Here is a 113,625-nt window from a genome sequence, read left to right as displayed (position 1 = left end):
AGCGCGACGTGAACAGCCGCTTCAAGCTCCGGCGCATGCGCAGTCTCGGCCTCGGCGCCATTGCGCAGCGGACCGGGCGCGCAGATGAACTCGACGCGAGCGCCGACGCGGGCGACATGCCAGCGCAGGTTGTAGCGGTCAATGACCCCGGTAAGCCCGGCGTCGAGGCGGAGCGCCAGGCGGTCCATCCGGTCATAATTTTCCTGCGTCATCACTTCTTCCAGCGTCGCGCGCATGGCCGCGAACTGCAAAGGATTGGCCGACAGCGTCGTGCCCATACCGGAATAGCCGGGTTGCTTGGTTCTGTTGTAGTCGGCGTAGCGGTTGGCGACCTCGTCGCTCATCCCCCACACGCTCGCCGGCACGCCACCGGCGATCGGCTTGCCCAGCACGAACAGGTCGGGTTGCAGTCCGAATTTCCTGGTGTAGCCGCCGGGGCCGGTGGAGATTGTGTGGGTCTCGTCGATCAGAAGCAGCGTGCCGGCCGCGCGCGTCAGTTTGCGCAGCGCGTCATGAAAACCGCGATCGGGCAGCACCATGCAGGAATTGGTCAACACCGGCTCGGCGATGACGCAAGCGACATCTTTGTCTTTCAGCGCTGCTTCAAGCGCGGCGACATCGTTGAATTCGACGACCTTCGCCGTCTTGGTCAGGTCGCGGAATTCGCCCGCCAGCCCGGGCCGATTGATGGGCTTGCCGTCGACCAGCCGCACCATCGTCTCGTCGACCGAGCCGTGATAGCAGCCGTTGAAAACCAGGATCTTTTCGCGACCGGTGATTGCGCGGGCAACCCGCAGCGCGAAGCGGTTGGCGTCGGTTGCCGTCGTCGCGATTTGCCAGAACGGCAGGCCGAAGCGCTGCGCAAGCAGCGGCCCGATCGCCAGCGCATCTTCCGAAGGCAGCATATAGGTCAGGCCTCGCCCGGCCTGGCGGCGAATGGCGCGCGCCACCGGCGGCGGCGAGTGGCCGAACATCGACCCGGTGTCGCCCAGGCAGAAATCGTCGAGCCTGTTGCCGTCAATGTCGGTGATGGTGGCGCCTTTGGCGCTGTCGACCAGGATCGGGAACGGCGTCGGCCAGTCGTTCATCCAGTGCATCGGCACGCCGCCGAAGAAGCCAGGCAGGCCGTTGCCCACCTTGGCTGCCGATTTCGGCCGCGCCTTGCGGAAGGCTTCTGCCTCACTCTCGCGCAGCCTGGCGATGCGGTCACGGCTGATACCGCCGATCGATAGGCCTGAATGGTCGGTTGAATGCATGAAAATCCCCTCTCGGCCACCACTCTAGCCAATCGCCATCTCAAACCGCAATTGGCCGCCGGACTGCACTGCATTGGTTCAGCAGCACTCGGCTGGCGCTTGACCTTGAGGCCAAGCCCGGTGCCAATACGCTTAGGCATTTGGTTCTGGGGGAGAAAATGCGGACGATCATCTGTTCGGCGATGTTGCTTTTGTCGGCTGGCGCGGCCTTCGCGTCGGGTGGCATCTGGTGTTCCGCCGATGACAAGGCGGCAAAATTCGAGGTCGAAGCCGGAGTCACCCGAGGCATGGGCGGGCCTACCTTCAACTTTCGTGGCGATCTCGAAATTCTCGGCCGCCCCGACGGTGAAAGCCTGCGCAAGACCGTGTTGGAGGATTCCAACCTGACGCAGTACTGGCTGGACGACAAGGAATTGCGGCTGAACATTTACCACGAGCATGAGGTCGCGCAGCACATCAACTCGGTCGAACTGACGATCCTGACCAAGACCACTGACGAAGGCGTCTATGACGGGGGCTATACGCTCGCCATCTATGATGCCGCGGCGGATACGGACCAGGATGGCAAGCCGGTTGAAGTCACCGGCAAGGTCTCGTGCGGGGCCGAATAGCTCTTCTTGATCTGCGGTCAATCCGACTGCATCGACGCGATGGCGCGCCGCATCAGGTCGAGAAACACCAGCCGCTCATCTTCGCTTAGATCGACCAAAGCTGCTTCGTTCTGTGAACGCGCCGCCTGTGTCGCTGGTTCGCGCAGAGCAATGGCCTTAGCGGTGAGATGGATCGATTGCGAGCGCCCGTCCTCGGGGTGAGACCTTCGCTCGATCAACCCGTCACGTTCCATGCGGATCAGCGTGTTGGCCATCGTCGCCTGCTCGACGCTGAGCCGCTGCACGAGTTCGCGTTGCGTCAGGCCATCTTCATCCCACAGAGCCAGCAGCGCCATGAACTGAGCCGGCGCCAGACCGAGCGGCCGGATGCGCTGCTGCAGCCCGTTGGCGAACAGCCGTGCCATGTGGTTGGCCAGGAATCCGGCGGATCGTTCTTTCAGAAAGGCCATGGGACTGGATAGCAGTTGAATAGCATGCTATGCAATGATATATAGCTTGCTATGGAGATGACGATGAAAACCTGGATTCACGCAGCGGCGGGCGCCATCGCGCTCATCACAGTTTCGGTCTTCTGGCTGTCGACGGCCACAGTTGAGCTGTTCGGCGACTCGGCCGCGATCACAACCGTCAAAAGCTGTGTGCTGGCCGGCATGGCCGTGCTCATCCCGGCGATGATCGTCGCCGGCGCGTCCGGCTTCTCGCTCGGCAAGGGGTGGATGAGCCCGGTCGTCGCGCGCAAGAAACGGCGCATGCGCATCATCGCCGCCAACGGGTTGCTGGTGCTGGTGCCCTCAGCTGTCCTGCTCAGCAGCCTTGCCGATGCGGGGCGTTTCGACATCCTGTTCACGATCGTCCAGGCGATCGAACTGACGGCCGGCGCTGTCAACATTGCGCTTTTGTCGCTCAACATGCGCGACGGGCTGTCGCTGCGGCGAAAGCCGCTTCGGCTGGCCGCTCGGGTCCGCTGAGCTCAGGCGGAGATATCGATGACGCCGCAATCGCCGGCAGCGCTGCCGAAGGCGACCCGACGCTCTTCCTTATCCCACATCATGGAGGTGATGGCGCCTTTGCCCGGGCGGCGCAACAGCACCTCCCTGGCGTCGGCAAAGCGCACTGCCATCACCATGCCGTCATCATAGCCGACGGCCACGACATCCTGGCTTGGATGGCAGGCGACCGATGTCACTATGGCGTTGCCGCGGGTGCCGAGCTCCAGCGGCGCCTTGCCCATCGGGCCGTCCTTGCCCGAAAACGGCCAGACGATTGCCGCCGGCGCGCCGGAGCTCGCCAGCCATTTGCCCTTCACGCTCCACGACAGGCTTTTGACCTTGCCGGGGTAACCGGTCATGCGCATGTGCTTGCCGTCGGCAAGCTTCCAGCCATGCAGCGCGTTTTCCTGCATGGTGGTGACCAGGAAGGCACCATCGGGCGAAAAGGTAATGCCGGTGTGGGCGCCGGCCCATTCGAGCTCCACCGGCTTGCCCTCGGCGGCCGGGAAATGCAGCGTCGCGCCATTGTAGCGGGCGACGCCGAAGCGCATGCCCTTGGGCGAGAAGGCCAGTCCCTCCACCGAACGCGGATGGGCAAATTCGCGGGTCTTGCCATCGGCAAAGCGCACGAAGGCGGTCTTGCCCGTGGCATAGGCGATGGCGCCTTGCGGCCCGGCGGCGACGCTGGTGATCCACTTCTTGCAGGCGCTTGCCAGTTCGCTGACATTGCCGCCTGCGGAAACGGCAAAAATCTTGCCGTCCTCGCCGCCGGTGATCAGCCGATCGTTGGCGGCGTCATGGAACGTGGAAAGCAGGCCGTCATTGGCCTGAATTGTCTTGTGGCCATTGTCGAGCCGATGAACGGCGCCATCGGCCAGCGCAAAATGCGGCACGTTGTCAAGGAAGACGGCGGCAAGGCAATGGCCATCGAGATCAAGCGGGGCAACTGTGGGCATGGCTATCTTTATCAATTTAAGTCCAGAGGGCGGCTTACTCGACGTTTGCACGTCCGGCAACCATGAGGTTGCGATGTCGGAACAATTGCCTGTCTCTAGTCGCCAATGATGGCGCTGCCCCTCATTGTCCTGCCGGACATTTCTCCCCGTATAGTGACGGGGAGAAAGACGCTGTGGCGGATGGTTTCGCCTATCGCCAGCGTTGCAAAATAGGCGTCGGCATTGCGGCCAGTCCCCTTCTCCCCGTCACTATACGGGGAGAAGGTGCCGGCAGGCGGATGAGGGGCGGCGCCAACCGTGAGAACTGGAAGCGCCACATTAGAGACGATTGCCTCTGCCAAATAATCAAGCCGCCTGGCAGGCGTCAAAGCTCTTCTTCAGCCGCTCGGCGTCGAGTTCGCGGCCGATGAAGACCAGCCGGCTTTCATGCTTTTCGCCGTCCTTCCAGGCGCGCTGGTGGTCGCCTTCGATGATCATGTGCACGCCCTGGATGACATAGCGCTCGTCGTCGCCCTTGAGCGCGATGATGCCTTTCAGCCGCAGGATGTTGGGGCCTTCCATCTGGGTGACCTTCTCGATCCACGGGAAGAATTTCTTCGGGTCCATCTCGCCGCCGCGCAGCGACACCGACTGTACCGTCACGTCATGGATGTCGGAGGGATGCGCGTGATCGTGGTGATGGTGATGATCGTGGCCGTCATGATCGTGGTGATCATGGTCATGGTCATGGTCATGGTCGTGATCGTGATCGTGCGCTTCGAGGAAATGCGGGTCGTTCTCCAACGCGCGCGACAGGTCGAAGGCGCCGCGGTCAAGCACTTCGGACAGCGCCACGCCGGCCCGCGTGGTGCGATGGATCCTGGCCGCCGGGTTGATGGCGCGGATGGTCGCTTCGACCTTGGCCAGTTCTTCCGGCGTGACGAGATCGGTCTTGTTGAGCACGACGACATCGGCGAAGGCGATCTGGTCCTCGGCCTCCTTGGAATCCTTGAGCCTGAGCGGCAGATGCTTGGCGTCGACCAGCGCCACGACAGCGTCGAGCTTGGTCTTGGAGCGCACGTCGTCGTCCATGAAGAAGGTCTGCGCCACCGGCACCGGGTCGGCGAGACCCGTGGTTTCGACGACGATAGCGTCGAAACGGCCGGGGCGGCGCATCAGGCCTTCGACGACGCGGATCAGGTCGCCGCGCACCGTGCAGCAAACGCAGCCATTGTTCATTTCGTAGATTTCCTCGTCGGATTCCACGATCAACTCGTTGTCGATGCCGATCTCGCCGAATTCATTGACGATGACGGCGTAACGCTTGCCGTGGTTTTCCGACAGGATGCGGTTGAGCAGGGTCGTCTTGCCGGCGCCGAGATAGCCGGTGAGAACGGTCACGGGGATCTGCGTCGTCTGTGCATCGCTCATGTCTTGCCTCGAATGACTGGGCCGCGAAATTCCGGGCCGCAAGAAGGGATTGTTGGCCTGATATAGGATGTGTGCCGGGTTTTTGCACGGGGCAAACCGCCTGGGCGTTTGACCCAGAGAGTGACGGAGCGGGTGGGTGGACCGAAACATCCCCGAACAGGCAGTGTGGTAGGGATGCCGACCATCCAGCGCGTCGCCTGAACGCCTCTTCGTTGACCTGTGCAAAGCCGCGCCGTCTCAAACCATTGCAATCGCCTTGGCGGAAACTCGTTTGTCATCTAACTGAAATAAACATCTGGCATCACCACGGTGGGCACCACAAATGCTTGCCGGCAAAGCTGTTTCGAAAGCCGGAATCTTTTTGATCGTCGATTGCCAACCGGCCGGCTGCGTCTATGCTGCACGCACCGGTACGGCCGAAGAGGGATCACCATGGCCAAGGCGGACAAGACTGCAACGATGAGCCGGCTGCATTCGGCGGCAAGGCTGGCAAGAACCGCGCTGGCGGCAAGGCTTCTGGCGCACGGCTTCTATGCCGGCCAGGACCAGATCATGCTGACGCTCGACCGCGAGGACGGCCAGACGCCGGGCAACCTCGCCGGCCGCCTCGGCGTGCGCCCACCGACCATCACCAAGACTATCAACCGCTTGCAGGCGCAGGGTTTTCTGGAAAAGCGCGCCTCTTCTGCGGATGCCCGCCAGGCGCATATCTTCCTCACCGACACCGGCCGCGAAATCATCCACGCCATCGAGAAATCGGTGAAGAAGACGGAAAAGCAGGCCTTGAAGGGCCTCGACAAGAAAGAACAGAAGACGCTGTTCAAGCTGCTCGCCCGCATCGAAGCCAATCTGTCGAACGAGGAACTGGTGCTCGTCGACGACGAGACCGACATCGACGATTGATCAGCGCGCCGGCAGCACGTCTGCCGGCTTTCGTGATTAGGCCGCCACCGAAGGTCCGCGCACCAGGACCGACCAGCGGCCGGGCGTCAGGCCGAATGCTTTCTTGAAATGTCTGTTGAAATGGCTCTGGTCGCTGAAGCCGGCGCCAACGGCGATTTCGGCCAGCGGCTCGCCCACCTCGATCATCCGCCTTGCCTTTTGCAGCCGGCGCATCAGCAGGAAACGATGCGGGCTGGTGGAATAGGTCGCGCGGAAATGGCGTGAGAGCGCATAGCGGTCGAGCCCGGTGATCGCCTCCAGCTCGTCGGAACGGACGGGCCGCTCGGCATTCTCCTCGAGATAGTCGCGCGCCAGTGCCGCGGCGCGCCAGGCGGTCTTTCCCATCGGCTTTGCCGGCTGGCCGGCATGACGCCCGAGATGCTGCGCCAGCTCCGCAACGAAATCGGCGACGAAAAGCCCGTCCAGTTCTTCGTCGAGCGGCGCCAAGGCCGATAGCAACGTGCTGCGCAAGGCAGCATCGCTCACCACCGCATCCCTGACGAAAGGCAGCGGCGCGCCATCGAGGCAGTCAAGCAGCAGTGACGGCTCCAGATACAGGATCCGGTAGCGCAAGCCATCCTCGGTGCCGGCGCCGCCATCGTGCACTTCGTCTGGATGCAGCACGATCACCTGGCCGGGCAGGCTGTGGTTGACGGCGCCCCGGTAGTGGAAGCGCTGCACGCCGGAAAGCGTCACGCCGACGGCAAGCGTGTCGTGGCGGTGCAAGTCGAAGGCGTTGCCATGGAAATGCGCCTCGATGCGCTCGATGCCGGTGCTGCCCGGCGCTGAAACGATCCGGTCCTCATCCGCGCACGAACGTTCAAGACCTTGTGTCGCCTCACCGTTTAGACCCTGCGCCATCGCCTATCCTGCCCTTTGCGGGCCAACTCCCGGAGTCCTCATTTTGGTGTTCGATACAAAATTTGCAATCGTGCTGAGGGACGATCTCGCGGGCTGGCAGAAGCTCAACGTCACCGCGTTCCTGACCAGCGGCATCGTCGCGCAATTTCCCGACATCATCGGCGAACCCTATCGCGACCGCGCCGGCAATGTCTTTAATCCGCTGTCGATCCAGCCGGTCATCGTGCTGTCGGCGGATGGCCCGACGCTCAATGCGATCCACCGGAGGGCGCTGGAACGCGGCGTGACGACGTCAGCCTATGTCGAAGAGATGTTTGCCACCGGCTTTGATGCGGCCAACCGCGCCGTCTTTGCCGAATTCGCCCCGGAGGACGCAAGGATCGTCGGCATGGCGTTGCGCGCCGACAAGAAACTCGTCGACAAGATCACCAAGGGCGCCCGCATGCATGCCTAATTCGCAGGCAGTTGCGGTGCAATTCGGTGAGCCTGTGCCCTGCGCCTGTTGTGCCAGTCGCTTTTGGCTTGCCGGGCACAGGCGATTGCCGCAAAGGTAGGCTTCTATCCTCCCTGCCGGCCTGACATTGAACGTTCCCGCAAAATCAGACGAAAGCGCAACGCCGCCCGCGGCGATGCTGTTCATGCTTTCGACCTATGTGTTTTTCACCTTTCTCGACACGTCGAGCAAATATCTGGTGCTGGCCGGCGTCTCGGCGCCCGCTTCACCGTCCATGTCCTGCTTGTCGGCGTCTTTCTGCGCGGCTGGCGCGAGCCGTCGCGGTTCCGCGCCAACAACCTACCCGCCCATATCCTGCGCGGCGGGCTGCTGTTCGGCTCGACCATGTGCAACGTCATGGCGCTCAAAACCCTGCAACTGGCCGAAACCACCTCGATCTATTTCTTCGGCCCGATGGTGATCACCGCTCTTGCCGGACCGCTGCTTGGCGAATGGGCGGGGTGGCGGCGCTGGCTGGCGATCCTGTCGGGCTTTGTCGGCGTGCTCGTCATCACAAGGCCGGGCGTCGGCGTGTTCGGCGTCGGACATCTCTTCGCGCTCGGCTCGATGCTGTCGAACTCCTTTTACGTCATCATGACGCGTCGGATGTCGGCCAGCGAAAGCTCGGAGAGCCTGATCCTGTTTTCGGCGCTGGCGCCGGCCGTGCTGCTTTTACCCATGCTGCCGTTCTCACATTCGCTGCCGCAGGATGGCTGGCACTGGTTCATTCTGGTGATGCTGGGCGTGTTCGGCGCCGGCGGCCACTGGATGCTGGTGCAGGCCTACCGCCTGGCGACCACCACGGCGCTGGCGCCGTACCCCTATTCGCAAATGGTCTGGATGATCCTGTCCGGCTGGATCATTTTCCACCAATTTCCCGACCGCTGGACGCTGGTTGGCGCGGCAATCATCGTCGCCAGCGGCCTCTACATCATCCATCGCGAGCACCGTTTGCGGCTGCGCAATCGCACGACTGTCGACGTCGAGGCGGAGGCGCTGGCGAAAAAACTTTGATTTGCTCCGAATCCGATGGCATAACGCCGCATTTAAAAAATTTAAAAAACTCGGGGAGCGAAGGGCTGGCACAGAAGATCAAGCTTTCGACGATCGCGGATGCGCTTGGCGTGTCCACGGCCACGGTCTCCCTCGCATTGCGCGACAGCCCGCTGGTCGCCGGCGCCACGCGCGATCGCATCAAGGAACATGCCCGCGCCATCGGCTATATCTACAACCGCCGCGCTGCCTCGTTGCGCACCTCGCGCTCGGGTATTGTTGGCGTCGTTGTGCACGACATCATGAACCCGTTCTTTGCCGAGATCCTGCGCTCAATCGAGAGCGAGCTCGACCGCAGCCGGCAGACCTTCATCCTGTCCAACCACTACGACCAGCTGGAAAAGCAGCGCACCTTCATCGACACGCTGCTGCAGCTTGGCGCCGATGGCGTTATCATGTCGCCGGCGATCGGCACACCGGCTTCCGACATCGTCATGGCAGAGGAAAACGGCCTGCCGGCGGTGCTGATCGCGCGCACCGTGGAAGGCGCCGACGTGCCGGTGTTTCGCGGCGACGATGCCTACGGCACAGCACTTGCCACCAATCACCTGATCTCGCTCGGCCACAAGCGCATCGCCATGATCGGCGGCACCGACCAGACCTCGACTGGACGCGACCGCTATCAGGGTTACCTCAACGCCATGGAAGCGGCCGGACTGGAAGTCAGGCCGTCCTGGCGCATTCCCGGTCCGCGCACAAAGCAGGGCGGATTCGAGGCGGCTGGACAGTTTTTGGCGCTCAAAGACAAGCCAACCGCCGCCTGCTGCTGGAATGATCTCGTCGCCATCGGCCTGATGAACGGCATTGCCCGCGCAGGCCTGGTGCCGGGCGCCGATATCTCGGTCACCGGCTATGACGATCTCGAGGAGGCGGCAATCGCGACACCGGCACTCACCACCGTCTGGAACGGCCAGCGCGAGGTCGGCCGCCGCGCCGCCAGCGCGCTGCTCGACAAGTTGAACGGACAGGCGGTACGGCCGTCGCAGGAACTGATCAAGCCGGAACTGCATGTGCGCCAGTCGACCGGCAAGCCGGTGGAGCGTGTATGACCGAGGCCGAACAATTGAATTCCGTCGCCGTTCTGGTGCCGGGGCATTTCAACGACCATGCGGTCGAGCGCATCGACCGCACCTTCAGACGGGTCAAGATCGAACGCGCCGATCCCGCACTTGTCACCGACGAAATGCGCCGTGACGTGCGCGCCATTGCCTCCTTCGCCGGCGTCAATGCGGCACTGATGGATGCTTTGCCCAAGCTCGAACTCATCGCCTCCTTTGGTGTCGGCTACGATTCGGTGGATGCCGTTCACGCGGCCAAGAAAAACATCATGGTCACGAACACGCCCGATGTTCTGACCGAAGAGGTCGCCGACACCACGATCGGCCTTCTGCTCAACACCGTGCGTGAATTGTACACGGCCGAGAAATGGCTGCGCGACGGCAGTTGGGTGAAGAAGGGCAACTATCCGCTGAGCCGGCTGACCTTGCGCGGCCGTCATGTCGGCATTTTCGGCATGGGCCGCATCGGCCTGGCCATTGCACGCCGGCTGGAAGCCTTTGGGCTGCCGGTCGCCTATCACAACCGACGCAAGGTTGAAGGCCTCGCCTACCAATACCACCCGACGCTGAAAGGTCTTGCCGAAGCGGTCGACACGCTGATTTCCGTGGTGCCGGGCGGCGCTTCCACCGAAAAGGCGGTCAATGCCGAAATCCTGGCTGCGCTTGGCGCCAATGGCGTGTTCGTCAACATCGGCCGCGGCAGCACGGTCGATGAGCCGGCTCTTGCGGCAGCCCTTGCCAACGGCGCCATCGCCGCCGCCGGACTCGACGTTTTTGCCGACGAACCGAATGTACCCAAGGCCTTGCTCGAAGCGCCCAACACCTCGCTGTTGCCGCATGTCGGTTCGGCCTCGCACCACACGCGCCGCGCCATGGCGGACCTGTGCGTCGATAATCTGGTATCCTGGTTCAGCGAACGCCGGCCGCTGACGCCGGTGTCGGAGACGGTGAATGTGAAGGCATCCGGTTAACGCCGGGGCGCGACGGCCACATTTATTAACGTCAGCTTAACCCTTCGAAATGACTATTCATCCTGGGCGTATGCGTGGATGAGTACCAGAATGAAGACACTTTCCGTATTGACCGCCGCGGCGGCGCTATTCGGCGGCGTTCAGCTGTTTCACGGTGGCGCTGGGCAAAGCGCTGCCGACGAGGTCACGCCGTCCACCAGCTTCAGGCTGGTCGCCAATGGCGATGAAGGCGACTGCGCGGTCACCCGCGGCGCCGCGATTAACGATGGCCTTTTATTGTTGACGGTGGCGCCGAATTGCCGCCGGCTGCTGCCCGGCATTGAGCGAGCGAAATTCTGGCGCGAGGAGCAGGACGGCACGGTGGCTTTCAGCGCCGACGGCGTCGACCCGATCGTCACCTTCTCGGTTGCCGACGGCGATGGCTACGAATCCTACGCGCCGGCCTTGCCGCTGCTGTCGTTGGCGACAACCGACAGCCCAGATCAATCCGGCAACTGATACGATCGATTATTCGGCCGCAGCCCGCGCGCCGGCTTTCGCCGCCGCATGCAGGCGCACCGCATCGCCGAAAGCGCGGAAAATCTTGGCCGAGTTGCTGTCCGACTTGACCCAGTATTCGGGGTGCCACTGCACGCCGACGGCAAAGGCGCGGGCATCCTTCACCGAAACAGCCTCGACCGTGCCGTCGCCGGCCACCGCTTCGACCTGCAACTTGGAGCCAAGCCGGTCGATCCCCTGGCGGTGCAGCGAGTTGACCTTGATGTCGCCGGCGCCGAATACACCGGCCAGGCAGCTGCCGGGCTTGATCGAAATGGTCTGGTGGATGGCGAAGCGTTCGTCCTGGTTGTCGCTCACCGGCGCGCGGTGGTCGAGCGAGCCTTCGCGCTCCTGGATCTCGGTGCCGAGCGTGCCGCCCAGCGCCACGTTCAATTCCTGGATGCCGCGGCAGATGGCAAGCAGCGGCACGCCGCGCTCGATCGCCTTGCGGATCAAGGGCAGCGTGGTGGCATCGCGGGCCGGATCGTAGGGGCCGTTGGCCTCGCTGGCGTCGCCGCCATAGAGCGAGGGATGCACGTTGGATTTCGAGCCGGTGACCATGACGCCGTCGACCGACGACAACAATTCATCGAAATCGAGCCGGTCGCCGAAGGACGGCACCAGAAGCGGGAACACGCCGGCACCGGAAAGTGCCGCCTCGATATATTGCTGTGGGGCGGCATGCCAGGTGTAGTTGTCGAACTGACGGACGTCGGTCGAGATGGCGACGAGCGGCTGGTGCATTTTGGGTCCGGATTCCCTTTGGCGCGAAGCGAATAGCTATTGTGCCTGCAAAATAGGCGATCCGAAGGCGCTTTTCCATGGCAGGTTTTCGTTGTCTCGCATGGGCCACGCCATAAACGTTAGACTATAGTTGCAGACCGGGCGCCAAGCCTGCGGATTTGTCACCAGCGCCGCCGTCAAATCCCGCTGCCATGCTGGACTCGACCCCTTGCCCGTGTATTGTTTCGGCCAAACCGATGCCGGGGCGTGAGGAGATGTCCCTGATGTCGGTTTGTTGGTCCAATAGGGAGGAACTGCATGGATCGTCGTTCATTCATCCGCAAGGCAGGGGTCACCGGCGTGGGCGCCGCGGCGGCTGCCGCCACGCTTGCCGCGCCGGCAATCGCCCAGTCCAATCCGAAAGTGACGTGGCGGTTGGCGTCGTCCTTCCCCAAGTCGCTCGATACGATCTATGGCGGCGCGGAAGTCTTCTCGAAAATGCTGTCGGAGGCGACCGATGGCAATTTCCAGGTCCAGGTATTTGCATCCGGTGAACTGGTGCCCGGCCTGCAGGCTGCCGACGCCACCACTGCCGGGACGGTCGAGGCCTGCCACACGGTGTCATACTATTACTGGGGCAAGGACCCAACATGGGCGCTGGGTGCTGCAGTGCCGTTCTCGCTCAATGCGCGCGGCATAAATGCCTGGCACTATCACGGGGGCGGCATCGACCTGTTCAACGAGTTTCTCGCCACGCAAGGTCTTTTCGGCCTGCCCGGCGGCAACACCGGCGTGCAGATGGGCGGCTGGTTCCGCAAGGAGATCAACACCGTCGCCGATCTTTCCGGCCTCAAGATGCGCATCGGTGGCTTTGCCGGCAAAGTCGTCTCGAAGCTCGGCGTCGTGCCGCAGCAGATCGCCGGCGGCGACATCTATCCGGCTCTAGAAAAAGGCACGATCGACGCCGCCGAATGGGTCGGCCCCTACGACGACGAGAAGCTCGGCTTCTACAAGGTCGCGCCCTACTACTACTACCCCGGCTGGTGGGAAGGTGGCCCGACCGTGCACCTGATGTTCAACAAGGCGAAATACGAAGAGCTTTCGCCTGCTTACAAGTCGCTGGTGCACACAGCCGCGCAAGCGGCCGACGCCAACATGCTGCAGAAATACGACCATCTCAATCCTGCGGCAGTGAAGCGGCTCGTGGCCGGGGGCGCGAAACTGCGCCCGTTCAGCCAGGACATCATGGCTGCCTGTTTCGAGAAGGCCAACGAAGTCTACGCCGAAATGGAAGCCTCGAACGCACCGTTCAAGAAGATCTGGGACTCGATCAAGGGCTTCCGCAAGGAGCACTATCTCTGGGCGCAGGTGGCCGAGTACAATTACGACACCTTCATGATGGTCCAGCAGCGCAACGGCAAGCTGTAGGCTAGTTCCCTTCTCCCCGTCACTATACGGGGAGAAGGTGCCGGCAGGCGGATGAGGGGCGGCGCAGGCTTAGGCGGCTGAATCGCCTGGGCCTGCGTGGAGGTCTGAAGCGCAAACTCGTGCTTTATCCATCCAACATTGGCGCCGCCCCTCACCTGCCTGCCGGCATCCTCTCCCCGTATAGTGACGGGGAGAGGGAAGCTGTCATCGACGGCTTCGCCAATCGCCAAAGTTGCAAGACGGAGGCCTGCACCTCAGCCTATTCCAGGCACCACCAGCACCTTGACCTCGCCGGGCGCGGCCGGATTGGCGATCACCGAGGGGGCTTCCTCCAGGCCGACCTGTCTTGAAACGAGCTTGTCGATCTCAATTGCCCCGGACGCGACAAGGTCCGCCGCCCGCCTGTGGGTGAAGGGGTTGATGAACGAGCCGAGAACCTTCAGTTCGCGAAACAAGAGGTCGAACGGTTCGAAGGGCACCTTCATGCCTTGCGGCATCACACCGACAATCACAACCGTACCGCCCGACTTCGCCAGCCGCATCGATTGTTCGACGGTATCGGGGACACCCGCGCATTCGAGCACCACATCGACCCCACCGGGCACAAGGCCGGCCGGGCCGGCGATGGCCTCGATCGGGTCAACGGTACTTGGGTCGACCGTCGCCGTTGCACCGAGCTCTTCGGCGAGCACCCGGCGGGAGGCCTGCCGCGTCGACAGGATGATTGTCGACGCTCCTGCGAGCCTGACCAATTGCACGGTAAGCAGCCCGATGACGCCGCCGCCGAGCACCACCACGGACGCGCCGGGTCTGATGCCGGCGAGATCGACAGCGTGCAGGCAGCATGCCAGCGGCTCGCAGAAGGCGCCATGCGTTGGCTTGAGGTTCGCAGGCAGAAGGAAAGCCTGGCTCTGCGGCATCACGACATAGTCGGCGAAGCCGCCGTCGCGATGGATGCCGATGGCCCTGAGATTGCTGCACAAATTGACGCGGCCTGCCCGGCAATGACTGCAGCGCCCGCAGGAGATATTGGGATCGCCGGTGACGCGGTCGCCCACGGCGATGCCGGAAACCGCTTCTCCGACAGCCTCGACAATGCCGCAGAATTCGTGACCAAGTGTAACTGGCGGGCTCGAAGGGAATTCGCCGTGGAGGAGATGACGGTCGGTGCCGCAAACGCCGCAGGCTTCGATGCGCACCAGGACATCCTGCGGCCCCGCAACGGGCTTGTCCACTTCCCGCAGCGCAATGCTACCCACGGCTTCCAAGCGCACAGCTCTCATGACGTCCTCACTCAGAGCAATTCCAGGAAAAGTGTAAGCGGTTTTCCGTCCGGAATTGCGTCAAAACAAAGAGATAGAGCGTTTCGCCGTTTCCGCTAAACGGCGAAACGCTCTATCCATCAGTTGAAGTTCGGCGGCTGCGACAGGTCGGTCGCCGGCGCCGCCGGCTTGGCGGGTGGCGTCTCGCCGAAGTTCGGTGGCTGCGACAAATCGTTCGACGATGGCGCCGCGGGTGATGCGCCGCCATCGGCTGGCGGTGGTGTGCCGAGAGGCGCAAGGCCTGGCATGTCCGGCAACTTGATCTCGATCGTACCCGGATCGACGGCCGCACCCTTGTAGCGCATCACCATTTGCGGGAAGGCGATGGTCAGCCCGATCATGATCACCTGGATACAGACGAAGGGCACCGCGCCCCAATAGATCTGGCCGGTGGTCACCGGCGCGATCTGCTTGCCGGTGAGGCGGTCGAGATAGGGCACGCGGGCGGCGACAGACCGCAGGTAGAACAATGCAAAGCCGAAAGGCGGGTGCATGAAGGAGGTCTGCATGTTGACGCCGAGCAGCACGCCGAACCAGATCAGGTCGATGCCGAGCTTGTCGGCAGCCGGCGCCAGCAGCGGCACGATGATGAAGGCGAGCTCGAAGAAATCGAGGAAGAAGGCGAGCACGAAGACCAGGATGTTGACGCCGATCAGGAAGCCGACCTCGCCGCCCGGCAGCGACGTCAACAAATGCTCGACCCAGACGTGGCCGTTGACGCCATAGAAGGTCAGCGAGAACACCCGCGCGCCGATCAGGATGAACAGCACGAAGGACGACAGCCGCGTCGTCGAGGCGAGCGCCTGCTTGATGACATCCAGCGACAGCCGCCCCTTCATCGCGGCCATGGCAAGGGCGCCGACCGCGCCCATGGCACCGCCCTCCGTCGGGGTGGCGATGCCGAGGAAGATGGTGCCCAACACCAGGAAGATCAGCGCCAGAGGCGGGATCAAAACGATGATCACCTGCTGTGCCAGCCTGGACATCATGTTGATGTTCAGGCCCTTGTCGGCGATAGCCACGATGTAGATCAGAGCCACGCCGACGCTGGCGCCAAGGATATCGGCATTGTCGCCATGCGTCGGCGCAAGATAGCGATAGGCCGCATAGGAAGCCGCGACTGCCACCAGCAGTGCCGCCAGGAGCGACACGACACCGTGGCCGAGGGTGCGGGCCGCCAGCGGCAGCGCCGGCATCGAGTTCGGCCGGACGATCGACATGATTAGGATGTAGAGTGTGTAAAGGCCGGTCAGCACCAGGCCCGGGATCAGCGCGCCGGCATACATGTCGCCGACCGAGCGGCCGAGCTGGTCGGCCAGCACGATCAGCACCAGCGACGGCGGGATGATCTGCGCCAGCGTGCCGGATGCCGCAATCACGCCCGATGCCAGCCGTCGGTCATAGCCATAGCGCAGCATGATCGGCAGCGAGATCAGTCCCATGGCGATGACCGACGCCGCCACCACGCCGGTGGTGGCAGCCAGCAGCGCGCCAACGAAGATCACCGCATAGGCAAGGCCGCCACGGATCGGCCCGAACAGCTGGCCGATCGTGTCGAGCAGGTCTTCGGCCATCCCGGATCGTTCGAGAACGATGCCCATGAAGGTGAAGAACGGGATCGCCAGAAGCGTGTCGTTCGACATCACCCTGCTGCCGTAGAAATTGTCCGGCAAGGCGTGCAGCAGCGGCCAGGCGAGGTTGATCGAGCCGCCCGAATAGGGGGACAGCAGGACGCCGATGAAGAAGAACATCAGGCCGTTTGCGGCGAGCGAGAAAGCGACGGGGTAGCCGATCAGCAGGAAGATGATCAGCGAGGCGAACATGATCGGCGCCATGTTCTGGGCGATGAACTCGATCATGGGCGCGCCTCCTGGGCGAGCGCCTTGGCTTCTTCGGCAAGGGCTTTCGCCTCGAGCTCGGCCTGTTCGTGCGCCGATATGAACGGATTGGGATCGTCCATGTCGCCGCGCATGATGGCGATCTTCTTGATGATCTCGGAGATGCCCTGCAGCGCCAGCAGGAAGAAGCCGACGAGCAGGATCGCCTTTGCCGGCCAGATGATCAGGCCGCCGGAATTGTTTGACATCTCGCCGCTGCGAAACGACAGCGACACATAGGGCACGAAATAGATCACCATCAACGTCACGAACGGCATGAGGAAGAACAGATGGCCGAGCAGGTCGATCCAGTGCTGCACGCGGCGGGAAAACATGCCGTAGACGATATCGATGCGGATATGGTCGTTCTGCTTCAGCGTATAGGCGGCGGCCAGCATGAAGGCGGCGCCGAACAGGTACCACTGCAATTCCAGCCAGGCATTGGACGAGATGTCGAAGACCTTGCGGATGATGGCATTGGCGGCGCTGACCAGGATTGCCAGCAGAATCAGCCACGATATCCATCTGCCGATGAACTCATTCATACGGTCAATCGTTCTGGATAGAGCGAGCAGCCCTGCCATGCATTCCTCCCTTGTGTCAAAGGCGCGCCGGCTCCCTTATTTTCCGTCGCGCCGCTGTGGCCCAACGGTATGCCGTGCATGGTCCGGCGGGTCAACATGGCAGGGGCGCGATCAACGCCGTTGTGACTTGAGGCAGGGTTAAAGTGCCGGCCGGCTGCTGCGTCATGCAACCAAAGTCTGATGCCGGATGCGGCGATCAGGCGATCTTCTGCTGGTCGCGGCCGGGACCGATCAGCACGAGTGCTGCGACCAGGAACAGATACATCCAGCCATCGCGCCATTCGATCGGGAAATAGCCGGCCCATAACGACTCCGCCATGCCGAAGGCGGCCGCACCGAGCGCAGCCCGCGGCGGCGAGAGATAGCCGCCCACTGCCGTGACAAACAGGATTTTCAGCCCGTAGACGAGGCCTGAGCCGAAGCTGACATTGCCGTAGTAGAGCCCGGCCATGACGCCAGCCAGCGCGGCGCAGAAGCCGCCGAACAGCACCGCTTGCCGGAACACCCTGCGCACATCGACGCCGCACAAGGCGGCCGCGTGGGGATCGTCGGAGACGGCGCGCCAGCGGCGGCCGAAGCCGGAGCGGGCGAACGCCCATGCGGCGAGCATGATTGCCGCCAGAACTATCGCGCAGTCGATGAGCTGGATGAGAGTCAGCGTCGCCTGGAAGCCCGCGCCTTGCGCGAAAACAACGGGCTGCGCCAGCATCGGCGGCAGCCACCAGTCATGCGTGTCGGCGGCAATGCGGCTGGCTTCCGACAGCACCAGCAGGATGCCGAGCGTCGTCACCACAATCGCATTGGGTGTACGGTCGGCCAGCGGTTCGAAGACGCTGCGCGACAGCACGTGGCTGATCAGTCCGGCGTAGAGGAAAGCCGTGACGACGCCGAGCACCACCGCCGCCAGCAAGGTCAGCCACAATACCTGATAACCGAAGGCCACGGTCAGGATCATCGTCTGGCCGCAAAAGGCGAACAGCGCACCATAGGCGAGATTGGTCCGGTGCAGGATGCCGTTGGTCAGCACGTAGCCAAAGGCGAGCAGCGCATAGAGCGCGCCTGAATGCAGCCCGTTCAGCATCTGCTGGAAGAAATAGAGCATAGACAGACCTCAGAGCATGTCGCCCAAAAGTGCAAAGCGGTTTTGGGGCGACGACATGCTCAAACAAAAAGGCAGCGGAGGCCGCGCCCGGGCCAAGGTTTGCATCGTGGAATCTAACTTGTCAAACGTGATTTATCGGTTAGATTTCTGATATGACGGTATCCTGGACCCCGCATCGCTTCACTGGCGGCATGCTTGCGCTCGACACGGCCAACACCGTGGTGCTGCGCAACGATCCCGAAAAGACCTTCGACCGGTTTGCCGATCCGGCCGAGATCGCGCGCTTTGCCGAGGCCGCCACCGGCTTTCGCGGCGCCGAGCTTGGCGGCAGGCGGCTGGAGGCTGCCTCGCCGGACAGGATCGCGCCCCTGGTTCTGTCGATCCGCGAGACGACCGACCGCCTGTTTCGCGGCGCGGTGTCGAAAGGTGCGCTTGCCGCCGACGATCTGGCTGTCTTTCTCAAGGCTTGCGCCGGCGGTCTTGAGCACAGCCCAGCTGAAATCGGCGCGCCGGGAAGGCCGTTCGGCGATCCGGCGACACCGATCGCCTTTGAGGCGGCGCTGGCGGTTTCAGCCTTGTCGCTGCTGCGCGACGATACGGTTGCCAGGCTCAGGATCTGTCCCAATTGCAGCTGGCTCTTCGTCGACAGAAGCCGCAATTCCAGCCGCCTCTGGTGCGACATGGCGGTGTGCGGCAACCGCCAGAAAGCAAGCCGTCACTATCGCCGCCGCCGCACGGCGCCTCGTGAGGTCAAGAATGCCTAGGGGTTTTTTTCGTTCGATCCTTGTCGGCGCAGCACTCATTGCCGCCGTCGGGCTCGGCGCCTGCCGCGACACCGGCGGCGATGGCAAGCTGTTCGAGGTTTCCGGCAAGGTCGTCGTCTTCAACTACCGTCTCGCCCGGGCGACCTATGTCGTGACGCTGCGGCCCCTGCGGCCGATGGGCGAGGGCCAGGTGGCGGTCGCCAGCTTCCAGAACCCCGCCGGCGGTCCTCCCCTGGTGGTCGAGCAGAAGGTTTGGCCGAAGCTCGACAAGGTCAGCCTGGAGAGCCCGGCGCTGACCTGTATCGTCAAGGACAAGCCTTATGCGATCTCCATCAGCATCAGGGGTCCTGACGGCACATTCCTGCAGAAGATCGACACCACGCTGATCTCGACGGAGGATCAGTCGATCCTGCCCGACCGGCCGCTGGTGGTCGACCAGCTCTATACGGCCAATCCTGACCTTGCCGGCCATCCCGACGGCAAGCTGCCGGGCGAGCCCAAGCTTGATTGCTCGAAAGGCTGACGTGTTTTTGCCCGACGCGACTCAGTAGAAATTTTCGGTCGCCGCACAGCCGCTGGGGATCGGTTTCGTGCGGGAGCAGCGATAACGGGCGACCGTTCATTGCGCTTTGCCTGGCACTTTCGATTTCGTTTGACCTGCCTTGCAAGCGGAGAAAGACTGCGCAATCTCACTCCTACGTTGGCTGCGCCCCCGCTGCCGCCTCCGCAGAGGAAATGCCTGATGACGCTGCACGACGTCGCGCTCGACGACAAGTTCGATCTTGGCAAGGAGCGCATCTTCCTGTCCGGCGCGCAGGCGGTCATCCGCATGCTGTTGATGCAGCGCGAGCGCGACCGCCGCGCCGGCCTCAACACGGCTGGCTTCGTTTCCGGCTATCGCGGCTCGCCGCTCGGCGGCCTCGACATGCAGCTGTGGCGGGCGAAAAAGCAGCTGGCGCAGGCCGATATCGTCTTCCAGCCCGGCCTCAACGAGGAGCTCGCCGCTACCGCCTGCTGGGGCTCGCAACAAACGGAATTGTTGGGCGAAGGCACGCATGACGGTGTGTTTTCGGTCTGGTACGGCAAGGGCCCGGGTGTCGACCGTTCCGGCGATGTGTTCCGCCACGCCAACCTCGCCGGCTCGTCGAAGCATGGCGGCGTGCTCGCTCTGATGGGCGACGACCATATGGCCGAATCCTCGACCAACGCGCATGCTACTGAATTCCTGTTCGTCGACACCATGGTGCCAATCCTCAACCCGGCCGGTGTCCAGGAGATCATCGACTACGGTCTCTACGGCTTCGCCATGTCGCGTTTTGCCGGCACATGGGCGGCGATCAAATGCGTCAAGGACAACATCGAATCGACGGCCTCCGTCGATGCCGCGCTCGAGCGGCTGAACATCGTCGTGCCGGAGTTCGACTTGCCGCCCGGCGGTCTCAACATCCGTCATGAGATCGACATGCTCGGCCAGGAGGAGCGGCTGCATGAGCACAAGCGCGCCGCCGTGTCCGCCTTCATCCACGCCAACGGGCTGAACCGCATCGTCTATTCCGGCGGCCGCAGCCCGAAGCTCGGCATCATCACGCTGGGCAAGAGTTATCTCGATGTCCGACAGGCGCTGGAAGACATCGGCGTCGACGAGGCCGCCGCCAACCGCATCGGCATCCGCCTGTTCAAGGTCGGCTGCCCGTGGCCGCTTGATCTGCAGCACATCTCCGAATTCGCCCGCGGCCTCGACACCATCGTCGTCGTCGAGGAGAAGCGCTCGCTGATCGAGGTGCAGCTGCGCGAAAACCTTTACGGCACCGCCACCCAGCCGGTTATCGTCGGCAAGAAGGACGAGCGCGGCGACTGGCTATTCCCGGCCAAGGGCGCGCTCGACCCAAACGAAATCGCCATTGCGCTGGGCGAGCGGATTCTGCGCACCATCGGTCCCTCGGAAGAGATCGCCGCGAAGGTGGCGAAGCTGCGCCAGTTCCAGGCGATGCTTGCCGATGCCAGCGATATTGGTTCGCGCACGCCGTTCTTCTGCTCCGGCTGCCCGCACAATTCCTCGACCAAGGTGCCCGACGGCTCGATCGCCGCCGCCGGCATCGGCTGCCACTTCATGGCGCTGTGGATGGATCGCAACACGGTCGGCTTCACCGCCATGGGCGGCGAGGGGGCGCAATGGGTCGGCCAGGCGCCGTTCTCCAAGCGCGACCACATTTTCCAGAATCTCGGCGACGGCACCTACAACCACTCCGGCACGCTGGCGATCCGCTTCGCGCTGTCGACCGAGGCCAACATCACCTACAAGATCCTCTACAACGACGCCGTCGCCATGACCGGCGGCCAACCGCATGAGGGCGGCCTGACGGTGGACATGATCGCAAGGCAAGTGCGTGCCGAAGGCGTCGAGCGCATCGCCATCGTCACCGACGAGCCGGACAAATATGCCGGCAAGGCCGAATTCCCGGCCAGTGCCACCATCCATCACCGCGACGACCTCGATCTCGTCCAGCGCGAGCTGCGCAACGTCAAAGGCGTCTCGGTGCTGCTCTACGACCAGACCTGTGCGGCCGAAAAACGCCGCCGCCGCAAGCGTGGCGCCTTCCCTGATCCCGACAAGCGGGTGTTCATCAACGAACTGGTCTGCGAGGGCTGTGGCGATTGCGGCGTGCAGTCGAACTGCGTCTCGATCCAGCCGGTCGAGACCGAGTTCGGCCGCAAGCGCAGAATAGACCAGTCGAGCTGCAACAAGGATTTCTCCTGCGTCAACGGCTTCTGCCCCTCCTTCGTCACCGTGCACGGCGCCAAGATCCGCAAGGCTGAAGGCATTGCCGGGCGGACAGATCCGCTCGATGGCGTGCCGGTCCCGGCTGAATTCCCACTCGGCAGCGAGGGTTGGGCGGCGATCATCGACGGCGTCGGCGGCACCGGTGTTGTCACCATCGGCGCGGTGCTCGGCATGGCTGCCCATCTTGAGGACAAGGGCTGTGGCATGATCGACATGGCCGGCCTCGCCCAGAAGGGCGGTTCGGTGTTCACCCACGTCCGCATCGCCCGCACCCCGGACGATATTCATGCCATCCGCGTTTCGGCAGGTAAGGCCGACCTGGTGCTCGGCTGCGACCTCGTCGTGTCCGGCGCCAAGAAGGTGCTTGGCGCGGTGCGCGAAGGCCATACCATCTTTCTTGCCAACACCGCCGAGATCATGCCCGGCGAATTCGCCCGCTCGGCCGATTTCTCGCTGCCGATCGAGCGGCTGAAGAAGGCGATCCGCGCTGCCGCCGGCGACGACAAGGCGCATTTCTTCGACGCGACGCGCACCGCTACGCAATTGTTCGGCAATTCGCTCGGCGCCAACATGTTCATGCTCGGTTTTGCCTTCCAGCATGGCGGTCTGCCGTTGTCGGCCGAAGCCGTTGAAAAGGCTATCGAATTGAACGGCGAAGCGGTGGCGATGAACATCGCCGCGTTCCGTTGGGGCCGCCGCGCCGCGCATCAGCCGGATTTCGTGCGCGGCCTCATTGCGCAGCCGGGCAAGGCCGCGCCGATCGCCGAGACGCTGGACGATGTGATCGCCCGCCGCGTCGCGTTCCTCACTGCTTACCAGAACGCCGCCTATGGCCGGCGCTATGCCGAAAAGCTGGCGGTTTTGCGCGCCGCCGAGGCAAAGGCCGTGCCCGGCTCGACCGCGGTGACCGAAGCGGCGGCCAAAAACCTGTTCAAGCTGATGGCGATCAAGGACGAATATGAGGTGGCGCGACTCTACACCGACGGCTCCTTCGCCACGGAACTGTCAAAACAGTTCCAGAGCTACGAAAAACTCGAATTTCATCTGGCGCCACCCATCATGGGCAGGCGCGGCAATGACGGCAAGCCGAGGAAATCGAATTTCGGGCCGTGGATGATGAAGGGTTTTCGCCTGCTGGCGGCGCTGAAAGGCCTGCGCGGCACGGCTTTCGATATGTTCGGCTATAGCGCCGAGCGGCGCATGGAGCGGCAGCTTCTGGCCCGCTATGAGGCCGATCTCGAGCTTGTCGCGGCAGCACTTGCACCGGGCAGGACCGAGGCCGCCGTCGCCCTTGCCTCGGTGCCGGCGCTCATTCGCGGCTACGGCCATGTCAGGCAGGCAAGCGCCGAAAAGGCCGATGGCGAGCGCAAAAGGCTTGTCGAGCGCCTGGCCAAAACGCCGGCGCGGCGTGAACTTCAGGCCGCAGAGTGATCGACACGCCTTGTTTACCTGAAGCTTGATTTCCCAATCTGTACTGCATTTGCCCGCCCTCGGCAAACGGGCCAAAGCCGCCGTTCTAAGCCTTTCTTAAGGCGGGTGTGGCATGACAAGGCTTAGCGTTGGGCCAACGGTATGGACAGAGCAAAGACCGAAGACATCCCGGCGGATGTTTATATCCAGTTTGTGCGGGCGTTATCCGACAACGCCTACATGCTGGTGGTCGGCGGCGTATGCTACTGGATCCTCGGATTGATGATCTACCTGCGGACGCACGATCCGCTGTATCTTGGCTTCGCCTTCCTTCTGTTGTCGATCAGCCTTTGGCGTTACTTCAGCATCCGCAGCTTCCATAGGGCAGGCAGCCCTATACCCACTGTCGAAAAGGCAGAGGCGTGGGAACGCGGTTACATTCTCAAAGGCAGTGCGCAGGGCCTCGCGTTGGGGTCGTTGTGTTTCGTGTCGATCTACCTGCGTCCCGATGACTTCGCCGAACTGGCGGCTGTGTCGTTGGCATTGACCACCCTGCTCACGGTTGTCGGCCGAAGCTACGGATCCAGGCGCATGGTGCAGATTTTTTCCGTGACCCTCATTGGGCCAGCAGCACTTGCGCTCTTCCTGCGCATGGACGTCCCCGACTTCGTCCTCGGGCTGATGATCATTCCGACGACAATCGTCACCATCAGCAGCGCCGACCATGTCCGCAACGTTCTGTTCTCGGCGGTCATCGGTCACAGGCAGGCGAAGGAGTTGGCGCAAAGGTTCGATCGGGCGCTAAATACGATGTCGCATGGCCTTGTCATGCTCGACTCGAACGGGAAGGTGGTCGTCGCCAACGCCGAGGCAGCACATTTGATGTCATTGAAATCGCCGGACCAGCTGCTCGGCCGGTCGATTCATTCCCTGCTGCTGCGCGGCGTTGCCGGCGGCATGCTGGCCCCGAAGGACTGCCGCTACATCGAGGCGCAACTGACGCGCGCCCTGCGCGAAGGCCGCGACCGCAAGGTACTGGTCTCGCTCGCCAACGGCCAGCATTACGAATTCTCCGCCCGTGAAGGCAGCCAGGAACTGGGCGTCATCACCTTCGAGGACGTGACGGCCCGCGTCGAGGCGGAGGAAAAGATCCGCTTCATGGCGCGCTATGACAGCCTTACCGGCCTGCCGAACCGCGCCTATTTCCATGAGCTGGTCGGCGAAGCCATGGCGTTGGGCAGCCGCGACCGCCTGTGCGCGCTGGCGGTGATTGATCTCGACGATTTCAAGAGCGTCAACGACACGCTCGGCCATCCGGTTGGCGATGGGCTGATCTACGCCGTTGCCGAACGCCTGGCGGCCGTCGCCGGACAAGGTGTCAATGTCAGCCGCTTCGGTGGTGACGAGTTCATGATCTTCTTCGACCGTGTCGAGGACGAGAGCCATCTCAACACCCTCCTCGACCATATATTCGCGGACCTGCAGGGTGAGGTGGACGTTGCCGGCCACGGCTTGCGCATCCAGGCCAGCGGCGGCGCGGTGCTGTCCAAGGTCAAGGACACCGACGTTGATGCCATGATCGTCAAGGCCGACCTTGCCCTCTACAAGGCCAAGGAGCTCGGCAAGAACAGCTGGAGGCTGTTCGAGGCGGCCATGGACGCCGCCTTCCGCAATCGCCAGCTGATGAAGGCCGATCTGCGCAACGCCGTGCAGGCCAAGGAATTGCGCGTCGTCTATCAGCCGATCGTGGCTGTAAACACCATGCGCATCGCCAGCTGCGAGGCGCTCTGCCGTTGGGACCACCCCGATCTCGGCCCGATCTCACCCAGTGTCTTCATCCCCCTGGCCGAGGAGATGGGTATCGTTTCCGACATAAGCACTTTCGTGCTGGAAGCCGCGTGCGCCGAATGCGCCAAATGGCCGGCCCAGACCGGCGTGTCGGTCAACCTTTCGGCCAAGGATTTCCGCAATCGCGATATCGTCGAGAAGGTCAGGGATGCCTTGGCCAAGTCGGGCCTTGCGGCGCACCGGCTCGAAATCGAGGTCACCGAGACCGCCCTGCTCGACGACAAGTCGCTGACGCGCGAGTCGATCGAGGAATTGAAGGCTCTCGGCGCGCGCATCGCGCTTGACGATTTCGGGACCGGCTACTCCAGTCTGAGCTATCTGCACAAGCTGCCGCTCGACAAGATCAAGATCGACCGCTCTTTCCTGGTCGATGTGAACCAGAACCGGCAGTCGCTCGACCTTCTGAAGGGCATCGTCGGCCTGTCCCGGACATTGGGCCTTTCGGTCACCATCGAAGGGGTCGAGACCTTCGAGCAGCTGAAGACGCTGGTCCATTTGGTCAAGCCGGACTTCTTGCAGGGCTTCCTGTTCGGCGCCGCGCTCAGCGCATCGGGCATCGAGACGATGTCGACCGTCACATGGCCGTTTGCCGCTGACCTGCATATCGCCGGCAAACGGACAGCCAGCTAAAAGCAATTCCAGGAAAAATGTGAAGCGGTTTTCCGTCCGGAATCGCGTCCGAGCGAAGCAATTCCAGGAAAAGTGTGAGCGGTTCTCCACCTGAAATTGCATTTAAAAACACAGAGCAATTGTTCACTTGATGAAATGATGACCGCTCAGGCGTCGTCCAAACCGCTACGTCTTGGCGCTTTCAAGATCTGACTTCAGAATAATTTCGATGACCGCCGCCAGACCGGATCAGGCAACCACCGGCTGCGCCATTTGCTTTTTCGTGTCCAAAATCGGTGAACGACCCCGGTCGTTAAGGTTAACAAGCGGTAAATAAGCAATGTTGAATTTTCAGCTTGTGTCTCATTTCAACTCGAATAGCCTACTTCCAGGCGGAATTTCGAGGACTGGCAATGGATACTGCGAAGAAGAGTGCGTCGGTTGAGGCCAGCGCGAGGATCGACTCGGCGCTCAACCGATCCATGATGCAATTGCTGGATCATGTCGAATATCGTCTCATTACCGGGGGCGAAGATCTGGAGGCGATCTACCGACTCCGCTATAAGTCCTATCTGCGCTCAGGCATGTGCGGCCCGATCGCCAGTGGCATGTTCGAGGATCGATGGGACAATCTGCCCAATTCCTATCGGTTCGGTGTCTACTGCTACGGCGAATTGGTCAGCACAGTGCGCCTCCACTATATTTCCAGTGACCAGCCATACTCGCCTTCGATCGACGCTTATCCCGAAATATTGCTTCCCCGGCTTGCCCGTGGGGAAACCTTCATCGACGGAACCCGCTTCGCGACAGATCCCGACAGCGCGCCGGCGCCCGGTGTGCTGCCTTTCCTGACGCTCAGGATTTGCATGGCGGCCTACTGTTATTTTCGCCAGACCGCGATGTTTATCCCGATTAAGTTGGAGCATTCCGCTTTTTATGCCCGCTTCTTCAGCGCCGCGCAGAGGACTGCGGGCAAGGCGTTTCCGGGCGTTCTCCCTCCGCTCGCATTGTTCGAAATTCCCGGCAATGAAGAGAATGTTCAACGGATACTCGACCGGTTGCCGTTCTTCAGATCGACAGCGACGGAGCAAAGGCTGATGTTTGGCAATCCGGCTATCAACCGGCTGACACCTTTGTCCATTCTGCCAACAGCGAAATATTACCGCGACGCCGCCTGAACGGATGTTCGTTCTCGCGCGATGGACCTTTCCGGTGGCTTCGTCGTTATCGCTTGTGGCGGCGGCGCCGCGTCCCTGGTGCTGCCGTAGCCCTGCCTGAAAGGCGGTTCCTCCGAATTGTTCTCGTGAAAGCATACCGACATGACAATCTCCACGCTTACGCTCACCCCGCTGATCTCGCTGATCGCCGGCGTGCTGATCCTGGTGATGCCGCGGCTCCTCAACTACATCGTCGCCCTTTATCTGATCGTCGTCGGACTGCTCGGCCTGTTCCCGCATCTGGCCGGCTGAAATCCTCAACCTTCGACTGAGGCCGGCCGTCCTTGTTTTGATGCATGTCGTTATCCCAGAACCGCTGCACACTTCTGGGCGACATGCATTAGATCGCCGGCTTTCAACATTCCTTTGAGGCTGTTGTCGCTGGTCGTGCGGCAATAGCGCCATTGCTCTTGGCCCGGCTTTTCGCTATGTGCCTCAAAGATGTCTTCGAAGGGGTATTCCTATGGCTGATCACACGCCGACCGGTCCTGTCGAACTGGGCGCGAAGATGGATTATGCGGAGCACGACCGCACCTATCACGGCTTTCTGGCGCTGGCTAAATACGGTTCGCTATTTTGCGGCGCCCTGCTCCTGGCCATGGCTTTCGGCTTCTTTGCAGGTGGCTTCTTCTCGGCGACCATCCTGTTCGTGCTGATCCTGGCCGTCGGCGCCTTCATTCTCCGATAGACTTTCAGACCCTTGCCGGAAGGCGGCCGGACTCCGGCCGCCATGTTGCGCAAACAGGTTCCAGCCGAAAGGATCATGCGGTGGGGCAGACGGTTTTCATCCCTCGTGAACTCGACGCCAACGAGCCGCGTGTTGCTGCTTCGCCCGATACGGTGAAGCGACTTGCGGCGTTGGGGTTGGACGTGATCGTCGAGACCGGCGCCGGCACCAGGTCGCGCATTCCCGACGAGGAATTTTCCAAGGCAGGTGCCGCGATCGGCAAGGCTGCGGATGCCGGCAAAGCCGATGCGGTGCTGAAGGTGCGCCGGCCGACGGATGCCGAGCTGAAGGGCTACAAATCGGGTGCCGCAGTCATCGCCATCATGGATCCCTATGGCAACGATGCTGCGATCGCGGCGCTGGCCAAGGCCGGCGTCACCGCTTTTTCGATGGAGTTCATGCCACGCATCACCCGTGCCCAGTCGATGGACGTGTTGTCGAGCCAAGCCAACCTTGCCGGCTATCAGGCGGTGATCGACGGCGCATCGGAATATGACCGGGCGCTGCCGATGATGATGACGGCGGCTGGCACGGTGCCGGCGGCTAAGATCTTCATCATGGGCGTCGGCGTTGCCGGCCTGCAGGCGATCGCCACCGCGCGCCGCCTCGGCGCCGTCGTCACCGCCACCGACGTTCGTCCCGCCGCCAAGGAACAGGTCGCCTCACTCGGCGCCAAGTTCCTCGCCGTCGAGGACGAGGAGTTCAAGGCGGCCGAGACCGCCGGCGGCTACGCCAGGGAAATGTCCAAGGAATATCAGGCCAAGCAGGCAGCGCTTACCGCTGAGCACATCGCCAAGCAGGACATCGTCATCACCACGGCGCTGATCCCCGGCCGTCCGGCGCCGAAACTGGTATCGGCAGCGATGGTCGCCTCGATGAAGCCGGGCTCGGTGATCGTCGACCTCGCCGTCGAGCGCGGCGGCAATGTTGAAGGCGCGGTCCCAGGTCAGGTGGTGACCACGGCCAACAATGTGAAGATCGTCGGACACCTCAATGTGCCCGGCCGCGTCGCTGCGTCGGCCTCGCTGCTTTACGCCCGCAACCTGTTCGCTTTCGTGGAAACACTGGTCGACAAGACCACCAAGACGCTCGCCATCAATCGCGACGATGACCTGGTCAAGGCGACGATGCTGACCGATGCTGGCCGCGTCGTGCATCCGGCCTTCGCCAAGGCGACGGAAAAGGATCATGTCGAACCTGCGGCGGTCCCGGCCAAGACTATGGTTGCCGACACCGCGCCAAAGAAGGCCGCGCCGAAAAAAGCCGCCAAGCCGAAGGGGATCGCGTGATGGATCAGACCTTGCAGAAAGCCCTCGACCAGCTTGATCAGGCAAGTGCCGCCGTCCGCCTGGCGGTGCAGAACCTGGCCAACGCGCCTGGCGGCGCTGATGCGGCGGGTGACGCCGCGCACGCCCTGTCGGGTGGCGCCATCGATCCCTTCGTCTTCCGCTTCGCCATCTTCGTGCTGGCGATCTTCGTCGGCTATTACGTTGTCTGGTCGGTGACCCCGGCACTGCACACGCCGCTGATGGCCGTCACCAACGCCATCTCCTCGGTCATCGTCGTCGGCGCGCTGCTGGCCGTCGGCATCTCGGCCTCGGGCATTGCCACCGGCTTCGGCTTCGTCGCGCTGATGCTGGTCTCGGTCAACATCTTCGGCGGCTTCCTGGTCACCCAGCGCATGCTGGCCATGTACAAGAAGAAGGACAAGTAGAGCGCCATGAACGCCAACTTCGCGTCCTTCCTCTATCTGGTCTCCGGCGTCCTGTTCATCATGGCGCTGCGCGGCCTGTCGCATCCGACCACCAGCCGCCAGGGCAATCTGTACGGCATGATCGGCATGGGCATCGCCATTGCCACCACGCTGGCTCTGGCCGTGCCTTCGGCCGGCGGCTTCGGCCTGATCGTGCTTGGTCTGGCCATCGGCGGCGGCGTTGGCGCCGTCACCGCGCGCCGCATCGCCATGACCTCGATGCCGCAGCTGGTCGCCGCTTTCCACTCGCTGGTCGGCCTCGCCGCCGTCATGGTGGCCGCTGCCGCCATCTACGCGCCGGAAAGCTTTGGCATCGGCACCAATGGCGACATCCACGCCCAGGCCCTGATCGAGATGAGCCTTGGCGTCGCCATCGGCGCCATCACCTTCACCGGCTCGGTCATCGCCTTCCTGAAGCTCGATGGCCGCATGTCGGGCAAGCCGATCATGATCGGCGGCCGCCATGTCATCAACGCCGTCCTCGGCATCGCGCTGATCGTGCTGATCGTGCTGCTGGTTACCACCGAGGCGAAGCTGGTGTTCTGGCTGATCGTCGCCGCCTCGCTGCTGCTCGGCGTGCTGCTCATCATCCCGATCGGCGGCGCCGACATGCCGGTCGTCGTCTCGATGCTGAATTCCTATTCCGGCTGGGCAGCCGCCGCGCTTGGTTTCACGCTCGGCAATCTGGCGCTGATCATCACCGGCGCGCTGGTCGGCTCGTCCGGCGCGATTCTGTCCTACATCATGTGCAAAGGCATGAACCGATCGTTCATCTCGGTCATCCTCGGCGGCTTCGGCGGCGAGACCGCGGCAGCGGCCGATGACGGCATCGAGCGCACGGTCAAGCAGGGCTCGGCCGATGACGCCGCCTATTTGATGATGAACGCGCAGAAGGTCATCATCGTGCCGGGCTACGGCATGGCGGTCGCCCAGGCGCAGCATGCGCTGCGCGAAATGGCCGACAAGCTGAAGGCCAATGGCGTCGACGTGAAATACGCCATCCACCCGGTCGCCGGCCGCATGCCCGGCCACATGAACGTGCTGCTTGCCGAAGCCAACGTGCCCTATGACGAGGTGTTCGAGCTGGAAGACATCAATTCCGAGTTCGCGCAGGCCGATGTCGCCTATGTCATCGGCGCCAACGACGTCACCAATCCGTCGGCCCGTGACGACAAGAGCAGCCCTATCTACGGCATGCCGATCCTCGACGTCGACAAGGCGCGAACCTGCCTGTTCGTCAAGCGCTCGCTCGGCTCCGGCTATGCCGGCATCGACAACACGCTGTTCTACAAGGACGGCACCATGATGCTGCTCGGCGACGCCAAGAAGATGACCGAGGAAATCGTCAAGGCGATGGATCACTGATCCCGGCGGAATTTCAAACAGCAAAAAGCCCGGCTTCGCACCGGGCTTTTTCATATTGAACAGGCGGTTCAGCGGTTGGTCAGAAAAACCGCTTCCTCGTCATCGCGCTGCCTGCCGCCCAGTGCTGCGGCAGCACTGGCGATGAAGGCGCCGATGACCAGCGACAGGGCGCCAAGCAGAGCGAAGGTGGCGCTGCCTTTCCTGGCGGTGTCGGCGGCCTGCTTTGCCTTCACCTTCGCGTCCTCGACCTTGGCCATCAGTGCATCGACACGCGCCTTGGCGTCGGCCTCCGAGAGACCGGTGCGGGCGGCGACCAGCCGCGACAGATAGGTCTTGTCGTCAGCCGAAATCTCGCCTGCCGCCGCACTGGCGATCAGGATGCGCGAGGCCTGTCCGACCGCTGCGGCGTCGCTGTCCGGATTGGCGGCCGCCAGCTTGGTGGCATCGGCGGGCCGGAACAACGAATCCACGAGATAGGACGTCGCATTGTCGGTCGATGCGGGGCCGGCGTTTGCGGACGCGCCAGCCGATGCGCCCATGGCGGCGCCTGATGCCACTGTGGAAGCCGCTTGGACGCCCGATCCTAGCACGGAGGAAAGCGCCGAACCGAGCACGCCGACGACCAGCAGCGTCGCCAGCGCCCAGGCGAGGAAGCCGTGCGCGGTGTCGCGGAAATAGACCTCGTCGGTGTGAACGCCGACCCATTTGGTCCGCAGGCGCCCGGCAAGGTAGCCGCCGACACCGGACGACAGCCATTGTACGATGATGAGCCAGATCGCTCCGGACACCGCGAAGGTAGTCAGCGAGGCGCCGGAGCCGGACCATGGCGAGACCATGGTCAGCCCCAGCCCCGAGCCGAGCAGCATGAGGATGAAGGTCAGCGTCGAGGCCGCAAAAGCGCCGGCGATGATGGGCCCCCAGCTGACGGCTGTAGCGGAGGATTCTTCCGAAGCGGATAGGTCAATAGCCGATACGGTGGGCTGCATCGACGCCTCCTACCGTACGAACAGCATGATGAGAATGATGATCGGGATCGGAATACCGAGCAACCAGAGCAAAATACCGCGTCCCATGAAAGCCTCCTTGAGAAATCGTGATCGATGGTTTCACAATGTCTTGCCGCGACTTCCGTTCCGGCGGGCAATGAAATGATTTTGTTTGCCGGGAATGGAACTATTTGGCGCGTTGGCGCGCGCCAAGACGGCAAAACTGTGGATTGGTTCACGGAGTTCCGCATCGGCTGCAGTGTATTGTTGGCTCGGGGAAGCATCCGGGGGTAGCATCGAAACAATCCCGTCCAGTCGACGGGATTGCCGTCAACGGAGACGTTGGTGCCCAAAGCTGTCGCATCGCCGGTTTCCAAGAAAGCGCCGCACAAGCCCAGCCAGGCGGTGGTGATCGTGCATGGCATGGGTGAGCAGCGGCCTATGGATACGCTGCGCGGCTTTGTTCGGGCGGTCTGGAGCAGCGATCCCACCCGCGCTCCGCCTTACGCCCGGATCCCTGATCCCGACAATCCCAGCGCCACGATCAACCAGAGCTGGATCACGCCCGACAGCCGGACCAGGTCGCACGAGTTACGCCGCATCACCACGCCTTATGATGTCGATGGCCGCCGCACCGACTTCTACGAGCTCTATTGGGCCGACATCACGCAGGGCACGACGCGCGGACGGCTGGCCGCCTGGGTGACGAACCTGTTGTGGCGCAAGCCCGCCGATATTCCGCCTGACGCCCACAAGCTCTATGTCGCCACGCTTTTGATCGTCATCCTCATTCTCGGCGCGGCACTGGTGCTGGCGACGTCGATCTGGCAGCAGGCTTTGTCCGTGGCTACCGGCCTCGTGATCACCGCTCTCGCCTCTTTCATCATCTGGGCGGTCGACCAGTTCGCCCTGCCCTATTTCGGCGACGTCGCCGCCTATGTGCGCGCCGAGGCGGCAACGATCGAGAAGCGGGCGCTGATCCGCGACCGCGGCCTGACGCTGCTCAGGACGCTCACGAAGGACGACGGCTACGACCGCATTGTGCTGGTCTCGCACAGCCTGGGGTCGATCATCGCCTATGATCTGCTGCAGATCTTGTGGGCCGAGTTCCGGCCGCGAAGACTGGAAGCCGTCCGCGACAAGGCGAAACTGGAAGCGGTCGAGGCCATCGACAAGGCAACGCTCGGTTCCGATGGCTCAACGTGGCCTGCTGCCGTCAACGACCTTGCTGGATTTCGGCGCGGGCAGTGGGCGCTCTACCAGCAACTGCGGACCAAGGATGCCGACCATCCGTTGCCGTGGAAGATCAGCGATTTCGTCACCCTTGGCAGCCCGCTCTCCCACAGCGAGTTTCTGGTGACCTACAATCTCGCTGAATTCAGGCGCGGCCTTGCCGAGCGGCTTTTCTCGGCCTGCCCGCCAATCGCCGATGGCGGGCAGGCCGGCGGCACCGTGTTATATCAGGAAGGTCACAGCGCTGCAGGCAAGGCGCAGCGCGCGGTGCATCATGGCGCGGTGTTTGCGGCAACGCGCTGGACCAACGTCTTCGATCGCGGCAATGGCTGGGCGACAGGCGATCCGATTTCGGGACCGATGACGGAAAATTTCGGCCCCGGCGTCGAGAATATCCAGGTCGAGCTGCACAGCTCGCTCGGCCGCGTCTTCACCCACACGCTCTATTGGTCATCGACGGCAACCGGCGATGAGGTCGCCCCGCCGGCAGGCGCCGCGCCGCGCTCGCATCTGCAAGTGCTGCGCGACGCCGTCGACCTCGGCCGCAAACTGGAACCGAGCTGAGCGGCGGCGTCGAGAGCGGTTCATCGGTAGATGATTGGCGGAAGCCTTCCCGACTTCGTCATCCTAGGGTCTGCGCTGCGTCGCTTCGCTCCTTGCTTCGCCCTAGGATGACGAAGCGATAGCGAGGCGCCCGTCCTCAAATATCCAGATTGGCCACCGACAGTGCGTTGTCCTGTATGAATTCGCGCCGCGGTTCGACCTCGTCGCCCATAAGCCGCGAAAACAAGCTGTCAGCATCGGTCGCGTCATTGACCTTGACCTGCAGCAGCGAGCGCACATTCGGGTCGAGCGTGGTTTCCCATAGCTGCTCGGCGTTCATCTCGCCAAGGCCCTTGTAGCGCTGCATGGTCAGGCCCTTGCGGCCGGTCGCAAACACCGCGTTGAGCAGCGCCAGCGGCCCCGAAATGGTTTCGGAGACATCCTTGCGGCGCAGCACCGGCGGCTCACCATAGACCTCGGTGAGGCGGGGCGCATAGCGGTCGAGCTGGCGTGCGTCGGCCGAATTGATCAGCCCGGCGTCGAGCTGCGCGAATTCCTTGACGCTGCGCACCGTGCGCTCGAAGACATAGCCGCCGACGCCTTCATTGGAGGTCGACAGGCGGCCGGTCCAGCCGCGCTCGGTGTCCTCGGCGATGATGTCGAGACGCTGGGCGACGCGTTCGGCCATGGCGTTGGCGCGGCCAAGATCGTTGAGCACATCGGCATTGAGCGCGCCGGCAATCGCCGCCTGCTCGACCACGCCCCTGTTGTAGCGCGTGTGCAGACCGTTGATGAGCTGGCGCACCGCCAGCGCGTCGTCGATGGACCCGCGCAGATCCTGTCCGGCTCGCGCCTCGCCGGAGGCGAGGGTCAGCGACGCCTCCTCCAGCCCGGAGCCGATCAGGAACTCCTCGAAGGCGCTCTCGTCCTTGATATATTGCGAGCTTTTTCCGCGTGTCACTTTGTAGAGCGGCGGCTGGGCGATGTAGAGATGGCCGCGCTCGATCAGCTCCGGCATCTGCCGGAAGAAGAAGGTGAGCAGCAAGGTCCTGATATGGGCGCCGTCGACGTCGGCGTCGGTCATCAGGATAATCTTGTGGTAGCGCAGTTTGTCGGCGTTGAACTCGTCCTTGCCGATCGAGGTGCCGAGCGCGGTGATCAGCGTGCCGATCATCTCGGAGCCGAGCATGCGGTCGAAGCGGGCACGCTCGACATTGAGGATCTTGCCGCGCAAAGGCAGGATCGCCTGGTTCTGGCGCGAACGGCCGCCCTTGGCCGAGCCGCCGGCCGAGTCACCTTCGACGATGAAGATTTCGGATTTCGCCGGGTCGCGTTCCTGGCAATCGGCCAGCTTGCCGGGCAGCGAGGTGACGCCGAGCGAGCTCTTGCGGGTGATGTCGCGCGCCTTGCGCGCCGCCTCGCGCGCCGCGGCCGCCTGGATCACCTTGTCGATGACCACCTTGCCTTCGGTCGGGTGCTCTTCCAGCCAGGTGCCGAGCGCCTCGTTGACCAGGCCTTCGACCACCGGACGGACTTCTGAAGAAACGAGCTTGTCCTTGGTCTGCGAGGAGAATTTCGGGTCAGGAACCTTGACCGACAGCACCGCCGTCAGGCCTTCGCGGCAATCGTCGCCGATCAGCGCCACCTTTTCCTTCTTGGTCAGACCCGAGGACTCGCCATAGCCGGTGATCTGGCGCGTCAGCGCGCCACGGAAACCGGCCAGATGGGTGCCGCCATCGCGCTGCGGGATGTTGTTGGTGAAGGCAAGCACATTCTCGTGGTAGCTGTCGTTCCACCACATCGCCACTTCGACGGTGATACCGTCGCGCTCGGCCTTGATGGCGATCGGCTTGTCGATCAGCGGTTTCTTGACCCGGTCGAGATATTTGACGAACTCTTCCAGCCCGCCATCATAGTGCAGCTCATGGCGCACGAGATCGGCATGGCGGGCATCGGTCAAAATGATGCGCACGCCGGAATTCAGGAAGGCGAGTTCGCGCAGCCGGTGCTCCAGCGTGCCGAAATCGAACTCGACCATGGTGAAGGTCTCGGACGACGGGAAGAAGGTGATTTCGGAGCCGCTGCGCCCTTCATAGGTGCCGGGCTGCTTGTTCTGCTCGTAACTGCCGGTGGCCTTGAGCGGCGCGTCAGAATTGCCGTGCGTGAAGCTCATTTCGAAAATCTGGCCATTGCGGCGGATTTTCAGCTTCAGCCAGGCCGACAGCGCATTGACCACCGAGACGCCGACGCCATGCAGGCCGCCCGATACCTTGTAGGAATTCTGGTCGAATTTGCCGCCGGCATGCAGCTGCGTCATGATCACTTCGGCCGCCGAAATGCCTTCGCCGGTGTGGATATCGGTCGGAATGCCGCGGCCATTGTCGATAACGGTGACCGAACCGTCGGGATTGAGCGTCACCGTCACCAGGTCGGCATGGCCGGCCAGCGCCTCGTCGATGGCGTTGTCGACCACCTCATAGACCATGTGATGCAGGCCCGAGCCGTCATCGGTGTCGCCGATATACATGCCCGGCCGCTTGCGGACGGCGTCCAACCCCTTCAAAACCTTGATGGAATCGGCGCCGTATTCGGCTTCGGCGCCGTTGGTGTTCTCGGTCTGGTCGCTCATGAAAACCTGTTGTCTAGATGCCGCTTGTACAGCGCGAAAAATCGGCCCCGAATCGCGCCTCTGATATTGCCTAGATATAGGCGCTAAAGGCGGTTTTTCCAAGGTTTGCGGGGATTTCCAGCCTAAATCCCCAACCGGCAGTCGGCTATTTTTTTCGGGCGTTGGAATGGGCCAGAAGGTTGCGCAAATATTTGATCATGAATTTGTCCCCGGGCGCCAGCCGTCCCGTACGGTCGAGCTCCAGCGTCAGCTTGAGCGCCTTGGTCAGCGCAGCCTTCGGGTCCCTCGCCACATAGGCATAGGCGATATAGGCGCGCGCCAGATCGATTTGCCAGATCGCATTGTCCGGATCGGACTGGGCGAGTTTCTGGGCAATGGCGAGGCTGGCTTCGAATGCCGCCTTGGAACCCTCAAAGTGACGTCGATCGGTTTCCAGATAGCCGATCTTCTGCAGGGTGATAGACATATCGCGCTGCCAGTTCGAATTGGCAGGATCGAGCTTGGCCAGCCGGTCGGCTATAGCAAGACTGTCCTGATAGTTTTGCAGAGCACCGATGGCATCGCCCTGCTCTCTAAGCACCTCGGCGACCTGTTCGAGACACACAGACAGGTCGCGCTGCCAGTCCGTGTTGCCGGGATCGATGGCGGCAAGGTCGCGCGCCGTGGCCAGCGCCTGCTGGAAGGAGTCCAGCGCGAGCGGCCAATCCTTCTGGTCGCTGTAAGCTTTGCCGATCTTGGCGTAACCGACCGACAGGTCGCGCTTCAAATCGGTGTTGTTTGAGTCGCGGCGCACAAGCGCTTCGGCGATCCCTTGGCTCTTGTTGTAGGCGTCGAGCGCACCGGCAGCGTCGCCACGCTCGCGCAGAACGTCGCCGATCCTGGTGTAGCTGACGGAGACAGCGTGCTGGTGCCTGGGGTCATCGGGTTTATTCTCGGCCAGTGCCAGCCGAATTCTCAGGCTCTCTTCGAATGCCGTCTGGGCGCCATCCAACTGGCCGGCGGTGCGGGCAAGATCGCCGATTTCGTCATAGGTAATGGTCAGGTCGCGCAGCAGATAGACGCTGTTCGGTTCCGCTTCAGCCAATTGCTGCTTGATGGCCAAGCTTTGCTGATAGGCCTGGGCTGCCGCACCCACATCACCTTGCGTCGCCAGCACATTGCCGATCTTGTCATTGGCCATGGCCAGATCGCCGAGCCAGTCTTTTTTGTCACGGATCTTTGCGGTCAGATCCTGCAGCATGTCCCTGGCCGCCTCATAGTTTTGCAGAGAGGCCGACAGGTCGCCTTGCGCCATCTTTATGTTGGCGAGCTTGATATGGCCGATGGCGAGATCGCGTTTGACGCTGGGGTCGGTTTCCTGACTCGCCCGCTGCTCGAGATTGGCCAGCAGTGCGGTGAAGGCGCGGCCGGCTGCTTCGACATTGCCGACCGTCGTATAGAGGATACCGAGTTCTTCCAGCGTGCGGCTCTGCCGGTCGGCCTGTTCCAGGCTGAGCGAGGTCTGCCCGGCCTCGCCGTAGAGCGACAGCACCGTTTCATAGTCCTTGATGGCGGTGGCATAGTCGAGGCTGGCGCGCGCCGCGCCGCCTGACAGAAAGCGCGTCGCGGCCTCGGAAAGGGTGCGGCTGACGAATTTGGACTTCAATGTGTTGCGCGAGACATTGTCGATGTCGGCGGCCTTGGCAAGGATCACGCGTGCGCCATCGAAGGCGCCGAGCGACAACTGCTCTTCGGCCTGCCGGCGCAGCGCCGTCACCGTCGGATCATCGGCGGCCAGGGTCTTCATGTCGTCACGCACCTTGACGAAGGCGTCGGCGGCCTCGCGCAGCCGGGCGTCCAGGCTTTCGCCGGAGAAATGGCTGTTATCGGTGCTGATCAGCGCGCCATAGAGCGGCGCCAGCGGCATGTCGGCATCGCTGGCGACCCGTTCGACCGCGCCGCGCATCTCGGGCGTCACATCCGCCATGGCGAGCAGCAGCCGTTCGCGCTCCGGCAATTGCTCCTTGGCCGCCGAGGCAAAGAACAGCTTCGGCAGTCCGTTCTCGACATAGGGCAACTGCTTGCCGCGCGAAAGGTCGTAGACCTCCTGCTGCACCAGCGTCAGCACCGAGCGTATCTCAAGCCCTTCGGTACCGAGATATTTGGTCAGCGCCGCTGTAAAGGGCGAATTCGCGCCGCTTCCATCGGCGGCCGTCTCGCCGGGCGCGGCCGAGAAGGCGAACAGGATGTTTTCCGCCTTGCCGATGCGCCCGAGACCCGGCTTGACCTTGTCCACCAGATCCTTGATCAGCGATGTCGCGCCGCGCCCGTCGCCGCTAGTCCCAGAGAACGGATCGCTGCGGCAGGCGTCGAGCACGATCAGCCCGACCTTGGCAGTGGCTGCAACCGCATCGCGCACCTCTTCCAGCGGCAGGCTGGTCTTTTCCAGCTGGTCGAGCGAGGAGGCATCGGCGTCGACCGGCAACAGCCGGTTGTCGCCGGAGATTTCGACGCCATGGCCGGAAAAATACACCAGCGCCACATCGGCGCCCTTGGCGTCCTCGCGAAAATCGTCCAACGCACGGCGCATGCGCCTGAGGTCGCGGTTGGTTTCGAGGACGACTTCGAAGCCAAGCTTTTTCAGCGCCGCTTCCATCGCCTCGCCGTCATTGACCGGATTGGAGAGCTTCCGCACCAGCCGATAGTCGTCATCGGCAATGACCAGCGCCACGCGCCGCTCCGCCACCGCCGTCGCGGTGGTCGCAAGCATCAGCAGCAAGGTAAACAAAAAACGCAAGTGGAACCGCCCCCGGCTCAGTCACCTGCCGACCATTCCATCTCTTTATGGCATGAGCAAGCCGGGGCCGAATACCGGCTGCTTTACGCAGCCCGCATCGGCTTCAGCGCCTCGCTCCAGCGTGACAGCTCATCCAGCATGGCTTTGGTTCCGCCCTGCACCTGCTCGCTGGCCTTGAAGGAGCCGTCGCCCTCCAGCAGTTTCTGGTAGAGCGGCAGCGCGACGCCTTCGGGGATCGGCATGATGCCGACCGAGGTCAGCAGCGGCTTGAGCGCCTGCGCGGCGCGCAGGCCGCCGGAGACGCCGCCATAGCTGAAAATGGCGGCTGGCTTGTATTTCCATTCGCGGAGGAGGTAGTCGATGGCGTTGACGATCGCCGGCGCAACGAAATAATTGTACTCCGGCGCCACGAACACAAAGGCGTCGGCGGCATCGATGGCCTTCGACCAGGCTTTGGTGTGGTCGTTCTGATAATTGCCAAGCCTCGGGTGATGCGGTTCGTCCAGAACCGGCAGGTGGAATGCGGCAATGTCGGTCAGCACCGGTTCGAATTTGCCGTGTTCGCGTGCAAAACCCTCCAGCCAGTGGGCGAAGACCGGCCCGGCGCGACCCGGTCGCGTGCTGCCGATGATGATGTTCAGCTGGTGCTTCAAGGCGGGGTCTCCTGGGCGGTTGGCAGTATCTGTTGGTGACTGTCCCCTACTGCAGAGTGTCCTGCCGGACAAGGCGCAGCCGTTTCACAGGCGGTCACGATCCGATGAACAGGCTGTCAGTCGAAGCATGCCCGCGATGCAGGGTTCCGGTCTGCCCTTCGGTCACATGGACGCCCCGATTGCCAGTCACTACATTGAGATGTCAGCGGAGTACCTCATGGACACGCAGCCCGCTCCCTTTGTGCCACCGGCGCCCAAGCCGCGCACGACGCCGCCTTCGACGCTGGAGATGATGCGGATCGTTTATCGCAATCCGCTCGAATTGTGGGGCGAGCACACCTACAACGAACCCTGGATTTCGGCGAATGGCGTCGGCGGGCATCTGATCGTCGCCAACGATCCCGGCCTCATCAAACACGTGCTGATCGACAACGCCAAGAACTACAAGATGGCGACGGTGCGCCAGATGATCTTGCGCCCGATCCTGCGCGACGGCCTGCTGACCGCCGAGGGCGAGGTGTGGAAACGCTCGCGCAAGGCGATGGCGCCGGTGTTCACGCCGCGCCACATCTTCGGCTTTGCCGAGCCGATGCTGCGGCGCACGATGCAGTTCGTCACCCGTTACGAGAGTGGCGGCATGTCCGATATCGCCCACGACATGACGCTGCTCACCTACGATATCCTGGCCGAAACGCTGTTTTCCGGCGAGATTTCGGGCGAGCCCGGCAGTTTCGCGCAGGAGATCGACCGACTGTTCGAGACCATGGGCCGCGTCGATCCGCTGGATCTGTTGCGCGCGCCCGAATGGCTGCCGCGACTGACCCGCATCCGCGGCCGCAAGACCATGGCCTATTTCCGCAAGATCGTCACCGACACGGTCAAGATGCGCGAGGAGCGGCTGAAGCGCGACCCCGACACCGCGCCGCAGGATTTCCTGACGCTTCTGCTCAGGGCCGAAGGCCCGGACGGGCTGACGCGGGCCGAGGTCGAGGACAACATCATCACCTTCATCGGCGCCGGCCACGAGACGACGGCGCGGGCGCTCGGCTGGACGCTCTACTTGCTCGCCGAGGCGCCATGGGAGCGCGAAAAAATCGAGCGCGAGATCGATGCGGTGCTGGCGCGCGAGACCGACCCGACGAAGTGGCTGGATGCGATGCCCTTCACCCGCGCCGCCTTCGAGGAGGCGCTGCGGCTTTATCCGCCGGCGCCGTCGATCAACCGCGAGCCGATCGAGACCGAGACGTGGAACGATCTGGTGCTGCCCAAGCGCGCCGCTGTGCTGGTGATGCCCTGGGTCGTGCACCGCCACAGGAAACTGTGGGACAGGCCCGACGCCTTCATGCCGGAGCGGTTCCATCCGGGAAATCGCGAGAAGATCGACCGCTTCCAATATCTGCCGTTCGGCGCCGGGCCGCGCATCTGCATCGGCGCCAGTTTCGCCATGCAGGAGGCGATCATTGCGCTCGCGATCATGCTGTCGCGCTTCCGCTTCGATGTGACGGCCGAAACCAAACCGTGGCCGGTGCAGAAACTGACGACGCAGCCGCAGGGCGGCCTGCCGATGCAGGTGACGCGGCGCGTTTAGGCGTGACGCCTTAGTTACGCGATGCCTGCGGGCTTGCGCTGGAACTGGCCGGCGGCGCGGAAGCGCCAGAGGTAGCTCGGCAGGATGGTGCCGATCGATTGCGGCTGGATGTCGAGGCCGGCAAGCGTCCTGTTGGCCTTGATCGCCGCCTCCGAGACGATGTTGTGCTGGCGCAGCTGCAGCACCTGGTCCTTGGTCAAAGGCGGATTGGGCAACAGGCCGAGGATCGAGGCCTGCAGGTTGGCCACCCACCACGGCACCGGCACCAGGAGCCGCTTGCGTTCGATGACGGTCAGCAGCTCTTCCATGCATTGCTTGAAGGTCAGCACCTGCGGCCCGCCGAGCTCGTAGATCTGGCCGCCCTTGATCTTGCCTTCGACCGAGCGCGCCACCGCCTCGGCGACATCGCCGACATAGACCGGCTGGAACTTGGTCTGGCCGCCGCCGATCAGCGGCAGCACCGGCGAATAGCGCGCCATGTCGGCGAAACGGTTGAAGAAGCTGTCTTCCGGTCCGAAATTGATCGAGGGACGGAAGATGACGGCGTCGGGAACGGTCTCCAGCACAGCCTTTTCACCGAGCGCCTTGGTTCGGGCATAGTCGGACTCGGCGTTGAGGTCGGCGCCAAGCGCCGAAATGTGGGTGAGCCCGGCGCCGACCGAGCGCGCGGCCTCGGCAACGGCGCGGGCCCCGAACTCGTGCAAGGTGTTGAATTTCTGCCGGCCGCTCTCATGCAGGACGGCGACCAGGTTGATGACGTGGTCGGCGCCCTGGACGGCGCGGTCGACCGACCAACGCACGCGCACATTGGCCTGCACCGGCTGGATCTGGCCGACATTGCCGAGCGGCTGCAGATGGCCCGCGAGATCGGGCCGGCGCACCGGCACCCGGATGCGGTAGCCGCGCTTGGCCAGCGCCCGCACGATGTGGCGCCCGACGAAACCGGAGCCGCCGAAGACGACCACGAGCTTGGGGATTTGCAGGATTTCGGTCATGGCTGGCTCCGGCGCTCGAAAGCTTGGCTGAAGCCGTTTCATAGTCCGTTTTGGCTCAAAGGCAAAGGGTGACGCGTCGTCGCTGCCACCCTCCTTTCTGAGCAATTCCAGGAAAAGTGTGAAGCGGTTTTCAGTCCGGAATTGCGTCTAAGTAAAGCACCTTTCAGAACGCCTTGCCGATGCGAGCGTCGACCGATTGGCGATTGCCGCCGCGGATGACGAAGAACAGCAGGATCGCCGCCCACAGAAGCGACTTTTCGGCGCCGGAAAACCCCTGGCCGACAGTGATCCAGTGGAACCAGACGGTGACCAGAAGCACGAACATGCCGGCGAAGGCGGCCGGACGGGTCAACAGGCCGATGGCGATCAAAATGCCGCCGAAGAATTCGGTGCAGGACAAAAGCAGGGACCAGAACGCACCGGGATAGAAGCCGAGACCCTCAACCATTTCGGCGGCGCCGAAAGGGTTGGTGATCTTCTGCGAGCCGTGGATGGTGAGGAACCCACCGGCGATGACGCGAAGCAGGGTTTCCACGCCGTCATGCAGCGACGAATACAGGCGGCCAAACGCTGGGATGATCAGTCTGTCGCGGGAAGCGTCGGTGGTTACGGACATCGTAGCTCCTGTTGTTGTGATGACCACTCGCAAACGCCAGATGGCTCCCGGCAAGTCAAGTTAACAAAAGTTAACTTTCACCGTCATGTTTATCGCACTTAGCGTAAGACGCAGAAAACCCCGCCGAAGCGGGGTTTTCCGGGTGACGCAACGGTCGAGACAGGGCTCGAGGCGGCTGACCTGAGACGTCATACGCCCGCTCCGGCCCTAAACGCATCCGACAGAAGACACCGACCGGGCAAACCCAACCCGGCAGCCATTGGTCGCCGCGATCGGCGGAAAGGTTCAGCAGGGCGCGGAAAAATTCGCTGCCGCAGGACTGCTTCAGCTCGAATAGCGCTCGGCGAATTCGGAAATGCGCTGCACCACGGCCTTGGGGGCGTTGATGCCGCGGGCCTGCGCCTTTTCCGCCGCTTCGGCGCGGGCTCGGCCCGGCACGTGGACGCCGAAGCGCCGCCGCAGCCGATCAAGCTGGTCCTTCATGCGCTGCTCGAAATCCGGATCGAGCAGTTTTGGCTCGACGGCGAGCACGAACAGGCCGGTTCCCGGGCTGTCCGGTCCGCCGGTGAACCATGGCGCGTCGAGCGACCAGTTGGCGCCCGACAGGCCGGCCGCCAAGACTTCGACCATCAGCGCGATGTTGGCGCCGCGCTGGCCGCCGAAGGCGAGCATGGCGCCTTTCATGGCCGCGGCCGGATCGGTGGTCGGATTGCCGCTGGCGTCCAGCGCCCAGCCTTCGGGGATCTTCTTGCCGTCCTCGGCCGCCCTGCGGATGTTGACGAAGGCGGTGGCGCTCGACGACTGGTCGATGACCAGCGGCGCGCCGTCAGCAGCGGGTGCGGCAAACGACATCGGATTGGTGCAATAGACCGGCTTGACCGAGCCCGAGCCGGCCAGCACCGCCGGCCCGTTGGTGGCGGCGAAGGAGACCAGTCCCAGCTGCGCGAGACGCCCGGTGAAATAGCCGAGCGCGCCGCACGTATAGGCGTTCTTCTGCGAGAATATGGCCACGCCGAACAGCTTTGCCGCCTTGGCGAGGTCGTCGATGGTGCGGTCGAAGCCGGTATGCGCCAGGCCACCGCGCGCATCGGAGAGATAGACGGCAAGCGCCGGCCGGGTGATCAGCGGGTCGGCATTGCCGTCTATGCGGCCCGCTTCCAGCGCTTCGAGGTAATCGATGAAGTGCGTCAGCCCGACGGTCGAAAGCCCTTCCGCCTCGGCGGCTATGATCGAGGCGGTGAGCGACTGCGCCGCCTCTTCATTGGCGCCGGCGCCAAGAGCTGCCATCCGGCAAAGCCCGGTTGCCTGGTCAAGAGAGAGTTGCATGGTGAGCCTTAATGACGGTGAATGGTGAATAGTGAATGGCCGTCTTAGGCGAGGGCGCGAAAATTGCGACCCCTTTCCGCCGACTATTCACCATTCACTATTTTTGCCATTCACTATTTCACTACCCAATCTTGTTCGGAATCCGCGCCTCGATCTTGCTGAACGCAAACACCAGAATACCGGTGATCGTCATGTAGATCAGCGCCAGGAGCAGCAAGGGCTCGTAGGTGAGGTAAGTGTCCTGCCGCACCTTGGACGAGACGGCGAAGATGTCGATGACGCTGATTGTCGCCACCAACGGTGTCGACTTCAGCTGCAGCACGGTTTCGCCGGTCAGCGTCGGCAGCGCCCGGTAGATGGCCTGCGGCAGCCAGATGCGGCGGAAAATCTTCCAGCGGCTCATGCCGAAAGCGCGGGCGGCTTCGAGCTGCCCCTTGGGCACGCCGGCAAAGGCGCCGCGCATCACTTCGCCCTCATAGCCGGCGAAGGACAAGGTCAGCGCCAGCACGCCATAGGGCCAGGCCTGGCGCAGATACGGCCACATCCAGGATTCGCGGATCCATGGATATTGCGGAAACAGCGAGCCCAGCCCGTAATAGAGCAGCCACAGCTGGATCAGCAGCGGCGTGCCCCTGATGACGGTGCAGAATGTCCTGGCCGGGGCGGAAAACCAGAACGAGCCGGTGGCCTGCGCCAGCCCGAGCGGCACGGCGAGCAGGAAGCCGAGAAAGCAGGTGACCGCCAGGATCCACAGCGAGCGCCAGATGCCGAGAAGTCCCATTTCGTAGTATTGCGGCAGCCAGTCCCAGCGCATGAAGAAGGCTGCACCGAAAACCAGCGCGATCGCGATCAGGATCAACACGATGCGATGCGGCTGCAGCCATAGGGACGTCCGCGCGGCAGCGTTGATGAGGGTCGCCTCTCCGGCCATCAGCGCGCATCCTTGAGCGAAGGCATGCCGCGCCGCGACCACGCCTCGACGCGGCCGATGAGCAGGTTGGAGACCAGCGACAAGATGAGATAGAGCACGCCCGCAGCGAAAAAGAAGGTGAAATAGGCTTTGGTGACGCCCGCAGCCTGCCGCGTCGCCAGCGCCAGCTCGTAGAAGCCGACCACCGCCAGAAGCGCTGTGTCCTTGGTGGCGATCAGCCAGAGATTGGCGAGGCCTGGTATGGCGAAGGGCAGCATCGCCGGCAGCGTTATGCGCCGGAGCATCAGGCCCGGTGACATGCCATAGGCGCGGGCCGCTTCGATCTGGCCCTGTGGAATGGCCAGGATCGCACCGCGGATCACCTCGGTCGAATAGGCGCCCTGGACAAAGCCAAGCACGGCAATGCCTGCGGCAAGGCCGCTGATGTCGACGCGCTGGTAGCCCATGGCGGTCAGCGCCTGGTTGATCAGGTCCGTCCCGGCATAATAGAGCAGCAGGATCAGCACCAGTTCGGGTACGGCGCGCACCACGGTCGTGTAGACGGCGAGCAGATCGCGCACGACCGGGCCGCCATAGAGCTTGCCAAATGCGCCGCCGGTGCCGATCAGGAGACCGAGGACCGTGGCGCCCAGCGCGATCTCGATCGAATGGAGCAGTCCAAGCAACAGCGTGCCGCCCCAGCCCGGCGGGTAGGGCGAAAGAAGCTCTATGATGCCGGCCGCCGAGGCCGAAAGAAGTGCGTCGATCAGCGTCGCCCCCGGATTGCTGGCTCTAACCGCCAACGGCAGCGCCGGCGGCAAGCATGTCTGGGAAAGATCGGGCAGGAAGGCATGGCGCTAAGCGCCATGCCTCTCAGCTTATGCGAGAGTCGTCAGTTCGACTGCGCGCCGCCGCCACCGTAAATGTCGAAATCGAAGTACTTCTTCGAGATCTCGTCATATTTGCCGTTGGCGCGGATCGCCTTGATGCCGGCGTTGATCTTTTCTTTTAGTTCGGTGTCTTCCTTGCGCACGCCGGCGCCCACGCCTGGCCCGAGCACCTCGTCATCGGGAGCCACCATGCCCTTCAAGTCGCAGCAGGCCTTGCCCTGGTCCGATTTCAGGAATGCGTCGAGCGCGATGGAATCCGCCTGGACCGCGTCGAGGCGGCCTGCGGCAAGATCGTTGTTGGCTTCGTCCTGCGTCTGGTATTCCTTGATCTCGGCGGCCGTGGGGCCGAAATGCTTCTTGGCATAGACCGAATGGGTGGTCGACACCTGCACGCCGAGCACTTTGCCCTTGAGGTCGTCCGGCGTGGCGCCGAATTTCTGGTCCTTCGGCCCAATGATGGCGGTCGGCGTGTTGTAGTACTTGTCGGAGAAGTCGATCGTCTTCTCGCGTTCGGCGGTGATCGACATAGAGGAGACGATAAGGTCGATCTTCTTGGTCGTCAGCGCCGGGATGATGCCGTCCCAGGCGACAGGGGTGATGACGCAGTCGAGCTTCTCCTCGGCGCATACGGCGTCGATGAACTCGATTTCCCAGCCGACCCATTTGCCTGAGGCATCCGGCGAAGTGAAGGGCGGATAGGGCTCGGCGGCGACACCGATCTTGACCGGATCGGCCTTGGCCACGCCCATGGCGGCGACGCCGAGCAGCAGCGCTGCAGCGAAGGTTTTCAGAACAGTCTTCATAGTTACGACTCCCAGTTTGTTGTTGGTTCCCGGTTTTCTTCCGTCCCGGCTTTCCTAGCCGATGTTGCGGATGAACTGCTTCAGCCTTTCGGATTTCGGTGCGCCGAAGATCTGCTCCGGCGGCCCCTCTTCCTCGACCAGCCCGTTGTAGAGGTAGACGACATGGGTCGCGACCTCGCGGGCGAATTTCATTTCATGCGTGACCAGCACCATGGTGCGCCCCTCGCGCGCCAGGTCGCCGATCACCTTCAGCACCTCGCCGACCAGTTCCGGGTCGAGCGCCGAGGTCGGCTCGTCGAACAGCATGACGCGCGGGTTGATGGCGAGCGCGCGGGCGATCGCGGCGCGCTGCTGCTGGCCGCCCGAGAGATAGGCCGGATAGACGTCGCGCTTTTCGGCCAGCCCGACCCGCGCCAGCAGCTTTTCGGCTTCCCTGATCGCGACGTCGCGCTTGACGCCGAGCACGTGCACAGGAACCTCGATGACGTTCTCGATCAACGTCATGTGGCTCCACAGGTTGAAGTTCTGGAACACCATGCCGAGTTTGGAACGGATGCGTTCGATCTGCCGGCGGTCGGCGGGAATGGTGTGGCCGTGGCTGTCGGCCTTGAGCTTGATCTCTTCGCCATTGACGCGAATGATGCCGCTGGTCGGATTTTCCAGGCAGTTGATGCAGCGCAAAAGCGTCGATTTGCCGGAACCCGAACCGCCGATAATGGCGATCACCTCGCCGTCGCGCGCCGACAGCGAGACGCCTTTCAGCACATGCAGCTGGCCGAATTTCTTGTGCAGGTTCTCGACATGGATGGCTTCGGCGGCGCCGACCTGCGCCTTGCCGGATGGGACTGTGGCGACTCCCACCGCGCTCACCGGGTGACCTCTACCACATGGTCGACGACAGATCGTCGAACGTCTATCCGGCTAATCAACATACGCTGTAATGCCCACTCCAGACTTCAGCATGGACCCAACAGCGCGAGCCCGTCAATCCCGCTCATTACGGCACTTGCGGCCTTATTGTGCAAGTGTATAAATAGCTTTCGATGAAATTTTTTCCATTTTTTTCACCTTGAAAAGGGCATTGATGAGCGCTTTCGGATCACAGTCCATGGCGGCGCCGCTGCGGCGTGTACTGATGCGGTCGGCAGCCAATGCCATGCGCGGCGCCGACAGGGCTACCTGGCACTATGGCCCGGGTTTCGATCCGGCGAAAGCGGCGTCGCAGCACGCGGCTCTCGCTGAACTGGTAAGGGCTTCCGGCGCCGAAATCGAATGGATCGATGACAAGGCCGACGGACTGTCGGACTCGGTATTCACCCACGACCCGTCGCTGATGACCGACCGCGGCGCGCTGATCTTGTCCATGGGCAAGCCATTGCGCGCCAGGGAGCCGTCGCTGCATGAGGAAACCTATACACGCCTGGGTATTCCTATTCTCGGCCGCGTCGAGGCTCCCGGCCAGGTCGAAGGCGGTGATTGCGTATGGCTGGATAACAGCACGCTGGTGATCGGGCGCGGTGTGCGCTCCAACCAGGAAGGAATCCAGCAGGTGTCCAACCTGCTGGCGCCGCTTGGCATTTCCGTCTACGGCTTCGATCTGCCGCTGTGGCAGGGCGAGGAGGCGTGCCTGCATCTGATGTCGGTGATCAGCCCGCTGGCCGACGACCTCGCTTTGGTCTATTCACCGCTTTTGCCGGCTCCGTTCTATCAGTTGCTGAAGGCACGCGGCATCCAGCTGGTCGAGGGCGACGCCGAAGAGTTTGCCGCGTCCAACGGCCTCAGCCTGAACGTGCTGCCAACCAGCCCGCACAAGGTCATTGCCGTCGCAGGCTTTCCCAAGACCCAGGCCGCAATGGAAGCAGCCGGCTGCACGGTTGAAATCTTCGACGCGGATGCGCTCTGCATCGCCTGCGAAGGTGGGCCGACATGCCTGACGCGGCCCATCCTGCGCCAATGAATGAGCGCCGCAAGTTCCGTCGCGAGGGCGAGGAGCGACGGCGGCAGGACCTGATCGACGCGACCCTGGACAGCGTGGCGGAACATGGCCTGGAGGGCGCCAGCCTGCGCGCCATCGCCTTGCGCGCCGGTGTCACCGCCGGGCTGATCCGGCACTATTTCCCCGGCAAGGAAGAATTGCTGCAGGAAGCCTATGCAACGCTGATGGGCCGCATGACCGAGCAGGCGAAGGCGGCATTGCTCATGGAAAACGCCTCGCCGCGCCAACGCCTTGCGGCCTTCGTCACCGCAAACCTCAACGCGCCGATCATCGATGCGCGGGTGTTTTCGCTCTGGGCAACCTTTATCGGCCGCGCCGGTGCGGATCCGTCGCTCGCCCGTGCCCATCGCGAAGGCTATCTCGGCTTTCGAAACGAGGTGGAAGCGGTCGTGGCCGAAGTGCTCGGCGCCGAACAGCGCAGGCCGGACGCAAATGAGCTGCGCCGCCATGCCATCGCGATCAACGCGATCATCGACGGGCTCTGGATCGAAGGCTGTCTGGCCGCAGAGATGTTCTCGCCTGGCGAATTGGCGGCGATCGGCGTCAAAGCCATAGAGGCCGAGCTCGGCCTCGCACCGGAAAGGGGAAAAGACAAATGACAACGCTCGGCGAAGCCCTCATCACGCTGCTCGAGGCGCATGGCGTCAACACCGTCTTCGGCATTCCGGGCGTCCATACGGTCGAGCTTTACCGCGGGCTGGCGCGCTCAAAAATCCGCCACATCACGCCGCGGCACGAACAGGGCGCCGGCTTCATGGCCGACGGCTATGCGCGCGCCAGCGGCAGACCGGGCGTCGCCTTCGTCATCACCGGGCCGGGGCTGACCAACACCATCACCGCCATGGGCCAGGCACGCGCCGATTCGGTGCCGATGCTGGTGATTTCGGGCGTCAACGCGATGCCGACACTGGGCAAGGGGCTGGGCTTCCTGCACGAACTGCCGGACCAGCGCGGCATGATGGAGAAGGTGGCGCTGTTTTCGCAGCGCGTCACCCAGGCCAGCGAGTTGCCCGGCGCTTTGGCACAGGCCTTCGCGCTGTTTTCGTCCTCGCGACCGGGGCCTGTGCATATCGAAATCCCGACCGACGTCATGGTCAAACCGGCCGACGGTATTGCTGCCTTGCTAAGCAATGCAGCGCCGCCGGCGCCGGATGGCGCGGCCATTGCCGCAGCTGCCAAGCTCATCGCCGCCGCGCGCCGGCCGCTGATCCTGGCCGGCGGCGGCGCCAAGCGCGCTGGTGAGCCCTTGCAGCGCCTGGCCGAGCGGCTGGGTGCGCCTGTCGTCCAGACCGCCAATGCGCGCGGGCTGCTGCATGCGCATCCGCTTTGCGTGCCTGCCAGCCCCAGTTTGAAGGCGGTGCGGGCGCTGATGGCCGACGCCGATCTGGTCATCGCCGCCGGCACCGAATTCGGCCCGACCGATTACGACGGCTACAGCGATGGCGGTTTTGTCTTGCCGGCCAACCTGATCCGCATCGACATCGGCGCCGACCAGCTCGCCCGTCGCCCGGTGAGTGTCGGCATCCAGGCCGATTGCGCTGAGGCGATCGAAACCTTGCTTGCCGCGATAGGCCCTGATCATGTCGCAGCGAAGGACGGCGAGAGCCGCGCCGACGCGGCACGAAAGGCGGCCTTTTCCGAACTGAGCCCGGCCTACGCGGCACAGGTGCATGCGGTGGAAACCATCCGCGACGCCTTGCCGGGCGCCATCATCGTTGGCGATTCCACACAGCCGATCTACGCCGCCAATCTCTACTACGACCACGACCGGCCGGGCGGCTGGTTCAACGCCGCCACCGGCTTCGGCGCACTCGGCTATGGGCCGCCGGCGGCGATCGGCGCCGCGCTCGCCATGCCCGGCGTGCCGGTGGTCTGTCTCACCGGCGATGGCGGCTTCCAGTTCACCCTGCCGGAACTGGGCACGGCGCTCGATGCGCCGGCGCCGGTCATCTTCGTCGTCTGGAACAACAGAGGCTATCGCGAGATCGAGACTTCGATGCTCGATGTCGGCGTCGAACCGGTCGGCGTGTCGCCGGCGCCACCGGATTTCTGCAAGCTGGCCGAGGCTTACGGCATTGCCGCCGAACGGCTTGCCGGTACTGCTGATCTTGCCGATGGGCTCAAACGCGCACGCGCAACCGGGCTACCGCACGTCATCGAAATCACCATCGATTGACCCTTTGCCATCCGCCGTACGTCTATGCGCCGGCAAAGGGGCGGCCGGCTGCTTGGAGCGATGCAAAGACGCAACACTGCCATGTCGAGATGGCGGTTGAGTGATCGTGCAAAAGGCGCGACGCTCTGCGTCGGGCGCGGCGAAAGAACGACATAATCATAAAAAATTACAGGAGCGGTCCAGGATGACGGAAACACTTCAGGGAAAGCATATCGTGGTGACCGGTGGCACCGGGGCGCTCGGTGCAGCGGTTGTCGGCAAATTGTTGGCCGACGGCGCGATCTGCCACGTGCCGAATGCCCATGCCGCGGCCCCCACGCATTTTCCCTTCACGGCAGATGATCGCGTCCGGCTGGCGCATAATGTCGATCTCGCCGATCCCGCCAAGGTCGATGCCTTTTACGACAGCGTTCCTGATCTGTGGGCCTCCATCCATCTGGCCGGCGGCTTTGCCGGAGCACCTGTCGAGAAGATCGAATCGGCATCCTTTGCCGAAATGATGGACACCAACGCCCGCACTGCCTTCCTGTGCTGCCGCGCGGCCGTGCGCTCGATGCTTGGATCGGCTACTGCGGGCCGCATCGTCAATGTCACGGCCCGCGCCGGGCTCGACCCGCGTCGCGGCGCCGGCATGGTCGCCTATGCCGCGAGCAAGGCCGCGGTGGCGGCAATGACGGTGGCAATGGCGGAAGAGCTGAAGCACAAGGGCATACTGGTCAACGCGATTGCGCCCTCGACGCTCGATACGCCCGCCAACCGTGCCGACATGCCGGATGCCGATGTCACCAAATGGGTCAGCCTGGAAGCCGCCGCCGAAGCCATCGCCTATCTGGCATCGCCGGCCAATCTGGCGATGAGCGGCACGCTGGTGCCGCTTTACGGCCGAGCCTGAAGGGGCGCCGCGCAGGCGTCTCATTTGCAGACGACCTTGCCTATCTGCAGCTTGAACTTGCGCGGGCCTGGCATCGGTTCCGCGCTCGCATCGTCGACGATAAACACATCGAGCGTGCAGCCGCCGCCGCCCACCCGGTAGTGGTCGTTTCCGATATGCTCGATCACGTCGATCGGGCCGTGATTTTCCAGCCTGCGCGCAACATCGCCGCTGTCGGTGATGGCGTCGATCTCGGCCTTGCGCTGCCAGTAAGGCGGCAATGCAGCCGACGCCGCCGCAGTGCCGATCAAAAGGAATGCTGCGACAAAACCGATACGGGTCATGGGGCCTCCGATCGTCTGGCTTCCACCAGCGGCCTTTGCCGACGGAGCTCAATCTAGAGCCAAGGTCGGCCGTTTCCAACATGGCGGCCGCCGACGCTGCCACGGCATAGAAGAACCCCGCGACTATGTCAGGTTCGAGACGCCCGCCTCCACGACCTCGACTACGTCACCGATCGAGATCGTGCCGGCGTTGTTCGGAATCGCGTTCTGGCCGAAGATGATGCCGCCCTTGGCGGAGCGGTGGAGTTTGCCAAGCGTCTGCAACGGCTCGCGCGGGTCCGGCTGCTCGCCGCTGTGCGGATCGCGGGTGGTGATGACACAGCGCGAGCAGGGCTTTGCGATGCGCAACTCGACAGCGCCGATGCGGATCGTCTTCCAGCTGTCTTCGGGCCATGCGCCTTCTGCGTCGAGGACGATGTTCGGCCGAAACCGCGCCATCTCGATGGGCCTGGCAAGATGGCTGTTCAGATGGTCCAGCGAGCCCGTCGTGGCGACCAGCAGCGGAAAACCGTCGGCAAAGCCGACGTAATCGCCAGGCTGGCCGAATTCAGGGTCGACCGGCCGGTTCTTCGGATCGTCGAAATAAACGAGATCGACGGGCCGGCCAAGAATCGCCGAGAGATATGCGCCGGCGGCCGGATCGGCCGACCGCGCAACAACCATGTCCTTCCAGATTTTGACCTGGCGCAGCGCGGCACCAGAGCCTGGAGCCTCGACGGCGTGCGGACCATGCCTGTCATGCTTCAACAGAATGCCGGTGCCGCGATGCTCGACGTCGATCGTCGTCATTGCCGGTATCTGGCGAATGGTGAGGAACTGCCCGTCCTTGTCGACGACCATCCAGCGACGGTCGCCTTCCATGCCCATGGTCTCGATGTCGGCGCTCGGAACGGCATGGCCGCGCAGGCTCTTGACCGGATAGCGATAGAGTTCGACGACCTTCATGCGCAATGCTTCTCTGTTGCCCCGAAGGGCATGATTTCCCAAGTTTACGCCGGCAACGACATGCGCCTGACCCTACAGCCGCGCGTGCGGAATTGAAGGGGTTCTGCCGTCTTTGTCTTGTGCCAAACCCCATCGCAATTCCCGGCTCTCACCGCGCATGAAAAACCCGCGAGCCTTGCAGCCCGCGGGTTTTCTTGGTTCAGGCCGCGCGCGAGGCGCGACAGCAACCAGGCTTACGCGTTGCGCGCGAAGCGGCTTAGCTGCCCTGCTTCTTCAGCGCGGCGCCCAGAATGTCGCCCAGCGAAGCGCCGGAGTCGGTCGAGCCGTACTGTGCGACCGCTTCCTTCTCTTCGGCGATTTCCAGCGCCTTGATCGAGACCTGCAGCTTGCGGGTCTTCTTGTCGAAGGCGATGACGCGAGCGTCAACCTTCTGGCCGACGGTGAAGCGCTCGGGGCGCTGCTCGTCGCGGTCACGGCTCAGATCCGAGCGCTTGATGAAGGTCTCGATGCCGCTATCGACCAGCCGCACTTCCAGACCGCCATCCTTGACGCCGATGACTTCGCAGGTGACGACCGCGTTCTTGCGCAGTTCGCCTGAAGTCGCGGCTTCGCCGACCGTATCCTTGGCCAACTGCTTGATGCCGAGCGAGATGCGCTCCTTGTCGATGTCGACGTCGAGCACCTGCGCCTTGACCATGTCGCCGCGATTGTACTCTTCGATGACCTGCTCGCCCGGACGGGTCCAGTCGAGGTCGGAGAGGTGCACCATGCCGTCCACGTCGCCTTCGAGGCCGATGAACAGGCCGAACTCGGTCTTGTTCTTGACCTCGCCCTCGACCTGGCTGCCGACCGGATGGCTCGAAGCGAAAGCCTGCCACGGATTCTCGAGCGTCTGCTTGAGGCCGAGCGAGATGCGGCGCTTGGCCGGATCGACCTCGAGCACCACAACGTCGACTTCCTGCGTCGTCGACAGGATCTTGCCGGGGTGCACGTTCTTCTTGGTCCACGACATTTCCGAAACGTGGATGAGGCCTTCGATGCCCGGCTCCAGCTCGACGAACGCGCCGTAGTCGGTGATGTTGGTGACGGTGCCCTTGATCTTCTTGCCGATCGGGAACTTGGTGCCGATCTCGGACCACGGATCGCTCTCGAGCTGCTTCATGCCGAGCGAGATGCGGTGGGTTTCCTGGTTGATGCGGATGATCTGCACCTTGACCGTCTGACCGATGTTGAGGATTTCGGTCGGATGGTTGACGCGGCGCCATGCCATGTCGGTGACATGCAGCAGGCCATCGATGCCGCCGAGGTCGACGAACGCACCGTAGTCGGTGATGTTCTTGACGACGCCTTCGACAACCTGGCCTTCTTCGAGGTTCTGCACGATTTCCGAACGCTGTTCGGCGCGGCTTTCCTCGAGCACGGTGCGGCGCGACACGACGATGTTGCCGCGGCGGCGATCCATCTTGAGAATCTCGAAGGGCTGCGGGTTGTGCATCAGCGGGGAGACATCGCGGATCGGGCGGATATCGACCTGACTGCGCGGCAGGAAGGCCACGGCGCCGTCGAGGTCGACGGTGAAGCCGCCCTTGACCTGGTTGAAGATGACGCCTTCGACGCGCTCACCCTTGGTGAATTTCTCTTCGAGCTTGACCCAGCTCTCTTCGCGGCGGGCCTTGTCGCGCGACAGGACGGCTTCGCCCAGCGCATTCTCGATGCGCTCGACCATGACTTCGACCGTGTCGCCGACCTTGAGCGTCGAGTCCTTGCCCTTGACGCCGAATTCCTTCAGCGGCACGCGGCCTTCGACCTTGAGGCCGACATCGATGATGGCCATGTCTTTTTCGATCGCCAGGATCGTGCCCTTGACGACCTGGCCTTCGCCGGAGTGACCGGTGGTAAATGATTCTTCGAGCAGGCTCGCGAAATCGTCGCGAGTGGGATTTGCAGCTGACATATTTTCTCCTGGAGTGCCCCGCATCTGGAAGCGGGACGGGCGCCGTGGGTTAGCGTTGCGTTGGCCTGCCGGCGTTCCGGGCTACAAAAGCCCTGGGCCGCCTAAGCGGCAATTCCGGCGCATGAAGAATGCTGGCAGGCTGGTTCGTGCCCGATATGGGTATTTTCTTCGCTTCCGGCAATCGGCGGCAGCGGGAAAACCTTCAATCAGGCTTTATCTCTCTTGGCCAAGGCGTCGTCTATGATCGTTTTGGCCGCCAGAAACGCGGCCTCTATAGCCATTTCGGAGGTATCAAGCAAGTGCGCGTCCGTCGCCGGCTTCAGCGGCGAGTCGGCGCGGCCCATGTCGCGCGCGTCGCGGCGCTCGATATCGGCGAGGATTTCGGAAAAATTGGCTGAGCCGCCGATGCTCTCGATCTCCGCCAGCCGGCGCTGCGCGCGCACCTCGGCGCTCGCCGTCACATAGAGTTTTATGTCAGCGTCGGGGCACACGACGGTGCCGATGTCGCGCCCGTCGAGCACCGCGCCTGGAGGGGTTTTGGCGAAGTCACGCTGCTTTTCGACCAGGATGCGCCGCACGGTCGGATAGACCGCGACCTTCGAGGCAGCCTCGCCGACAGCATGCGCCGACAGCACCGCACGGTCGAGCTTTGCCAGATCGACCTGGCGGGCGGCGGTTTCGGCCGCCGAGACATTGTCGAGGGGTAGCGCGTGCCGGAGCAATGCGTAGGCCACGGCGCGATAGGTGAGGCCAGTGTCGAGGAGGTTGAGGCGGTAGTGGTCGGCAAGCCGGCGGGCAAGGGTGCCTTTGCCGGCGCCGGCGGGACCGTCGATGGCGATGGTGAAGGTCGGGGTCATTGGCGGGGCGCCGCGATCGAGAGGCGCGATGAACAAGGCAGACGCCGCGATCCTTCCCACCCCCCTCTGTCCTGCCGGACATCTCCCCCGCAAGGGGGGAGATTGGCGGCTTTGGCGCCCTGCTCAATTCTGTAGCGTTGAAGATTAGCGAAAGCTGCGGTGATGGCTGATCTCCCCCCTTGCGGGGGAGATGTCCGGCAGGACAGAGGGGGGTGCTGCCCCGCCGGCGTTCGAGTTTGACTCCAGCCCATCAACCTACCCGATCTCCGCGCCCAGTCCCGTCATCAATCCCATGAACTCCGGAAAGCTTGTCGCGATCATGGCGGCGTCGTCGATGGACACCGGCTTTTCCGTCGCCAGCCCCATGACCAGAAAGCTCATCGCTATGCGGTGGTCGAGATGGGTCTGCACGGTCGTATCCTGCCCGTTGGGGTGACCGCCGAGCCCCTTGCCACCGGGCTTGCCGCGCACCGCGAGCGAAGCTTCACCCTCGGTGCAGTCGACGCCATTGATCTTCAGGCCGTTGGCGACCGCCGCCAGCCGGTCGGATTCCTTTACCCGCAGCTCTTCCAGCCCCTGCATCAGCGTTTCGCCTTCGGCGAAGCTCGCGGCAACGGCCAGCACCGGATATTCGTCGATCATCGACGGCGCCCGCTCGGGCGGAACGGTGACGCCTTTCAACTCGGAGTAACGCACGCGCAGGTCGGCAACATCCTCGCCGCCGGCATTGCGCGGGTTCAAAATGTCGATCTGGCCGCCCATTTCCTGGAGCGTCAGCAAAAGCCCGGTACGGGTCGGGTTCATCAGCACGTTTTCGATCACGATGTCGGAACCCGGCACGATCAGTGCCGCGACCAGCGGGAAGCCGGCTGAGGACGGATCGCCGGGCACGGCGATCGTCTGACCGGTCAGCTTGCCCTGGCCTTCGATGAAGATGTGGCGCACGCCGCGCTCGTCGGTCTCGACCGAGAGATTGGCGCCAAAACCCTTGAGCATCTTTTCAGTGTGGTCGCGCGTCATCACCGGTTCGATCACCGTGGTGATACCCGGTGTGTTGAGGCCGGCCAGCAGCACGGCCGACTTCACCTGCGCCGAGGCCATCGGCACGCGGTAGGTGATGGGGGCTGCGTGCTTCGGCCCATGCAGCGTGATCGGCATGCGGTCGCCGGGCGTTGCCTTCAGCACCTGCACGCCCATCTGGCGCAAGGGCTCGAGCACGCGGCCCATCGGCCGTCCGGATAAAGAAGCGTCGCCGATGAAGGTCGTTTCCATGTCATAGGTGCCGACAAGGCCCATGGTCAAGCGTGAGCCGGTGCCGGCATTGCCGAAATCGAGCGGGCCTTCCGGCTGCAGCAGCGCGCCATTGCCGGTGCCGCGGATCACCCATTCGGCGCCGCGCTTCTCGATATGCGCGCCCATCGCCTTCATGGCGGCAGCCGTGCGCATCACGTCCTCGCCTTCGAGCAGGCCGGTGACGCGGGTTTCGCCGGAGGCCAGGCCGCCGAACATCATGGAACGATGTGAAATCGACTTGTCGCCCGGCACGCGGGCGGTGCCGGAAAGGGCTGGGGATTTGCGGGCGGTGGCCGGCTTGGCAGCGGCGGCGTGAGACATGGAATTTCCCTGGACGGAATGCCGGCGCACCGGCGTATTTCATTTGTTGCGGCGGTCTCGTATCACGGCGGGCACAAATGGTCATCCCCATGGTCGTCACTTGGCGCGAGGCCTTTCAGTACTTGGTTTTGTGACGCCGGCTTTTCGCTTTGACAGCGCGGTAAACTGTGGTTATGGGGACCACTCTTTTACTGACGAGGCTTGCCGTGGCAAAAAACGAACTTGGCACAAAGCGTGTCGACCCTGAGACGGGTCGAAAATTCTACGACCTGAACAAGGACCCGATCGTCTCGCCCTATACGGGCAAGACCTATCCGCGTTCCTACTTCGAGGAAGGCAAGATCGCCGCCATCGAAGAGGAAGAGGAAGTGGCCGAGAAGGAAGTAGACGCCGAGGAAGAAGAAGGCGTTGAAGTCGTCTCGCTTGAAGAGGCCGACGAAGACGTCAAGGCCGGCGACGACCTTCCCGATCTGGGCGACGACGAGGACGATGTGGACCTCGGCGACGACGAGGACGATACGTTCCTTGCCGACGAAGAAGAAGAAGATGACGATGTCGCTGACATGATTGGCGTCGGCGACGACGACGACGAGGTCTGATCGGCTGCGGGCGCGTACGCCCGTAGGCTTTCTTGAGCTGTGACGAAAAAGCGGTTCTTGCAGGCTTGATATTCGGGGAAGGCGGGGTTAGAAGCCGCCTGCACTAAACGGCGCGGTGTTGAAACCGCTCCGGACCTCTACGCCGGCAACGGCGCCGGCTGACTGCCGGAGTGGGGCCATAGCTCAGTTGGGAGAGCGCTTGAATGGCATTCAAGAGGTCGTCGGTTCGATTCCGATTGGCTCCACCAAACAGTCTCTTTCCGACGCTCGGTTTCGCGGCATTCATGCTTGTCGCCTGCCAGTCGGCTCCTGAACCAGCCCCTGCTCCCGAACCTCAGCCCATTGCACCGGCCACGGTTTCTGCTCCGGACGGTGCGGCGGTCCTCGATCCGTCGGTGCGGGTCATGCCCCCCGGCGAGGGCATCCCGGCCAAATATGTCGCATTTTCCGGCATATGGGGCGGACGTCTCGATGGAATGTATGACGGCAAGCTCGCCGTGCTGACGATTTCGCGCGGCGGCAATGTCACCGCCACCTACGCCTGGGGCGATGTCGCCGACAACAAACCGGGCGTGGCCGACGGCGAAGGCAAGATTTTCGGCAACACGTTGAAACTGCGGCGGCTTCCCAATGGCGGGGACGTCAGCGCAGTCATGCAGGCGGACGGGACGCTGACCGTCACCTATGGGCTCGCCGACCGCACCTATACGGGCACGTTCACCAAGCAGTAGCCGCGAGAGCGAACCTCCTGTGTCAGCCCACGGCTGGCGCCTGCCGCGATCAATGCAGGCCGAATTCGCGCAGCAATTCTTCGCGATAGCGCACGAAGCGGGTTTCGCTGCGCTCGCGCGGGCGTGGCAGGTCGATGTCGATCAATCGCGCCGCCCCGCCTTTCTCCTTGGGCAGGATGAGCACCCGGTCGGCCAGATAGATCGCCTCTTCCAGATCGTGGGTGACCATCACCATGGTGACGTTCTCCTCGCTCCAGATGCGTGCCAGTTCCTCCTGCATGCCGATCTTGGTCATGGCATCCAGCGCACCCAGCGGCTCGTCGAGCAGGAGAATCTCGGGCTGGACGGTCAGTGCCCGGGCAATGCCGACGCGCTGCGCCATGCCACCAGAAAGCTGGCTCGGAAAAGCATCGGCGAATTCGGCAAGGCCGACCAGCGCGACATAGAAGCGTGCGCGTTCCTCGGCTTGTCTCTTGGGCACGCCGCGGACTTCAAGGCCGAAGGCGACATTGCCGAGTACGCTCAGCCAGGGCAGCAGGCGCGGCTCCTGGAAAATCACGGCGCGCTCGGCGCCGACGCCATGCACCGGCTGGCCGTCGATCGCGACCGCGCCGCTGTCGGCAGCCTCCAGTCCGGCCAGAATGCGCAGCAACGTGGTCTTGCCGGAGCCGCTGGCGCCGACGATGACAAGGCATTCCCCCGAACGGATGTCGAGGTTGAGTGTCCGCAGCACGGCAAGCCGGCGCCCGCCGAGGCTGAAGGATTTGGAGAGGTCGCGGATCGAGACCTCTCCGCCACGGTTGGAACCGGTCATCTCGTCTCTCAGCTATTTCAGGGCTCAGTTGGTCTTGGTTTCGCCGGGCCGGTACAGGATGTCGGCGGCCTTCAGCTTGCCCTTTGCCAGGCGGCCGTCGCGCTCCAGCACGGCGACCCAGAAATCGATGTCGCGGTCAGTCGCTTGCGCGCCTTCACGCAAGCCAAAGCCGGTCCAGTAGCGGGCGAGATCGCCGTTTTCACCGCGCTTGTTGAGGATATTGGCCAGCACCTTGCGGGCTTCGTCCGGGTTCTGGCGCGACCAGTCTGAAGCGCGCGCCGACTGTTCGACGAAGTTGTGCGCCGCATCCGGATTGGCGGCAATGAAGTCGCGCCTGAGCACGACGAAGCCGCCGGCGAGTTCGCCGAGCACTTGGGTGTCGTCGAACACGCCGCGCACGCCGCCATTGGCGACCAGCGCGCCGGCAAACGTCGCCTGCCAGTAGCCGAGCCCGGCTATGTCGACCTGGCGTGAGCGCAAAGTCTGCTCCAGCTGCGGGCCAGGCACGACGACGAGGTTGGCGGCATCCGGCGGCAGGCCGACGCTGTGCAGGGCCTCACGCACCGTATAGTCGAGATGAGCGCCGAGCGTGTTGACCGAGATGGTCTTGCCGGCGATGTCGGCGATCGATTTGATCGGGCTGTCTTCGAGCACGTAAAAGACGCTTTTGACATCCTTGTTGATGCCGTTGCTCGGATAGGCGGCGACGAAATCGTTACCGCCCGAGATCGAGTTGATCACCGCCGCGGTGGCGGCCGAGCCGATGTCGACGCTGCCGGACGACAGCGCGAACAGCGATTCCGGTCCGCCCGAGGCATAGCCGACATTCTCCAACTCGACGCCGAGCCCTTTGTAGTAGCCGAGCTCGGCGGCCAGCTCATGCGGCGAGATGCTGCCACGGCTGGCGAGATAGCGAAATTTCACCGGTGCGGTTTCGGCAAAGGCCAGGCGCGGCAGGCCGGCGGCGATGAGGCCGGCGGCAAGCGGTGCGCCGGCAAGCAGGGAACGGCGGGTGATTTTCATGATCCGGTCTTTCCTGAGTAAGAGCTGGCCTGAGTAGAGGGTGAGGGACGGACTGCTAGTTGACTGGGTTGCTCCAGCGGCAGAGCCGCCGCTGCAGCACGACCAACGCCTGGTTGGCGATCAGGCCGAGCCCGGCGAGGATGACTATTGCCGCAAACATCAGCGGGATCTGGAAATTGTATTGCGCGTTCATCACCTGGAAGCCGATGCCCTTGTTGGCGCCGATCATCTCGGACGCGATCAGGAGCAGCAGCGCGGTGGTGGCGCTCAGCCGCAAGCCGACGAAGATCGACGGCACGGCGCCCGGCAGCACGACGCGGCGAAACACGGTGAGCCGGCTCGCGCCGTAGACACGGGCCATTTCGAGCAGCTTGGGATCGACTTCCTTGACGCCGCTGGTGGTGTTGAGCAGCAGCGGAAACAGCGTTGCCCAGAAGATGACGAAGATCTTCGAGGTTTCGCCCAGCCCCAAGAGCAGGATGAACACCGGGTAGAGCGCCAGCGCCGAAGTCTGCCGGAATACTTGCAGGATCGGATCGAGCGCTGTTTCGACCGGACGCACCTGGCCCATGAACAGGCCGAGCGGGATGGCGACCGCAACTGCTGCCGCAAAGGCAATGCCGGCGCGCTGCAGGCTGATGGCGATGTCGCCGAGCAGGCTGCCGCCGGCAAGCCCCTTCCAAAGCGCGGTGATGATCATGTCGATCGGCGGCAGCACCGCCGCGTTGACCCATCCGACGCTGCTCGCCACCTGCCAGAGCGCCAGGAAACCGACAAGCACACCGTAGCGCGACAGGAAGCGGACAGCCGCCCTGCCGCTGAGGCGCAGAAAGTCGTCGCCAGGCCCGCTTTCGCTGCGACTGGCGCGAATCGTGATCGGCCGATCGATGTGCTGCAATGTCATCGCGTCATCCCTTCAGCTATGAGGATCATTCAGCGGCAAGGACGGTCGAGCGGGCGACGGTCCATGGGTTTTCCGGCCGCCTGAGGCCGAGATTCTCGCGCAGGGTGCGGCCTTCATACGCCGTGCGGAACAGGCCGCGCCGTTGCAGTTCGGGAATGACCAGGTCGACGAAATCGTCGAGCGCACCGGGCAGCCAGGGCGGCAGGATGTTGAAGCCGTCGGCCGCCTCGCTGGTGAACCATTCTTCCAGCTGGTCGGCGACCTGCGTGACGCTGCCGACGATGGTGTAGTGGCCGCGCGCCGTCGCCACCCATTGGTAGAGCTGGCGGATGGTGAAGTTGTGCTCGTCGGCAATCTGCCGGATCAGCGCCTGGCGGCTCTTCATGCCTTCGGTTTCCTTGCTCGGCGGCAGTGGGCCGTCGAGCGGATAACCCCTGATGTCGAGGGTCTGGCCTGCGAGCCCGTTGAGCAGCGCAACACCGTCCTCGGGCAGGATGAGGTCGTTGAGCTGCTGGTATTTGGCGCGGGCTTCTTCCTCGGTGCGGCCGACGAAGGGCGCGACACCCGGCATGATCAGCACCTGGTCGGGGTCGCGGCCGGCTTCCGCCACGCGTGCCTTGATGTCGCGGTAGAATTCCTGCGCCGTCTCCAGCTTCTGATGGGCGGTGAAGATGACCTCGGCCGAGTGCGCGGCAAGCCCGCGTCCGTCTTCGGACTGCCCGGCTTGTACGACAACCGGATGTCCCTGCACCGGGCGCGGCACGTTGAGCGGACCCTTGACGCTGAAATGCTCGCCCTTGTGGTCGATGTCGTGCAGTCTGTCCTTGTCGTAGAAGCGGCCCGACTGCTTGTCGCGGAGGAAGGCGTCATCCTCCCAGCTGTCCCACAGCGCCTTGACCGTCTCGACATGTTCATGCGCCCGCGCATAACGCTCGGCATGGTTGGGCTGGACGTCGCGATTGAAATTGCGCGCCGTTTCGTCGCCGGCCGAGGTCACCACGTTCCAGCCGGCGCGGCCGTTCGACAGCAGGTCGAGCGAGGCGAATTTGCGCGCCAGCGTATAGGGCTCCTCATAGGTGGTGGAGGCCGTGGCGATGAAGCCGAGATGCGTGGTCAGCGGCGCCAGCGCCGCGAACAGCGTCACCGGCTCGAAGCCGGCGATCTTGGCATTGCCGCCTTCGCGGGCGCCGAGGCCGACGGTCAGGTTGTCGGCCAGGAAATAGGCGTCGAACAGACCGCGTTCGGCGGTCAGCGCCAGCTGCTTGTGGAACTCGAAGTTAGTGGCGCCGTCGGCCGGCGCATCGGGATGGCGCCAGGCGGCGATATGCTGCCCGCCGCCGGGCAGGAAAGCGCCGAGCTTGATCTGCCGCGGCTTGCTGTCGGACTTGCTGGCTCGGGTCATTGCAGGCGTCCTTCTGGTCTATACGGGAAGAGATGTTGCGTTGCTGATCTTCAGGCGGCACGGACGACGCTGTACGGCACGCCGGCCACCCGGCATGCCTCGGCCACCGCCTGGCGGGCTCGCGCCTGGACGGCTTCGGACACCAGCACGCCATTGGCGAAATCCTTGTCCGAGGCGTAGATCGCGGTCGGCAAGGTCTGCGCCTCGAAGAAACCGAACAGCGGTCGCAACTGGTGCTCGACGACAAGCGAATGGCGCTCGCCGCCGCCGGTCGCCGCGAGGATGACCGGCTTGCCGCGCAGCGATGACGGGTCGAGCAGGTCGAAGAAATGCTTGAACAGCCCGGTATAGCTGCCTTTGAAGGTCGGTGAGCCGACCACCAGCACATCGGCGCCCAGCAGCTGGTCGACAATGGCGCGGGCCGCCGGATCGAGATCGTCAAGTTTCTTGGCGAGCGGAAAGGACGGGCCAAGATCCTCGATGTCGAAAACGCTCAAGGCGGCACCGGCACGGCTCGCCACTTCACCGGCGATGTGGCTGACGAAAGCCTTGGTCTTGGACGGACGGGTCAGGTTGCCAGACAACCCCACCACCAGCTTTCTCGACATTTTTGCGGCTCCTTGCACGATGGTATGTGCATTAAGGCTACCGATTTTGTAGAATTAAATGAGCGAGAAGATTTCAAAACCAGCCCGTCAAGCGAATGGAGTTTGCGGCACATCGCCTTTCCTTGGTTCATTTGGCCCCAGAAGCGACGCGGCAGATCCGGTTCGATATCCGCTGGCTCCGACAAATAGACAATCCTGGTGCTTTGCACGCTGACGGGTATCGTCGCGAAACCGTCAAGGGTCGGCGCCATTGACACTGCGTTGCGTCAGAGTCGATTGAACCCAATCGCACGGGCGACGAAGTAGGGACCTGCAATGAACAGGATGCACGCATGAAAAAGATCGGCTTTCTTTCCTTCGGCCATTGGTCGCCCTCGTCGCAGTCGCAGACGCGCTCGGCCGCCGATGCGCTTTTGCAGTCGATCGACCTGGCGGTGGCGGCCGAGGATCTTGGCGCTGACGGCGCCTATTTCCGCGTGCATCATTTTGCCCGCCAGCTTGCTTCGCCCTATCCGCTTCTGGCCGCGGTCGGCGCCCGCACCAGCCGCATCGAGATCGGCACCGCCGTCATCGACATGCGCTACGAGAATCCGCTGTATATGGCCGAGGATGCGGGTGCTGCCGACCTGATCGCCGGCGGCCGGCTGCAACTCGGCATCAGCCGCGGCTCGCCGGAGCAGGTGATCGACGGCTGGCGCTACTTCGGCTACGTGCCGCAGGAAGGCCAGAGCGACGCCGACATGGCACGCAACCATGCCGAGGTTTTCCTGAACGTGCTGCGTGGCGAAGGCTTTGCACAGCCCAATCCGCGGCCGATGTTTCCCAACCCGCCCGGAATGCTGCGCCTCGAGCCGTTCTCGGCCGGCCTGCGCGACAGGATCTGGTGGGGCGCCGCCACCAACGCGACCGCTGAATGGGCGGGCAAGCTCGGCATGAACCTGCAAAGCTCGACGCTGAAGTTCGACGAGAGCGGACAGCCGCTGCACGTCCAGCAGGCCGAACAGATCCGCGCCTTCCGTGCGGCGTGGAAGGAAGCCGGCCATGTCCGTGAGCCGCGCGTGTCGGTCAGCCGCAGCATCTTCGCGCTGGTCGACGACCGTGACCGCGCTTATTTCGGCGGCAACGACAGCGAGGACCATTTCGGCTACATCGAACCCGAAAAACGCGCCGTGTTCGGACGTACCTACGCAGCCGAGCCTGATGTGCTGGTCGAGCAGCTGAAAGAGGACGAAGCGATCGCCGAGGCCGATACGCTGCTTCTGACCGTCCCCAACCAGCTCGGCGTTGAGTACAATGCCCACGTCATCGAGGCTATCCTGCAGCACGTCGCGCCGGCTCTCGGCTGGCGCTGACGCGGGCGCCAGCCCTCGGGCACGCAGACTTAAGAGAAGAGGCGGCTAGACGTCCGCCTTGAAGGTCTGCTTCTGCTGGCCGAGCCCCTCGATGCCGAGCTCCACCACATCGCCGGCCTTCAGGAACACCGGCGGCTTCATGCCCAGCCCAACGCCGGGGGGCGTGCCGGTGGAGATGATGTCGCCGGGGTGCAGCGACATGAACTGGCTAAGATAGGAGACGAGATAGGCGACGCCGTAGACCATGGTCTTGGTCGAGCCGTTCTGCATGGTCTTGCCGTTGACCGTCAGCCACATTTTCAGGTTCTGCGGGTCGGCCACTTCATCCTTGGTGACCAGCCACGGGCCGGTCGGGCCGAACGTGTCGCAGCTCTTGCCCTTGGTCCACTGGCCCTGGCGCTCGGCCTGGAAGGCGCGCTCGGACACGTCATGGGCGACGGCATAGCCCGCGACATAATCCAGTGCATCGGCCTCGCTGACATATTTCGCCGTTTTGCCGATGATCACGGCGAGCTCGACCTCCCAGTCGGTCTTTTCCGAGCCGCGCGGGATCAAAACGTCGTCATCCGGGCCGACAATGGCCGAGCTGGCCTTCATGAAGATGATCGGCTCCGGCGGCACGGTGGCGCCGGTTTCGGCAGCATGGTCGGAATAGTTCAGCCCAATGCAGATGAACTTGCCGGTGCCGGCAACGCAAGGGCCGAGCCGGGGCTTTCCGGACACCGCCGGCAGCGACTTCGGATCGAGCTTCGACAATGTCTCGAGCGACGCCGGATCGAGCGCCTTGCCGGCAATGTCAGGGACATGGCCTGAAAGATCGCGGATCGTTCCATCCGCATCGAGCAGGCCGGGGCGCTCGCTCCCAACCTCGCCATAGCGCAGCAGTTTCATCTTGCTCTCCAAATTGCGGCCCAAGGCCGTTTTCAAACTCACTCAGCCAAAGCGACGAGGGACTGGGCGGACTCTGGCTATCGGATCCGACCTCGGACAAGCCGGACTTTAGGCCTGCTCGATCCCGGACCTTCGGATCGGGAATAGTGCTCAGATCGACCAGCCACCGTCGATATTGTAGGCCTGCCCCGACGTGTAGGTGGCGCCGGCGAGATAGACGGCAAGGTCGGCGATTTCCTCGGGCGTGCCGAGACGGCCCATCGGCTGACGGGCGATGAAGGCCGCGCGGGCGGCATCGTAATCTCCCTGAGCATGCATACGGTCCTGCAGCGACGGGCTTTCGACCGTGCCCGGGCAGATGGCGTTGCAGCGAATGCCCTTGCCGACATAGTCGGCGGCAATCGCCTTGGTCAGGCCGATGACCGCCGCCTTGGTGACGCCATAGGCGAAGCGGTTGGGCACGCCTTTGCCGGCGCCGGCGACGGAAGACATGTTGATGATGGAGCCGTCGCCGCGCTCCAGCATGCCGGGCAGCACGGCCCGGATGGTGCGGATCATGGCGCGGACATTGAGGTTGAAGGCGAAATCGAGATCGGCCTCCTTCATTTCGAGGATCGACCCGGAATGGACGAAGCCGGCACAGTTGAACAACACGTCGACGCGGCCGATTTCAGCAAAGCCTGATGCCACCGCATCATCGTTGAGAACGTCGAGCTTGCGGGTCTTGATGCCAGAGGTCTTGGCGAGTTCGGCCAGCAGCGCTTCGTTGATGTCGGTGGCATGGACGACAGCACCTGCCTTGGCGAAGGCCAGCGCGCTCGCCTTGCCGATGCCTTGCGCCGCCGCCGTGACGACAACGACCTTGCCTGCCAGATCCGCCATTCGTCTTCTCCTCCGTCCGTTGCGATCAACCGTACCGGCAGACGGCCGCGATACATTGTGCCAGGCGAGCACATTGTACCGCCTGCGCCCAACCCGATAAATGTTTTTTCTCGTTAAAGAACATTATTTCCGGCGTCAAGCCCGACGGTCCGCTCCGGAGACGGGAACACGATCCTCAGTCACCGTAGGGAACCCAGACGTTTTTGACCTCGATGGCACGGCGCAACAGGGCGTCGCCCGCAGCCTCATCGGACGCCCAGTCGAGGCCGCGGCCATTGCCGGTCCAGACGCGCTTGAGGTTGCCGATGGAATCGGCCTCCGCCTTGGCGCAGGTGTCGGCGTCGGCGAACAGCCAGAGCCCGTCGACATCGTCATGCTTGGCCAGAACACCGGCAAGTTCCGCCGTGCGGCCGGTGACAATGTTGATGGCGCCGGCCGGAACGTCGGAATATTCGATCACCTGGTAGAGATCGGTGGCGAGCAGCGGGTATTTTTCCGACGGCACGGCGACCACGGTGTTGCCCATGGCAAGGGCTGGGGCGATCAGGGAGATAAACCCGAGCAGCGGCGCGCTGTCCGGAGCGACAATGCCGACGACGCCGACCGGCTCGTGCAGGGCGAGCGTGACGGCGCGGGCCGGCGGCTGATGCACCCTGCCCTCGAACTTGTCGGCGAGGCCGGCATAGAGGAACAGCCGCTCTATGGATTGCTCCACTTCTTCCCGCGCGGCCTTGGCATTGGCGCTGGTGAGTTCGGTCAGGCGCGCGGCAAATTCGCCAGCGCGGCCGGACAGATTTTCGGCGAGGTAATAAAGCACCTGGGACCGGTTGTAGGCGGTCGCCTCCGGCCAGGCCTTGCAGGCGCGGGCGGCAGCAACGGCGTCGCGGATATCCTTGCGGTTGCCGAGGCCGACTTCGCCGGCCAGCTTGCCCTTGGCAGTGGCTATCGCCAGCGAGTAATTGCCGTCTGGGCGGACCTGCTTGCCGCCGATGAACAGCTTTGCCGTGCGGTCGATGGCGCCGCCGTCCGATTGCTCGACCGGCTGCGCGGAAGATGTCGCCGGCTTGATCACCGGACCGAGCGGCAGCATTGCCGCGAGATATTCGAACATGCCCTCGCGCCCGCCTTCGCGACCAAAGCCGCTTTCGCGGTAGCCGCCGAAGCCGCAGGCGGCGTCGAACATGTTGGTGCCGTTGACCCAGACAACGCCGGCCTTCAGCTGCGGCGCGACATGCAGAGCGAGGTTGATGTTTTCACTCCACACCGAAGCGGCCAGCCCATAGCGCGTGTTGTTGGCAAGCTCGATCGCTTCCTCGGTGTTGCGGAAGGTCATGGTGGCCAACACCGGGCCGAACACTTCCTCCTGCGCCAATATGTTAGCCGGCGAAACACCTGTGGCGAGCGTCGGCAGATGATAATAGCCGGAGGACGGGAGTGCTGCATCCGGCTGCCAGCAGACGGCACCCTGTTTCGCCCCTTCGGCGACCAGGCCCTTGACCCGGTCGAGCTGTGTGGCGTCGACCAGCGGGCCGATATCGGTGTTCTTGTCGAGCGGGCTGCCGACGCGCAGCCGGCTCATCCTGACCTTGACCTTGGCGATCAAGGCCTCGGCAATGCCTTCCTGCACCAGCAGCCGCGAGCCGGCACAGCAAACCTGGCCCTGGTTGAACCAGATACCGTCGACCAGACCTTCGACCGCACTGTCGAGATCGGCGTCCTCGAAGACGATGAAGGCCGACTTGCCGCCGAGTTCCAGCGACAGTTTCTTGCCCGACCCGGCAGTGGCTTTCCTGATGATCTTGCCGACCTCGGACGAGCCGGTGAAGGCGATCTTCTGGACGCCGGGATGGTTGACGATAGCGACGCCCGCTTCAGGCCCGCCCTGGACGATGTTGACGACGCCCTTCGGCACGCCCGCGCGTTCGCAGATCTCGGCGAACAGGATGGCGGTGAGCGGCGTGAACTCGGCCGGCTTCAGCACCACCGTGCAGCCGGCGGCAAGCGCCGGCGCGATCTTCCAGGCCAGCATCAAGAGCGGAAAATTCCACGGTATGATCTGGCCGACGACGCCGACGCCCTTATGGCCAGGGAAATCCTTGTCCAACGCCTGCGCCCAGCCGGCGTGGTGGATGAAATGGCGGATGGCGAGCGGCGCGTCGATGTCGCGGCTTTCGCGGATCGGCTTGCCGTTGTCGATTGTCTCAAGCACCGCGAACAGGCGCTGATGGCGCTGCATGGCGCGACCGATGGCATAGAGCACCTTCGCGCGCTGGTAACCCGAGGATGCCGACCATTTCGGCAGTGCCTTGGTGGCGGCGGCAACGGCTGCGTCGATGTCGGCGGCGCCGGCATCGGAGACCTTGGCCAGCAGCTTGCCGGAGGACGGCTCGCTGGTGTCAAAAGTCTTGCCGCTGGCGGCGGCCTTCCAACCGCCGTCGATGAACAGCGCCTTGCCGAAATCGCGCGCCGCGAGCCACGCATCGGCCTCGTTGCGCGCTTCCGGCGCCGGGCCGTATTCCATGGCGTGATAGCGTTCGAGGATGTTCATGGGGTGCCTCCTTCACCCTCCCCCTTGTGGGGAGGGTCGATCGGCAAAGCCGATCGGGGTGGGGATAAATTTCTGTCTGTTCGATTCATTCGACTGCGGATCTGGTTTCCTGACCCCCACCCCGCCGCTGCGCGGCGACCCTCCCCACAAGGGGGAGGGTGGGAGCTCACGCCATCGCGTGGCGATGATTGGCCGAATAGTGCCCGGTCAAATGGTGCTCGAGCTGGCGTTCGATATCGGTCAAAAGGCTCGAAGCGCCGAAGCGGAACAGGTCGGGCTCCAGCCATGGCCGGCCCAGCTCCTCCTTCATCAGCACCAGCCAGTCGAGCGATGCCTTGGCGGTGGAAATGCCGCCGGCGGGCTTGAAGCCGATGAGAAAGCCGGTCTCCTCGAAATAGGCCCTGATGGCGCGCACCATGGCGAGGCCGACCGGCAGCGTGGCATTGACGCTTTCCTTGCCGGTCGAGGTCTTGATGAAATCGGCGCCGGCCATCATCGCCACCATCGAGGCCAGCATGACATTGCGCAGCGTGGCGAGGTCACCGGTACCCAGAATGACCTTGAGATGCGAATCGCCGCAGGCTTCGCGCATCGAGACGATCTCGTTGTAGAGCTCCTGCCATTTGGCGCCGAAGACCAGGCCGCGCGGAATGACGACGTCGATCTCGTCGGCGCCATCGCGCACCGAAGCCTCGATCTCCTGCAGGCGCGTCGACAGCGGTGCGAGGCCGTGCGGAAAAGCGGTGGAGACGGCGGCGACATGGATGCCGGTGCCGCGCAACGCATCGACGGCGGTAGCAACAAACGGATGATAAACGCAAACCGCAGCCGGGCGGATCTTTTCGCCTTCAATGCCGAGACCTTCGACGATGTCGCGGCGGAACGGGTTGACCGCCTTGGCGCACAGCCGGCGCACGCGCTCTTCGGTGTCGTTGGAATTCAGCGTCGTCAGGTCCATGCAGGAGACGGCGCGCAGCAGCCATGCCGCCTGGTTGTCGGCCTTGATCGAGCGCCTTTTGGTCAGGCTGGCGACGCGGCGTTCCAGCGCCGAGCGGTTGACGCTGCGCACCGATTCCATGAAGCCGAGATCGAGCCGCATGCCAGTGTTGCGGGCTATGCCATGTGACTGTGGGACAGGGGTGTTGGCTGCCGCCCGCGCCGGCAGCGGCGTGACCTTGGACGCGCCGAGATCGGCTTCGCGGATTGTGCTGCTCATCTCCTGCCCTTTCGCTCGACGATTTTACGTCGTGGTGCGTGTCGTTGTTCCCGGGCCACAAAGCAGCTTGGGGCGACACACGCCGAAGATAGCCCGTGAATCGATGCTTCACGAGTCCTTCAAGCGGTCATAGCGGAAAAAGGCAGCGAAAGCAGCTGAATTTTGACCGCATGGTCAAAACATCGATCCGAGAAGCGAGCGCCGAAGCGCCGGCAGTTCTCAGCCGACGAAAGCTCGCTCGACGACGAAGCTCGAGGGATGGCTGAGCGAGCCCTCGTGGAAGCCCAGGCTTTCGGCCAGTTCCTTGACGTCCTTCAGCATATGCATCGAGCCGCAGATCATGATGCGGTCGGTTTCCGGATTGAGCTTCTCGATGCCGAGATCGCTGTAGAACTTGCCAGAGCCTATCAGCGCGGTGATGCGACCCATGCGCGCCGATTCCTCGCGGGTCGTCGAGTTGTAGAGGGTGACGCGGCCGCCGGTCAGTTCGCCGATCAGCGGATCGCTTTCGAGAGCAGCCACCAGCTCCTGGCCGTAGACCAGTTCGGCATTGTCGCGGCAGGTGTGGGTCAGAATGAGCTGGTCGAACTTTTCGTAGGTGTCGGGGTCACGCAGCAGGCTGGCGAAAGGCGCAATGCCGGTGCCGGTCGAGATCATGAACAGGCGCTTTGCCGGGGTCAGCGCGTCGACGACCAGTGTGCCGGTCGACTTCTGGCGCATGATGACGGTGTCGCCGACCTGGATCTTCTGCAGTTCGGAGGTCAGCGGGCCGTCCGGCACCTTGATCGAGAAGAATTCCAGCTCTTCGTCCCAGGCCGGGCTCGCCACCGAATAAGCGCGGTAGACCGGCTTCTCGGCATTGGGCAGGCCGATCATGACGAACTCGCCGGAGCGGAAGCGCAGCGACTGCGGACGGGTGATGCGGAACGAGAACAGGCGGTCGGTGTAATGCTTCACCGACACCACGGTTTCGGCATAGACATTGGCCGGAATCGGGAACTGCAGCGGACGGGCGCCGGCGGTGTTGAATGCGGACGTGGTGTTCATCAAATCCCACTCAGTCTTGCCCACTCACATATGCGGGCGCCAAACCATTTCCTGCGCGCCCGGACCATTCAGGTCCCGGCGTGCTGTTCACACACTCCAAAGCGGTAAGCTCTTGTGTCCGAAATTTATTAGTATACAAACGATATTTGTGTCAAGATACCACGCTAAAACAGCTTTCCAAACTGCGGCATATTCGTAGTCCTGCCATTTCGGGTTTCGACAATGAAAGAGAATTTTTCGGTACAACAACCGGATTCCCTGGGTAACGTCGTTGCCGGCATCGATGTCGGCGGAACTTTTACCGACCTCATTTTGATCGACGGCAAGGACGGCGGAAAGGTGCATATCGCCAAGACGCCGACGACGGTAGACAACCAGGCTTTCGGCGTGGTTTCAGCGCTCGGCGCCACCGGCTTTGCCATAGACGGCATCGACCTTATCGTGCACGGCACGACCACCACCACCAATGCGGTGCTGGAACGCCGGCTGGCGAAAACCGGCATGATCACCACAAGGGGATTTCGCGATGTGATCGAGCTTGGCCGCCGCACACGGCCACAGCCCTATGGCATGACCGGCAGCTTCGTGCCGATCATCCCGCGCGACCTCAGGCTGGAAGTGTCGGAGCGTGTCGAGGCATCGGGCGTGGTGCGCACGCCGCTCGACGAGCCGGAGATGCGCGCAGCGGTGAGGGCGCTGATCGCGGCCGGCTGCGAATCCCTGGTCATTCATTTCCTGCACTCCTATGCCAACCCCACACATGAGCGGCGTGCGGCCGAAATCGCCGCCGAGCTCTGGCCGAACAACTACATCACCACGGGCCATGCGCTGCTGTCGGAAGCGCGCGAATTCGAGCGCGGCGTGACAGCCGCCGTCAACGCCTCGGTGCAGCCGATCCTCGAGCGCTATGTCGAGCGGCTGCGCAAGGAATTGGCTGCCAAAGGGTACGCCCGCGACTTCCTGATCATGAACGGCAATGGCGGCATGATCTCGGCCCGCTTCGTCACCCGCGAATCGGCCAAGACCGTGATGTCGGGCCCGGCCTCAGGCGTCATCGCCGCCGCCTATACGGGCAAGCGCGCCGGCTTCGAGAACCTCGTCACCTACGACATGGGCGGGACCTCGACCGACGTGGCGCTGATCCGCAATGCGGAGCCTGCTGTCTCGAACGAGATCGAGATCGAATATGCGATGCCGATCCATGTGCCGATGGTGGCAGTGCATACGGTCGGCGCCGGCGGCGGCTCGATCGCCCGCGTCGATGCAGCCGGACTGATCCAGATCGGCCCCGAAAGTGCCGGCGCCAATCCCGGCCCGATCTGCTACGGCCGCGGCGGCGCCGAGCCGACCATCACCGACGCCAATCTGGTGCTCGGGCGGCTGGCGCCGAAAAAGCTGCTGGCGGTCGAGAATCCGGTCACCGTCGAGCGCGTCACCGGTATCTTCGAAGACAAAATCGGCAAGGCCACGGGGCTCTCCGGCGTCGAGGCGGCGGGCGCAATCCTGCGGCTCGGCAACATGAAAATGGCCGGCGCCATCCGCATGGTCTCGGTGTCGCGTGGCCATGATCCGCGCGATTTCGCGCTGTTCGCCTTCGGCGGCGCTGGACCGTTGCACGCATCCGCGCTGGCGCGCGAACTCGGCCTGCCCCGCGTGCTGGTGCCGGCGCGTCCAGGGATCACCAACGCCCTCGGCTGCGTCGTCGCCGATCTGCGCCATGACTTCGTCAACACCATCAACCAGCCGGTGGCTCTGCTCGATGAAACCCAGCTCCATGTGGTATTGGAACGGCACCGAAACGAAGGCGAAGAGCTGATCGGCAAGGAAGCGGTGAAACCGGAAACGATCCGCGTCAGCCATTCCGCCGACATGCAGTTCGTCGGCCAGACCCACATCATCAACGTGCCGTTGCCATCGTCGTCGGTGACCCGGCAAGAGCTGCAGGCGCTGTTCGAAAAGGCCTATTTCGCCCGCTTCAAGGTCCAATTGCCGGAGATCCGCGCCAATCTGGTCAACCTCAACACTTCGGTGACCGGCGTGCGGCCGGCGATCGACCTATCGCGACTGATCGACCCGGCCGGACGCGCCAAGACGCTTGACGAGGCGCTGCGCGAGACAAGGCCAGTCTGGTACGCCGGCCGCTGGCACGACACGCCTGTCTATGCACGTGAAAAACTGCCGCTCGATGCCGTCATCGAGGGACCGGCGATCCTCGAACAGATGGACGCCACAACCGTGCTTGAACCCGGCGACCGCGCACGTTCGGACGCCGACGGCAACATCATCATCGACATCGGCGAGGCCTGAGATGCAAAAGCTCGACGCCATAACGCTTTCGGTCCTCCAGGCGGCCTTGCAGCAGGTCTGCGACGAGATGGACCTGACCTTTTCGCGCGCCGCCTTCTCGCCTGTCATCGCCGAGGCCAATGATCGTTCCGACGGCATTTATTCGGCCGTCGACGGTTCGCTGATCGCGCAAGGCAGCCAGGGCCTGCCGGTGTTCGTCGGTGTCATGCAGTACTCGACCAAGACGGTGATCGAGATGATCGCCGACGGCCGCTGCCTGGCCCCGGAACCCGGCGACATCTACATCGTCAACGACCCCTATCTCGGCGGCACGCATCTGATGGATGTGCGTTTCGCCATGCCGGTCTATCGCGACGGCAAGATATTTTGTTGGCTATCGAACACCGGCCACTGGCCCGATATTGGCGGCTCGGTGCCGGGCGGCTTCTCCGCTTCGGCCACGGCAGTCGAGCAGGAAGGGCTGCGGCTGCCGCCAGTAAAACTGTTCAAGAAGGGCGTGCTCGACACGGAAATCTACGCCATCATCTGCTCCAACATCCGCGTTGCCGACCAGCGCATCGGCGATATCCGGGCGCAGGCCGCGGCACTGCTGATCGGCCAGGACCGACTCAACGGAATCCTGGATCGTTACGGTGACGAAACTGTCGTCGAGGCGATTGCCGAACTGCGCCGGCGCGCTGCCGAACAGATGCGCGCCAACATCTCCGCCATCCCCGACGGCACCTATCGCTCGACCGCCTTTGTCGACTCGGACGGCGTGGTCAACGAGCCGCTGACCATCGCGCTTGCGGTGGAGAAAAAAGGCGACACGCTGACCTTCGATTTTACCGGCTCATCGAAGCCTTGCGCCGGACCTATGAACAGCGTGCTGGCGACGACGCTGTCGTCGGTCTATCTCGCCATGCGCCATATTTTCCCTGATGTGCCGATCAGCGCCGGCGCTTTCGAGCCGCTGATCGTCAAGCGGCCTGAAGGCACTTTCCTCGATGCCAAATATCCCCGACCGGTTTCAGGCTGTGCGGCGGAAGTCTCGCAGCGCATTGCCGAGGCTGTGTTCGCGGCGATGGTGCAGGCGTTGCCGGAGAAAGTGACGGCAGCACCTGCCGGCTCCAGCGGCAATTTCGCGCTTGGCGGCAACGATCCGGCGCGCGGCCGCGACTATGTCATGTACCAGATCTCCGGCGGCGGCTATGGCGGCAATTCAGGCCATGACGGCCTGACCAATGGTTGCTCGACCATTGGTATCTCCAAATCGCCGCCGGTCGAGATTATGGAGCAGGCGTTTCCGGTGCTCTATCGCCACTATGCCTTGCGCGAAGGCTCGGGCGGCGCCGGCAAGCAGCGCGGCGGTTTTGGCCTTGCCTATGAGGTCGAGATATTGCGCGGCGAGGCGCGCGCGTCCTTCGTCATGGACCATGGCCGTTTCGGCCCGCAGGGCGCGCTCGGCGGCAAGGACGGCGCCCCCAACACGGTGACGGTGTTCCGCGGCGGCGAGGAACATGTGCCGCCGCATCTGTCCAAGGAGCAGGACATCGCGCTCAAGGCCGGGGACCGCGTGCGCGTCGGCACGCCGGGCGGCGGCGGCTATGGCGATCCCTTCCAGCGCGATCCGAAACTGGTCGCCGAGGATGTCCGGCTTGGCTACTATACGGCCGAGCAAGCCAAGGACCTGTTCGGGGCCAAATGAACTCGACGGCCTTGGGCGGCGTCGAGCGCCTGTCCAATCATCAGGTCTGCAGTTTCGCCTTCAGGGCGTCGGCGAATTTCTGCGCGATCTTCTTGAAGCCGGCGGGATCGGGATGCAGCTCGTTGGCCCAGTCGGCCACCTTCACCGTTCCCTGCGTGTCGACCAGGTGAAAATTGTTGCGCGGCTCGTCGGCCAGACGCTTCACCACATCCCGGAATGCCGCCAGCGCCGCGTGAACGATGACCGTGCCCTTGGCCACCGACCAGTTGCAGAAATCGAGCGACGGCTTCAGCCACGGACCGGCACAGGATGGATGCGCGCCATTCGGAATTGGAAAATCGTAGCAATGGCCGAAAATCGGCACGCCAGGCGCGACGCGGTCGCGCAGAGCGAACAAATCGAGATAGCAGGCCTCGACCATGCCCAGCGCCTTGGCGAAGCGGTCCTTGTTCAGCCCGGCGGCATGGCCGTCATTGAAGTCGAGGAAGATGCAGAACTGGTCGCCAGCAATGTCGTTGCCGCCGGCCGAGAACAGGATGGCGTCGGGCTTGCCGTCCAGCCAGTTCGCCTTGTTGCGCAAGGCTGAAATCATCCGTTGCTGCTTGGGCAGCGACATCTCGTCGGTCGCCGCATCGCCGTGATGAGCGAGGTTGAGGATCGTCGGCGGCATCGAGCCGATCCGGCGCAGCTGCGCGATCACATCGGTGTCGACAAAGGGAAACCCGTTGCCGGTCAGCGGATAGTCGAACCAGGAATCGCCCTGCGCCAGCATCACCAGCGGGCGGTTGGCGACGGCGGCCTCGAGATTGCCGGCACTTTCCCTTGCGGCTTCAAGACGCTCGATGTTGGCCTGGTGAACCTTGACGCGCTTGGCGATGTCTTCGTCGATGCGCCGTTGCGCGGCTTCCTGCACGAATTCCTGCTGGTCCATCGAGGTCCTCCCATGACCGCCACAAGGGCTGAACTGCCTGTCTCAATTCAGCATCTGCCCGCGCTCATCATCAATATGTAATTTACCTCACAGTCAGGGCAGGCGCCGCGCCGTGATCGCCGCAGAGCATGTCGTTTCCGTCTCCGCCGCGCATCGCAAAGACCGTAGACTTCTATCTTGTTTTTGCGCAATTCCTGGGGGGGGGAAACCGCCCACACTTTCCCTGGAATTGCTTTAGTCAACGGGGAACCAGAACATGCGTCTTTTCAGTCGTTTCGTGCTTGCCGCTTCCACCGCTCTGCTGCTTGCCACCGGTGCTGCCTCTGCCGAGAAACTCAGGATCGGCACGGAGGGCGCCTATCCGCCCTTCAACTATGCCAATTCGGACGGCACACTGGGCGGCTTCGACATCGATCTCGGCAAGGCGCTGTGCGCCGAGATGAAGGCCGAGTGCGAATTCTCCGTGCAGGATTTCGATGGTTCCATTCCGGCGCTGCAGGCCGGCAAGTTCGATGCCATCATCAACATCACCATCACGCCGGAACGCGCCGAGAAGGTCGAGTTCACCCACAAATATTACCAGACGCCGCCGGCCATCGCCGTACCGAAGGATTCGACCATTGCCGGCACGTCGCCGGACGATCTGAAAGGCAAGGTGCTGGGCGTGCAGAGCGCCACCATCCACCAGAATTTCGCCGAGCAGAAATACTCGGGCTCGACTGTGAAAGCCTATCCGACCGGCGACGACGCCCGCACCGACATGGCCAATGGCCGGCTCGACGCGATGATGGACGGCTCGATCATCCTGACCGAATGGCTGAAGAAGCCGGACGGCGCCTGCTGCAAGCTGCTCGGCACGCTGACCGCCGACCCGGCCATTCACGGGCCGGGCGTCGGCGTTGCCCTGCAGAAGGGCAACAAGGAACTGGCCGACAAGTTCGACGCCGCGATCGACGCCCTGCGCGCCAACGGAAAATACAAGGAAATCAACGATAAGTACTTTTCATTCGACGTATACGGAAGTTAGTTCCTGACCCTATCTGACCCTCGGCAGCGCCATCAGGCGCTGCCGTTTTCATGAATGACGGAGAACTTTCCTGGTTGAGCGGCGCTCCCCTTTTTACAACAGCATCGTTGGGCTCGGCGCCACCATGGGCCGGGTCGGCGGCGAGTTCGTCTCGGCTAAATATTATTCCGGCATAGCCGACGAGCACCTGAACACGCGCAAACATGTCGGCGTTCAGGACCTCAGCACCATGGGCAAGATGGACATCAAAGGGCCGGAGGCCGAGGCGCTGGTCAACCATGTCATCGTCAACGACGCCGCCGCCATGAAGCCGGGCCAGGTGCGCTATTCCACCGTCTGCCGCGACGATGGCGGCATCATGGACGACCTCACCGTGTTCCGGCTGGCGCCGGAGCATTTCATGCTGGTGACCGGCTCGGTCAACCGGCTGAAGATGCTGCCCTGGCTTCAGCAGCATGCTGAGGGCCGAAAAGCCTATGTCACCGACATCACCGCGGCCGTCGCCTTCCCGACCATACAGGGGCCGCGTTCGCGCGCGCTTCTGCAGGCGCTGGTTTCGGATGCCGATCTCGACGGGCTGAAGCGCTGGGTGTTCACCGCAGGGCGCGTCGGCGAGACCAAGGTCCTGATCTCACGCACAGGCGTGACCGGCGAGCTTGGCTTCGAACTGTTCGTGCCGGCCGACGAGGCGGCCTCGGTCTGGGACGCGCTGATGCGGGCCGGCCGCGATTTCGGCCTGAAACCTTACGGCGTGCTGGCGATGTTCACGCTCGGGCTGGAGAAGGCCTATCCGGCACATGGCATCGACATGGACGAGACGCGCACGCCATTCCATGTCGGGCTCGATCGCTGGATCAAGTTCGACAAGGGCGATTTCATCGGCCGCGAGGCGCTGCTCGAGATCCGCGACAAGGGGCTCGACGAGCGCTGGACCGGGCTGATCCTCGACGGCGACAGGCCGGCGGCGACGGATGCCAGAGTGTTGGCCGATGGCGAGGATGCCGGTGTCGTCACCTACAGCGATCACGGTTATTCCCTGGGCAAGGTGCTGGCGACGGCGCATCTGCGGCTGCCGTTCACCGCCATCGGCACCGAACTCAGCATCGACATTGACGGCAAGCCGACACGCGCGGTGGTGGCGCCGATGCCGTTCTTCGATCCAGAAGGCGCGCGGCTGCGCGCTTGAAATTTCCTTGTTTGACGCAATTCCCAAGGGAGAGCGCTATGCGCTTTTCCCGGGAAAACCGCTTCGCACTTTTCCTGGAATTGCTTAGGCGAGTTTCGCCAGCAGCCGCATAAAGGTAGCCGCCTCCTTGGCGGTCAGCGGCGCCAGCGTTTCCTGGGTGATGGCGCGTGCCAGCGGGATCAGCCGCTCGATCGCCTCGCGTCCCTCAGGCGTCAGATTGACCAGCAACCGCCTTTTATCGACCTCATGCTTGGTGAGATCGACCAGGCCGCGCGCTTTCAGCCGGTCGATCACGCCCTTGACCGTCGCCGCATCCATGGCGATCAGCGTGCCGAGCTGGTTCTGCGAGGTCTCGCCGACATCGTGCAGCTTGGCCAGCGCTGCGAATTGCGGCGGCGTCAGGTCGCCGATCTGCGATGCAAAGATCGAGACATGGCGCTGGTGCGCCTTGCGCAGGATGAAGCCGACCTGCTCCTGCAGGCGATAGTCATGATCGTCAGGCTCTTCGGCCTCGACCAGCTTGAGCTCACCGCCGCTCATCGCAAGCCGTCCCAGGCCTTGATGTCGCCTACCGCCAGGCCGCCCATGCGGTCGTGCACGCGCGGACCGCAGCTCATGGCGAGGCAGAACAGGATTTCGTCGGGGCGCGGCCCGTCGCTGAGGCCGACTTCCATGGCGTCGAAATGGCTGCGCACATAGGCGGCGTTGGTGTGACCAAGCGGCACGTCCAGCCGCGAGCCGAAGGCGCCGACCTTGGTTGCCGACGGCACGATCGCCTTGGCGTCGCCGAGCCGCTCGCGCATGGCATATCCGCCCGGCACGTGCCACAGCGCGCCATGCTCGAGTTCACCCGCCGAGCCGACAATGGTGCCCTTGCCGTAGGCGTCGATCTGCTTGATGTCACCGCCCAATGCGGCAATGAGCTTGTCCGTGAGCAGCAGCCCGAGCGGCTTCAGATCGTCCATGGCGCTCTGCAGTTCTTCCACGTAGCGGCCGGCGAACGGGTTCTTCACCAGCGCCACGGCTGCGGCGCGGCGGCGCGGCACGGCTGCGACCGGCCCGCCATCGTGAAAGATCTCTTCGGTCAGAACCGCAATCTTGCGGATCGGAAACTCAGGCATGGGCAACTTCCTTCCCTGGATTTTTGTTGGGCGCGGCAAGCGCCATGGAACCACTGATGCGGGTCTCACCGCCAAGAAACAGCGCCGATGCGGCGATCAGGCCGCGCCGGCGAAAATCTTCGGCGACAGCAAGGCCATTGTCCAGCGCCCGCGCCACCTCGCCAAATGCAAGCGTGCCGACCGCTTGTGTCACCAGCCGCGCGCCGAGATCGCTGTCGGGCGAGAGTTCCTGTGCGGGAATGCGCTTGATGGCCGGATTGCCGGGCAGGTCGACGGCGTTGGCAATGAGCGTCGCCGCCGCATCGGCCTCGGCGCCAGTCCGCGCCAGCACAGTGACGGCATCGGCAATGCCAAGCGAGAAGGAGCGGCCGCGCCAGCCGCTGGTGGCGACGCCGCGCACACCGTCTGCCGAGTGAATGGTGATGCGGTCGGCCATACCGTTGCCAGTGCCGGCGATCGCAAGGTTCATTGACTGGCCCCTGCCGATATGGAGCGCGCTGTCGCCGCCATTGTTGACATAGGCGCGATCGAGCTTGCGGCCGGCAAGCAATGCGACGAGCATTTCGTCGGCTACCGACCCGGCAACAGCGGCCATCGGTGTTATGAAGCATTCCGCCAAGGGTATGACGGCTGCTTCCATGCGGCGCGCCGTCGGGCCGGCGAAGGTGCGCGGCGCCAGGAAAAATGCCGGCAGCCGCAGTTCGGGCAGCTCCTCGACCAACTCGATCAGGATCGTCTGAAAGCGCGCGACGGCCTGGTCGTAGGCGGCACGACACTCATCCACCTCGCCGAAGGCCTCGACGATGAGGTCGATCGGTCCGTGATTGAGATGCAGCCGCTTGCCGTCCTGCAGCCAGTTGACCTGCGGGCCCCGCATCAGGTGGCCCCGTTCGAGCCGGCGCGACGCAACTGCGCCAGCGGTGGCCACGGGTTCTGAGCCTCGGCGCCTGTACCGCGGCGCGGATTGAGGTATTCGCCGCCCTTGGCGACGATGTCGTCGACGCTGCGGATTTCGGCCTCATAGCCGCCCAGCCTGACATAGTCGTCGCGACGCAGCGTGAATTCGATCGGCGCCACCAGCGCCGGCGTCGGCACATAACCGAAGGCGCCTTCCGGCACCCGGGTGACATCGACCATCAGCGTGATGCCGCCGCCCGGCCAGACATAGACCGGCGCGCCGCCGACCGTCACATAGGTCTTCAGGCCCTGCACCGAGCGGGTGAGATTGACCGGGTTTTCGGTGACGCCGGCGCGCAGCGATCCGCCGGCGCCGCCGATGAACAGCACGGTGCAGAGCGCCGGCTCACAATTGTCCTCGATCAGCCCGACCGATTTTTGCAGCCGTTCCGGGAAGGGCTTTTCGACCGGCTTCAATTCGTCATCGAGTTCGTAATAGGCGAACTGCTCGCCGGTCGTCGACACCATCAGCAGCGACAGGCCAGGGCGCGCGCCCTTCTTAGCGTTCCACTCGCCAAGGATCGACAGCGGGTCGGAAATCGAGGTGCCACCCCAGCCGAGTCCGGGCTCGGAGACTTTGAAATAGCGGCCCGGCGTCGAGCGGCGGCCGATGATCTTGATCCCGGTCTCCTGCCAGCCCAGCACCTTGCCGGCCTGATGCTCGGAGACAACGCCGGTGATGTGGTCGTCGACCACCACCACCTCGTCGACCAGGCCGCGCCATTGCGTGGCGAACATGCCGATGGTCGCCGAGCCGCAGCCAACCCGCATGCGGTGTTCCTGCTTGCCGTCGATGACAGGTGGTTTGCCGGCTTCGACGATGATGGTGGCGCCGCCGTCGATGGTCAGTTCGACCGGCTTGCGGTTGCACAGATTGAGCATCGCGTCACAGGTGGCGCGTCCCTCCGACTTGGAGCCGCCGGTCAGATGATGCACGCCGCCCAGCGACAGCATCTGCGAGCCGTATTCGCCTGTGGTGACATGGCCGATCGCTTCGCCTTGCGAGCGCACGATTGCCGTTTCGGGGCCGAGATGGCGGTCGGTGTCGATCTTCACCTTGACGCCGCAGTAGGAGAAGATGCCCTCGGTGACCACGGTGACGAGATCGACGCCTTCGACCTCCTGGCTGACGATGAACGGCGCCGGCTTGTAGTCGGGATAGGTGGTGCCAGCGCCGATTGCGGTGACGAAGCGGCGGCCGGTGTTGACGAGTTCGCCGTCCCATTCCTCGCCTTCGGCCGTGAAAGGCACGACGGCGCCGCCGGTTTCGGCCGCATGATCGAGAATGGTCAGCGGGTCCATGCGCACGATGCGGCCGCCTGAGTTGCCGTAGCGGTCGCAGGCGCCGGTGCGACCGTCGGCGATGTAGCACATGACCGGACAGGCATCGCAGCGGATCTTTTCCGCCACCAGCTTCTCGCCGGGATCGTGGGTTTCGAAGCGTTCGGCAAGCTCGCTCATCGGCCGGCCTCCTTTTCGCGGATGGCGGCGCGGATGCGCGTCGGCGTCGCCGGGACCTTGGTGACGAGCACGCCGGTGGCGTGGCGGATGGCGTTGAGGATCGCCGGTGCGGTCGGGATCAGCACATGCTCGCCCAGGCCCTTGGCGCCGAACGGGCCTTCCGGATCGGGAACCTCGATCAGAATGTGCTCGATCGGCGGCACATCGCCGATGGTCGGGATGAGATAGTCGTGCAAATTCTCGGTACGGCCGGGGATATACTCCTCCATCAGCGCCATGCCGATGCCTTGCGCGATGCCGCCTTCGATCTGCCCCTCGACCAACAGCGGATTGATCGCCTTGCCGACATCATGCGCGGCGGTGATTTTCAACAGCTTCACGGTGCCGAGCTTGAGATCCACTTCGAGTTCGGCGATCTGCGCGCCATAGCCATAGAGGGCGTAAGGCTTGCCCTGGCCCTTGGCATCGAGCGGCAGCGTCGGCGGATCGTAGGTTTCTTCGGCGCGGAAGACGAAACCGCCGGCATCCACATCGAGGGCGGCGAGATCGATGCGGCGCGTGGCTTCGCCTTCGCGGATGACGAGCGCCGCGCCGTCCAATTGCAAGGCCGCGTTCTCCGAGACATTGGCAAAGCGCAGGATTTTCTCGCGCAAGGCGCGGCCGGCTTTTTCGGCCGCCTTGCCAGTGACGAAGGTCTGGCGCGAGGCCGATGTTTTGCCGGCGTCGGGGCTGATCGCGGTGTCGGCGCTTTTCAGCCGGAATCTTTCCAGCGGCAGGCCGAGGGCGTCCGCGCAGATCTGGGTGATGACGGTGTTGGAGCCCTGGCCGATATCGACGGCGCCCTGATGCAGGATGACCTCGCCCGCTGGCGCAATGCCGACCCTTATGGTCGACGGATTGGGCAGCGAGGTGTTGCCGCAGCCATACCAGCAGGACGCGATGCCGACGCCGCGCTTTTTGCTCGTATTGGAGGAATTGAATGTATCTGCGTCGGCCGTCGCGCGAGCCCAATGCGGCCGCAATGCATCGAGGCATTCGAAAATACCGACACCCGACTCCAGCCTCTGCCCGGTAACCGTTTCGGATCCGTTCCGAAGGCAGTTTTTCAAGCGGAAATCGAGCCGATCCATGCTCAGTTTGCCGGCGAGCTCATCATAGAGCGTCTCCTGCATGATCGTCGCCTGCGGCACGCCGAAGCCACGGAAGGCGCCGGAGATCGGCCCGTTTGTGTGGATGGCGCGGCCTTCGGCCCGATAGTTCGGCGTCGCATAGGGACCGGAGGCGTGCACGGGCACGCGGTTGGCGACGGTCGGGCCCCAGCTGGCATAGGCGCCGGTGTTGAAATCGCCTGTGAAGACCATGCCGGTGACCCGTCCCTCGGCATCGACGCCGATGGTTGCCTTCATCTCGGAGGGATGGCGCTTGGTGGTCGACATCATGGATTCGTTGCGGGTGTAGGCGAGCGCTGACGGCCGGCCGGTCTTCAACGCGACAAGGCCGATGAGAGGCTGTAGCGAGACGTCCAGCTTGGAGCCGAAACCGCCGCCGGTCGCGGTCGGCACGATGCGCACCTTGTCGACGGCAAGGCCAAGCACTTTGGCCGTATCGTCGCGGTCCATGTAAGGCGCCTGGGTGCAGGCGACGACGACCAGAGTGTCGCCATCCATATAGGCGTGGCCGGCCTCCGGCTCGATATAGGCATGCTCGACATAGGAGGTGTCGATGGCTCCGGTCGCGGTGAAGGCAGCGCCGGCAAGAGCGGCCTCGGGGTCGCCGCGCTCGACAAAGCCCTTGGTCAACAAATTGTCCGGGCGGTTGGCATGGATCAGCGCAGCACCTTCGGCCTGCGCGTCGCCGGGCTGCAGAAAATGCGGCAATTCGGTCCAGCGGACCGGGAAATCACTGAGATCAAGATCGAGCATCGCCTCGCGCTCGCCGGCGACCAGCGCCACAGCCTCGCCGCGCAGGCGAGCAAAGCCTTCGGCCAGCGCCGGCTGATCGGCAAATGGACCGATGACGCCAAAACAGTTTTTGCCTGGAATATCGGCGGCGGTGAAGACACCGACGATGCCGGGATGCTTCTTCACCCAGCCGTCGAGATCGCCGAAGGCGAAGCCGGCGTGATAGTGCGGCGAGCGCACCACCAGCACCGCCAGCGCATCGGCGGGAAAAGAATCACCGCCGAACTTTTCGCCGCCGGTGACTTTTGGGATGCCATCCAGCCGGACCGGGGATGCACCTACGGCATTCCCTGAACTCGGCATTTTACGGTCAAGGCCAAGGTCCAACGAATGAGGTTGGCGCCGCCCCTCACCCTTACCCTCTCCCCGTGAAGAACGGGGAGAGGGGGTCGCCAGCGCCGGAACTTGCCCCTTCTCCCCGTCACTATACGGGGAGAAGGTGCCGGCAGGCGGATGAGGGGCGGCGCGGTCCATTGATGTTTCACCCGCGAACCGCCCTGCATCCATCACCGCCGCGATGATCTTCCTGTAGCCGGTGCAGCGGCAGAGGATGCCGCCCAGCGCATCCTGCACCTCGACCTCGGTCGGGTTCGGCTTTGTCTCCAGCAGCGCCGTGCCCGCGACCAGCAGGGCCGGCGTGCAGATGCCGCATTGCGCCGCGCCATGCGCCAGGAAAGACGCCTGCAGCGCCGACAGGCGGCCATTGCCGAGGCCCTCGACGGTCGTCACCGATGTCCCGGCCGCGGAGGCCGCCGGCATCAGGCAGGCACAGACGGCGTCGCCGTCGACCAGGACCGTGCAGGCGCCGCAATCGCCGGCATCGCAACCGACCTTGGTGCCGGTCAGCTGCAATTCGTCGCGCAGAACCTGCGAGAGCCGGCGCAGCGGCGGCACATTGACCGAGACGGCGGCGCCATTGACGGCGAAAGCGATATCCGCACGCTCGAGGCCGAAGCCCGGCACGAGGTCGGGCAGAGCTTCTATCGCCTCAGACCGAACCTGGCTCATGCCGCCACCATGCTGTTGTCGTTCGTCAATCCGCAGGCTCCCAGCACGGCGCGGGCGACAAGCTCGCGTGCCGCATCGAGCCGGTATTCGGCGCTGCCGCGCACATCGGCGATCGGCGACAGCTCGGCCATCGGCGCGGACAGGACCGCATCGGCGAGTGCCGGGCCGGCAGGTTTGCCGCGCAGCACAGCTTCGACACCGGCGAGCCGCCTGGCGACAGCCGAACAGGAGCCGACGGAAACGGCCGCTTCCGTGACTATACCGTTGTCGACGACAAGGCGCGCCGCCACCATGGCGATGGAGATGACAAGGTAGCGCCGGGCACCGAGCTTGACGAAAGCCGACGTACCGGCGGAAGCGCGCTTCGGAATGCGGATGGCGGTGACAAGTTCGCCGGGCAGCAAAGCCGTGCGGCGGTTGCCGAGAATGAACCCCTGCAGTGGCAGGTAGCGCGTCGCTGCGACTGAGCGCAGTTCGACCTCGGCGTCCAGCACCAGCAGACCCGGCACGCCGTCAGCAGCCGGCGAGGCGTTGCAGAGATTGCCGGCGATGGACGCGACATTCTGAATCTGCAGCGAGCCGACCTCACGCGCGGCCTGCTTCAGCGCATCGAAAGCCGCCGGCAAGGGATGGCGGACCAGATCGGTCCAGGTGGTGCGGGCGCCCAAAACCCAATGGCTCTCGGTCTCGACGATGCCGCGCAGGCAAGCCAGGCCATTGATGTCGAGAACATTGTCGCGGAAGGGGTTGGCGCCTTGCGCCGGATAGAAATCGGTGCCGCCGGCAAGCACGCGCCAGGCGCCCTCGCCAAGCAGATCGAGCGCCTCGTCCAGCGTGGTGGGTTTCGCGTAACGGATCACGCCTGCCTTCCCAAGAAATGGGCCTTCCATTCGGGCCTTGCCAAAAGTGGGGTCTTCCCGAAACCCCGCCAGTATTCGATCTGGCCAAATTCATTCGTATGCAAATGATATCAAGCTGGCGGGAATTGTCAAAGCCGGAGTTTGAGGGAAGCTGGTCGCTACGCATTTGTTACGGTTCCAGAGGTTGACGCAGGCCGCCATCTGGTCAAGTTTCTGCATCCGGTCGCATCCGCGGCGTTTTTCACTCGATCCCTGCTCGAGACGAAGAAAGAGGAGAGGCGCCATGGCCGACGAAGCGCTTGTTGTCATCGACCTGCAGAACGACTTCTGCCCCGGCGGTGCGCTGGCGGTTGCGGGCGGCGACGAGATCGTGCCGCTGGTCAACGATCTGATCCGGCACGCCGAGCACGTCGTGCTGACCCAGGACTGGCATCCGGCCGGACATTCGAGCTTTGCCTCCAGCCATCCGGGGGCGCAGCCTTTCAGCGCGATCGAGATGCCCTATGGGCCGCAGACGCTATGGCCCGACCATTGCATTCAGGGCAGCCTTGGCTCGGACTTCCATTCAGGGCTCGCCTGGACCAAGGCCGAACTGGTGATCCGCAAGGGATTTCGCCCGGCAATCGACAGCTACTCCGCCTTCTTCGAGAACGACCACAAGACGCCGACCGGGCTCGCCGGCTACCTCAAGGAGCGCGGTATCGACACTGTGACGCTGGTCGGCCTGGCGACCGATTTCTGCGTCGCCTTCTCGGCTCTCGATGCGATCAAGCATGGTTTCAAGACGACGGTGCGGCTCGACGCCTGCCGCGGCATCGATCTCAACGGCTCGGTCGAGGCGATGCTGAAGCGCATGCGCGACGCCGGGGTGAGGCTCGAAGACCAGACCTCGGCCTGACCGTGAGGCGTCGGGGGAGTTTTGCACGATCGTTGGCAGTTTTGGTGGCTGGCACCTTGACCGTCACCATTCTCCTGTTTCCCGAACTGGCTTTCGCGTCGGAAACCCACGAATTGCCCGGTGCCGCAATGTCGCTTTGGTGGGGGCTGCCGTTTGCCGGACTGCTGCTGTCGATCGCCACCGGGCCGCTGCTGTTCCACCATGTCTGGGAGCATCATTACGGCAAGATCGCCGCCGCCTGGGCAGCACTTGTGGTGGTGCCGCTGGCGATCGCCTTCGGCATGCCTTTGGCGAGCGAGGCCGTGCTGCACACGCTGCTCACCGAATATATGTCGTTCATCATCCTTCTGTTCGCGCTCTACACCATTTCGGGCGGCATCCTTGTTGCCGGCAACATCCACGGCACGCCACTGGTAAATGCCGGGCTGCTGCTTGTCGGCGCGATGCTGGCCTCGGTGATCGGCACGACCGGCGCCTCGATGATCCTGATCCGGCCGATGCTGCGCGCCAATGACAACCGGCCGTTCAACGCCCATGTCGTCATCTTCTTCATTTTCCTGGTGTCCAACATTGGCGGTTCACTGACGCCCTTGGGTGACCCGCCACTGTTCGTCGGCTTCCTGCGCGGCGTCGACTTCTTCTGGACGACGGCCAATCTCTGGCGCGAGACGCTGTTCACCGGCGGCCTTGTGCTGATTGTCTTCCTGGCCATTGACATCGTGCTGCACCGCCGCGAAGGCGGTGCACCGAAGATCACGGATCCGACGCCGGACACGAAGGTGCGCATTCGCGGCCTCGCCAATTTGCCGCTGCTGGCCGGCGTCATTGGCGCGATCCTACTGTCGGCGGCGGGGAAGCCGGGCGTGAGCTTTCCAGTGCTGGGCGTCAGCCTCGAATTGCAGAACCTGGTACGCGACGCGATCATCCTGGGGCTGGCCGGACTGTCGCTTGTCGTCTCTTACAAAAGCCATCGCAAGGCCAACGGCTTCACCTGGGGACCAATCGCGGAGGTCGCGAAACTGTTTGCCGGCATCTTCGTCTGCATCGTGCCGGTGATTGCCATCCTTCGCGCCGGCCATGATGGCGCGCTGGCGCCGTTGGTCGCGCTGGTCACTTCGCCCACCGGTCAGCCCAACGATCTCGCCTATTTCTGGCTGGCCGGCGGGCTGTCGTCCTTCCTCGACAATGCGCCGACCTATCTGGTGTTCTTCGAACTGGCCGGCGGCGATCCGCAACATCTGATGACGGAAGCCGCCTCGACGCTGGCTGCGATTTCGGCCGGCGCTGTGTTCATGGGAGCCAACACCTATATCGGCAACGCACCGAACTTCATGGTCTACGCCATCGCCCGGCATCGCGGCGTGAAGATGCCTGGCTTCTTCGGCTACATGGTGTGGTCAGGGCTGGTACTGGTGCCGGTATTTCTGGTCGCGGGCTTTTTGTTTTTTAGCTGAGGCAGCCATCGGCTTAGGGGATCGGGATCCGTCTGCGAGCGGCATGGAGCCGACAGCGCATGCGTATGCGGAGTCGGCAATTTCTGCTATCAACGAGGATATAGGTCGACTGCACGCTGAAACCGAGGAATGCGTACCGAAACAAGCCATTGTTGGGGAGACAATGACCATCCAAGCCGACCGCTTGCCTTATCTGTCGGGCGAATTCCTGGATAGCCTGCCAATTTCCACGTCCGACATGGTCGACGAAATCGAGCGGCAGATCGTCGGTCAGAGGCGGGGCGAGGTATGGTGTGCGCCGAAGGCAGTCGTTCTGCCGGGCGATAACCGCTACATCATGGCCACTCTCGGAGTCGCGACGGAGCCCCGGGTGCTGGCGACCAAATCGCTGCTGGTCAACCCCCGCAACGCCGAAAGGGGACTTCCAATCCTGAACTCGCTCGTAACCCTTCTCGACGCTGAGACGGGTCTGCCGCTTGCAGTGGTCGACGGCAATTGGGTGACTGCGAAGCGAACGGCCGGTCTAAGCGCTGCGGCGGCCAAGCGTCTGGCTCGAGCCGACTCGGCCTGCGTCGCGTTCATCGGATGCGGCGTTCAGGCGCGCGGTCATCTCGAGGTCCTGGCCGATCTTTTTCCGTTGCAAGAGATTCGCGCCTTTGGTCGGGGCAAAAGCAATCGTGACGCATTGTGTCGGTTGGCCGAGATTCGCGGTCTAACCGCAGTACCCAGCGATACCGCCAAAGAGGCGGTCGAGACTGCCGATATTGTGGTGACGACAGTCACTCTAGTGCCAGAGCCCACTCCATTTTTGGATGCCCGATGGCTGAAGGCGGGAGCCTTCGCGACCATGACCGATCTGGCTTTGCCCTGGCTGCCCGAGACCATGACCGTCTTCGATCGCATCGTCATAGACGACCTGGTGCAAGAGGCGCAAATGAGCAAACCGATGGTGAGACCCGAGCTCGTTGCCGGCGACCTGACGGGTTTGGTCGGCGGCGACGTGTCCGGTCGTCAGGGCGCAAATGAGCGGACAGCATTCGCGTTCCGCGGCATGGCGGTTGGCGATCTCGCACTGGCCGGCCTGGCATTTGTGCGCGCGAAAGCGATCGGTGCGCTGGACGATTAGAGTTCAGAGGTCCAGGCCTGCTTCAGCCCACCCCTACATAACGCCTGACCGCCGACGGGTCGGCGCGCAGTTGCTCGACATCGACGGTCTCGCGGTTGCGGCCGTTCTCGATGAAGCAAACGCGGTCGGCGACCGACAGCACGGCATCGACGCGCTGCTCGACCAGGATGGTCGAGACACCAAGTTCGCGCAACTTCACCACCGTTTCGCGGATCTTGGCGATCATCGACGGCATCAGGCCTTCGGTTGGCTCGTCGAGCAACAGCACCTGCGGTTCGAGGCAGAGCGCCCGGGCCATGGCCAGCATCTGCTGTTCGCCGCCGGACAAAGTGCCGGAGCGTTGCCTGAGCCGCTGGCGCAGCAATGGAAAAAGGTCGAGGACATTTTCCCGCACGGCCTTGCCCCTGCCGCGCGCCATCAGGCCGATGTCGATGTTTTCCGCAACCGTCATCTCGGCGAACAGCCGCCTGCCTTGCGGCACATAGGCGACGCCGGCCTTCGGCACCTCATGCGCCGGCAGATCGGTCAGTTCCTTGCCGGCGAGCTGGATCGAGCCGGCGCTGGCCGGAACAAGCCCCATGATCGCCTTCAGCGTTGTCGTCTTGCCGGCGCCGTTGCGGCCGAACAGGCACAGCACCTCGCCCTTGTAGAGCACAAGGTCGAGGCCATAGAGCACCTGGACCTCGCCATAGAAGCAATCGAGGCCGGAGATGGTCAGCGCTTCAGTCGAGGGGGCTTCGGTCATGGCGCCGTCCCCAGATAGGCTTCCTGCACCTGTGTGTTGGCGCGGATCTGTTCGGGCGTGCCTTCGGCGAGGATCCTGCCTGCGTTGAAGACGGTGATGCGGTCGGCCAGTTGCATGACGACCGGCATATTGTGCTCGATCAAAAGCACGGTGGCGCTTTTGGCGATCTCGCGCACCAGCTCGATGAAATTATCGATCTCGCTATCAGCCAGGCCTTGCGTGGGCTCGTCGAGGATCAACAGCCGCGGCTTCAGCGCCAGACCCATCGCCACTTCCAGCAGCCGCTGATGGCCGTAGGAGAGCTGGCCGGCCGGCATATGGGCGCGGTCGGCAAGGCCGGTGCGCTCCAGCGCCGCCATGACGCCTGTGCGCACGGCGCCTTTCGAGCGGCCATCGGTCAGCGTGCGCTGAACGGGCAGCGCGACATTGTCGTAGGCGGACAAATTGGCAAAGACGCTGGTGATCTGGAAGGTGTAAGCGATGCCTTGGCGCACCCTGAGATAGGCCGGCCGGCTGGTGATGTCGGTGCCGTCGAAGACGATCATGCCGGAGGACGGCTGGATGCGGCCGCTGATCAGGCTGACGAAGGTGGTTTTCCCGGCACCGTTGGGGCCGATGACAGCGCGGATTTCGCCCGGCATCAGCTGGAAATCGACACCGTCGACGGCGCGCAGACCGCCGAAATTGCGCGCCAGGTTCTTTGTCGTCAGCAGCGGCATCATGGCAGCCACCCAAGCCAGCGCTGGCGGATGGTGCCCAAAATGCCTTTGGGGAAAAACAGCACCAAGAGGATAAGCGCGATGCCGACGATCAAGAGATAGGCCGAGGTGTAGCCGCTGGCGATGTCGATGACATAGTACATGAAGACCGTGCCGATCAGGGCACCCAGCGTCGTTGCGGCACCGCCGAGCAGCACCCAGAGTAGCGGCAGGATGGAATACTGCACCGAGGCGAGGCTCGAGCCGACATAGCCGAACAACAGCGCATAGGCCGCACCCGAAGCGGCGCAGATGGTGCCGGAGACGACGACGGCGATGAGCTTGTTCGAGAAGGTGTCGTAGCCGAGCATTTTCGTGCGCTCCTCGTTTTCGCGCACGGCGACCAGAACGCGGCCGTAGCGGGAGCGGACGACGGCGAGCGTGATGAGCAGCACGACCGAAAAGAGCGCGAGCGCGCTCATGTAGCGGACAGTCGGGTTGGTGAGGTCGAGCGATGTCGCGCCGAAGATCAGAACCCGCGCCGGCTGCGGCACGACCAGGCCCTGGTCGCCGCCGGTCCAGGCGGCAAAATAGAGGATGACGAGGTAAAACACCTGCGCGAACATCATGGTCACGATCATGAAGGCGACGCCGGTGGTGCGCAGCGCCAGCAGGCCGATCACCAGCGCCAGCAGCGCGCCACAAGCGATGCCGGCGAGGAAGGCCAGCGGCACGTTCCAGCCGAGATGGATGACCGATAGGCCTGCGCCATAGAGGCCGGCCGCGAAGAACATGGCATGGCCGAGGCTGAGCAGGCCGACATAGCCGAACAGCATGTTGTAGCCCATGGCGAACACCGCCAGCACCATGATGCGGGCGAGCAGGCCGTGATGATAGTCGGGCAGGACGAAGCTCAGCGCTAAGAGCAGCGCGATGACGCCGAGATGCAATGCATAGGCTTTTGCCGGCGAAGCTTCGCTCATCGCGACGCCTGCCCGAACAAGCCTTGCGGCCGGAACACCAGCACCATGGCGACCAGCATGGTGGCGATGATCTTGGCCAGAGTCGGCGAGAAGAACACCGAAATGATGCCGTCGGACAGGCCGATCAGCACCGCGGCGACGACAGTGCCGCGCAGCGAGCCGAGACCGCCAATGATGACGACGATGAAGGACAGAAGCAGCGGGTCCTGCCCCATCAGATAGTGCGCCTGGCTGATCGGCACGATCAGCACGGCGGCGATGGCGGCCAGCATGGCGCCGAGCGCGAAGACGCCGGCATAGACGCGGTCGACCGGAATGCCGAAGGCCTGCGCCGTCTCGCTGTCATACTGGGTGGCGCGCATGATGAGGCCGATCTTCGTGTGCGTCAGCACCAGCCAGGTGAGGACGAGCAGAAGTGCGGAGGCGGCGATGATCGACAGCTTGTAGCCGGAATAGCCGAACCAGGGCAGCAGGATACGATAGCTGAAGGGCGGCTCCACCGGGCGCGCTTCCGGGCCGTAGAAGCTCAGCGCCAGCTGCTGGATGATGTAGAGCATGCCGATGGTGGCGACGATGGTGGCTTCCGGATTGTAATTGAGCCGGCGCAGCACCAGCCGCTCGGCAACCAGCGCGATGGCGCCGACGATCAGCGGCGCAATCACCAGCGCGGCCAGAAAGCCTACCGTGGGATGGCCGGGGACGGCTGTCGAGATCGCCCAGGCGAGTACCGCGCCCAGCATGAAGAACTCGCCATGGGCGACATTGACGACGCGCATGACGCCGAACACCAGCGACAGTCCCAGCGCCGTCAGCGCCAGCACGGCTGAGGTGACGAGGCCTTCGAGGGCGGCGAGGAGGAGATGAGGTCCGAAATGCATTCAGGGCGCCCTTACCCTCCCCCTCGTGGGGAGGGTGACCGCGCAGCGGTCGGGTGGGGGGTGGGGCACGGGCCGTCGTGACCCCACCCCGTCTCACAAGCTTCGCAAAGTGCGAAGCTTGCGTGCCGACCCTCCCCACAAGGGGGAGGGTAAGCGCCTACAGCGCCTGCGTCGTGTAGTCCCCCTCGGCCTCGTACAGCCCGTCCTCGATCTTGGTCTTGTGGACGACATTCAGCCTGCCGCCCTCGACCTTGGAGATGTTCTGGATGCCAAAACACTGGTGGATCTTGCCGTTGAAGGTTTTCGGCCCCTGCGGGTGCTCCGGCCCTTCGGCGAATTCTGTCAGCGCTTCGGTCGCCTCGACCAGCTTGGCGCGGTCTTCCGGGCCCTTGTAGCCGGCGTCTTCCATCGCCTTCTTGACCACATAGAGCGTTTCCCAGCAGCCGAACATGTGGGCGGCGGTGGAGACGTCCTTGGGGTCGCCGACGGCAGCGCCATTGTCGTCGATGCCGACGGCGGCGCGGTAGGCTTTTTGCGCTGCTGAGTCATTGGCCTGAGCATAGCGCGGCGAGCCTTCCCAGAAATGGCTGCCGTCCAAAAATTCGAGGCCGGGGCTGTTGATGTCGGTGGCTTCAAGCGAATCGATAAAGCCGAACAGCTGCGGCCGGTTGGAGCCGTAGAACTCGCCGAGCTCCTTGACGAAGGTGAGCACGGCTGGGCCGACCATGACGTGGTAGATCACCTCGGTTTCCGCCGGGATCTGCGGAAAATATTTGGTGAAGGAGGATTCCGTCGGCGGGATGGCGATCTGGGCGATGACCTCGGCGCCCTGCGCCTTCAGCGCCGGCGGCAGGTAGTCGCGATGGTCGTAGCCGAAAGCGAAATCGGGGAAGATCTGCGTCACCTTTTTGCCGGCATTGGCCGCGATCCACGGCGCCATCGACTGGATCTGGCTCTTCACGTCGGTGATGCCGGGCTGGAAGACGTAACGGTTGAGCTTGGTCGAGGCGACATGGTGGCCTTCGCTGACGACGAAATAGGGAATCTTGTTTTCGCCGGCCGCCGGCGCCGAGCCGATGACGACATGCGAAAACAAAGTGCCGAAGACGATGTCGGTCTTGTGTTGGGTGGCGAACTTGCCGACCACTTCGGCGCCGCGGCCGGGATCGGTGCCGTCATCCTCGATCACCAGTTCGACCGGGCGGCCATTGATGCCGCCGGCATCGTTGATGGCCTTGACCGCGGCCGCGCTGGTCTTTTCGTACCAGCGGCCATAGGCAGCGCCGATGCCGGTGCGGTGCAACTGGAAGCCGATCTTGACCGGCGCCGAGCTCTGCGCCTGGCTGTAGCGGACAAAGCCTGGCGCGAGCGTCAGGCCGGCGCCGGCGGCGAGACCTTTTAGCGCCGTGCGGCGAGAGAGCGTGGATTTGGAGAGATCGAAAAACCCATTCTTGTCAGCCACGGCAGTTCCCCTGTTTTTGAGTTTTGACTGTCTGTAACGAGGCATGGCCACTTCCTTGCGGAAGGGACGAAAATCGCATGTATACAAACTAAATCACCAAAGCTTCGACCTGGCAAGCGGGCTTTCCGCATCCAGCGCCGCGCGTCCATCAGGACGCGCAAAGGACGCTGGAGCATTTCCTGTTTTGCGCATGATCCTTTCCGAAATCGAAGCCGATTTTCGGGGTCATGCGCTGGCAGGTCCACCGTCTTCTCTCATCCCGCTGTCGGCGTAGCAAGCAACCAGAGGCCGAAGATCGTGTAAGCGATCATCAGCACGGTGAGCGGCAATTGGCTGAGGGCGGCGCGTGATGGAACCGGGTGCAGCCGCCAGGCCAAGCCATGCGCGACGAGCACGGCCAGCATGTGGCCGGCGATGATGATGCCGGCCTGCACATTCCACAGCCACCATGCGGAGCCGGCACCGGCGACGATGCCGGCCTCGATCTGCATGTCGGCTGTGCCGAACAGGTTCCAGCCCAGCGCGAACGGGTCGGACAGCGCAGCAGCCGCGTATTGGCCATCGACCAGCAGCGCCGTCAGATAGTGCGCGACATGGTAGGCGAGCGCGATCGGCACGATCGACCAGACCAGCAGGCCCGCAGCTTCGCTGAGGGAATGCCGGCTGCCGGTGAGACGCTGGCCAAGCACGACGGCCAGCAGGAATGCCGCCGCCAACAGCACGAAGGTGAGCACAAGTCCGAAGCTGCCGATGCCGATCAGCGCGGTGCGGCCGGGATATTCCAGCGGATTGATGCCGAACAGACCGAGCCAGAAGAAGGTTTTCGACAGGCCGTCGAAGGAGACAGACGAGAGGCTGAGCAGCAGGAAAGCGACGCCGCTGGTTGGCAGAGGCGCGGCGGCGAGCAGTTTCGCGCCTGGCCAGCAAAGATTGAGCCGGCCGCTCTGGTCGCGCTCAAGCAGGGCGAAGCGCGCCACCATGGCAAAAAAGATCGTCAGGAATTCGCCGCGCCGGCTCCAGCACGAGTAGCCGAAGGCGAGCATCGCGACGAAGGTGACCAACCAATAGAGGCCGGCGGCATAGGCCAGCCGCGCTGGGTCGTCGGGCGCCGGGTCGATCAGCTCGAACCAGGCAAAGGCGAAGAACAGGATGACGCCCGGCCAGCAGCCGAGCCATGCGGGAAGGCGCGGATGCTGCGCCTGGTCGCCGCGTCGGCCGAGCAGACGGGTCACGATCCGCCATGGGCCATACCATGGGTTCAACCATGACCAGAGATCGCCGAACAGGCCTTGCGCGATGGCGAGGCCGACCCAGAGTAGGGTCCAGATGGTTGAGGGGAGCGGGTTGGAGAGTGGGTCGCGGCTGCCGAACAGGCCGGCTGCGATGAGGATTGCAAAGCCGGCAAAGAAGATGAGGCTGACGATTGTGCGAGGGGCGTCGCTGAATGTGAAAAGTTGTAAGCGGCGGCGCCAGAAGCGGTCGAGGGCATCCGGTGGCAGCAAAGCCAGGACGAGGAAGCTGACGGCGACGGCAAGTGCACCGCCGGCGATGTAGTAGCCGGTGGGGAGGAGCAGGACGTGGCCCCGGTCGGAGGCGTGCGCGAAGGCTGGGGTGGGGAGGACGGTGAGGAGGAGGTAGCAGGCGACATATGTCAGCCAGCCGCGATCCTTCACACCCCCCTCTGTCCTGCCGGACATCTCCCCCGCAAGAGGGGAGATTAGATGTCGCCTTGGCTTTCGCCAATTTTCAAGGGTGAAGAAAGAGGCGCGGTGCCCGACGCTGCCAATCTCCCCCCTTGCGGGGGAGATGTCCGGCAGGACAGAGGGGGGTGGGCGGGAACTCAAGTTCTCCGGGATTTCCATCTTAACCCGCGATGCACGCCCTCAAACCTTGACCAGCTGCTCCACGCGGTCCTTGGCCCCAAAAATCCGGAGATAGCGCTCGATCTCTTTCTTGTCCCCGGTCGCCTTGGCCGGATTGTCCGACAGCTTCACCACCGGGCGGCCATTGGCCTCCGTCACCTTGCAGACCAGCGATATGGCATCGAGGCTGTTGGTCTCGGTCGGCGCGCAGCCTTCGAAGTCGTTGGTGAGGTTGGTGCCCCAGCCGAAGGACATGCGCACCTTGCCCTTGAAGTGGTGATAGGTCTCCTCGATGGTCTCGACTTCGAGCCCGTCGGAGAAGATGAGCAGCTTCTGCCTGGGGTCCTTGCCCTTCTCGCGCCACCAGTCGATGATTTTTTCACCGCCTTCGATCGGCGGCGCGCTGTCGGGGCGAAAGCCGGTCCAGTCGGCGACCCAGTCGGGCGCGTCGCGCAGGAAGGATGCTGTACCGAAGGCATCGGGCAATACGATCAGCAGGTTGCCGCCATAATAGCGCTGCCAGTCCTGCAGCACCTTGTAGGGCGACTGCTTCAGTTCCTTTTCCGTATCGGCAAGTGCGGCAAACACCATCGGCAGTTCATGCGCGTTGGTGCCGAGCGCTTCGAGGTCGTTGTCCATGGCCAGAAGCACGTTGGAAGTGCCGGTGAAGGCCTCGCCGATGCCTTCCTTCAGCGCCTCGACGCACCAGCGCTGCCACAGGAACGAATGGCGGCGGCGGGTGCCGAAATCCGAGATGCGGATGCCGGGCAGCGCCTTCAAGCGTTCGGTCTTGGCCCACATCTTCCCCTTGGCGCGGGCATAGAGCACGTCAAGCGCGAAGGGACCGAAGGCGCGCATGGCCGCACGGGAGCGGAGTTCATTGATGATGGCCAGCGCCGGGATCTCCCACAGCGTGGTGTACATCCAGGGGCCGCTGAAGGAGAGCTCGTACTGGCCGTCGCGCTTGGAGAGCTCATAGTCGGGTAGCCGGAAACCTTCCAGCCAGGCGAGGAATTCAGGCTCAAAAATCTGCTTGCGGCCATAGAAATTGTTACCGCCGAGCCAGATCATCTCCTTCTTGGAGAAGCGCAGCGTGCGGGCATGGTCGAGCTGGTCACGCAGTTCGCCTTCGTCGATCTCGTCGGCGAGGCGCACCGATGTGGTGCGGTTGATCAGCGAGAAGGTGGCGTCGACCTTGGGGTACATGCCCCAGATCATCTGCAGCATCAGAAGCTTGTAGAAATCAGTGTCGAGCAGGCTGCGGACGATCGGGTCCAGCTTCCAAGTGTGGTTGTAGACGCGCCGCGCTATGTCGGTTCTTGCCATGTTCTGCCGTCGCCTTCGCTGCTCACGTCTGTCTTACGCAATTCCGGACGGAAACCCCCGCACACTTTTTCTGGAATTGCTTGGCAAGAGCTTATTAGCATTGAATTTTTGAAAGCGCTGCCCGCTTTCCCAGCTGGCCCGACAAAAAGGAGCCGCTCCGGTCCAGCCTCAGCTCTTGGCGCCGACCACACGCAGTGCCGGGCGCTTCCTGCGGATGCCGATGCGGCCGGCCACCGGCGCGTCGGCGCGGCTGTCGGCCTGCTCCTTCTCGGCAAACAGCCAGTCGACGAACAATTGCACGATCGGCGCCGAGCGCATCTCGTTGCGGCAGACGACATAGAAATCGTCGACCGCCGGCACCGACAGGCTGAACGGCGCCACCAGCAGGCCCCTGGCGAGCAGCATGCTGGCGGTGACGGAATCGCCGAGCGCCACGCCATGGCCATGCACCGCGGCTTCGATCGCCGTGCGCGCATCGCCGAGATGATGGCGACGGCCGCGCTCAAGATCCAGCCCGTCGGCGGCCGCCAGCCAGGTGTGCCACTCGCGGCCGTCATCGCCATGCAGGATGACATGGTCGGCCAGATCCCGGCAGGTGCGGATCGGCCGGTTGTTGATCAGCGTCGGGCTGACCACCGGGAACAGTTCGAGGCCCGACCATTTGCGCATCCAGCAATCGGTCCAGCTGCCGTCGCCATAGAGCACGCAGACATCGACCTGCGGCGCGCGAATGTCCTTGGCGTCGTTGGAAGGGATCAGCGTCAGCCTGATATCGGGATATTGCGCCATGAAGCTGCCGAGCCGCGGCGTCATCCAGAGAAGCAGCAGCGCCGGAACGCAGGAAACAGACAGCGTGCCGGCGCTGGCTGGCCTGGTCATGCGCTGGGTGGCGGCGGCGATGCCGTCGAACGCGGTCGACACCGCCGGCAGCAGTTCGGCGCCATGCGGTGTGAGCTTTACCCGCTGCCCGGTGCGTTCGAACAGTTTTACGCCCAGCGACTGCTCAAGCGCCTTGATCTGATGACTTATGGCGCCATGGGTGACGTTCAGCTCACTCGCCGCCTTGGTCAGCGAGGCGTGGCGCGCCGTCGCTTCGAAGGCGCGCAGGGGATTTAGGGGCGGCAGACGCTTGGCCATGGGCAACCGGATACTCTGTGAGATTTTCTCACAACCAGTACCCTAACAATATCAATTGATTTTTCAATGCGGCTGCCGGACACTTTGTCCCAGACAGCATCAATGGCGTGAAATCTGCAGGCAGCCAGCGGGACAGCGACCCGGCCGGATGACGGTCAGTTCGCAAGATGCCGCCACGACCGCATGCACCAGCCCGGCAGGAGGAACCGACATGGGTTATGATCGTGGCAAGCTCGACGCGTTGCGCCGCAAATATGGCGAGAGCCATGGCGGCGAGATGTTCGACCCGAAATTCCGCAAGGTCGCCGACAAGATCTTCTCCAAGAGCGGCACCAGGCTGGCGCCGTATTCCGGCATCCCGACCTTCCTCGCCGCACCCTACCGCGAAATATCGGCCGACAACCCGGATTTCGGCGATTTGCAGGTGGCTATCATCGGCGTGCCGATGGATCTCGGCGTCACCAACCGTCCCGGATCGCGCTTTGGGCCGAGGGCGCTGCGCGCCATCGAGCGCATCGGCCCCTACAACCATGTGCTGGAATGCGCGCCGACGCATGAGCTGCGCGTCGCCGACATCGGCGACACCCCATTCCGCAGCCGCTACCGGCTGGAGATCAGCCATGAGGATATCGAGCGCCGCACCAATCAGATCGTCGATGCCGGCGTGCTGCCTCTTTCCGTTGGCGGCGACCATTCGATCAGCCATCCGATCCTGAAGGCGGTCGGCAAAAAGGCGCCGGTCGGCATGATCCATATCGACGCCCATTGCGACACCAGCGGGCTGTTCGACATGACCAAGTTCCACCATGGCGGCCCGTTCCGCAACGCGGTGCTGGACGGTGTGCTCGACCCGACCCGCACCATCCAGATCGGCATCCGCGGCTCGGCCGAATATCTGTGGGAGTTCACCTACGAATCCGGCATGACGGTCGTGCACGCCGAAGAGGTGACCGGACTCGGCATCCCCGCCATCATCGAGAAGGCGCGCAAGATTGTCGGCGACGGCCCGACCTACATCTCTTTTGACGTTGACAGCGTCGATCCGGCCTTCGCGCCGGGCACCGGCACGCCGGAGATCGGCGGCCTGACGACGCGCGAAGTGCTCGAACTGCTGCGCGGCCTGAAAGGCCTCAACATTGTCGGCGGCGACGTCGTCGAGGTAGCGCCGCAATATGACGCGACGACCAACACCGCCCATGTCGGCGCGCAGGTCCTGTTCGAGATCCTGAGTCTGATGGTGTTCAGCCCGGCCATTACGAGCAAGGGGGCCTGACGGACTTCACATGCAAAGGCGGCCGCCGCGCTGGAGCCGGCGGCCGTTTCAAACAAACAAGCTTCCAGAAGGGAACCACAATGAATCTTCACATGAAATCAACCCTCGCAGCCGCGCTGATGCTCGCCGGCCTCGGCTTCGCCTCCCAGGCCCATGCCGACGCCGTCGACGACATCACCAAGGCCGGCGCCATCAATGTCGGCATCTTCTCCGACTTCCCGCCCTTCTCCTCGGCCAGCGCCGATATGAGCATCAAGGGCTATGACGTCGACGTGGCCCAGGCCATTGCCGATTCGTTGAAGGTGAAGCTCAACCTCGTCAGCGTCACCGGCCAGAACCGCATCCCCTATCTCACCGACAAGCGCGTCGACATCCTGATGAGCGTCGGCTACTCCAAGGAGCGCGAGGAGGTGATCGATTTCGCCGCCGCCTACGCGCCCTATTACATCGCCGTCATCGGTCCGGCAGCGCTCTCGGTCAAAGGCAAGGAAGACCTTGCCGACAAGTCGATCGCCGTCAATCGCGGCACGCTGGAAGATACGTCGCTGACCGAAGCTGCACCGGCTTCCGCCGACATCAAGCGCTTCGACAATTACAATTCCGTCATCCAGGCCTTCATCTCCGGCCAGACCCAGCTGATGGTGGTGGGCAACGATGTCGGCGCCCAGGTGCTGGCCAAGCAAGACGCGCTGAAGCCGGAGCAGAAGTTCCAGCTTTTGACCTCGCCTTCGCATATCGGCCTCAACAAAAAAGAGGACCGGCTGAAGACGGCGGTCAATGACGCCGTCGCCAAGATGCTGGCCGACGGCAAGCTCAACGAGAGTTCGAAGGCCTGGCTGAACACGCCGCTCAATCCTGACAACCTCAAGGATTGAGTTCCCGTGGCTTTTGCCTGGCTCCCAGGTGCTCTGGGCGATATCACGCGCGGTGCGCTCACGACGATCCTGCTGATCGTCGTGACCACGCTCGTGGGCACGCTGCTCAGCATCCTGGGCGCCGCCGGCCGGCGCAACGGCCCGGCATTCCTGAAGCGGGCGATCGCGGTCTATGTCGAGGTGATGCGCAATACGCCGTTCCTGGTGCAGCTGTTCTTCATCTTCTTCGGGCTGCCCAGCCTCGGCATAAGGCTCGATCCGATCTTGGCCGCCATGCTGGCGATGACGCTCAACATGGCGGCCTACACGATTGAAATCGTCGGCGCCGGCCTCGATGCCGTGCCCGGCGGACAGACGGAAGCCGCCCTTTCGCTGGGCTTGAGGCCACGCCAGGTGTTCATCAAGATCGTGCTGCCGCAAGCGCTGAAGGTAATCTATCCGGCACTGACCAGCCAGATCGTCATCATGATGCTGGAATCCGCCGTGGTGTCGCAGATCGCCGTGCGCGAACTGACCTATGAGGCCGACATGCTGCAGGCGCGCACCTTCCGTTCCTTTGAGACCTATTTTGTCGTGACGCTGGTCTATCTCTTGATGTCGATGGCCTTGCGCCGGCTGCTGGTCACAGGCGGGCGTTGCGTCTTGGGGGCTGGCGTGTCATGATCGAATTCACCTTCTGGGACATCGTTCGCAATCTGCTGCTCGCCGCCCGCTGGACGGTGCTTCTGTCGCTGGCCGCCTTCGTCGGCGGCGCTGTTGTCGGCCTGATCGTGCTGTTCTTCCGCATCGCTGAGAGTAAATGGAGCCGGCGCATCGCTTCCGGCTACATCGCCCTGTTCCAGGGCACCCCGCTGTTGATGCAGCTGTTCCTGATGTTTTTCGGCTTGCCGATGCTGGGCCTGCGCATCGAGCCGTGGACGGCCGCCGTGCTCGGCCTGACTTTCTTTGCCAGCGCCTATTTGGCCGAGATCTGGCGCAGTGGCGTCGATGCGCTGCCGCGCGGGCAATGGGACGCCGGCGCCAGCCTTGGCCTGCACCGCCTGCAGGAGCTCAGGCTCATCATCCTGCCGCAGGCGTTCTCGATCACAAGGGCGCCGATCGTCGGCTTCCTGGTGCAATTGATCAAATCGACGGCTCTGACCTCGATCATCGGCTTCGAGGAGCTGGTCAGGACCTCCAACGCCATCAACAATGCCACCTTCGAGCCGTTCAAGGTCTACGGGTTGGTGGCGCTGATCTTCTTCGTCATGTGCTTTCCACTGACGCAATACGCCCGTACGCTCGAACAACGAGCGGCGGCCCACTGACGCCAGGCGGCGACAGTGCGTGAAGGGAACCTGCCGGAATAGAGCGGCACCAACTGAGGAGAAACCTGATGAACAGACTGATCGGAAAATCCCTGACACGGCGCGGCGTGCTTGGCGCGGGCCTCGCCATATCAGGCGTGCTCGCCATGCCGTCGATCCTGCGGGCGCAGGACAAGTCGCTGAAGGTCGGCGTCTATGGCGGCTACTTCAAGAAATCCTTCGACGAGCACGTCTTCCCCGAGTTTACCAAGGCAACCGGCATTGCCGTGGAATCGGTCGCCGAGCCGACCGGTGAGGCCTGGCTGGTGCAGCTTGAACAGGCGGCCAAGGCCGGCCAGGCGCCGGCCGATCTCTCGATGATGTCGCAGACCTCGACGCTGAAGGGCCAGTCGACCGAATTGTGGACGCCGCTCGACACCTCGAAGTTCAAGCACTATGGCGACCTGTTGCCGCGCTTCATCAACAAATATCCGGACGGCCGCGTCGCCGGCATCGGCGCCGTCGCCTGGTGGATCACGCTGGTCAGCAACACCGACGTCTACAAGGACGCGCCGACATCGTGGGCAGCACTGTGGGACAAGGCGAACGAAGACAAGCTCGGCCTGCTGGCGCTCGCCTCCAACTCGTTCCTGCTGGAAGTGACGGCCAAGACCTTCATGGGCGGCACCAATGCGCTCGACACCGAGGAGGGGCTGAACAAGGCGTTCGAGAAGCTCGCCGAGGTTAAGCCGAACGTCCGCCTCTGGTATCGCGACGAGGCGCAGTTCGAACAGGCGCTGAAGTCGGGCGAGATCCCTATGGGGCAGTATTATCACGACGTCACCGGGCTTGCGGCCGCCGACGGCTTCCATGTCCGCTCGACCTTCCCGAAGGAAGGCGGCATCCAGGATTCCGGCAATTGGGTGCTGACGCGCGCCTCGACCAAGGTCGACGAAGCGCACGCCTTCATCGACTATATGAGCCAGCCGTCGATGCAAGGCGTGATGTCGCGCAAGGTCGGCACCACGCCGACGCTGAAGAAAGAGGTGCTCGACCTCAAGCCGGAAGAGTTCGCCGCGGTGTCGTCGGATATCGAGCCGATCATCCCGCGCTACGACCTCTATACGTCGAAGTCCGACTGGATCAACCAGAAGTGGACCGAGCTGATCGTCGGCTGAGCCGACGACACGCCTCAGCGGCCGCCGGGCAATGACCGGCGGCCCGTTAGAGCAGTTCACCGTTTCATGGAAACGGCGGCTTGCTTGTTGTTTTTGAGCAATTCCGGACGGAAAACCGTTACACACTTTTCCTGGAATTGCTCCAGCGCTGAGAGGGATGAGCATGCCCGGACTAGACATCAACGCCATCACCAAAAAATTCGGCAATTTCGCGGCCGTCGACAATGTCCAGCTCAACGTGCCGCACGGCACGTTCGTGTGCCTGCTCGGCCCATCGGGCTGCGGCAAGACCACGCTGCTGCGCATGATTGCCGGGCTGGAGGAACCGACCAGCGGCGCCATCGTCCTCGACGGCGAGGACATCACGCCGCTGCCGACGCACAAGCGCAATCTCGGCATGGTGTTCCAGTCGCTGGCGCTGTTTCCGCATCTCTCCGTCGGCGACAACATCGCCTATGCGCTGCGCATTCGCGGCGCCTCCAAGGAGGAGCAGAAGAAACGCGTCGACGAATTGCTGAGCTTGATCCACCTGACCGGCTTTGCCGACCGTCCGGTGGCCAAACTGTCGGGCGGCCAGCGTCAGCGCGTGGCGATTGCCCGGGCACTCGCTTTGTCGCCAAAACTGTTCCTGCTTGACGAGCCGCTGTCGGCGCTCGACGCCAAATTGCGCGAGGCCATGCAGGTGGAATTGCGCCAGCTGCAGCAGCGGCTCGGCATCACTACCATCGTCGTCACCCACGACCAGCGCGAAGCCATGACCATGGCCGACCTCGTCGTCGTCATGGGCCATGGCAAGATCCTGCAGGCGGCGCCACCGATCGAGATCTACCGCAAACCGGCCGACGCCTTCGTCGCCGACTTCATCGGCATCACCAATCTGTTGCCGGCCGAGATCGACAGCACCGGCCGCACCACCATTTTGGGTACAGCCATTCCCGGCCTGGCCATGCCGGCGGGTCAGACAAAAGCGTCCGTCTCGGTCCGTCCCGAGGATGTGCATCTGGGCAGCCCCGGCGGCTCGGCCATCACCGGCGAAGTGAGTTTCGTGCGCGACCTCGGCGGCACGATCGAGACCTTCGTCGACGTCGGCGGCACCAGCATCATTGCGGTCACGACGCCGCGCGAGCGCCATGACGTGCCGGTCGGCGCCAAGGTCGGCGTCACGCTGCCGCCTGCTAGTTGCGTGGTGCTCGGCGCATGAGACGCGAAGCTCCGAAGTCGGTAGCCGACTACACGCCGCTGTTCTTTCCAGCGCTGATGCTGATCGTCTTCTTCGTCGTGCCGTTCTCGACGATGATCGCGGTGAGCTTCTTCAAGCGCAACCCGTCCGGCTTCTACACGCCGGATTTCGTGCTCGACAATTACGCCCGCTTCCTGTCGGTGTTCTTCGGCGGCGTGCTCGGCTTCTCGCTGATGCTGGCGGTGCTGGTCGCGGTCTGCTGCGTCTGCATCGCTTTCCCCTTCACCTATCTCCTGACCCGCAGGCCGCGCCGCGTACAGACGCTGTGGCTGGTCGGCCTTTTGTCGGTGCTGTCGCTGTCGGAGGTCATTATCGGCTTTGCCTGGTCGACGCTGTTTTCGCGCACCGCAGGGATCACCAATTTGTTCGTGGCGATCGGGCTGATGGACAAGCCGGCGGCACTGCTGCCGACCTTCGGCGCGGTGCTGACCGGCATGGTCTACCAGGCGCTGCCTTACACCATCCTGGTGCTGTACCCCGCTCTGGTGCGCCTCGACCCGACTTTGCTGGAGGTTGCGCGCACGCTCGGCGCCTCCCCTATCCGGGCTTTCTTCAACGTCGTCGCGCCGGCGCTGCGCAACACCATCGTGGCGACGCTGATCATGGTCTTCGTCTTCGCACTCGGCTCGTATCTTTTGCCGCAGATCCTCGGGCGGCCGCAACACTGGACACTGTCGGTGCTGATCACCGACCAGGCGATCTACCAGTCCAACATGCCGTTCGCAGCCGCGATGGCGGTGTTCCTGGTGCTGATCTCGCTGGCGCTGGTTGGACTGACCCTTCTCGTCGGACGCCGGGAGAACGCCCTATGACCGCGACCTTGCTGCGCCGTGTCTATTTCACCATCGTCGCGCTGTTCCTGGCCGCGCCGCTGATCGTGGTCGCGGGCGTGTCGATCAACTCACGCCAGGAACTCACTTTCCCACCGGTTGGTTTCTCGCTGGCCTGGTACGCCCAGATCTTCACCGATCCGGAATGGCGGCTGGCGCTGATCCATTCGGTGACGCTCGCCGTTTGTTCGGCGGCGATTGCCGTTGCGGTCGCGCTGCCACTGGCCTGGTTCCTGTGGCGGCGCATCGCGCCATGGGCGAACATTTTCCAGGTGCTGGGGCTTGCCCCTTTCATCCTGCCGCCGGTCATCACCGCGCTCGGCTTCCTCAGCTTCTGGGCGACGGTCGGGCTGTTCGGCCAGTTCTTCACCGCCATCATCAGCCACGCCATCTTCTTCGTGACGCTGCCGCTGGTGACGTTGTCGCTGGGCTTTGCCTCGATCGACCGCTCGCTGGTCGAGGCCGCCGCCACCATGGGCGCCGACGACCGCTCCGTGCTGAAGACGGTGGTGCTGCCGCTGATCCTGCCCTACCTCGTTTCGGGCTATGCCTTCGCCTTCGTGCTGTCGCTCAACGAATACATCGTCGCCTATATGACCATCGGCTTCACCACCGAGACGCTGCCGATCAAGATCTTCAACGCCCTGCGCTACGGCTACACGCCGACCATGGCCGCGGTGTCGGTGTTCTTCGTCGCGGTGGCGGCACTGGTGTTCGGCTCGATCGCCCGGTTCGGCGATATTCGCAGATTGCTCGGTGCGATGTCGTCGGACGGCAACTGAATGCATGTAAGAGCGTGAGCATCGGGGCTTTTACGGCCCCGATGCTCACGCTCTTTTCCTTTGGCGAAGGCATGGCCAATTTAGCCTCGAGCGCCATGGCGTGAGCAGCCACTGCCTCGGACGTGTTCAACGCGATCTCAGACTTGGGCGAGCGGCCCCAGCGCGGCCCGCAACGGGTCAAGGGCATCGCCATAAAGCTTCCAACGCTCGACAGAGGTTGAATAGATCGGCTGGCGCACCTGCCAGCGGCTCGGCGTTCGGACTGTGCGTTCAGTTTCGTGAAATTGCAGACAGGCGGCGTCCCACTCCACGCCGAGGAAAGCGATCAATCCGCGAGCCTGGGTTTCGAGACCAGCCACGGTTCGTTCGTATTGCATGTCATGGATAGCAATTGGCAGGACCTTTGCCCAATGCTTCATCAGGCGATCATATTGCCGATAATACTGGCCAAGTTTGGCGAGGTCGGCATTGTAGCCATGCGCATCCGAAAAATTGTGCATGAAGCAGGATGTGCAATTGTCCATCGGGTCGCGCATGCAATGGACGACACGCGCGTTTGGCAAAACAAGGCTGATGAAAGCCAATAGTTCGAAATTATGCGGCATCTTGTCGATGACGCGTATCGCTTTGTCGTTGCGCTTCTTGAGATAGCCGAGATATTTCGAACCGAGGTCTTTGGCTTTCTGCGGAGTGAGTGCCTCCATGGCCCTGGTGAAGATCGTAGGATCAAGCTGATCGAACCCAAGTTCTGCAGCCAACAGACGGATGATCGGCAGTTCGCCGGCGCCATAGATACCCCGATGGCTGGCGCATATCTGCTCGGTCAGCGTCGTTCCCGAACGTGGCATGCCAACGATGAAGACAGGTCGGTCGGAGGGATTGCCAAATGCTTGACGAGCTTCAAAAAAACCAGCGTCGAAAGTGTGGATGAAGCTGTCGTAAAGCCTCGTGTGCAGGTCAATATCGAAGTCGTTGCCGGAAATGGCCTTTGCGTTGGTGAAATGGCGGATCGCAGGCAGATACTCGTGTTGGTCGTTAAGCATCTTTCCTGCGGCATGGTGGAGGATCACCCGATCACGATCGGTGGTCGTCGGCAGCTTGAGGCGGGCCTGCACCAACGCCAAGGCGGGGTCGCCCTTGATCGCCCGTCGTGCGAGCGCTAGCCCGGCCAGTGCCTCGACATTCCGCTGGTCGAGGGCGATGGCACGCTCAAAATATCCAACCGCTTCGGCTTGTCTGCCCATATCCGTGAGAAGGTCGCCCATGCCGATAAGGGCAGTGAGCGACTGGCCGTCGACCTCGAGCGCCCTGCGATAGAAACCCTCGGCAATCTCGCCGGCAAGTTCGGTCCTATAGGACCGGCCAAGGTTGCACATAGCCTCGATCAGCCTGCCGTCAAGATCGATCGCTTTTCTCAGATGCTTGCGCGCCAGATCGACATTGCCGACAAGATTATAGACGTTACCAAGATTATTTCGGAAAATAGCGTCGTTGGGATCGAGTTTGACTGCTCGCTTCATGTAGCTAATGGCCACATCGTTTCGATGCGCTTCGATTGCCAGCGTGCCCATCAGGTTAAGCGCCATGGCATTGTTGGGTTGCTGGCGGAGGACGGTCTGGTAGCAGAACTCTGCTTCGCGGAAGAGATTTCGCCGTTGAAAGTCGATACCGCGCTGTAAGGTCTCCAGAGCAGATTTCCCCGTGGTGGGGTGCGAGTTCTGGGCCATAGCTATGGTGCCACGGGTTGCTGGAGCAGCGACAACGGGATCGTTAACTCCTGGTTGCCGGACAGCCGACAACAGTCAGCCGGATCGAGTTGCAACCAATCAGAATTTGAACGTCACGCCAAGCTGAAGGTTTTGGGAATTCAGCTTGCCGTTTGAAAAAACGGCGTCGCCTTCGCGACTGGAATCGAAGTCGACACTGGAGACAGCCTTGAACCGGTAGCCAAAGTCGATGTCGATATTCTGCGCCAGCGCGTAGTTGACGCCGGCTCCCAATTGACCGGCGAAGCCCCACCCGCCCGACCCATACCCATACGAGTGCCCGTCCCAATGGGTGTCGGCGGTTACATAGGCGGCGCCGAGGCCGCCGCCAGCGTAGACCGTGGCCTTCCCGAAATGAGCAACGTCGGCCCAGACGTTGGCAAGCAGATATGTAGCTGACAAATTGCCCGAGGCCGGGTACCCCGAAAAAGGACCCTCGGAATACGTGCTCGCCTTGTAGCGAGCATAGGACAGTTCACCTTCGACGCGAAATACGTCATTGAACCGTTTGCCGACGGCCGCGCCGACGATGAAGCCGGTCTTGAAGTCCATGGAGAAGTCATTGTTGTAGTAGTCCGCGTGGGTCTTTACCTCACTGGGAAAGCTAGCGCCGCCGAACAGCGTGACATACCAAAGGTCCTGGGCAGCGGGGATTTCTACGGCCTCGGCAGCATGGGCAGCAGAGGTCCAGCCGAGCGCCAGAGCTAACGTCGACACGCTGGCCATCAAGTTCAGTTTCATGGACACGCCATCCCCACACCGAAATGCATCAGGAGACATCACTCTCGGCCAATTGTCGAACTGTCAACCTTTGAACATGCAACCTGGTTTTACGGCCGCGATTAACAGTAGTTCCAGTTGCAATACTGCAACAACCGGATTGTGGCGTCATGATCGGCGCAAAGTTTGCGGCGGGCATGCTGCGGGCCAACGCACAGGCATGGCCAATACCACGCCCGGCGCTAGTCAGCCGAGGCGATCGAGGTCCGATCAAAAAGCGGCTCCACTGTCTAGGCAGGCCCGCGAACTGCGCCATACCTGATACCGTCCTAAATACAGCTGTTCTTTCGGCCAAAAGCGAAACACTTCAGGCTCGCGCCGAGCAGGTCATCAAGCTTTGCTTCAACCATAGCGAGACTTCAAAATGCGGCCGATCTGGACCAGATTCAGGAGAACAAAGAAAACGTTCCAGCCGACGACGTTCATGAGCGGCGCCGGCTGGCTGTAGAAATACACGGCAAGGCAGATTGCAGCCGCCGTGGTGAGAATCCTCAGCCGCAAAATGTCCAGCGTGAAGTAGGCGATCACATACAGGATGTTCGCCATGTTTATCAGAAGGTCCATGTCCCTGGTTCCAATTGGGTGCGGGGCACTCAGACGAGACGGTCCTTGAAGTGTTCCCGAACGGCAAAGGCGATCGCACCGCGGCGAATGCCTATGTCCTTCAGGATGTGGTCGGGCAGTTCCTGCAAAGCCCTCTCGGCCCTGCGTGCTCTCAGCCCGATCGAAACGCGCTTCAGGTAGTGAAACATTGCTTTCTCCATTCGTGGGCATCGCAGCACATGGAAGGGCGGCATGCCGCTCCAAGCGCCGTGCTGTGTGTTTGCTGGTTGAATGACGCTGCCCCGCTTTGTTTACGCGAGGCAGCGACTGGAGGTCGTCAGGCCGCCGCCGTCATCGGATCGTTGCGAAGGATGACCGTGTCGGCGACGGGATAGAATTCCTCACCGGGCATGCCGACGCGCTTGGCGTGATCCCGGATGGCCTCGCCGTCCTTGGCCTCGTAGATGCAGAAGGTGCCGATGCGCCCGTCGGGCTCGTGCACGACGTAGCTGCGGATCCAGCTGACCGTGCCCGCCATCTGTTCCTTGGCGACCTTTGCCGATTTCGCGCCGGCGGCTTCGAGTTCCTGCAGGGATGCCCACGCGCTCGGGCGGCGGATAACAAACAGGTTCATGATCTTTCCCTTTCGATTTCGCGCCAGCCTTTCGCCGGCGCTGCTGATTGCCAGGCGTGTCTGCCTGGCTGGGGAAAAATTACCTTCGAGGGGGACTGATCGTCCTTATCGGGTCCTGATCTCTGGCTGATCTTTCGCTGCCCACCGCCGATAAGCTCGATCAGGAGGCAGGCAGGATCAGAGGGTGAGTTCTTGCACAGAGCCATCGCCGGGCGGCTGGCTCTCGCGCGAAAAGCTGTGGCGAAGCGTTGCAGCTTCCTCTTCCAGGCGCCGTGATCCCAGGTGGCGGGCCGATCTCTCTGCCGCGGTGATCTCCACTTTCGCACCGCTGGCGTCGCCTGTACGCAACAAGGCGCTGGCGAGCTGCAGCCGGACCCTTGCCGCGTGATATTCGACGCCTGCGCTGGTCCAGAGCTGCCTGGCCAACAGCAGAAGCCGATTGCCGTTCGGGTCGCCTGGCTCGCAAAGTGCTGCCTTGGTTTCGGCAATCAAGGCCTGCGTTGCGGGTTGCCGCCAGCGTTCTGGCTGTGCATCGATTTCGTCGAGATAGATTGCCGCCTGGGCAGAGCGCCCGCCGCGCGCCGCAATGCAGGCTGCGTTCACCAGCAGGTTTCCGCGCCGCTGCAGATGGAACCACGACATTCCTTGCAGAGCCCGATCGAGCGCGGCAAGCGCCCCGTCCAGATCGCCTGTTTCGAACAAAAGCACGGCATTGCCCGGCTCCGCGTCCCAGCCCAGTGCATAAGCCTGGTCGTAGTCGGCGCGCGCCGATGTGAGGTCGCCGATCATGGCGAAGATATCGCCGCGAACGCGGAAGCCTTCGCCGAGCGACCAGGATTCCTCCGCGGAGAGTTTGGGAAGCGCTTCGTTTATGCAGGTCAGGGCTTCAGGTAATATCTGCTGCGCCGCGACCACTTCGGCGCGATGAAGGTCACACGCGCCCGAGGTCTGCGCGAAACTTGCGGTGCACCAGCTTTCAAAACCTTCGCTCCACTGGCGAGCGCGGGGCCAATCGGCGTATGTTCTGCAACTCCAGAGGATATTGCAGTAAACCAGACTACCGGTGATCGGGTCGACCTGGCTCGACAACGCGATCGCCGCCGCATGGTTTTGCTGCTCGCTGCCCTCCTCGATCTTGCCGAGGGCGAGATTGAAAAACCCCTTGTATGTCAAAGTCAGAGCCCGCAGGCCGGGATCGTCGCAATTTTCAGCTATCGCGTAAGCGGCTGACGCCAGTTCCAGCGCTTCCTCGGGACGGTCGCCCGAGGATGCCAGGCGCGACCTCATCCACAGCAGATATGCTTGCGTAGCATCGTCCGGCGACTGGGACAGAAGCGACGCAGCACGCTCCAGCCATCCCTCTGCAACGGCCCCTGATCCGCGCTCGGCCTGGATCTTTGCGAGCGTGACAGCTGATCTGGCGGCGCGGGCCAAGTCGCCGGCCTCGACATGAGCCGCCACAGCGCGGGCCAGCACAGGGATCGCCTCGGTCGGTCGCCCACCACATTCGACGACCAGAGCCCAGAGATCGACATCAGCAGGAGAGAGATCTTCATTGTCCGCCAAATGCGCGAAAAGTTTTGCAGCCGCGCTCCAGTCGCGCAGGGCTGCCAGCCTGCGGGCCTCGGCAAGCATGTCGTCCCCTTGCAACGAGGCAGGCCGGACATAGCCCAGTCCCGGTTCATCGATGGCGAAGCGATAGCCGTGGCGAACGTAGCTGTGAATCGCGTCCTGCAGGCCACCGGCTGCAAGCGCCTTTCGAGTGAGGCTGACTACGCGCTGAAGCGATGCTTCCGTCACGATGACATCCGGCCAAAGAGCGTCCATCAGTTCGTCCTTGGGGACCACCCTGCCGGCGTTGCGCACCAGGTATACGAGCAGGTCAAAGACGAGCGGCTGGATTTTCTGCCCAACGCCGCTTAGCGACAGTTTGCGGGCAGCTTCATCCAGTTCGAATTGTCCAAATGAGTGTTGCATCGCCTCATCCCGATGCGACAATCTACCTTATCAGCTTTGACTAGGGGAGAGGCCTGGGCCGAACGGTAGCAAGGCTTAGGTTGGATCGGTAGCCAACGGCAGCTTTAGCGACAGCAACTGGCGGACCGATTGGTGCGCCATCAATGGCTGAAGACGAGTGGCGGTGCGATGCGGTCACGCCTGAGCCAGCGGGCCAGGAGCAGCACCGCCACCACCGCCAGACCCGACGCCAGGCCGATCCAGATGCCGACGCCGTGCAGGCCGAAATGGAAGGCGAGCAGCACGCCGAGCGGCAGGCCGATGCCCCAATAGCCGACGGCGGCATAGATCATCGGCACCTTGGTGTCGTGCAGGCCGCGCAGCATGCCGGCGGCAACGGCTTGCGCACCATCGAAAATCTGAAACAGCGCCGCAAAGGCCAGGAACGACACGGCAAGGGCGATCACCCTGGCATTGACCGGATCGGTCATGTCGATGAAGGCGCTGATCAGCAGATGCGGCCACAGGACCATCACCAGCCCCATCAGCGCCATGAACGAGACGCCGATGACGAAGGCGGTCCAGCCAGCGCGTGAAACGCCTGCCGGATTGCCGGCGCCATGGGCCAGGCCGACGCGCACCGTGACCGCCTGGTTGAGGCCGAGCGGCACCATGAAGGAGATCGAGGCAATCTGGATGGCGATGGCGTGCGCGGCCAGCGAATCCGCATCGATCAGGCCCATCAGCAGGGCTGCCGCATTGAAGATTGTCACCTCGAAGGCGAGGATGCCGGCGATCGGCAGGCCGAGCCGCAGCAGGCCCTTGAAGCGTGGCCAGTCGGCGCGCCAGAAGCGGCCGAACAGGCGATAGCGGCGGAACTTCTTTTCAAGCATCACTACCGCCGCCAGGCCAACGAACATCAGCATGCTCGACAACGTCGTGGCAAGTCCTGAGCCCGCAATGCCCATCGAGTTGATCCCGAGATTGCCGAACATGAACACCCAGTTGAAGAAGGCGTTGCAGGCGACGGCGACGAAGACGATGACCAGCGCCCAGCCCGGCCGCTCCAACGCCGAGATGAAGGAGCGCAGCACGATATAGCCGTAGAAAGGCAGCACCGCCCATTCGAGCCAACGCAGATAGATACCGGCTTGATGGGCGAGCGCCGGCTCCTGTCCCATGGCCAGCAGAATGGCTTCCCCATGCCAGAGGAAGATCCAGATCGGGATCGCGATCAGAATCGCCAGCCACAGGCCCTGGCGCACGGTGCGGCGCAGGTCGCGCACGGAATGGCGGCGGCGGCCAAGCTCGGTCGCCATCATCGGCGAGGTCGCCAGCATCAGGCCGAGGCCGAAGATCAGCGGCATGAAATAAAGGTTGGCACCGAGCGCGCCGCTGGCCAGCGTGTCTGCGCCCAGACGGCCCATCATCATGACGTCGGTGGCCGTCATCGCGGTCTGGCCGAGATTGGTCAGCACCATCGGCCAGGCGAGCGCCAGCGTCGCCCTGATTTCCTGACGCCAAAGATTTTCCGGCGCACGAGCGCCGGCTTCGATCGCAGACATTGTCCTGCTCTTTCCGATTGCGGCGCGTCGGCAATAGGCCGGAAGCCGCACTTCCAAACGGCAAAACCTTCGGCTTCGCGGCGTTTGTGCCGTTCTATTGGACGAAATGCGACATTAAGGCAAGGAGGGGGGACAGGCAGAGATTGAGCCAGGGGTATTGCAGATCATCACCGCCACCTCACTGTGGCGAAAGAGAGAAGGCGAGGTAGGCCGGCGTCGTTCACTTGCAGGCGCTGGCCTGCTACGGATTGGCCGAAACCGGACCGCACCCGGATTTCGCCCGGAGAGCAGACGATGGCATTCAGGCGCAGAAAGAACACGGCCGCGATCCCGCGCACGGTGCCTGCCTTCGAGCATATCGTCACCGAGGCGAGCGACAGTTTTCTGTGGCGCGTGGACGACTATCCCTGGGAGCGCAATGTCTGGAATTTCCATCCGGAATACGAAATCCATCTTTTGCGGAAATCCTCCG

At 63.3% G+C, this 113,625-nt stretch carries 102 protein-coding genes, 1 tRNA gene and 1 pseudogene (2 of these 104 running past the window's edge); 45 read left to right on the top strand and 59 right to left on the bottom strand.

What is annotated here, in order from left to right; translation table 11 throughout:
• Positions 1-1,256, bottom strand: the 5' portion of a protein-coding gene (locus AC1D1N_RS06195) for an aspartate aminotransferase family protein (protein WP_477347241.1). It extends 127 nt beyond the left edge of the window; 1,256 of the gene's 1,383 nt are visible here — the first part of the coding sequence; the start codon lies at positions 1,254-1,256; its stop codon lies beyond the left edge, outside the window.
• Between the two features lie 158 nt (positions 1,257-1,414).
• Here AC1D1N_RS06195 and AC1D1N_RS06190 point away from each other — a divergent pair, with 158 nt between their 5' ends.
• Entirely contained in the window at positions 1,415-1,867 is a 453-nt protein-coding gene (locus AC1D1N_RS06190) for a hypothetical protein (RefSeq protein ID WP_477347239.1), read from the top strand.
• Positions 1,868-1,884: 17 nt separating this feature from the next.
• Here AC1D1N_RS06190 and AC1D1N_RS06185 read toward each other — a convergent pair whose 3' ends face one another.
• On the bottom strand, positions 1,885-2,316 hold the full coding sequence (locus AC1D1N_RS06185) for a MarR family winged helix-turn-helix transcriptional regulator (protein WP_436257716.1): 432 nt from the start codon (positions 2,314-2,316) through the stop codon (positions 1,885-1,887).
• Positions 2,317-2,379: 63 nt separating this feature from the next.
• Between AC1D1N_RS06185 and AC1D1N_RS06180 the strand changes: the two genes are divergently transcribed.
• Positions 2,380-2,835 (top strand): hypothetical protein, encoded by a 456-nt coding sequence (locus AC1D1N_RS06180; protein ID WP_477347237.1) that lies wholly within the window; start codon positions 2,380-2,382, stop codon positions 2,833-2,835.
• 2 nt (positions 2,836-2,837) lie between these two features.
• Here AC1D1N_RS06180 and AC1D1N_RS06175 read toward each other — a convergent pair whose 3' ends face one another.
• Complete coding sequence (locus AC1D1N_RS06175; protein WP_477347235.1) at positions 2,838-3,812, bottom strand: WD40 repeat domain-containing protein; 975 nt, start codon at positions 3,810-3,812, stop codon at positions 2,838-2,840.
• A gap of 345 nt (positions 3,813-4,157) precedes the next feature.
• Entirely contained in the window at positions 4,158-5,222 is a 1,065-nt protein-coding gene (locus tag AC1D1N_RS06170) for a CobW family GTP-binding protein (protein ID WP_477347233.1), read from the bottom strand.
• A 432-nt stretch (positions 5,223-5,654) separates the two neighbouring features.
• Between AC1D1N_RS06170 and AC1D1N_RS06165 the strand changes: the two genes are divergently transcribed.
• Positions 5,655-6,125: a MarR family winged helix-turn-helix transcriptional regulator gene (locus tag AC1D1N_RS06165; protein ID WP_112621551.1), complete on the top strand. Its 471-nt coding sequence runs from the start codon at positions 5,655-5,657 to the stop codon at positions 6,123-6,125.
• Between the two features lie 36 nt (positions 6,126-6,161).
• On the opposite strand, the gene AC1D1N_RS06160 is transcribed toward AC1D1N_RS06165, so the two are convergent.
• Positions 6,162-7,025, bottom strand: coding sequence for an AraC family transcriptional regulator (locus tag AC1D1N_RS06160; protein WP_477347230.1), 864 nt, complete (start codon positions 7,023-7,025; stop codon positions 6,162-6,164).
• A gap of 46 nt (positions 7,026-7,071) precedes the next feature.
• On the opposite strand from AC1D1N_RS06160, the gene AC1D1N_RS06155 reads away from it, so the two are divergent.
• The 5 genes and pseudogenes from AC1D1N_RS06155 to AC1D1N_RS06135 all read left to right on the top strand — a co-directional run bounded on the left by AC1D1N_RS06155 (position 7,072) and on the right by AC1D1N_RS06135 (position 11,098).
• Positions 7,072-7,479 carry a DUF2000 family protein gene (locus tag AC1D1N_RS06155; protein ID WP_436257711.1) on the top strand — a complete coding sequence of 136 codons (408 nt, stop codon included), beginning with the start codon at positions 7,072-7,074 and terminating at the stop codon, positions 7,477-7,479.
• A 184-nt stretch (positions 7,480-7,663) separates the two neighbouring features.
• A pseudogene (locus AC1D1N_RS06150) lies at positions 7,664-8,532 on the top strand (DMT family transporter).
• Positions 8,533-8,597: 65 nt separating this feature from the next.
• Positions 8,598-9,620, top strand: a complete 1,023-nt coding sequence (locus AC1D1N_RS06145; protein WP_112563795.1) for a LacI family DNA-binding transcriptional regulator — start codon at positions 8,598-8,600, stop codon at positions 9,618-9,620.
• Positions 9,617-10,600, top strand: coding sequence for a 2-hydroxyacid dehydrogenase (locus tag AC1D1N_RS06140; RefSeq protein WP_477347228.1), 984 nt, complete (start codon positions 9,617-9,619; stop codon positions 10,598-10,600). Before AC1D1N_RS06145 ends, AC1D1N_RS06140 begins: the two co-directional genes overlap by 4 nt.
• Positions 10,601-10,690: 90 nt before the next feature.
• The gene (locus AC1D1N_RS06135; RefSeq protein WP_477347227.1) at positions 10,691-11,098 is read left to right on the top strand and encodes a hypothetical protein; all 408 of its coding nucleotides are present in this window, start codon (positions 10,691-10,693) and stop codon (positions 11,096-11,098) included.
• A 9-nt stretch (positions 11,099-11,107) separates the two neighbouring features.
• Here AC1D1N_RS06135 and AC1D1N_RS06130 read toward each other — a convergent pair whose 3' ends face one another.
• Positions 11,108-11,881 (bottom strand): gamma-glutamyl-gamma-aminobutyrate hydrolase family protein, encoded by a 774-nt coding sequence (locus AC1D1N_RS06130; protein WP_112563764.1) that lies wholly within the window; start codon positions 11,879-11,881, stop codon positions 11,108-11,110.
• A gap of 297 nt (positions 11,882-12,178) precedes the next feature.
• Here AC1D1N_RS06130 and AC1D1N_RS06125 point away from each other — a divergent pair, with 297 nt between their 5' ends.
• Positions 12,179-13,288: a TRAP transporter substrate-binding protein gene (locus AC1D1N_RS06125; protein WP_436257707.1), complete on the top strand. Its 1,110-nt coding sequence runs from the start codon at positions 12,179-12,181 to the stop codon at positions 13,286-13,288.
• Positions 13,289-13,542: 254 nt separating this feature from the next.
• On the opposite strand, the gene AC1D1N_RS06120 is transcribed toward AC1D1N_RS06125, so the two are convergent.
• From AC1D1N_RS06120 to AC1D1N_RS06105, 4 genes are all read right to left on the bottom strand, one after another.
• A complete protein-coding gene (locus AC1D1N_RS06120) occupies positions 13,543-14,571 on the bottom strand; it encodes a zinc-dependent alcohol dehydrogenase family protein (protein WP_112563760.1) in 1,029 nt (342 codons plus the stop codon).
• Positions 14,572-14,690: 119 nt separating this feature from the next.
• Entirely contained in the window at positions 14,691-16,469 is a 1,779-nt protein-coding gene (locus tag AC1D1N_RS06115) for a TRAP transporter large permease (protein ID WP_436257706.1), read from the bottom strand.
• Positions 16,466-17,071 carry a TRAP transporter small permease subunit gene (locus AC1D1N_RS06110; RefSeq protein ID WP_477347224.1) on the bottom strand — a complete coding sequence of 202 codons (606 nt, stop codon included), beginning with the start codon at positions 17,069-17,071 and terminating at the stop codon, positions 16,466-16,468. Before AC1D1N_RS06110 ends, AC1D1N_RS06115 begins: the two co-directional genes overlap by 4 nt.
• A 196-nt stretch (positions 17,072-17,267) precedes the next feature.
• A complete protein-coding gene (locus AC1D1N_RS06105) occupies positions 17,268-18,173 on the bottom strand; it encodes a branched-chain amino acid ABC transporter permease (RefSeq protein WP_477347222.1) in 906 nt (301 codons plus the stop codon).
• 152 nt (positions 18,174-18,325) lie between these two features.
• Between AC1D1N_RS06105 and AC1D1N_RS06100 the strand changes: the two genes are divergently transcribed.
• The 10 genes from AC1D1N_RS06100 to AC1D1N_RS06055 all read left to right on the top strand — a co-directional run bounded on the left by AC1D1N_RS06100 (position 18,326) and on the right by AC1D1N_RS06055 (position 30,648).
• The gene (locus AC1D1N_RS06100) at positions 18,326-18,937 is read left to right on the top strand and encodes a CGNR zinc finger domain-containing protein (protein ID WP_477347220.1); all 612 of its coding nucleotides are present in this window, start codon (positions 18,326-18,328) and stop codon (positions 18,935-18,937) included.
• Complete coding sequence (locus AC1D1N_RS06095) at positions 18,930-19,460, top strand: hypothetical protein (RefSeq protein WP_477347218.1); 531 nt, start codon at positions 18,930-18,932, stop codon at positions 19,458-19,460. Before AC1D1N_RS06100 ends, AC1D1N_RS06095 begins: the two co-directional genes overlap by 8 nt.
• A gap of 219 nt (positions 19,461-19,679) precedes the next feature.
• Entirely contained in the window at positions 19,680-23,150 is a 3,471-nt protein-coding gene (locus AC1D1N_RS06090) for an indolepyruvate ferredoxin oxidoreductase family protein (RefSeq protein ID WP_477347216.1), read from the top strand.
• A gap of 141 nt (positions 23,151-23,291) precedes the next feature.
• On the top strand, positions 23,292-25,607 hold the full coding sequence (locus AC1D1N_RS06085; RefSeq protein ID WP_436257701.1) for a putative bifunctional diguanylate cyclase/phosphodiesterase: 2,316 nt from the start codon (positions 23,292-23,294) through the stop codon (positions 25,605-25,607).
• A gap of 392 nt (positions 25,608-25,999) precedes the next feature.
• A complete protein-coding gene (locus AC1D1N_RS06080) occupies positions 26,000-26,764 on the top strand; it encodes an N-acyl amino acid synthase FeeM domain-containing protein (protein WP_477347213.1) in 765 nt (254 codons plus the stop codon).
• Positions 26,765-26,905: 141 nt separating this feature from the next.
• Positions 26,906-27,055, top strand: coding sequence for a DUF3096 domain-containing protein (locus AC1D1N_RS06075; RefSeq protein ID WP_112563742.1), 150 nt, complete (start codon positions 26,906-26,908; stop codon positions 27,053-27,055).
• 211 nt (positions 27,056-27,266) lie between these two features.
• Positions 27,267-27,491, top strand: a complete 225-nt coding sequence (locus AC1D1N_RS06070) for an aa3-type cytochrome c oxidase subunit IV (protein WP_112563740.1) — start codon at positions 27,267-27,269, stop codon at positions 27,489-27,491.
• Positions 27,492-27,571: 80 nt separating this feature from the next.
• Positions 27,572-28,819 carry a Re/Si-specific NAD(P)(+) transhydrogenase subunit alpha gene (locus AC1D1N_RS06065; RefSeq protein ID WP_477347212.1) on the top strand — a complete coding sequence of 416 codons (1,248 nt, stop codon included), beginning with the start codon at positions 27,572-27,574 and terminating at the stop codon, positions 28,817-28,819.
• A complete protein-coding gene (locus AC1D1N_RS06060; RefSeq protein ID WP_477347210.1) occupies positions 28,819-29,244 on the top strand; it encodes a proton-translocating transhydrogenase family protein in 426 nt (141 codons plus the stop codon). Before AC1D1N_RS06065 ends, AC1D1N_RS06060 begins: the two co-directional genes overlap by 1 nt.
• A gap of 6 nt (positions 29,245-29,250) precedes the next feature.
• Positions 29,251-30,648 carry an NAD(P)(+) transhydrogenase (Re/Si-specific) subunit beta gene (locus AC1D1N_RS06055; protein WP_436257699.1) on the top strand — a complete coding sequence of 466 codons (1,398 nt, stop codon included), beginning with the start codon at positions 29,251-29,253 and terminating at the stop codon, positions 30,646-30,648.
• A 68-nt stretch (positions 30,649-30,716) separates the two neighbouring features.
• On the opposite strand, the gene AC1D1N_RS06050 is transcribed toward AC1D1N_RS06055, so the two are convergent.
• Positions 30,717-31,634 (bottom strand): hypothetical protein, encoded by a 918-nt coding sequence (locus tag AC1D1N_RS06050; RefSeq protein WP_477347208.1) that lies wholly within the window; start codon positions 31,632-31,634, stop codon positions 30,717-30,719.
• Positions 31,635-31,979: 345 nt separating this feature from the next.
• Between AC1D1N_RS06050 and AC1D1N_RS06045 the strand changes: the two genes are divergently transcribed.
• The gene (locus AC1D1N_RS06045; protein ID WP_477347206.1) at positions 31,980-33,431 is read left to right on the top strand and encodes a hypothetical protein; all 1,452 of its coding nucleotides are present in this window, start codon (positions 31,980-31,982) and stop codon (positions 33,429-33,431) included.
• Positions 33,432-33,567: 136 nt separating this feature from the next.
• On the opposite strand, the gene gyrB is transcribed toward AC1D1N_RS06045, so the two are convergent.
• The 3 genes from gyrB to AC1D1N_RS06030 form a co-directional block, all read right to left on the bottom strand.
• Positions 33,568-36,039 carry a DNA topoisomerase (ATP-hydrolyzing) subunit B gene (gene gyrB, locus AC1D1N_RS06040; RefSeq protein WP_436257696.1) on the bottom strand — a complete coding sequence of 824 codons (2,472 nt, stop codon included), beginning with the start codon at positions 36,037-36,039 and terminating at the stop codon, positions 33,568-33,570.
• A 145-nt stretch (positions 36,040-36,184) separates the two neighbouring features.
• Entirely contained in the window at positions 36,185-38,815 is a 2,631-nt protein-coding gene (locus AC1D1N_RS06035; protein ID WP_477347204.1) for a caspase family protein, read from the bottom strand.
• An 83-nt stretch (positions 38,816-38,898) separates the two neighbouring features.
• Positions 38,899-39,468, bottom strand: a complete 570-nt coding sequence (locus tag AC1D1N_RS06030; protein WP_112563728.1) for an NADPH-dependent FMN reductase — start codon at positions 39,466-39,468, stop codon at positions 38,899-38,901.
• Between the two features lie 217 nt (positions 39,469-39,685).
• Between AC1D1N_RS06030 and AC1D1N_RS06025 the strand changes: the two genes are divergently transcribed.
• Complete coding sequence (locus AC1D1N_RS06025; RefSeq protein ID WP_112563726.1) at positions 39,686-41,056, top strand: cytochrome P450; 1,371 nt, start codon at positions 39,686-39,688, stop codon at positions 41,054-41,056.
• Positions 41,057-41,070: 14 nt separating this feature from the next.
• Here the strand turns inward: AC1D1N_RS06025 and AC1D1N_RS06020 are convergent, their stop codons facing one another.
• From AC1D1N_RS06020 to AC1D1N_RS05985, 8 genes are all read right to left on the bottom strand, one after another.
• On the bottom strand, positions 41,071-42,051 hold the full coding sequence (locus tag AC1D1N_RS06020; RefSeq protein ID WP_112563724.1) for a complex I NDUFA9 subunit family protein: 981 nt from the start codon (positions 42,049-42,051) through the stop codon (positions 41,071-41,073).
• Positions 42,052-42,214: 163 nt separating this feature from the next.
• The gene (locus AC1D1N_RS06015) at positions 42,215-42,667 is read right to left on the bottom strand and encodes a DoxX family protein (protein ID WP_112563722.1); all 453 of its coding nucleotides are present in this window, start codon (positions 42,665-42,667) and stop codon (positions 42,215-42,217) included.
• Positions 42,668-42,991: 324 nt separating this feature from the next.
• Entirely contained in the window at positions 42,992-43,993 is a 1,002-nt protein-coding gene (locus tag AC1D1N_RS06010; RefSeq protein ID WP_477347201.1) for an Ldh family oxidoreductase, read from the bottom strand.
• Positions 43,994-44,114: 121 nt separating this feature from the next.
• The gene (locus AC1D1N_RS06005) at positions 44,115-44,924 is read right to left on the bottom strand and encodes an ABC transporter permease (protein WP_436257694.1); all 810 of its coding nucleotides are present in this window, start codon (positions 44,922-44,924) and stop codon (positions 44,115-44,117) included.
• Positions 44,924-45,637, bottom strand: a complete 714-nt coding sequence (locus tag AC1D1N_RS06000) for an ABC transporter permease (protein WP_312887792.1) — start codon at positions 45,635-45,637, stop codon at positions 44,924-44,926. The genes AC1D1N_RS06005 and AC1D1N_RS06000 overlap by 1 nt, the downstream gene beginning before the upstream one ends.
• Before the next feature lie 158 nt (positions 45,638-45,795).
• Positions 45,796-46,596 carry a transporter substrate-binding domain-containing protein gene (locus AC1D1N_RS05995; RefSeq protein WP_112563716.1) on the bottom strand — a complete coding sequence of 267 codons (801 nt, stop codon included), beginning with the start codon at positions 46,594-46,596 and terminating at the stop codon, positions 45,796-45,798.
• A 54-nt stretch (positions 46,597-46,650) separates the two neighbouring features.
• Positions 46,651-47,466, bottom strand: a complete 816-nt coding sequence (locus tag AC1D1N_RS05990; RefSeq protein WP_477347198.1) for an ABC transporter ATP-binding protein — start codon at positions 47,464-47,466, stop codon at positions 46,651-46,653.
• 144 nt (positions 47,467-47,610) lie between these two features.
• The gene (locus tag AC1D1N_RS05985) at positions 47,611-47,754 is read right to left on the bottom strand and encodes a hypothetical protein (protein ID WP_477347393.1); all 144 of its coding nucleotides are present in this window, start codon (positions 47,752-47,754) and stop codon (positions 47,611-47,613) included.
• Between AC1D1N_RS05985 and AC1D1N_RS05980 the strand changes: the two genes are divergently transcribed.
• From AC1D1N_RS05980 to AC1D1N_RS05965, 4 genes are all read left to right on the top strand, one after another.
• Positions 47,705-48,553, top strand: coding sequence for a dimethylarginine dimethylaminohydrolase family protein (locus tag AC1D1N_RS05980; protein ID WP_477347196.1), 849 nt, complete (start codon positions 47,705-47,707; stop codon positions 48,551-48,553). The two genes, AC1D1N_RS05985 and AC1D1N_RS05980, sit on opposite strands and share 50 nt — an antisense overlap.
• Entirely contained in the window at positions 48,523-49,191 is a 669-nt protein-coding gene (locus tag AC1D1N_RS05975) for a TetR family transcriptional regulator C-terminal domain-containing protein (protein WP_112563710.1), read from the top strand. Before AC1D1N_RS05980 ends, AC1D1N_RS05975 begins: the two co-directional genes overlap by 31 nt.
• Entirely contained in the window at positions 49,188-50,768 is a 1,581-nt protein-coding gene (locus tag AC1D1N_RS05970; RefSeq protein ID WP_477347194.1) for a 5-guanidino-2-oxopentanoate decarboxylase, read from the top strand. The genes AC1D1N_RS05975 and AC1D1N_RS05970 overlap by 4 nt, the downstream gene beginning before the upstream one ends.
• Positions 50,769-50,952: 184 nt before the next feature.
• The gene (locus AC1D1N_RS05965; protein ID WP_112563706.1) at positions 50,953-51,660 is read left to right on the top strand and encodes an SDR family NAD(P)-dependent oxidoreductase; all 708 of its coding nucleotides are present in this window, start codon (positions 50,953-50,955) and stop codon (positions 51,658-51,660) included.
• Between the two features lie 20 nt (positions 51,661-51,680).
• Here the strand turns inward: AC1D1N_RS05965 and AC1D1N_RS05960 are convergent, their stop codons facing one another.
• The 5 genes from AC1D1N_RS05960 to aroA form a co-directional block, all read right to left on the bottom strand.
• Positions 51,681-51,983 (bottom strand): hypothetical protein, encoded by a 303-nt coding sequence (locus AC1D1N_RS05960; RefSeq protein ID WP_477347192.1) that lies wholly within the window; start codon positions 51,981-51,983, stop codon positions 51,681-51,683.
• A gap of 123 nt (positions 51,984-52,106) precedes the next feature.
• Positions 52,107-52,928, bottom strand: a complete 822-nt coding sequence (locus AC1D1N_RS05955) for an MOSC domain-containing protein (RefSeq protein ID WP_477347190.1) — start codon at positions 52,926-52,928, stop codon at positions 52,107-52,109.
• A gap of 256 nt (positions 52,929-53,184) precedes the next feature.
• The gene (gene rpsA, locus AC1D1N_RS05950) at positions 53,185-54,882 is read right to left on the bottom strand and encodes a 30S ribosomal protein S1 (protein WP_112563700.1); all 1,698 of its coding nucleotides are present in this window, start codon (positions 54,880-54,882) and stop codon (positions 53,185-53,187) included.
• A gap of 206 nt (positions 54,883-55,088) precedes the next feature.
• Positions 55,089-55,739 carry a (d)CMP kinase gene (gene cmk / locus AC1D1N_RS05945; protein ID WP_112563698.1) on the bottom strand — a complete coding sequence of 217 codons (651 nt, stop codon included), beginning with the start codon at positions 55,737-55,739 and terminating at the stop codon, positions 55,089-55,091.
• Between the two features lie 255 nt (positions 55,740-55,994).
• Positions 55,995-57,353 carry a 3-phosphoshikimate 1-carboxyvinyltransferase gene (gene aroA / locus AC1D1N_RS05940; protein WP_477347188.1) on the bottom strand — a complete coding sequence of 453 codons (1,359 nt, stop codon included), beginning with the start codon at positions 57,351-57,353 and terminating at the stop codon, positions 55,995-55,997.
• Between the two features lie 206 nt (positions 57,354-57,559).
• Here aroA and AC1D1N_RS05935 point away from each other — a divergent pair, with 206 nt between their 5' ends.
• The 3 genes from AC1D1N_RS05935 (at position 57,560) to AC1D1N_RS05925 (ending at position 58,683) form a co-directional block, all read left to right on the top strand.
• Positions 57,560-57,952, top strand: coding sequence for a TIGR02300 family protein (locus AC1D1N_RS05935; protein ID WP_181056631.1), 393 nt, complete (start codon positions 57,560-57,562; stop codon positions 57,950-57,952).
• A 172-nt stretch (positions 57,953-58,124) separates the two neighbouring features.
• Positions 58,125-58,200, top strand: a tRNA-Ala gene (locus AC1D1N_RS05930).
• 156 nt (positions 58,201-58,356) lie between these two features.
• The gene (locus AC1D1N_RS05925) at positions 58,357-58,683 is read left to right on the top strand and encodes a hypothetical protein (RefSeq protein ID WP_352555917.1); all 327 of its coding nucleotides are present in this window, start codon (positions 58,357-58,359) and stop codon (positions 58,681-58,683) included.
• A 49-nt stretch (positions 58,684-58,732) separates the two neighbouring features.
• Here AC1D1N_RS05925 and AC1D1N_RS05920 read toward each other — a convergent pair whose 3' ends face one another.
• Genes AC1D1N_RS05920 through msuE form a run of 5 tightly spaced genes read right to left on the bottom strand, consistent with a single transcriptional unit; the run spans position 58,733 to position 63,434 of the window.
• Positions 58,733-59,497 (bottom strand): ABC transporter ATP-binding protein, encoded by a 765-nt coding sequence (locus AC1D1N_RS05920; RefSeq protein WP_112563690.1) that lies wholly within the window; start codon positions 59,495-59,497, stop codon positions 58,733-58,735.
• Between the two features lie 24 nt (positions 59,498-59,521).
• Positions 59,522-60,520, bottom strand: a complete 999-nt coding sequence (locus tag AC1D1N_RS05915) for an ABC transporter substrate-binding protein (protein ID WP_112563688.1) — start codon at positions 60,518-60,520, stop codon at positions 59,522-59,524.
• 55 nt (positions 60,521-60,575) lie between these two features.
• On the bottom strand, positions 60,576-61,424 hold the full coding sequence (locus tag AC1D1N_RS05910; RefSeq protein ID WP_477347185.1) for an ABC transporter permease: 849 nt from the start codon (positions 61,422-61,424) through the stop codon (positions 60,576-60,578).
• Positions 61,425-61,449: 25 nt separating this feature from the next.
• Positions 61,450-62,826: an LLM class flavin-dependent oxidoreductase gene (locus AC1D1N_RS05905; protein WP_477347183.1), complete on the bottom strand. Its 1,377-nt coding sequence runs from the start codon at positions 62,824-62,826 to the stop codon at positions 61,450-61,452.
• A gap of 50 nt (positions 62,827-62,876) precedes the next feature.
• Complete coding sequence (gene msuE, locus AC1D1N_RS05900) at positions 62,877-63,434, bottom strand: FMN reductase (protein ID WP_477347181.1); 558 nt, start codon at positions 63,432-63,434, stop codon at positions 62,877-62,879.
• Positions 63,435-63,766: 332 nt separating this feature from the next.
• Between msuE and AC1D1N_RS05895 the strand changes: the two genes are divergently transcribed.
• Positions 63,767-64,786, top strand: coding sequence for an LLM class flavin-dependent oxidoreductase (locus tag AC1D1N_RS05895; protein WP_477347179.1), 1,020 nt, complete (start codon positions 63,767-63,769; stop codon positions 64,784-64,786).
• A gap of 45 nt (positions 64,787-64,831) precedes the next feature.
• Here AC1D1N_RS05895 and AC1D1N_RS05890 read toward each other — a convergent pair whose 3' ends face one another.
• The 5 genes from AC1D1N_RS05890 to AC1D1N_RS05870 all read right to left on the bottom strand — a co-directional run bounded on the left by AC1D1N_RS05890 (position 64,832) and on the right by AC1D1N_RS05870 (position 71,370).
• Positions 64,832-65,677 (bottom strand): fumarylacetoacetate hydrolase family protein, encoded by an 846-nt coding sequence (locus AC1D1N_RS05890; RefSeq protein ID WP_477347177.1) that lies wholly within the window; start codon positions 65,675-65,677, stop codon positions 64,832-64,834.
• A 150-nt stretch (positions 65,678-65,827) separates the two neighbouring features.
• Positions 65,828-66,559: an SDR family oxidoreductase gene (locus AC1D1N_RS05885; protein ID WP_477347175.1), complete on the bottom strand. Its 732-nt coding sequence runs from the start codon at positions 66,557-66,559 to the stop codon at positions 65,828-65,830.
• A 175-nt stretch (positions 66,560-66,734) separates the two neighbouring features.
• A complete protein-coding gene (locus AC1D1N_RS05880) occupies positions 66,735-69,107 on the bottom strand; it encodes an aldehyde dehydrogenase family protein (RefSeq protein WP_477347173.1) in 2,373 nt (790 codons plus the stop codon).
• A 166-nt stretch (positions 69,108-69,273) separates the two neighbouring features.
• On the bottom strand, positions 69,274-70,323 hold the full coding sequence (deoC, locus tag AC1D1N_RS05875) for a deoxyribose-phosphate aldolase (protein WP_477347171.1): 1,050 nt from the start codon (positions 70,321-70,323) through the stop codon (positions 69,274-69,276).
• A gap of 219 nt (positions 70,324-70,542) precedes the next feature.
• Complete coding sequence (locus tag AC1D1N_RS05870; RefSeq protein WP_112563785.1) at positions 70,543-71,370, bottom strand: ferredoxin--NADP reductase; 828 nt, start codon at positions 71,368-71,370, stop codon at positions 70,543-70,545.
• Between the two features lie 222 nt (positions 71,371-71,592).
• Between AC1D1N_RS05870 and AC1D1N_RS05865 the strand changes: the two genes are divergently transcribed.
• Complete coding sequence (locus AC1D1N_RS05865; RefSeq protein ID WP_477347168.1) at positions 71,593-73,677, top strand: hydantoinase/oxoprolinase family protein; 2,085 nt, start codon at positions 71,593-71,595, stop codon at positions 73,675-73,677.
• 1 nt (position 73,678) lies between these two features.
• Positions 73,679-75,364 carry a hydantoinase B/oxoprolinase family protein gene (locus AC1D1N_RS05860; protein ID WP_477347166.1) on the top strand — a complete coding sequence of 562 codons (1,686 nt, stop codon included), beginning with the start codon at positions 73,679-73,681 and terminating at the stop codon, positions 75,362-75,364.
• A 40-nt stretch (positions 75,365-75,404) separates the two neighbouring features.
• Here AC1D1N_RS05860 and AC1D1N_RS05855 read toward each other — a convergent pair whose 3' ends face one another.
• Entirely contained in the window at positions 75,405-76,295 is an 891-nt protein-coding gene (locus AC1D1N_RS05855) for an SGNH/GDSL hydrolase family protein (protein WP_477347165.1), read from the bottom strand.
• Between the two features lie 256 nt (positions 76,296-76,551).
• Here AC1D1N_RS05855 and AC1D1N_RS05850 point away from each other — a divergent pair, with 256 nt between their 5' ends.
• Both AC1D1N_RS05850 and AC1D1N_RS05845 read left to right on the top strand, forming a co-directional pair.
• Positions 76,552-77,322, top strand: a complete 771-nt coding sequence (locus tag AC1D1N_RS05850) for an ABC transporter substrate-binding protein (protein ID WP_477347163.1) — start codon at positions 76,552-76,554, stop codon at positions 77,320-77,322.
• A 70-nt stretch (positions 77,323-77,392) separates the two neighbouring features.
• Positions 77,393-78,508 (top strand): aminomethyl transferase family protein, encoded by a 1,116-nt coding sequence (locus AC1D1N_RS05845; protein ID WP_477347383.1) that lies wholly within the window; start codon positions 77,393-77,395, stop codon positions 78,506-78,508.
• An 84-nt stretch (positions 78,509-78,592) separates the two neighbouring features.
• On the opposite strand, the gene AC1D1N_RS05840 is transcribed toward AC1D1N_RS05845, so the two are convergent.
• From AC1D1N_RS05840 to AC1D1N_RS05815, 6 genes are read right to left on the bottom strand one after another with little or no spacing between them, the layout of a single operon-like run.
• Positions 78,593-79,048 (bottom strand): MarR family winged helix-turn-helix transcriptional regulator, encoded by a 456-nt coding sequence (locus AC1D1N_RS05840; RefSeq protein WP_192255166.1) that lies wholly within the window; start codon positions 79,046-79,048, stop codon positions 78,593-78,595.
• Complete coding sequence (locus tag AC1D1N_RS05835) at positions 79,045-79,629, bottom strand: amino acid synthesis family protein (RefSeq protein ID WP_352555952.1); 585 nt, start codon at positions 79,627-79,629, stop codon at positions 79,045-79,047. Before AC1D1N_RS05835 ends, AC1D1N_RS05840 begins: the two co-directional genes overlap by 4 nt.
• Entirely contained in the window at positions 79,622-80,506 is an 885-nt protein-coding gene (locus AC1D1N_RS05830) for a UPF0280 family protein (RefSeq protein ID WP_477347160.1), read from the bottom strand. The genes AC1D1N_RS05835 and AC1D1N_RS05830 overlap by 8 nt, the downstream gene beginning before the upstream one ends.
• Entirely contained in the window at positions 80,506-82,047 is a 1,542-nt protein-coding gene (locus AC1D1N_RS05825) for a 6-hydroxynicotinate reductase (RefSeq protein ID WP_477347158.1), read from the bottom strand. Before AC1D1N_RS05825 ends, AC1D1N_RS05830 begins: the two co-directional genes overlap by 1 nt.
• Complete coding sequence (locus tag AC1D1N_RS05820) at positions 82,044-85,016, bottom strand: molybdopterin-dependent oxidoreductase (protein WP_477347156.1); 2,973 nt, start codon at positions 85,014-85,016, stop codon at positions 82,044-82,046. The genes AC1D1N_RS05825 and AC1D1N_RS05820 overlap by 4 nt, the downstream gene beginning before the upstream one ends.
• Positions 85,013-85,876: an FAD binding domain-containing protein gene (locus AC1D1N_RS05815; RefSeq protein WP_477347154.1), complete on the bottom strand. Its 864-nt coding sequence runs from the start codon at positions 85,874-85,876 to the stop codon at positions 85,013-85,015. Before AC1D1N_RS05815 ends, AC1D1N_RS05820 begins: the two co-directional genes overlap by 4 nt.
• A 283-nt stretch (positions 85,877-86,159) precedes the next feature.
• Here AC1D1N_RS05815 and pncA point away from each other — a divergent pair, with 283 nt between their 5' ends.
• The 3 genes from pncA to AC1D1N_RS05800 all read left to right on the top strand — a co-directional run bounded on the left by pncA (position 86,160) and on the right by AC1D1N_RS05800 (position 89,354).
• Complete coding sequence (pncA, locus tag AC1D1N_RS05810; protein WP_477347153.1) at positions 86,160-86,774, top strand: bifunctional nicotinamidase/pyrazinamidase; 615 nt, start codon at positions 86,160-86,162, stop codon at positions 86,772-86,774.
• 128 nt (positions 86,775-86,902) lie between these two features.
• The gene (locus tag AC1D1N_RS05805) at positions 86,903-88,228 is read left to right on the top strand and encodes a sodium:proton antiporter (RefSeq protein ID WP_477347381.1); all 1,326 of its coding nucleotides are present in this window, start codon (positions 86,903-86,905) and stop codon (positions 88,226-88,228) included.
• A 163-nt stretch (positions 88,229-88,391) separates the two neighbouring features.
• Complete coding sequence (locus AC1D1N_RS05800; protein WP_477347151.1) at positions 88,392-89,354, top strand: ornithine cyclodeaminase family protein; 963 nt, start codon at positions 88,392-88,394, stop codon at positions 89,352-89,354.
• Positions 89,355-89,376: 22 nt separating this feature from the next.
• Here AC1D1N_RS05800 and AC1D1N_RS05795 read toward each other — a convergent pair whose 3' ends face one another.
• The 8 genes from AC1D1N_RS05795 to gcvA all read right to left on the bottom strand — a co-directional run bounded on the left by AC1D1N_RS05795 (position 89,377) and on the right by gcvA (position 98,445).
• Positions 89,377-90,099, bottom strand: coding sequence for an ABC transporter ATP-binding protein (locus AC1D1N_RS05795; protein ID WP_477347149.1), 723 nt, complete (start codon positions 90,097-90,099; stop codon positions 89,377-89,379).
• The gene (locus AC1D1N_RS05790; RefSeq protein WP_192255182.1) at positions 90,096-90,821 is read right to left on the bottom strand and encodes an ABC transporter ATP-binding protein; all 726 of its coding nucleotides are present in this window, start codon (positions 90,819-90,821) and stop codon (positions 90,096-90,098) included. The genes AC1D1N_RS05795 and AC1D1N_RS05790 overlap by 4 nt, the downstream gene beginning before the upstream one ends.
• Positions 90,818-91,780, bottom strand: coding sequence for a branched-chain amino acid ABC transporter permease (locus AC1D1N_RS05785; RefSeq protein WP_477347146.1), 963 nt, complete (start codon positions 91,778-91,780; stop codon positions 90,818-90,820). Before AC1D1N_RS05785 ends, AC1D1N_RS05790 begins: the two co-directional genes overlap by 4 nt.
• Entirely contained in the window at positions 91,777-92,658 is an 882-nt protein-coding gene (locus AC1D1N_RS05780) for a branched-chain amino acid ABC transporter permease (RefSeq protein ID WP_477347144.1), read from the bottom strand. The genes AC1D1N_RS05785 and AC1D1N_RS05780 overlap by 4 nt, the downstream gene beginning before the upstream one ends.
• Positions 92,659-92,815: 157 nt before the next feature.
• A complete protein-coding gene (locus tag AC1D1N_RS05775; protein WP_436257645.1) occupies positions 92,816-94,120 on the bottom strand; it encodes an ABC transporter substrate-binding protein in 1,305 nt (434 codons plus the stop codon).
• 254 nt (positions 94,121-94,374) lie between these two features.
• The gene (locus AC1D1N_RS05770; RefSeq protein WP_477347142.1) at positions 94,375-95,817 is read right to left on the bottom strand and encodes a hypothetical protein; all 1,443 of its coding nucleotides are present in this window, start codon (positions 95,815-95,817) and stop codon (positions 94,375-94,377) included.
• Positions 95,818-96,003: 186 nt separating this feature from the next.
• Complete coding sequence (pncB, locus tag AC1D1N_RS05765) at positions 96,004-97,308, bottom strand: nicotinate phosphoribosyltransferase (protein ID WP_477347140.1); 1,305 nt, start codon at positions 97,306-97,308, stop codon at positions 96,004-96,006.
• Positions 97,309-97,476: 168 nt separating this feature from the next.
• Positions 97,477-98,445 carry a transcriptional regulator GcvA gene (gene gcvA, locus AC1D1N_RS05760; protein ID WP_352562009.1) on the bottom strand — a complete coding sequence of 323 codons (969 nt, stop codon included), beginning with the start codon at positions 98,443-98,445 and terminating at the stop codon, positions 97,477-97,479.
• 211 nt (positions 98,446-98,656) lie between these two features.
• Between gcvA and speB the strand changes: the two genes are divergently transcribed.
• The 8 genes from speB to AC1D1N_RS05720 all read left to right on the top strand — a co-directional run bounded on the left by speB (position 98,657) and on the right by AC1D1N_RS05720 (position 105,909).
• Positions 98,657-99,718: an agmatinase gene (speB, locus tag AC1D1N_RS05755; protein ID WP_477347138.1), complete on the top strand. Its 1,062-nt coding sequence runs from the start codon at positions 98,657-98,659 to the stop codon at positions 99,716-99,718.
• 92 nt (positions 99,719-99,810) lie between these two features.
• On the top strand, positions 99,811-100,593 hold the full coding sequence (locus AC1D1N_RS05750; RefSeq protein ID WP_477347136.1) for a transporter substrate-binding domain-containing protein: 783 nt from the start codon (positions 99,811-99,813) through the stop codon (positions 100,591-100,593).
• Positions 100,594-100,599: 6 nt separating this feature from the next.
• Positions 100,600-101,256 carry an amino acid ABC transporter permease gene (locus AC1D1N_RS05745; protein WP_477347134.1) on the top strand — a complete coding sequence of 219 codons (657 nt, stop codon included), beginning with the start codon at positions 100,600-100,602 and terminating at the stop codon, positions 101,254-101,256.
• Positions 101,253-101,900, top strand: coding sequence for an amino acid ABC transporter permease (locus AC1D1N_RS05740; protein WP_477347132.1), 648 nt, complete (start codon positions 101,253-101,255; stop codon positions 101,898-101,900). The genes AC1D1N_RS05745 and AC1D1N_RS05740 overlap by 4 nt, the downstream gene beginning before the upstream one ends.
• A 68-nt stretch (positions 101,901-101,968) precedes the next feature.
• Positions 101,969-103,057: an ABC transporter substrate-binding protein gene (locus AC1D1N_RS05735; protein WP_477347130.1), complete on the top strand. Its 1,089-nt coding sequence runs from the start codon at positions 101,969-101,971 to the stop codon at positions 103,055-103,057.
• 163 nt (positions 103,058-103,220) lie between these two features.
• The gene (locus AC1D1N_RS05730) at positions 103,221-104,258 is read left to right on the top strand and encodes an ABC transporter ATP-binding protein (RefSeq protein ID WP_477347128.1); all 1,038 of its coding nucleotides are present in this window, start codon (positions 103,221-103,223) and stop codon (positions 104,256-104,258) included.
• Positions 104,255-105,109: an ABC transporter permease gene (locus AC1D1N_RS05725; protein ID WP_477347126.1), complete on the top strand. Its 855-nt coding sequence runs from the start codon at positions 104,255-104,257 to the stop codon at positions 105,107-105,109. Before AC1D1N_RS05730 ends, AC1D1N_RS05725 begins: the two co-directional genes overlap by 4 nt.
• A complete protein-coding gene (locus AC1D1N_RS05720; RefSeq protein ID WP_477347124.1) occupies positions 105,106-105,909 on the top strand; it encodes an ABC transporter permease in 804 nt (267 codons plus the stop codon). Before AC1D1N_RS05725 ends, AC1D1N_RS05720 begins: the two co-directional genes overlap by 4 nt.
• Before the next feature lie 137 nt (positions 105,910-106,046).
• Here the strand turns inward: AC1D1N_RS05720 and AC1D1N_RS05715 are convergent, their stop codons facing one another.
• From AC1D1N_RS05715 to AC1D1N_RS05685, 7 genes are all read right to left on the bottom strand, one after another.
• Positions 106,047-107,636, bottom strand: a complete 1,590-nt coding sequence (locus AC1D1N_RS05715; protein ID WP_477347123.1) for a tetratricopeptide repeat-containing sulfotransferase family protein — start codon at positions 107,634-107,636, stop codon at positions 106,047-106,049.
• Positions 107,637-107,735: 99 nt separating this feature from the next.
• A complete protein-coding gene (locus AC1D1N_RS05710) occupies positions 107,736-108,416 on the bottom strand; it encodes an outer membrane protein (protein ID WP_436257632.1) in 681 nt (226 codons plus the stop codon).
• Between the two features lie 381 nt (positions 108,417-108,797).
• A complete protein-coding gene (locus AC1D1N_RS05705) occupies positions 108,798-109,019 on the bottom strand; it encodes a hypothetical protein (RefSeq protein WP_112560017.1) in 222 nt (73 codons plus the stop codon).
• Between the two features lie 29 nt (positions 109,020-109,048).
• Positions 109,049-109,207 (bottom strand): DUF1127 domain-containing protein, encoded by a 159-nt coding sequence (locus AC1D1N_RS05700; RefSeq protein WP_112560041.1) that lies wholly within the window; start codon positions 109,205-109,207, stop codon positions 109,049-109,051.
• Between the two features lie 128 nt (positions 109,208-109,335).
• Complete coding sequence (locus AC1D1N_RS05695; RefSeq protein WP_112560016.1) at positions 109,336-109,632, bottom strand: nickel-binding protein; 297 nt, start codon at positions 109,630-109,632, stop codon at positions 109,336-109,338.
• 177 nt (positions 109,633-109,809) lie between these two features.
• Positions 109,810-111,630, bottom strand: a complete 1,821-nt coding sequence (locus AC1D1N_RS05690) for a winged helix-turn-helix domain-containing protein (protein WP_477347120.1) — start codon at positions 111,628-111,630, stop codon at positions 109,810-109,812.
• A 119-nt stretch (positions 111,631-111,749) separates the two neighbouring features.
• Entirely contained in the window at positions 111,750-113,153 is a 1,404-nt protein-coding gene (locus tag AC1D1N_RS05685; protein WP_477347118.1) for an MATE family efflux transporter, read from the bottom strand.
• 294 nt (positions 113,154-113,447) lie between these two features.
• On the opposite strand from AC1D1N_RS05685, the gene AC1D1N_RS05680 reads away from it, so the two are divergent.
• Positions 113,448-113,625 carry the 5' end (the start) of an AraC family transcriptional regulator gene (locus tag AC1D1N_RS05680; protein ID WP_477342786.1) on the top strand. 740 nt of this gene lie beyond the right edge of the window, so only the first 178 of its 918 coding nucleotides appear in the window; its start codon is at positions 113,448-113,450; the stop codon falls past the right edge of the window.

This window comes from Mesorhizobium sp. P2_B5 (assembly GCF_056404775.1).
The sequence above is the reverse complement of the archived record's forward strand: the minus strand, read 5'-3'. Positions and strand labels throughout refer to the sequence as shown.

What these genes read in the sequence shown, in the direction of transcription:
- pncA (WP_477347153.1), top strand. Translation starts at nt 86,160, where the DNA reads ATGGCCGACGAAGCGCTTGTTGTCATCGACCTGCAGAACGACTTCTGC.
- AC1D1N_RS05735 (WP_477347130.1), top strand. Translation starts at nt 101,969, where the DNA reads ATGAACAGACTGATCGGAAAATCCCTGACACGGCGCGGCGTGCTTGGC.
- gcvA (WP_352562009.1), bottom strand. Translation starts at nt 98,445, where the DNA reads ATGGCCAAGCGTCTGCCGCCCCTAAATCCCCTGCGCGCCTTCGAAGCG.
- AC1D1N_RS05975 (WP_112563710.1), top strand. Translation starts at nt 48,523, where the DNA reads ATGCCTGACGCGGCCCATCCTGCGCCAATGAATGAGCGCCGCAAGTTC.
- AC1D1N_RS06180 (WP_477347237.1), top strand. Translation starts at nt 2,380, where the DNA reads ATGAAAACCTGGATTCACGCAGCGGCGGGCGCCATCGCGCTCATCACA.
- aroA (WP_477347188.1), bottom strand. Translation starts at nt 57,353, where the DNA reads ATGTCTCACGCCGCCGCTGCCAAGCCGGCCACCGCCCGCAAATCCCCA.
- cmk (WP_112563698.1), bottom strand. Translation starts at nt 55,739, where the DNA reads ATGACCCCGACCTTCACCATCGCCATCGACGGTCCCGCCGGCGCCGGC.
- gyrB (WP_436257696.1), bottom strand. Translation starts at nt 36,039, where the DNA reads ATGAGCGACCAGACCGAGAACACCAACGGCGCCGAAGCCGAATACGGC.
- AC1D1N_RS06115 (WP_436257706.1), bottom strand. Translation starts at nt 16,469, where the DNA reads ATGATCGAGTTCATCGCCCAGAACATGGCGCCGATCATGTTCGCCTCG.
- AC1D1N_RS05725 (WP_477347126.1), top strand. Translation starts at nt 104,255, where the DNA reads ATGAGACGCGAAGCTCCGAAGTCGGTAGCCGACTACACGCCGCTGTTC.
- AC1D1N_RS05710 (WP_436257632.1), bottom strand. Translation starts at nt 108,416, where the DNA reads ATGAAACTGAACTTGATGGCCAGCGTGTCGACGTTAGCTCTGGCGCTC.
- AC1D1N_RS06085 (WP_436257701.1), top strand. Translation starts at nt 23,292, where the DNA reads ATGGACAGAGCAAAGACCGAAGACATCCCGGCGGATGTTTATATCCAG.
- AC1D1N_RS06100 (WP_477347220.1), top strand. Translation starts at nt 18,326, where the DNA reads ATGACGGTATCCTGGACCCCGCATCGCTTCACTGGCGGCATGCTTGCG.
- AC1D1N_RS06120 (WP_112563760.1), bottom strand. Translation starts at nt 14,571, where the DNA reads ATGAGAGCTGTGCGCTTGGAAGCCGTGGGTAGCATTGCGCTGCGGGAA.
- AC1D1N_RS06105 (WP_477347222.1), bottom strand. Translation starts at nt 18,173, where the DNA reads ATGCTCTATTTCTTCCAGCAGATGCTGAACGGGCTGCATTCAGGCGCG.
- speB (WP_477347138.1), top strand. Translation starts at nt 98,657, where the DNA reads ATGGGTTATGATCGTGGCAAGCTCGACGCGTTGCGCCGCAAATATGGC.
- AC1D1N_RS05885 (WP_477347175.1), bottom strand. Translation starts at nt 66,559, where the DNA reads ATGGCGGATCTGGCAGGCAAGGTCGTTGTCGTCACGGCGGCGGCGCAA.
- AC1D1N_RS05920 (WP_112563690.1), bottom strand. Translation starts at nt 59,497, where the DNA reads ATGACCGGTTCCAACCGTGGCGGAGAGGTCTCGATCCGCGACCTCTCC.
- AC1D1N_RS06170 (WP_477347233.1), bottom strand. Translation starts at nt 5,222, where the DNA reads ATGAGCGATGCACAGACGACGCAGATCCCCGTGACCGTTCTCACCGGC.
- AC1D1N_RS05855 (WP_477347165.1), bottom strand. Translation starts at nt 76,295, where the DNA reads ATGGACCAGCAGGAATTCGTGCAGGAAGCCGCGCAACGGCGCATCGAC.
- AC1D1N_RS05905 (WP_477347183.1), bottom strand. Translation starts at nt 62,826, where the DNA reads ATGACCCGAGCCAGCAAGTCCGACAGCAAGCCGCGGCAGATCAAGCTC.
- AC1D1N_RS06135 (WP_477347227.1), top strand. Translation starts at nt 10,691, where the DNA reads ATGAAGACACTTTCCGTATTGACCGCCGCGGCGGCGCTATTCGGCGGC.
- AC1D1N_RS06080 (WP_477347213.1), top strand. Translation starts at nt 26,000, where the DNA reads ATGGATACTGCGAAGAAGAGTGCGTCGGTTGAGGCCAGCGCGAGGATC.
- AC1D1N_RS05915 (WP_112563688.1), bottom strand. Translation starts at nt 60,520, where the DNA reads ATGAAAATCACCCGCCGTTCCCTGCTTGCCGGCGCACCGCTTGCCGCC.
- AC1D1N_RS05840 (WP_192255166.1), bottom strand. Translation starts at nt 79,048, where the DNA reads ATGAGCGGCGGTGAGCTCAAGCTGGTCGAGGCCGAAGAGCCTGACGAT.
- AC1D1N_RS05965 (WP_112563706.1), top strand. Translation starts at nt 50,953, where the DNA reads ATGACGGAAACACTTCAGGGAAAGCATATCGTGGTGACCGGTGGCACC.
- AC1D1N_RS05970 (WP_477347194.1), top strand. Translation starts at nt 49,188, where the DNA reads ATGACAACGCTCGGCGAAGCCCTCATCACGCTGCTCGAGGCGCATGGC.
- AC1D1N_RS06020 (WP_112563724.1), bottom strand. Translation starts at nt 42,051, where the DNA reads ATGACCGAAATCCTGCAAATCCCCAAGCTCGTGGTCGTCTTCGGCGGC.
- AC1D1N_RS06075 (WP_112563742.1), top strand. Translation starts at nt 26,906, where the DNA reads ATGACAATCTCCACGCTTACGCTCACCCCGCTGATCTCGCTGATCGCC.
- AC1D1N_RS06110 (WP_477347224.1), bottom strand. Translation starts at nt 17,071, where the DNA reads ATGGCAGGGCTGCTCGCTCTATCCAGAACGATTGACCGTATGAATGAG.
- AC1D1N_RS05695 (WP_112560016.1), bottom strand. Translation starts at nt 109,632, where the DNA reads ATGAACCTGTTTGTTATCCGCCGCCCGAGCGCGTGGGCATCCCTGCAG.
- AC1D1N_RS05995 (WP_112563716.1), bottom strand. Translation starts at nt 46,596, where the DNA reads ATGAAGACTGTTCTGAAAACCTTCGCTGCAGCGCTGCTGCTCGGCGTC.
- AC1D1N_RS06015 (WP_112563722.1), bottom strand. Translation starts at nt 42,667, where the DNA reads ATGTCCGTAACCACCGACGCTTCCCGCGACAGACTGATCATCCCAGCG.
- AC1D1N_RS06165 (WP_112621551.1), top strand. Translation starts at nt 5,655, where the DNA reads ATGGCCAAGGCGGACAAGACTGCAACGATGAGCCGGCTGCATTCGGCG.
- AC1D1N_RS06160 (WP_477347230.1), bottom strand. Translation starts at nt 7,025, where the DNA reads ATGGCGCAGGGTCTAAACGGTGAGGCGACACAAGGTCTTGAACGTTCG.
- AC1D1N_RS05800 (WP_477347151.1), top strand. Translation starts at nt 88,392, where the DNA reads ATGACCATCCAAGCCGACCGCTTGCCTTATCTGTCGGGCGAATTCCTG.
- AC1D1N_RS06010 (WP_477347201.1), bottom strand. Translation starts at nt 43,993, where the DNA reads ATGCAACTCTCTCTTGACCAGGCAACCGGGCTTTGCCGGATGGCAGCT.
- AC1D1N_RS05835 (WP_352555952.1), bottom strand. Translation starts at nt 79,629, where the DNA reads ATGCCTGAGTTTCCGATCCGCAAGATTGCGGTTCTGACCGAAGAGATC.
- msuE (WP_477347181.1), bottom strand. Translation starts at nt 63,434, where the DNA reads ATGTCGAGAAAGCTGGTGGTGGGGTTGTCTGGCAACCTGACCCGTCCG.
- AC1D1N_RS06130 (WP_112563764.1), bottom strand. Translation starts at nt 11,881, where the DNA reads ATGCACCAGCCGCTCGTCGCCATCTCGACCGACGTCCGTCAGTTCGAC.
- AC1D1N_RS05730 (WP_477347128.1), top strand. Translation starts at nt 103,221, where the DNA reads ATGCCCGGACTAGACATCAACGCCATCACCAAAAAATTCGGCAATTTC.
- AC1D1N_RS06125 (WP_436257707.1), top strand. Translation starts at nt 12,179, where the DNA reads ATGGATCGTCGTTCATTCATCCGCAAGGCAGGGGTCACCGGCGTGGGC.
- AC1D1N_RS05770 (WP_477347142.1), bottom strand. Translation starts at nt 95,817, where the DNA reads ATGTCCGGCAGGACAGAGGGGGGTGTGAAGGATCGCGGCTGGCTGACA.
- AC1D1N_RS05830 (WP_477347160.1), bottom strand. Translation starts at nt 80,506, where the DNA reads ATGCGGGGCCCGCAGGTCAACTGGCTGCAGGACGGCAAGCGGCTGCAT.
- AC1D1N_RS05980 (WP_477347196.1), top strand. Translation starts at nt 47,705, where the DNA reads ATGGCGGCGCCGCTGCGGCGTGTACTGATGCGGTCGGCAGCCAATGCC.
- AC1D1N_RS05820 (WP_477347156.1), bottom strand. Translation starts at nt 85,016, where the DNA reads ATGAGCCAGGTTCGGTCTGAGGCGATAGAAGCTCTGCCCGACCTCGTG.
- AC1D1N_RS05805 (WP_477347381.1), top strand. Translation starts at nt 86,903, where the DNA reads ATGTCGCTTTGGTGGGGGCTGCCGTTTGCCGGACTGCTGCTGTCGATC.
- AC1D1N_RS06185 (WP_436257716.1), bottom strand. Translation starts at nt 2,316, where the DNA reads ATGGCCTTTCTGAAAGAACGATCCGCCGGATTCCTGGCCAACCACATG.
- AC1D1N_RS05850 (WP_477347163.1), top strand. Translation starts at nt 76,552, where the DNA reads ATGCGTCTTTTCAGTCGTTTCGTGCTTGCCGCTTCCACCGCTCTGCTG.
- AC1D1N_RS05705 (WP_112560017.1), bottom strand. Translation starts at nt 109,019, where the DNA reads ATGGACCTTCTGATAAACATGGCGAACATCCTGTATGTGATCGCCTAC.
- AC1D1N_RS05895 (WP_477347179.1), top strand. Translation starts at nt 63,767, where the DNA reads ATGAAAAAGATCGGCTTTCTTTCCTTCGGCCATTGGTCGCCCTCGTCG.
- AC1D1N_RS06190 (WP_477347239.1), top strand. Translation starts at nt 1,415, where the DNA reads ATGCGGACGATCATCTGTTCGGCGATGTTGCTTTTGTCGGCTGGCGCG.
- AC1D1N_RS05685 (WP_477347118.1), bottom strand. Translation starts at nt 113,153, where the DNA reads ATGTCTGCGATCGAAGCCGGCGCTCGTGCGCCGGAAAATCTTTGGCGT.
- AC1D1N_RS06140 (WP_477347228.1), top strand. Translation starts at nt 9,617, where the DNA reads ATGACCGAGGCCGAACAATTGAATTCCGTCGCCGTTCTGGTGCCGGGG.
- AC1D1N_RS05750 (WP_477347136.1), top strand. Translation starts at nt 99,811, where the DNA reads ATGAAATCAACCCTCGCAGCCGCGCTGATGCTCGCCGGCCTCGGCTTC.
- AC1D1N_RS06025 (WP_112563726.1), top strand. Translation starts at nt 39,686, where the DNA reads ATGGACACGCAGCCCGCTCCCTTTGTGCCACCGGCGCCCAAGCCGCGC.
- AC1D1N_RS06070 (WP_112563740.1), top strand. Translation starts at nt 27,267, where the DNA reads ATGGCTGATCACACGCCGACCGGTCCTGTCGAACTGGGCGCGAAGATG.
- AC1D1N_RS05870 (WP_112563785.1), bottom strand. Translation starts at nt 71,370, where the DNA reads ATGAACACCACGTCCGCATTCAACACCGCCGGCGCCCGTCCGCTGCAG.
- AC1D1N_RS05700 (WP_112560041.1), bottom strand. Translation starts at nt 109,207, where the DNA reads ATGTTTCACTACCTGAAGCGCGTTTCGATCGGGCTGAGAGCACGCAGG.
- AC1D1N_RS06050 (WP_477347208.1), bottom strand. Translation starts at nt 31,634, where the DNA reads ATGCAGCCCACCGTATCGGCTATTGACCTATCCGCTTCGGAAGAATCC.
- pncB (WP_477347140.1), bottom strand. Translation starts at nt 97,308, where the DNA reads ATGGCAAGAACCGACATAGCGCGGCGCGTCTACAACCACACTTGGAAG.
- AC1D1N_RS05780 (WP_477347144.1), bottom strand. Translation starts at nt 92,658, where the DNA reads ATGCATTTCGGACCTCATCTCCTCCTCGCCGCCCTCGAAGGCCTCGTC.
- AC1D1N_RS05985 (WP_477347393.1), bottom strand. Translation starts at nt 47,754, where the DNA reads ATGGCATTGGCTGCCGACCGCATCAGTACACGCCGCAGCGGCGCCGCC.
- AC1D1N_RS05960 (WP_477347192.1), bottom strand. Translation starts at nt 51,983, where the DNA reads ATGACCCGTATCGGTTTTGTCGCAGCATTCCTTTTGATCGGCACTGCG.
- AC1D1N_RS06060 (WP_477347210.1), top strand. Translation starts at nt 28,819, where the DNA reads ATGGATCAGACCTTGCAGAAAGCCCTCGACCAGCTTGATCAGGCAAGT.
- AC1D1N_RS05795 (WP_477347149.1), bottom strand. Translation starts at nt 90,099, where the DNA reads ATGACCGAAGCCCCCTCGACTGAAGCGCTGACCATCTCCGGCCTCGAT.
- AC1D1N_RS05720 (WP_477347124.1), top strand. Translation starts at nt 105,106, where the DNA reads ATGACCGCGACCTTGCTGCGCCGTGTCTATTTCACCATCGTCGCGCTG.
- AC1D1N_RS06095 (WP_477347218.1), top strand. Translation starts at nt 18,930, where the DNA reads ATGCCTAGGGGTTTTTTTCGTTCGATCCTTGTCGGCGCAGCACTCATT.
- AC1D1N_RS05740 (WP_477347132.1), top strand. Translation starts at nt 101,253, where the DNA reads ATGATCGAATTCACCTTCTGGGACATCGTTCGCAATCTGCTGCTCGCC.
- AC1D1N_RS05890 (WP_477347177.1), bottom strand. Translation starts at nt 65,677, where the DNA reads ATGAAACTGCTGCGCTATGGCGAGGTTGGGAGCGAGCGCCCCGGCCTG.
- AC1D1N_RS05865 (WP_477347168.1), top strand. Translation starts at nt 71,593, where the DNA reads ATGAAAGAGAATTTTTCGGTACAACAACCGGATTCCCTGGGTAACGTC.
- AC1D1N_RS06175 (WP_477347235.1), bottom strand. Translation starts at nt 3,812, where the DNA reads ATGCCCACAGTTGCCCCGCTTGATCTCGATGGCCATTGCCTTGCCGCC.
- AC1D1N_RS05785 (WP_477347146.1), bottom strand. Translation starts at nt 91,780, where the DNA reads ATGAGCGAAGCTTCGCCGGCAAAAGCCTATGCATTGCATCTCGGCGTC.
- AC1D1N_RS05910 (WP_477347185.1), bottom strand. Translation starts at nt 61,424, where the DNA reads ATGACATTGCAGCACATCGATCGGCCGATCACGATTCGCGCCAGTCGC.
- AC1D1N_RS05825 (WP_477347158.1), bottom strand. Translation starts at nt 82,047, where the DNA reads ATGAGCGAGCTTGCCGAACGCTTCGAAACCCACGATCCCGGCGAGAAG.
- AC1D1N_RS05925 (WP_352555917.1), top strand. Translation starts at nt 58,357, where the DNA reads ATGCCCCCCGGCGAGGGCATCCCGGCCAAATATGTCGCATTTTCCGGC.
- AC1D1N_RS05715 (WP_477347123.1), bottom strand. Translation starts at nt 107,636, where the DNA reads ATGGCCCAGAACTCGCACCCCACCACGGGGAAATCTGCTCTGGAGACC.
- AC1D1N_RS05790 (WP_192255182.1), bottom strand. Translation starts at nt 90,821, where the DNA reads ATGATGCCGCTGCTGACGACAAAGAACCTGGCGCGCAATTTCGGCGGT.
- rpsA (WP_112563700.1), bottom strand. Translation starts at nt 54,882, where the DNA reads ATGTCAGCTGCAAATCCCACTCGCGACGATTTCGCGAGCCTGCTCGAA.
- deoC (WP_477347171.1), bottom strand. Translation starts at nt 70,323, where the DNA reads ATGAGCAGCACAATCCGCGAAGCCGATCTCGGCGCGTCCAAGGTCACG.
- AC1D1N_RS05860 (WP_477347166.1), top strand. Translation starts at nt 73,679, where the DNA reads ATGCAAAAGCTCGACGCCATAACGCTTTCGGTCCTCCAGGCGGCCTTG.
- AC1D1N_RS06005 (WP_436257694.1), bottom strand. Translation starts at nt 44,924, where the DNA reads ATGGCCGGAGAGGCGACCCTCATCAACGCTGCCGCGCGGACGTCCCTA.
- AC1D1N_RS06055 (WP_436257699.1), top strand. Translation starts at nt 29,251, where the DNA reads ATGAACGCCAACTTCGCGTCCTTCCTCTATCTGGTCTCCGGCGTCCTG.
- AC1D1N_RS05955 (WP_477347190.1), bottom strand. Translation starts at nt 52,928, where the DNA reads ATGAAGGTCGTCGAACTCTATCGCTATCCGGTCAAGAGCCTGCGCGGC.
- AC1D1N_RS06090 (WP_477347216.1), top strand. Translation starts at nt 19,680, where the DNA reads ATGACGCTGCACGACGTCGCGCTCGACGACAAGTTCGATCTTGGCAAG.
- AC1D1N_RS05880 (WP_477347173.1), bottom strand. Translation starts at nt 69,107, where the DNA reads ATGAACATCCTCGAACGCTATCACGCCATGGAATACGGCCCGGCGCCG.